Origin of the sequence: Paenibacillus sp. PL91 (assembly GCF_012935325.2) — a bacterium.
Classification (GTDB): Bacteria; Bacillota; Bacilli; order Paenibacillales; family Paenibacillaceae; genus Pristimantibacillus.
The window spans coordinates 1-115343 of the sequence record NZ_JABBYG020000016.1 but is presented as its reverse complement, the minus strand read 5'-3'; the positions used below and the strand labels follow the sequence as shown (position 1 = coordinate 115343).

Genomic DNA, 115343 nt, shown 5'->3' with positions numbered 1-115343 from the left:
ATATCTCTGTAATAATCGTATAAGACATCGTTCCCGGCACGCCGGACTTTTCGATTTGCGGGAATAAAATATGTGCGCTCATAATGGCCTGAGCGCCTTGCTCGATTGCAGCCTTAAACGGCAGCAGTTCAAGCTGCTCTAATTCCTCAAGCGTTTTATCAATCGTAGGCAAGCCAATATGTGAATCGACATTTGTATCGCCATGACCTGGAAAATGCTTAAGCGAGGACATTACGCCTCCATCCTGCAATCCCTTCATCATTTGGATCCCGTACTGTGATACCTTCCGGGCAGAATCCCCATAAGAGCGAACGTTGATAACGGGATTCAAGGCATTATTGTTAATGTCCATCACTGGCGCAAGATTGAAATTAATACCTAATGCTTTCAATTCTCTGGCAGTCATTCTACCTGCTGCATACGCATTTTCAGGTCGTCCTGAAGAAGCAATGGCCATTGCTCCAGCAACATTTGTCGCGTCCTTAGGCATTCGAGTAACTCGACCGCCCTCTTGGTCAATCGTAATAAAGCCTGGGATGCCTGTATGTGTCGTGAACCATTGCTGCAACTCAGTTACAAGCCCACCTAATTGATATTTATTTTCGATATTATGTGAAAATAAAATAATATTTCCAACTTTATACTGCTCGATTACTTCCTTCAGCTCAGGAGATATCTCAGTTGTTGGGAAGCCTGTTACGAACATTTGCCCGATCTTTTCGCGCAAGCTCATTTGTTCTATTGTTTTCATCCATTGCTCACCATCCACTAGCGATATAAATGATATTGCTGTTTCATTTCTGCAAATTGCTTGCTTTCCTCTGCAAACTGTTCAAGCAGCTGCTTTGCTTGAATATTTTCCGTACGATACATGCTGTCTCCGCCCAGCAAATCGATAAATGGGCGTGAGCCCTCTTTCACAGGAGGCAGGAATGAAAATGGCTCATACAAATCTCTTATCGTGAATAATAAGGTTACGCCAACCTCTAAGGGCTTCATCATTTGGAAGTCCGTAATATATATTTGTACCCCGCCACATAGCTCGCCAGTATGCTTAGATGTCGCCGGCTTGAAATGAACAGGACGGAAATGCACACCTGGAATTCGTTTGGCGTTCATCTCATCTGCCAATTGCTGCGCTTGAATGAAGGGAGCGCCAATCATTTCAAATGGGAACGATGTACCGCGTCCTTCGGAGCAGTTTGTACCCTCAAATAAGCATGTACCTGTATATAATAACGCTGTTTCATATCGCGGCATCCCAAGTGAAGGATGAACCCAAGTTAATTCTGTATCCGGGAAGGACATGCTCCGTTCCCAGCCTTCCAAACGAACGACATGAAGCGATGCATTCCAATTCATTTGATCATTTGCCATCATTGCTACTTCACCTGCTGTTAGGCCGTATCGAACAGCTAGCTCGTAATTTCCAACAAATGATTTGAAGTTAGGCTTTAAAATATTCCCTTCCACGTCTACCCCGTTAAGCGGATTCACACGATCAAGAACAACAAATTCCACGCCTGCCTTAGCACAATCTTCAAGTGCATACAGCATCGTATAAATAAATGTGTAATACCGTACACCAACATCTTGAATATCGTACACAACGATATCTACTTCATCCAGCATTTCCTTTGTTAAACGCTTGGAGTCTTTACGGTATAAGCTATAGACCGGAACATTCGTAAAAGGATCCATATACGTCTCTACTAGTGCCCCTGCATCCAAATCTCCGCGAACACCATGCTCAGGTGAAAACATCGCAGTAAGATTAAAGTTTTCATGTAAAATTGTAATCGTTGATTCAAAATCTTTTGTAAGCCCTGTCGGTGTCGTAATTAACCCTACGCGCTTACCCTCAAACAAATGACGATACTTCGTAATAGAATCGATTCCATTTAACACCATTTAAAGTTGCCTCCTAGCTGATCTCTTGCTGTTACCAAAGACTAGATTGTCTAACCTTCATCGTTTCAGCAGGCACCATAAAGGCTTCTGCATATGTTTTTCTTGCTTCACAGCCGCGAATAACTGCTAATGCTTTATAGTAATCCATATATTTGAAAGATTTGCTATTCGTCACAAACCAATGTTTGCTTAAAGCATCAATCCATAGATCATATGCCGCTTGATCGAAATCCACGTATAGGTAAGGGACATAATCAACAGCATCTTCCCAGTTTTCGGAATAATATAGTCTTGCTGCAAAGTGAGCAGGAAGATCCCGTTCAAAGGATGACAGGCTTGCGAAAAAACGAGCATCGTTAACGATATGATGCGTTAGCGCATGATCCTTATGCATACTGTTTTTCCAATGTGTAATAATAATGTTTGGCTTCACGCGACGAATAACATCACAAACCTCCATACGAACTTGTTGATTGTCAGGCAGCTCCCCGTCACAATAATCAAATACAATGGCTTCACCGCCAAGCCTATCAGCAAATACTTCCGCCTCTTTCACTTTTTGCTGACGGTATTCCTCCATATCCTGTCCTGCTGGCACACCTCTTTCACCTGCAGTTAATGCTAGTGTCACAATGCGGTCTCCCTTTAAACTATGACTAGCCAGTACACCACCGGATGCTAGTTCCACATCACCAACATGCGCTCCAATTGCTAATACGGTTAATTTTTCGCTCATCTTTATAGTTCCCTCCGCAATATAGAAAATTGTTTTTCAATATTAAATCCTGCTTTTTGATAGATTCGAAGAGCCGGATTATTACTGCCAGTGAATAAAGAAATATATTGACAGCCCGCATTTTGAAAAGCTTCGACCATTCGGAAAAATAATACACTGCCGAGACCATGACCCTCATGCTCTGGGTGAACACCGATACCGCAAAAAAATGCTCGACCATTGGATTGTGAAATAATCGGACCTGCAAAGCCAACAACCTCGTTCCCATTCACAGCTACTACGAGAGGTGCGCCATCCTTCACACACGATACAACATCCTTTTCCCACTGCGGATTTTGCAGGGCAGCAAGCGTTGCTTCAAGCCCATTATGCAAAGCAGGGGCATAAGGAGTAACATGATAGCCTTTACGATTTGCTTTATCTTCTTTGCTTATCATATCTTCAGGAACAGTAAAGTTTCCGAGTCTTAAGTACATGCCGCATTGCGTCGCTCGATCCACGTATCCTCTAGCGATTAAAGCGTCGTATAATGGCTGGTCCTTACTGATGCCTGGGGCATTATTGTGCTCATGCTGCGGCGCACTTGGAATATTCCATTTCAGCTTAATGGGGTTAAAAAACAATACTTCCGCTTGGCTTTTCCCAAGTTGTTGGAATCTTTTTTCTATACCTAATAGAAAAGCATCGTAAAGTTCTAGAAAAGCGACATCGGCATCAATAATAACACTCGTAATATAGCCGGCCACATCTCCAAGCGGGAGATCATCACCAGTACAGCCAGCTGCAAAACCAACAATACCTTTTTCATTACAGCCTACCCATATACATTGAGCATCGAAATAAGGATGATCAATGAATGTGTCTTGAAACTCTCGCTCTGCAAATGATTTGTAGTCATATTTTGTAGCCTCTCGATTCCAAAGCTCTACAACTGCAGAAAGATCTTCCATTGAAAAGGGTCTGATTTGCATCATTCAAACCTCCTGTGAACGTCCAAGATAGGGCCAAGAAATTTTGCCCATTACTACTGGCTGAGAAGCTCCAGTTACTGGTGGAATATTGTTTGGCAAGCGCTTCATCGTATAATACGCTAGCACAGCAAAAGCAATTGCTTCCTTAGCATCACTATTGCCTCCGATATCCTCCTGCGTCAGCACCTGCACCTTATAGGGTGCAAATAATTGCTGCAAATCAAGCAATAACGTTTTGTTATAGCTACCACCGCCACCAATTAACAATTGCTGAGCTTGATACTGTGGCGCAATATAACGTTCATAGCTATCGACGATGCTCCATGCTGTTAAGTGTGTAGCTGTTGCAATAACGTCTTCAGCTTTCCAGTTATTAGCCTCCATCAATTCATTAATTAGTGCAACGTATTGTTTACCAAATCGTTCTCTGCCTGTCGATTTCGGCAAAGGCATCGTATAATATTCATCTTGCTGCATCCATTTCAAAAGCTCATCAATCACTTGACCGCTCGCAGCAATTCCACCGCCAACATCCATCGTCATTGGCGCATATAATTGCGATACAAGCCCATCGATAATCATATTTCCAGGACCAGTATCAAAAGCAAATACCTGTTCCGGCGAGGCATTTGCAGGAAGAACAGTCACATTTCCTATTCCTCCAATGTTTTGCAGCAGAAGTGTTTTCTCTGGATTGTTAAACAATAAATATTCAGTAAATGGTACTAACGGCGCTCCTTGTCCGCCCATTGCCATGTCAGCGACTCGAAGGTCTGATACGCAAGGAATTCCTGTGCGATTCGCGATAACTGCACCATCGCCAATTTGAACCGTACAATGCAGGTTATATCCGTCCATAATATTCTCTTCCGGTGCATGATAGATCGTTTGACCATGTGATCCTACTGCAAATATTTGTGATGGCGCAAGTCCACATTTCCCTATAACGGATAATGTGGCTTGGGCGTATAATTCACCAAGCCACATATTCAATGTGCCAACCTTATCAATCGTAGCGTTAGCCAGATCAAAAAGCTCAAATATTGCGTTTCTAACTTGCATCGGAAAAGGAGTGTTCTCAAAAGCCAGTAATTCAATCTCTACTCCATGCTCTTTTTCCGGCATTGGAGAAAGTTTAATTACCGCTGCATCAATACCATCTACTGATGTACCAGACATCAAGCCAACCAAGTATGTTACTTCGACTTTTGATTGTTTGTCCATTAACCTTTCACCGCTCCAACCGTTACCCCTTCAAGGAAGTATTTTTGTAAACTGAAGAACAAAATAAACATTGGAACTGCAGAAATGGTTGCACCTGCCATCATTGGTGCAAAGTAAGTAGTATTCGCAAAGCGGAAGTTTTTCAAGCCAACCTGAATCGTTTGCATATCCATTGTATTCGTTACTAGGAATGGCCAGAAGAAGTCATTCCATGCTGCCATGAACGTTAGGATAGCTAGTACGGCCATCACTGTTTTGGATAGAGGCATAATGATATGCCAGTAGATTTTAGGTTGAGAACAACCTTCGATTTTAGCAGCCTCAATAATTTCAACTGGAATGGAAGACATGAACTGCTTAACCAAGAAAATGTTATACACCGTTACTATGCTTGGCATAATCAACGCTGTATACGTATTTTGTAATTCAAAAATATTTACGATCAATATATATAGTGGAACCTGTGTTACTTGACCAGGTATCATCATAGATCCTAGCAAAATAGCGAACAAAATGTTTTTCCCTTTAAATCTCATTTTTGCAAAAGCATATCCTGCAAGTGTAGCAAAGAATACGTTAGATACCGTAATACACGCTGCCACAATAAATGAGTTCATTAACCAATCCCATGAATGTGGGCTGAAATTAAAGAAGAATTTATATGATTCAAATGAAATCTTCGACGGGATGATAGAATAGCTCATTGCACCGGCTTCTACCGGATCACCGAACGAGGAAATGATCATAAAGTAAATCGGGAAAATGGTAGCTGCGGCAAATAGGATAAGGAACGTAATGATTAGACCATTACGGACGAACAGATACCCTTTGCTTCTTATGTTATTGTTGAACAAACCCATAGTATCCTGCCCCTTTCCTAGTATTCTATATCTTTACCCAAAAACTTAAATTGAAGATATGAAATAAATGCGATAATCGCTGCTAGAAGTAATGATTGTGCTGCTGCCTCACCAAACTCAAAATATGTGAACGCATTGTTAAATATTAACAATCCTACCATTGTTGTTGCATGGTCTGGTCCACCGCCTGTCATAAGATAAGCGTTTTGGAATACTTGGAAGGAACCAATGACACCTGTAACAAGTAGGAATAGCGTTGTTGGCTTAAGGAAAGGAACGACGATAAACCAAAGCTTTTGCAAGAAAGTCGCGCCGTCAATTTCAGCTGCTTCATAATAGCTGTTATCAATACCGAGTAATGCAGCTAGATAGATAATTATGGCTGTACCATGACTTGATAGCCACGACATTAATACAAGTGAAAACATGGCAGTTGCACTGGAACCAAGCCAGTTTTGATTCGTAATTCCAAAAAATCCTACAACCTGATTGGCAATACCTGATTTTAACGGATCGAAAATCCACAGCCATACAACAGCAAGCGCTACACCTGATGCTACAGCTGGCAAGTAATATATTGCTTTAAAGATTGTTTGTGTTCTTTTCTTGAAAGGTATAATCAAAATTGCAATTAAGAATGATAGAAAAATATTAAATGGAACAGTTAGTAGCGTATACACTAATGTGTTTCTCAATGCTTTCCAGAAAAGTTCATCTGAAAATGAGTTAACGAAGTTTTCCAGGCCGACATAAGTGGACCCTAATGGACGATATTCTTGTAAGCTGATAATAAAAGCATTAATTACTGGATATGCGGTAAATAAAGAAAACGCAATAAGTGCTACTGCGATAAACGCGTATCCCCAACCTGTGTCACTTTCGAGTTTCAATTTTTTTCTTTTTGTCAACGTTTGATTCATTGGGTCGCACCTCTCTTCTTAAAAAAGTACAAGCACTAGACTAAATTTAGAAGGAAAGCTGTACGTTCTAGCTACGTACAGCTTTCACATGCTCATTTATGACAGACTAGTCAACTACAATACCATCTTCACCGAAGGATTTAATTGCTGCTTCTTTAACTGCATCATACATTTTTTGTGGAGTAATCTCGTTTGCAAGTAATGCTTGTAGTTTAGGAATGATGACTTCCGTTTCAATTTTAATGGCTTCAGCAGCTAGATCAGTTGGGATATCTGTACGAGCTGGAACAGCTTTAGACATCATGATTTGGTCTGCTTTAACGTTATCTTCATTACGAGGATATTCTTCAAGCACTGCAGCATTACGTGCAGATTCTGTAATTGGTGTTAAGAACAGCTCATTACTGTAGTTAGCCGCAATTGATCCGGAAGATAGGAAATTAATGGCTAAACCAATATTTTTAACATGCTCTTCAGTAGGATCTTTTTTGCCACGAAGCCCAATGTAACCATCAACAACAGCTGTAGGAATGTAATCAGCACTGTTAAATGTAGGAACAGGAAGCGCAATGTATTCAGCTTCGATTGAATCCGCTACTGCAGAACCATCATTTGCTTTAATTTTTTCATTGTTTAGACGAGCAGAGTTTTCAAAGCTCGCTAGACCTTTACCGGTGATCATGGTTTGACCAGTTAAGAACATGTTCCAACGCTTACCTGCATCGATAGAGCTTAGTTCTTTAGGCATTGAGCCATCATCGATCATTTGACGGATACTTTCAAGTAGACCTAAGAAGTTTTTGCTTGTGTAAGAGAACTTAAGGTTTTCATCAAAGTAGTCTGGCAAACCAGCCGATTTAGCCATAATACCTAGATAGTCCTTAGATGTAACACCAGATGTTGCGAAAACGAAACCGTATTGCGTTGTTTCGCCTTTATCGTTTTTAACAACACCTTTACGAATTGCATCGCGGAATTGTTCATATGTCCAACCGTTTTGTTGAACATTTTTCCAGTCGATACCAGCTTTCTCTAAGAACTGTTTGTTACCACCGATAGAATGAATGGCCAAGTACGCAGGCAGGCCATATTGAGAATCGCCCAATTGGAAGTATTTCATTGCAACTTCATCATAATCTGCTTTAACTTCATCTGAAAGTGCAGCATTAAGGTCAATTAGAACGTTTAGTGCTGCATATTTAGAGATTCCTGCAGAACCAACCCAAGCGACATCTGGAGGAGAACCCGCATTTACTTGAGTATCAAGTTTTTGTGTCATATCTTCCCAGCTCGCTGGTTCGATTTTCAAAGTTAGGTGTGGATACAATTCATTAAATTCTTTTTCCATATCGGCAAAACGTGCTTGGTAGTTAGCCGATACTGGAGGTAATAATGCAGTAATCGTATCTTTTTTGGGCTCAGAGCCACTGTTGCTGCTGCCTGTTTTTCCGGAATTCGTAGAATCTGGATTGTTATTTCCGTTTCCTCCACAAGCGGATAATAGTGATAACATCATGATTACTGACAAAAATAGAGTTAATACACGTGATCTTTTTTTCATCGATAGTAGCCTCCTCAATTTTTAAAAGCATCAATCTAGTTATTCCATTTCTTTTCCACCTAAGCCAATGACGAGATTGCTTGTTTCAAGCGTCCTCCATTCGCGTTAAGTGCTTGTTCTGCTTCCTTTGCATCTAACCCCGTTTTAATCATCATTATTGCCAACTTACAATTCATAGATGCTTTTTCAAGTGTTTCTGCGGCGGTTGATGTGTCTACACCAGTCGTATTCATAATAATACGGACTGAGCGATCTACTAGCTTAAAATTACTTGCCTTTAGATCAACCATTAAGTTATTATACGTTTTCCCTAACTTGACCATTGTGCATGTTGTCAGCATATTAAGCACCAGCTTTTGAGCAGTTCCTGCCTTTAATCGAGTCGAGCCGCTAATGACCTCCGGCCCTACAACGGGTGAAATACAAACATCTACAATTGGTTCAAACTTTGAGCCTTTGTTGTTACAAACACCGATAGTGGCTGCTCCATGCTCCTTTGCTTTCGTTAAAGCTGCAATAACATAGTTTGCACTGCCGCTTGCCGAAATCCCAATAAGTACATCTTTGTTTGTTACACCGATGCTTTCGATTAATGCGATCCCTTCATCAACATCGTCTTCACAGCCTTCAACCGCGCTACGCAAAGCAATATCACCACCAGCGATATAACCCTGTACTAAGGAAGGATCTGTGCCAAAGGTAGGAGGACATTCTGAAGCATCCAAAACACCTAATCTTCCTGATGTGCCAGCTCCTATATAAAACATTCTTCCACCATTAGACAACCTATGGTGTAGAACATCTACCGCCTTTGCAATCTGCGGAATTTCCGCAGCTATGGCTGCGGAGACCAGAGCATCTTGTTGATTCATTAACTGGACCATTTGCTCCGTCGTACATTCATCAATCATTAATGTGTCTGGATTCACAGCCTCTGTAGTTAATCCCGCAAGGTAATCATTCATAGTCATCCTCCTTCTTGTTAGTTAAATTTCACATATAATTTACGGGATGTGTTAGGTAAATTCACATGAATTATTTTTTCATACTAATACATTACCCTCAATCCGTCAATAGATTTTGAAATAAAATTTCAATAAGAAATAATATTCTGATTTTTTATTCCAATATCTTATACACTCTGTTATATCACATTTATAAACCGCTTACAAGGTGCTATTTAAATTTTCGTTAACCGCTTACAATACTATCGTTATAGCATTCCTGAAAAAGGAAAACGCTGTCTTATATGCTGATTGCCGATCCAAATGAAGCATGAAATTACACAATCACTGATCAACCGGTAGACGTTTTGCCTACAATTTTTATTAATTTTCTACATTAAATAGTGTGCTAAGCTTTCAATTGTCGAATTAAACTAATCAGTATATTGCTAAAATTAAAAGCAATCACTATGTAGCTAATCTGACATAGATTGAGAAATACTATGTTAGATATAAAAATAAGTGCTTTAAATACAAAAAGAAAGCAATGATCTATGATCAATGCTTTCTTCCAAATTCATTCCATCAGAATCTAATATCTGAGTTTTTTCTTCAATATATTATGTGTTTTTGTTAAGTAGGTTTTTACTTCCTCATATTCTGCACTTGCGACACCAGCAAATAATATGTCGATGATCGTAAGCATAGCAATACGTGAGCCCATAGCGCCACTGCGAATTGTTATTTCAGGTGTAGATATGCTAAGAACAATATCCGCTCGCACTGCAAGCTCACTTTTATTGTACTTCGTAATCGCAATACATTTCGCTTTGTTCTTTTGAGCAATTATCAGCGCATCAATAATATCACTAGTTGCTCCAGAGTTAGAAATGAAAATGGCAACATCATCTTTCTCAAGTAAAGTTGCTGCTGTGAGCTGACTATGACCATCCGTATAGGCATGACACATCTTATTAATTCGTGAGAACTTCTGTTCCCCGTCCATACAAACTATTCCTGAGGCACCTATTCCAAAGAAAACAATTCGTTTGCTATGACATAGTAATTCTACAGCTCTTGCAATTTCTTTTCGGTCAATGACACTAAGCGTGTCCTCAATGGACTTGCAATTATTCAATGAAATATTTGAAATAATTGTCGAGAGATCATCGCCCGGCTGAATATCGGTATATTGAGCCTTTGGATCCTCATCACGAGAACCCAAAGAAGCTGATATACTCACAATAAAATTGCGGTATCCGCTGTAACCCATCGTCTTACAGAAACGAAGGACAGATGCATCACTTGTTTTACTCGATTGAGCCAATTCCTTAATCGATAGATGAGGGATTTCTTCCTTATTTTCTAAAATATAATCTCCAACCAATCGTTCAACTGGAGTAAAACTTTCTCTCATTTCACGAATCTTAATTAATATGTTGTCATTTAAACTCATAATCTACCTACTCAAGATTTAATTAACACCTTCAATATTATCATAAACAATATAGACAACCTATTTCAATAGCAAAGAACATTTTGGCACACTAAAAATTAATATTATTACTCTGATAAAATCATTCGATCATGTAAAAAATCAACGATATGCATCGCCTTCATCGTCTGATCGGGTTTATGCTTTTCAATTCCAAGCTTCATTTGAAGCAGACAGCCTGGATTACTCGTTAGCATAAAGCTTGCTTGTGTGTTGTTCGCATGCTCCATTTTGTGCTCAAGGATGGAACCTGCCATCTCAGGCTGTACGACATTGTATATGCCAGCAGAGCCGCAGCAGCGATCAGATTCGACCATTTCAACATATTCAGCGTTAACTATTTGCTTTATTAATATACGCGGGGCGCTCGAGCCTTTCATTACATTGCGCAGATGACAGGAGTCCTGATACGTCACTTTAATTTTCTCAGCTTGTAGAGAACTTTCTTTTTGTGCAAATTTCGGTACACGTCCCTTTTCTACAACCAATGCGCTGACATCGACCACTCTTGAAGCAAACCACTTTGCTGACTCACGATACTTTTCATCATCCCGCATAAGATGGTCATATTCAACGAGCAGCGCACCACAACCGCCTGCATTTGATACAATGTAGTCGACATTAAGCTGTTTGAATATATCGATATTCACAGCTGCCAGTTCTCTAGCGTCGTTCATTTCTCCACTATGAGCATGTAGCGCACCACAGCATACCTGACTTTCAGGAATGTATACGTCAAAGCCCGCAGCAGACAGCAGCTCAACGGTATTCACATTCGTATCTGCGAACATAACATCCATGATACAACCGCGGAACATCGCAACTTTGGCGATTGCTTCACCCTTTGCCGGATAAAAAGTACCGAGACGCTCAACTACACCCTTAGAACTGGCGGATGGCAAAATAGCTTCCATCTCAGATAATTGCTTAGGAAACAGCTTCATTACACCTGTTGATTGCGCTACTTTTTGCAAGCCGGATTTTTGATAGAGCGCAAGCGAACCTCCAAGGAGCTTCAAGCTGCCACGCTTCGGAAATAAATTTTTGAATACCGTCTTACGAATAACTTTAATAGGCAATGAATGAGTTGCGTGCTCCTCGATCGCTTCCTTCGTCTGTTCAATTAATTGACCATACTTCACATCTGCCGGACAAGCTGGTTCACAAGCACGACAGCCTAAGCACAAGTTCATTTGATCTTGGAATTGCTGATCTGGAACCATTAGTCCATCGACAGCTGCCTTCATCATCGCAATGCGTCCACGTGGAGAGGCAGGCTCCATGCCTGTTTCATGGAATGTCGGACAAGCAGGCAAGCAGAAGCCGCATCGCATACAATTTGTTAACTGATCATAGTCAAGCTTCTCTAATAAAGTTCGAGCTAGAGGATTAGAATGCTCGATTACCGGTTTTCCCGAAGTACTAGCCATGCTGCACCACCACCCTCTTCTTCGTTTCCTTAGCAAAAATCTTACTTGGATTCAAAATATTCAATGGATCGAAAGCGCCTTTGATTCCTTTCATAACTTCAACTCCCGCTTCTCCAACCTTCCATTCCAAATAAGGAGCTTTCACAACGCCGACCCCATGCTCGCCAGTAATCGTGCCTCCGAGTTCGATTGCAGCTTCAAAAATTTCTGCAAATGCCTCCTCAACACGATGCACTTCTTCATGGTCACGCGCGTCAGTCGTTGCAGTTGGATGCAGATTTCCATCACCTGCATGCCCAAAGGTCGCTATATTCACATTGTATTTTTGGGCGATTGCATTTGTACGCAATATCATCTCCGCAATTTTAGAACGAGGTACGGTAGCATCCTCAAGTATCGTCGTCGGGCGAAGGCGAGCCAATGCGGTAAATGCGCTGCGTCTAGCTGTCAGCAGTTTTTCTGCTTCTTCACGATCCGCCGCTACATCAATTCGATCCGCCTGCTCTTCCTTGCAAATAAGTTGTATTTTTTCAATATCACGTTCAACCATTTCTGGTTCACCATCCTGCTCAATAATGAGGATCGCGGCCATATCTAGTGGCAAACCGATTTTCGCAAAATCATCAACAACCCGAATAGTTGGATTATCCAATATTTCTAATGTTGCTGGAATAATTTGATTTTTAATAATTTTAGATACCGTACGTGCTGCACCATAAATGTCTTTATACATCGCAACCATCGTTTTCTTTGTTTTTGGCTGTGGAATAAGCTTAAGAATCGCCTCTGTAATGACGGCAAGTGTTCCTTCTGAGCCTACTAATAGTTTCGTCAAATCATACCCAGCGACATCTTTAGTCAATTTTCCACCCGTACGGATGATTGAGCCATTTGCCAGCACAGCAGTTAAGCCAAGTACATAATCTTTCGTAGTTCCGTACTTTAAGCCTCTTAGACCACCTGAGCATTCAGCGATATTGCCGCCAATTGTAGAAATTTTCATACTGCTTGGATCTGGTGGATAGAACAGTCCCAACCCTTCAACATGTGTAATAAATTGGCCAGTAATTACACCAGGCTGGACAATAGCCGTTAAGTTTTCCATATCCACTTCAATCATTTTATTCATGCGGTGCATAACCATCACAATCCCGCCATGCAAGGGTACTGTACCACCACAAAGATTCGAACCCGAGCCTCTTGTTACAATCGGAATAAGATTGCTGTTAGCTATTTTCATAATTTCTGAAACTTGCTCTGTTGATTCTGGATAAATAACGCCATCAGGCAAAGCCTGTAACATCGGCGTTCCATCATAGGAATGTGCGATTAACGCCTCCTGATCTGTCCGAAAAAACTTTTCTCCTACAATCTCTCGTATTTGTTTAACTACAGCTTCATTCAACATGATCGATTCCTCCATAGTAAAAGTGAGCAGGTCATCTGATGACTTTATGTTGATTATAGTGTAATAAAGTTGTACAGTATAGTCTATAGTTGTATCTTCGGGAGGTTAAAAGCTCTATGCAGCCGATAAAGGTAGAAACTGAAAAAGGACATGAGCTTGTGCGAAGAGCCATTCTTTCACAAATTGAGGAAGGCCTCTTACAGCCTGGTCAAAAACTACCGTCCGTAGTTGACCTTAGTACCTCCTTTGGAGTAGGTCGCTCCACCATTCGTGAAGCATTGAGCGCATTAAAGGCTACAGGCTGGATAGATGTTAAGCATGGCGGAGGTACCTTTGTCAATAAAGTATTGCCTGCCTCACAAAGTAACTCGCGTGATCCATTCGAGGAATCGGAAAATGTAAAAGAGATACTGGAAGTTCGTATTTGGCTTGAAAGCGGTAGTGCTGCATTCGCTGCCCAGCGTCGAAATGATAAGGATATCGAGAGGTTAAAGCAAATTATTAAACAAATGGAGCAAGCGCTCAAAATGAACAATACGCAAATGAGTGAACATGCGGATATCGAATTTCATCTAGCTATAGCAGCTGCCTCACATAATGAACTGCTTAATACATTAATGAATTCACTTACTTGTAAGCTAACCGAAACAATGGGGAAAACTCGTCAGCTGTGGTTTTTCGAAGACAAGTCCTCTTCCACACTGCTCTTAAAAGAGCATCAATCCATATATGATGCAATATTAGCTCAAAATAGCGAGCTTGCCAGCCAGTTAATTCAAGCTCATTTGCATAAAGTCGAGAATGTACTGAAACGTAGAGCCATTCAAGATTAATTCTGTTCAATATAGAGTCAAATATAGAACTGCAGTTCTATATTTGGCTTTATTTTTGTCAATTCTTAGATGAGCCCGACTGAAACGAGATGATATTATGCTAAAATTGAATACTCACTTGAAAATTCCAATTATTTCCCTGCTTAATAAATATTTCACAGGAGCATCGATGGACTACAAACAAATCTTTTCGATGATCATTCCGATCTTTGTGGATTCTGCCTTCATTATATTAATCAGCATTTTGAATACAGCAATGGTCAGCTCCTCAGGCGTTGAAGCAGTTAGTGCAGTGAGCATGGTCGAATCGGTAAACATTTTCATTATTAGCGTGTTTATTGCGATCTCAACAGGTGGAACTGTAATTGTCGCTCAATACACAGGCAGTCGAAACCAAGAGCAGGCATCTCGTGCCGCAACTCAGGCGATCTCATCTGTCGCTACGCTTTCCATCGTAATATGCGCGCTCGTTATCATTTTTCATTCGCCTATCATAGACTTTTTATTTGGCAGTGCTGATTCTGATGTTATCTCTAATGCGAAAATATTTCTAATTGGCAGTTGTATCTCCTATCCCTTTTTCGCAATCTATCAAGGTGTTGTCGGAGCCCTGCGAGGGGTGTCTGAGACAAAAGCTTGTCTAGTCTTGTCTGTCATCTTAAACCTGTCGTACTTTATCTTGAACATATTATTCATTACCATTTTGGATATGGGTGTGCTTGGGCTAGCTATTTCCTTAATTTGCGCTCGTATACTAGGTGCTGTTGCATCACTGATTTATCTTTTACGTTACAATCATACACTACGCTTTAAGCTTAAAAACGCGCTTAAATTACATGTTTCAATATTAAAAAAAATTATGTTTATCGGTCTTCCTTTTGCAGCGGAGCAATTGTTCTTCAATGGCGGTAAATTGCTTACGCAAACCTATATCGTTCAGCTCGGCACATTGCCGATTACGGTCAATGCAATCAGTAATTCATTATCTATGCTATTCCAAATCGGAGGCACTGCATTAAGTGTAGCGATTGTTACAGTAGTTGGACAATGCATGGGGAGGAGAGATATCGCCGATGCAAGAAAGTTTATTAAATCATTCTTAGTGCTTTCAAGTGTCTTTTTCGTGTCGATTACTGCTATCTTATTGCTCATTTTCCCATGGCTAATTAACCTGTATTCGCCACCTGAATCAATCGTATCAGACATCTTCAAGCTCATTCTATTAATCGCTATAGCTCAGCCTATCGTTTGGTCTTTGAGCTTTATATTGCCTTCTGCTCTACGTGCGGCTGGCGATTCGAAATTCACTTCGATTACTTCGCTGCTCACCATGTGGCTATTCCGAGTCATTCTTGGCTACATATTGGGAATTTCGCTTCAGCTTGGTGTTATGGGGGTTTGGATCGCAATGGTTACGGAATGGGCAATACGAGGCATAATCTTTGGATTACGATTTAAGGGAGAAGCGTGGTATAAGCATAAGATTGTATGAAAGCTACCAATTTTGAGAGACTCTTAAATCATATTGATATGTGCATCAGCATGACTCAATATTTTCAAAGAAATCTATCCATACATCCACCATTTTAAAATCAGCTTTTCTACGAGTAACTTCGCAGGGGTTATATTTTCCTCAACCGCGTATTCAATCTCGCTCCCGATCTCTTCTGGGACAATGACCCTATCTCCTTAAAGCCGTAAATTCAGGAAATTGTGAAAATGCTCACGGCAAAAGCAGAGCAAGAGTCTTAAAATAAACAATGACCCACAAGCAGGACACTTTGGAGTAAAGTGAGCCTCTTGTGGGTCATTTGTATGATGTAACAAGCTTAGGCCAATACCTGTAAAATATCATCTATTTTCTTCCCATTGGAAATAACACCGTAATTCATCCATGTCAAAAAATCAACTTCATAAGCATGATTGTTCTGCACGGCCGGCAGAGTTCGCCAGGCTGGATGCTGCAGTAAGCTTCTTTCCATTCCCTCGGCCTGGCTATGCCACTTGTCAAATGTGATAAACAGATGGTCGGCGGATAGCGTAGACAGTTCTTCCAACGTCAACCGAGTCATTCTCTCTTGAGCTGTTCCCGCTCTTGCTTCTCCCCCGCAATACGGGCTGAGGCCAACATCCTCGTATAAGACCGCTGACGCGAATCCTCTTCCTGTATGGGTATATTGGTGAATATGATCTGCTGAAATACGCAAAAAGGCGACCGTCTCCCCATTCATGGAACAACTCAGCTTCTGGCGAGCCGACTTTGCTTTTTCCTCATACACGGCAATGACCTCTTCCGCCCGCTCCGATCGTCCGAAATAATTCCCTATCGTGCGCAGCAATGTCCGCCAATTATCATGAAACTGTGGGAGCATATAGGTCTTGGATATACGGCGGCATTGCGAGTATTGATCCATTTTATATCCGCCCTGAAGCACAATAAAATCCGGATTATAGCTGGAAAGCTCCTTGAAATCGCTGCTCATTTCATCAAAAGTGGGAATATGATGCAAAGCCAAATAATCCTGTTTCCCCCATTTGGCATGCGAATACTGTACGACAGGCATGATATCGAGTGCGACCATAAAGTCCTCCAGCAAGGGAGCAACCACTCTCAGCTCTTCTCTATGGTCCCTATGGCTCTGGCGGTATTGTCCGGGTGAGACCCCTACCATTTGCTTGAAGCGCCGATTAAAATAATATTCATTCGTGAATCCGGTATGCTGTGCAATCTCAGATAACTTATCTTCGCCCTCGAGGAGCCATTTTTTGGCCCGGTTAATCCGTACATCATTCAAAAACTGAAGAGGCACTACCCCGGTAGCTTCCTTGAATAATCGGGTATACTTCCAGCGCTCGATGTTGGCAATAGCAGCAAGCTCCTCCACCGTCAGCACATCCCGGTAATGCTGCTCAATATGCCGGATTGAATGATCCACTCCTTGCTGCTCGGTCGAGCCAATCCCTTTGCTCTCATCTGGGCCGTCTGAGTTCTGGCTGAACAACAGCAGCAGCAGTTCCTGGAAGCGTACATAACGGCGAAACGCCTGCAGCTCCTCCTTGGCATGGCGGTATGTATTGATGTCCTCCAGCAGCTCAAGCAACTTAGTGAACGGAGTGCAGGACAGATCAGGCCTGGCCGGAAGCAGATTTCCTGCAGCAGCGTAATCCCCATATTCCTGCCCTAAGCTTGCTGTAAATTCCAACTGATAATAGGTGCAGCCATGATGATCAGACTGAATAGACAAAGCTGTACCAGGCATCAGCATCCAGCATTTCCCTTGTCCAAAGAGTCGTTCCTCCTGATCCATCGCCATTCGCCCGCTGCCTCTCGTAAAAACCAGCAGCGTGAAGCAGCCTAAACTTTGCTCCTCCTGAATATGCTGCTGCAGAGTATGAATACGCTGAATGGAATGCAGCCTATACAAGGTGGCGGGTGCTGTTGATAATAGCTTACTATCCTGTTGTTCCATTTGTATAAACCCACTCCAATTCCGATTATGCGTGTATAACCTAAAGCCAATAGAGCTGCCCTTCAACTCACGTTGAAGAAGCTGCCCTATTGGAGTGATGTAGATGCTATACAAACCTTAAGGATGCTATGAAGCTAGAAGCCGCAGCAGATCATCCATTTTTTTATAATTGGCTATAATTGCTCCGGTCTGCCAATAAGACCTCTCAACAGGATATACATGTCCTTGCTGAACTGCCGGGACGTTCTTCCACAGCGGACTAGCCAGCATTTCCTCTAATACTTTGGCATTCTCCGCATCTTCCCATGAGCCGTTGGATGGAAGCAAAATAATATGATCCGCATCAATCTCGGGAATGAGCTCCTGAGACAACATAATATTAGGCTCAGTCATAGCCTCCACAAAGGTAGGGGCTTTAAGCTCAAGATCCTTATACAGAATCTGGCCTATAAACAAATTGTCATAACCGAAAATATTAATCGAATTATCGACCACATTCATTCGCAATACGACAACTTTTCCTTCCCCAATCGCTGCCTTCAGCTCTGACTTGACCTCAGCAATACGGTTATCATATTCCTGAAGCACCTGAACCCCTTTATCCTGCTCGCCAAGAAGATCAGCTATGACGGTAAGCGCTGTACGAGAATCCGATAATGCCTCATTCGGCAATGAATAGGTAGGCGCTACCTTGCTATACTTCTCATACTGCTCTTGATCATTTCCTGCTGTGATAATTAAATCCGGCTCCTCTTCGAGCAAGCCCTCAATATTCCCTGTTATATCGAACTGCGGAACATCAAGCTCCAGATAATCCTGTTTTCCGAACATCGGATTATAATACTGCACGATTGGCATTACGCCTAGCGCAACCAGATAATCCTCCCAAAAGAGTGCGGATACCCGCTTCGGATGAACTGGAATACGCACTTCGCCGAATTGATCTGCAAGCACTCTAGTGTCCTCCCGCGTTGCATTCGAGCTACTCGTCTCCGCAGATTGCTGTTCCACTTCAGCACTATCTGGTGTATTGCTGACTTCACCACAACCTGTTAATAGAATGACTGCTACTAACAGGGAAATCCACCCCGTCTTTAAAAAACCTCTCCAAGCCATGACCCCATCCACTCCTATAGCTATTATACTATAAAATAATAATGATTATCATTATCATTTTTGAGAGTTTTTGCAAACCGATTACATCATGCCGCACATAACGCTAGGTGAGTTTTATATGTCTTTTTACTTTTTTCTTGAGTTTTAAGACCTCTATTCAGGATGATCTAGTCCTCTATGTCCAGCTACAAATGATGCGTCCGCAATGTACGTGGTCAAAATGTGGGCAAATGGTGGGCATTATACCTCTACCTCTTTCCTTATACTACTGAGACGAAGAAATCTAAATCATCAGTGCTGCCTGCAACTTTAATTTCCTCAGAGCCTGTAGATACATTCAATGAGATCTGGCCAAATTTTGATTTATCCTTGATGGGCTTAATCCATCCTCTACTCTTTAAAAACAAAAAACACATGTCAATGTTAAAGTTGAGATCACTGCTACAAAGATGAAATGAGTCACTTGCCCCCCAAAAAGTATTGGGGGCGAATTTGTTATCACCTTTCCCTTGCACAATGCCAGTTTGCTTCAAGTAAGCAACGCTGCTTTTCGCCTAGGCTGGAATGTCCTTATCGTCTGCGAAGTCAGTTACGGCGTTCGCTTCGACTGATTTACCGATTGCATTAGTGATCAACACTGCCATCTCAGCATGTGTAATCTCCGCATTTTGGACGGAATGTACCATGCTCATCCTAATCTATCGTCTAATATTCAAACATTGATCCGCATCGCCAATTTAAACTGAGCAAAGTAAATACTCACATTATTTTTTGTCGAGAAGAGTATTCTTCATAACATATTTGGATCGTATTTTATGGTAAATGCAGCCCCAAAACTACTTTTCCACCAACAACACAACACTCCACATGGCTCGAGAGGATCGCATTGTTGGCATTGGCTGTGAAGAAAAGTATTGTTTCATCCATTAATTTAGCGTGCATTTGAGCCCTTCTCCTTGGTGCGCGTTTCACACCAATTGAGACGGTGTCGCATCAATGACACTTGAGCAAGCCTGAAGCCGGCTTCCCTTCAAAATTCCACACCCTTAGCAAGCCGCGGAACCCCCTGGCACCATAGTAAGATTCTGCTCTATTGTGATAAACAAAGACAGTATCATAGCGACGATCAATTCCAGCGCAGCACGGCCGTAACAAATACTTCTGCGGCCTTTTGGACTTTCCGCTGAACAATCAATAAAAATGTATTCGTTTAATTCCCGCTCCATCCGGAGCCATCGCTGAGCCTACAACGTCTCCGTACTAAGCGTAAATCCTTCGATTACTGCATCTTCGTCGACCTCGATCAAGATGCATCGTTTACCTCTATAATTGACCTGTTTCACATACTTTAAATCTTGCGGGCTGACCGAAATCGTGGCTACCTTTGTATCGATTTTAATCGATTTCGAAGTGAACTTCGGAATGACGCTGCTCGCTTTGATTTCATAGTTTTTGTCGTCGACGACCGTTTGGAACGCTCGTTCCACCTTTTCCGTCGTCACGTTCTCTACGCCGCTCGCCGTCAGTATATGCGCCACATCTTTATAATCCAGCTTCGGAGGCTCTTCCTCCTCGTTTGTTTCAATGATCTGGTGAATTTCCTCGTACACATAAGCGATCGTTGCCGCGCCGAACTGCTCTCCCGCGACTTCCTTCACGATTTCCTCGAAAATGCTTCTCTCTTCCTGCGCCGTCACGGTTTTCTCGGCATTCAAGACTTGCTCAATGAAATGAAAATTCGGTTCATTGGCTTTTCCCGAGCAATACATAATGCGATTCACATCGGAATAGTTGTCCGTCACGCTTGGGTAGAAAAAGCCCTGCTCCGGCGCGTTCAATTTGATGATCGGATCGACAAAGACATTATACTTAAATTCCCTCTCGATATAATCGAACATGAGGATTTTCCGCTGTTGCTCCGTTGAATTCACGCTGCACAAAATGAACGGATTGACGAACATCTCATCCTTTTCGCTCTCCTCGGCTTCTGCGTTCCTTTCCTTGTTCGGCCGAAAATATTGCCCGCGAACGAAAGTAACCACTGTATCCCGTTCATATTTAGTATCCGCCAACATTTTCTCCACCAACAGAATCATCAGATCGTGCCATTCTTCCGAATCGCCGGTCACCAGCGCTTGATGGAGAAGCACCTGCGTAGGCTCTTCAGCTTCATCCATGAATTTTAACTCGAATAGCTTCTGATCCAATTCGCCGGTCAGCAGTTTTTTGAAATTGCTCATATACAGCTCCTGCTTCTCTCTGTCCAACAGGCCGAACGGCTGGCGCTCGTAATGATAGATTTCGTTGCTTTCTTTCATAATGTACACGTTAAGAATGTCGTAAAGGTTGATCAAATCATTATCCAGCTTAAATTGTTTGCGAATATGTGCGAGTTCTTTTTTTATCATGGTCCGTTAGACAGCTCCTATGTAATAAATTGGCCTTACCAGTATAAACGATTGCGCTAGAAAATTGTAATGTATGCTTTGCGGCCTGAACATTACCATCAAAATAAAAAGCCCTTCATAAGAAGGGCATAGTGAAGATACGTCATTATAATGGCTCTATAAAAATACTTTCATTTCATACTCGAATCTTTCACCTGAAATCTTACACAGCCAGGTAGAAATGCATAGTAGGATGAATCCACAAAGCAAAAGAACCAGCCCATACAGTTTTCTTGATACCCTAGCGGATACAGCGAAGTCCTTCACAGCTATTTCATAAACAAGGCACTGAATATAACGACATCCTGCAAGAAATGAATCGTCAGCGCCCAGAAGAATCCTTTCGTCTCTAACATCGATTTGGCCAAAAACCATCCGATAAAAGCAGCCATCAATACACCCGGTATCCCGCCTGGATTTCCAAAATAATGAACGACGCCAAAGATCGCCGCTGCTAATCCTTGCGCTACATACGGGGAGTACCCATATTTGCTAACAACGGCAACAAACGAAAACCGAAAGATGATTTCTTCTGAAAAAGCATTTATAAGCGCAAAAACAAGGATGAGTATAACCTCAGGATATAACTCTAGGCTCACGCTTCCCCCATGAACCACTTGGAAGTAGATGACGACAGCCGTTACCAACGTAATCACGATCGCAAAGTTTACACCTAAGTTTTTCCACGTCTCCGTTTTTTTTGGCTTAATACCAATCCACGGTTCAGGCCGAATTTTCCCATCCCGCTTTTTAAGGTTTAAATACGCAAGTCCATCTTTACCTGCCATCCCATATACAATGCCAATCACGATAACAGCCAATAACAATACCGTGAATTGATAACTAATCTCTAGATTGTATACTTCGCTTTCGAATACCTTTAATGCGAGGGGCGGACTGCTTCTAATCCATAGCAAGAGAGGGGCACAAGCAATCACCACGATCGTGATCAACAGGATGGGAACCATATTGAATCGTTTTTTATTCATTCTTATGCCCCCTGTTTGGATGGTCTAACAATTCCAACGCATGTTGACACCATTCGATGGTCATTCGCAGATATCGCTCACCGTAGTCGAGCGTCAACAACCAGAGCTGCACTTGTTTGCTTTCCACGCCAGGAACACTCGCTTTAATTCCTGCAAGCATCGCTGTTAATCGCTCACTCGCTTCTAATTCTTCCTCTAGAAAAGTGACTAATTGAGGGATATGACGTTCATCGGAGACAAAGAGCTTCATAAGCAATTCGTTCCTCATCACAGATTCTTCAGGCGGCAGGGCTAACCAAGAATCAAGTTGGTCACATCCTTGTTGCGTAACGCCGTATACGATTTTACGTCTCCCCGTCTCAGCTTCTTCCACAACCGAAACAGAGCCCTCTAGCTCCAGCTTTTTGATGCTCTTATGAATATGTCCATAGGATTCGTTCCAAAATAGGCCGATGCTTTCCTTCGAAAACTTAACAAGCTCATAGGCGCTCATGGGCTTAATACGAAGTAAGCCGAGAATGTTATGCCTTGATTAGTTCTGGCTTCATGCGAACGGTAGTCATCAGGCTTACTACCAATTGCTTACCACGATGATTTATCACGAGGCCTCCTCCTAGATGTAAGAAGCCTAATATTAGAGCCGGATATTTGAGCATTTTGCCTGTTTTCCATCAACTCGAACATCAAAGAATATTACAGTCAAGTCGTTTATTTCTGCTTTCTTACTAGGTTTTCTTCGGCTTCGCATGGTAAATTTCCGTTTGGAGCATTTCCCCATCATGTAGCGGCTATCTTTCTCAAACACCAAATCAATCCATAACCACCTTGGGGAGGAGCTTTCGCAAATCAGTTCACCATATAAAGAAAAGCTCAAGCATTGTCCCAGCTTGAGCTTTTTCAGAATATTTTTTTGGTAAATGTAGAGACATGATGTCTTTATCAGTTGAACTATAGAACCGATGTCCATTATCTTTTCGTTTTGCTTGAGGCAGAGACAACAAAATAAACAACATTTTTGCCGTTTGTGTTTGAGTTATATGGAGACTATCGGGATCGAACCGACGACCTCTTGCTTGCCGTGCAAGCGCTCTATCAGACTGAGCTAAGCCCCCTACTGATAGAAACAAAACATTTGAGCAATACTGCCACATCTCATTTTAGAACCACTTCAAAACAGACATACCTTATCATTTAACGAAAATGGGGCAGAATGAACATGCACTTCATACAAATTCAACAAAATCAAGTTGGATGTGTGATGGGTGGCAGACACCACAAATGTGTCTGTTGCTCACACAATTGATTCTGTGCATCAAACGAAAAAAAATGATACTATGTATGATGGGTAAAAAACTTTGCTATAGCGTATATCGTTTTTATATGTTGCCACAGGAGAAGATAATATGAGTAACGAACAAAATTTTTGGCTTGATTTACCAAAGCCGTTCTTTATATTAGCACCAATGGAAGATGTCACAGATGTTGTATTTCGTCACGTTATTAGTGAAGCTGCAAAACCTGACGTATTTTTCACGGAATTCACAAATACAGAAAGTTATTGTCACCCTGTTGGAAATGACAGTGTACGTGGTCGATTAACGTTCACAGAAGATGAGCAACCGATTGTCGCTCATATTTGGGGCAATAAACCTGCATTTTTTGAACAGATGAGTATTGATATGAAAAAACTTGGTTTTCGTGGTATCGATTTAAACATGGGATGCCCAGTACAAAACGTCGCATCCAATGGAAAAGGCGCTGGATTAATACAACATCCTGAAGTTGCAGCAGAAATTATTCATGCAGCAAAAGCAGGTGGATTGCCGGTTAGTGTTAAAACAAGATTGGGTTACTTTGAAATTGACGAGTGGCGCGATTGGTTAGGACATATATTGAAACAAGATATTGCGAATCTTTCCATCCACCTTCGTACAAAAAAAGAGATGAGTAAAGTAGATGCACACTGGGAGCTAATCCCTGAAATAAAAAAATTACGCGATGAAATTGCTCCAAATACGTTGTTAACCATTAATGGAGATATTCCTGACCGCGCAACAGGATTGAAATTAGTGGAACAATACGGCGTTGATGGTGTCATGATTGGCCGCGGCATTTTCACCAATCCATTTGCTTTTGAAAAAGAACCTAAAGAACATAGCGCGAAGGAGTTTCTCAATTTACTTCTCTTACAGTTGGATCTTCACGATAAATATTCAAAAGAAACCCTGCCACGTCCATTTAAACCACTTCTTCGCTTTTTCAAAATCTATGTTCGTGGATTTAGAGGCGCAGGCGAACTAAGAAACCAATTAATGGATACCACGTCAACAGATGAAGTACGTCGTTTAGTAAAACCTGTTTTAGATCAAGAATTAGATTGAAGCATACCCAGTTGTGCATGATTAAAAAGACTTGCTGTTAAAACAAGTCTTTTTAAGGAATTATAGTTTTATTCTAAATAGAACTCCAGTTCCGATAACTTGATTATCAAAAATAATGAGAGACCTCCCAAAAGTTCAATGAACTCTTGAAAGGTCTCTCATTTTTGCACTATATGATCAAGCAGTGTTCCCTCTCAAGGAAACCCTTGATGCTACAGACTTCTCAGCCTGATTACCGCATGGAGCGTATTTCTGCTCCATCAGCGATGAAATCTACCACTTATGCGCGGTCGCTCATTATCGAATTACTTCGATAATGATTTCATCACATCATGCCGCCCATTCCACCCATACCGCCCATATCAGGCATGCCGCCGCCAGCGCCTTTAGGCTCTGGTTTGTCAGCAACTACTGCTTCAGTTGTCAAGAACATAGCCGCAACAGAAGCTGCGTTTTGTAGAGCTGAACGCGTTACTTTAGCAGGGTCAACGATACCAGCTTCGAACATGTTCACCCATGCGCCGGTAGCTGCGTTGTAGCCTACGCCGATTTTCTCGTTTTTCAGACGCTCAACGATAACGGAGCCTTCTTGGCCTGCGTTAGCTGCGATTGTGCGAAGCGGCTCTTCAAGGGAACGAAGAACGATGTTTACGCCTGTTTGCTCGTCGCCTTCTGCTTTAACAGCAGCAACGGCATTGTATACGTTAATGAGGGCTGTACCGCCACCCGATACGATACCTTCTTCAACCGCTGCACGAGTGGAGTTGAGGGCATCTTCGATGCGGAGCTTGCGCTCTTTCAATTCTGTTTCAGTAGCTGCGCCAACTTTGATTACTGCAACGCCGCCGGACAATTTCGCAAGACGCTCTTGAAGCTTCTCACGATCGAAGTCGGAAGTTGTTTCTTCCAGTTGAGCGCGGATTTGGTTCACGCGAGCAACGATGTCAGCGGAGTTGCCGCTGCCGTCAACGATGATTGTAGTTTCTTTTGTAATACGGATTTGACGAGCGGAACCTAGGGATTCAACGCCAGTCGATTTCAGCTCAAGGCCGAGCTCTTCCGTAATCACTTGGCCGCCTGTTAGAGCAGCGATATCTTGAAGCATTGCTTTGCGACGGTCGCCGAAGCCTGGAGCTTTAACCGCTACGCAAGTGAATGTTCCACGAAGTTTGTTCACTACTAGTGTAGCTTGAGCTTCGCCTTCAACATCTTCAGCAATGATTAGCAATTGCTTGCCGGATTGTACGACTTTCTCAAGAACCGGAAGGATCTCTTGAATGCTCGTAATTTTTTTGTCAGTGATCAGGATGTAAGGGTTGTCGAGAACCGCTTCCATCTTGTCTGTGTCCGTAATCATGTAAGGGGACACGTAACCGCGGTCGAATTGCATACCTTCAACCACTTCAAGCTCTGTAACGAAGCCTTTCGACTCTTCTACAGTGATAACGCCGTCGTTGCCGACTTTTTCCATTGCTTCTGCAATCAGTTGGCCAACTTCATCATCAGCGGACGAGATCGAAGCGACTTGAGCGATCGATTGTTTGCCTTCGATTGGTTTCGAGATAGCTTTCAGCTCTTCAACAGCAGCTTTAACAGCTTTCTCGATGCCTTTGCGGATAACCATAGGGTTAGCGCCTGCAGTAACGTTTTTCAAGCCTTCGCGAATCATCGCTTGTGCAAGAACAGTTGCGGTAGTTGTACCGTCACCTGCTACGTCATTTGTTTTTGTAGCAACTTCTTTAACGAGTTGAGCGCCCATGTTTTCAAAAGCGTCTTCCAGCTCGATTTCTTTAGCGATGGATACACCGTCATTCGTGATAAGCGGGCTTCCGAATTTTTTCTCAAGGACAACGTTGCGGCCTTTTGGACCTAGCGTTACTTTAACTGCGTTTGCAAGAGCGTCAACTCCGCGCAGCATTGCGCGACGAGCGTCTTCACTAAATTTAATTTCCTTAGCCATTAACGTAAAACCTCCCAAAATAGTTTAAGTAGAACTGCTCTGTCTTGCCTTCTATGTGACCCTAAGCGGGCTGCTATTCAAAAATCGCGTGAATTTCGCTTTCTTTCATAATCAAATACTCTTTGCCTTCGTATTTGATTTCAGTACCCGCATATTTGGAGAAAAGAACGCGGTCGCCTTCTTTAACTTCCAAAGCAATTCGAACGCCATCTTTCAGCGTACCGCTGCCAACTGCTACTACTTTGCCTTCTTGCGGCTTTTCTTTCGCCGAATCCGGCAATACGATACCGCTAGCGGTTGTTTCTTCTTTCGCGATTGCTTCGATCAATACGCGTTCACCCAAAGGTCTGATCATTGAAAATAGCCTCCTTCAAAATTTTTTGCTTCTTTTATTCTCGTTAGCACTCGTAACCTTCAAGTGCTAACAACTATTTTTATCATACTCATTTTCAATGTTAATTTCAAGTGCTTGGTTTTAATTTTCCGATAATTTACACTATACCCAAAGGGACAACATTCATTCCTGACTTGTCCTTATGCTTCATCGCCTGCTCCGCAATGACCAGCTCAGACTTCTTCATTCTTAGATTAAGCCAATTTGCTTACTTCAAAGCCGTATCAATGCCAAACGGCTGCCCCGACCATGCCCTCTTCGAGGTCCATGCCATATCTTCTCCGCTCCAAAATGGATGCTCGCTCGGCAGCCCTAACGGCAGAAACACCGCTGTGCATATATAAAGGCTGCCCGTCGAAATATAACGCTCGCCAATATTCGGCTGATGGCCGCAGAAGCCGATTGCAAGCCAGCCTTCCGGCGTAAAATTGCCCGGCATGTCAAGCGTGCGGCGAATCGCTGCCGTTAATGCGCAGCGAACCTGCGCGGGCATTACATCACCAGGCAGATCATCCAGCAATGCGCTTTGGGCTAAGCTCTGGAACGCGCCGAAGCGATAGGCTAACGATCGGCCGATCGGCGGATACGTACCATCGGCTGCGATCAGCCTCTCCAATACGCCCGCATAGCGGCGAGCACGGCTCGCTATTGTGGTCCGCATGGCGTTCCATTCCTCATAGTGGTCGCCTGCAGCAGCAAGTACATCGACGAGCATCGGCTGAATAACGAAGCTGTTGTAATAATCCCAGTGAAAATCAGGACCGTCGCCGTAGGCCCCATCACCCAAATACCACTGCTCATGCTGCTTTAAAGCATAGTCAATCCGCATAGGGTCCCAGTCGTTCTCTCCAAGCTTGAGCAAAGCACACTCAATCGTTGCCGCAAACAGCAGCCAGTTTGAGAAGACTGGCTTCCTCGTGCGCGTTTGCTTCAGCGCTGCAATAACGTTCGCTTTCACGCGCGGCGCAAGCTTCTCTCCGAGCTCTATAGGCGCGCGCAGTATCGCTTGCGCCAAAAAAGCCGCATCGACGATCGGCTGAAAGCCGTCGCTGAAGTTCATGTAATCCGGCGACTCCGGATCGGTGCCGGCATCGATAGCAACACGGGCGAGTTCAGCATAGCGGCTGCGCATTTCATCTTCAGCCCCGACAAGCTGCCGATTCTCGAGCCAAGGAGCCATGCCCGATAAGAGCCGTCCAAGCGCCTCCAAATGCGAATATTTAGCCCGATCAGCTAACAAAGCCGCCTTCTCTCCCTCGCTTGCTCCGGCAATCTCAGCGCATTCAATGGGCATCAATCCCTTGAGACGGCGCCCCGCGAGCGCTGAAAGAACGGGATCACTAATGGCGAGCATCTGCTCCAGCCAATATTCGCGGTCAGGAAGCAAGCTATCCATCTGTAGTTGGTTCAACATATTCATTTCCTCCCTCCTACCAGAACGTCGCGGAATTTCCTCTTAGCCGCGCCAAGCCTTCTACGAAGAAATAGTCGCCGTAAATAAGCGGCACATCTACGTTTCTCCGCTCCGGATAGTGGCTTGTCCCATGCAGAATCAAGCCTTCCTCCGACTCATTGTCAAAGGCACCATAATTCTCGTACATGGAGCGCAAAATTTTCTCTCCCGCAGCTTGGTAAAGCTCTGACTCCTCAGCAGGCACCGCTCTTGCGATCTCAAGCAAGCCGCAGGCCGCGCAAGCGCCCGCCGAGGTGTCACGGTAACGCTCAACGCCGGAAGGCAAGCGGAAATCCCAATGAGGCACCGAGTCCTCTGGCAAATTCGCAACGAAGAAATGTGCGACCCGCTTCGCTGCCTCCAGATATCTCATCTCGCCCGTATACCGGTAGCTAAGCGCCATCCCATATATCGCCCACGAAGCCCCCCGCGACCAAGCCGAATTCGGCGCAAAGCCTTGCCCGCCGTTTACGCCTTCAAATTCCCCCGTTTGCGGGTCAAAAATAACGATATGATTCACTGAGCCGTCCGTCCGGATAAAATGCTCCAGCACCGTATCCGCGTGCTCCATCGCCAAATGCTTAAATCTCGGATCGCCAGTCGTTTCGCTCGCCCAATAGAGCAAAGGCAAATTCATCATGCAATCGATGATCGCCCAGCCTTCGTTGCGATCGCCTTCGCCCCATGGATTCCATGCTCTTATGTAATTCCCTTTCACATTAAACCGTCCGCTGAGCACGCTCGCAGCCAGCAGCGCGCGTCTGCGCGATTGCTCTTCGCCCAGCAGCTTATAGCGGGCTACGCTCGTCAGCGACCACATGAAGCCGATGTCGTGGTCCAAACGATCATACCCCGTCAACACCTCATCCAGCTGCTGCTCACAAGCCTCGGCAATATCCTTATAGCGGTCATCCTTCGATTCCGAGTCGCGATATAATAGCCAAAGCAATCCCGGCCAAAAGCCCGCCGTCCACCAATGAGGCGCTTCCAGCACGTAAGCGCCGTCCACGCTTGCATGCGGAAATCTTGCGCCAATTCGGCCGCTCGTTCTCGTTACCTTCTCATGCACCTTTTCCCAAGCCTCATTTACCCACATCTGTTCCATTGCTATTTCCTCTCCCTCGAAGCTTATAAGTCATTTATGAGTCAAATTGAAAAATAAATTGCTCAGCCACAGGCATTTCAGCAGCAGCAGCTACCGATGTCCTAAAATCAAGCGTAAACCAATAGCGTTCACGGCCAAAATGATCGATATCGCTTCGCGGAGTCACGATGGGCTCCCATACGTGATGGTTGTAAGTTACGCTCATTTGACGCTTGCCTTTTAGCAGAATCCGGCCCTCCGCCGCTAGCTCTGGAGCAATAAACGTGATGAAGCGCTCTGTAACGAGCCGCTCTGCCTGCCCGCTGCTTGCTGCAATCAAGATCGTATCGGTCAGCGTCAATGCCGGCAGCCCTTGTTTATCCCAATAAAAACGACGCTCCAGCCGCTTAAGCTGGGCATGTCCGTAGACCCCGCTTAATTCAAGCGCCAGCACATCATGCTGATCGCTTGCATGCGCTTCCAATATCGTTGCTCGGTACACAGCCCCATTTAACTGATGAGTGCCATCGATAATCGGGACTGAATGCCCTTGCGAGCCATTGCACCAAAGCGTGTAACGCTCCGCTCCAAAATATTGCGCCGTATACATGCCACTGCCCAAATCAGCCAGATAAGCTTGTCCACCGGCATGTATGATAAAATGACCAACATCATTATGGTTGTGCGGCTCCTCATTATGGCCGCCCTTTGCCGCAAAGCTATAGCTGCCGCCATCCTCCGCAACATGCCTAGACAGAAGCCACTGCACATCCGGCAAGTAATACGACTCAGCAGGCCAAATCGATTTGCCGCCAGAAGTCTCTGACTCCATCCATTCATCTCTTAGCCATATCAAATTGCGAATCGCAGGTGCCCAGCGGCCGCAGTGATCTGCCGAATAGCCCGCTCTTAGACTCGCAGCAGGTACGATCACCTCCTCATACTCGCCATGCAAGCAGCAGCTAAGCCCCATAAAAATACCGCTTGAAGCGGGTGAATCAGAGAAATTGACGACCGTACTGCCGCCTGTAAAACATTTCTGCTGAAAGAGCGCAATCTCCTTCACCTTGCCCGAATCAAATAAATTGATTTTGCCGTCTGTCGCCGCCTTTAAGAGCTGGGCAAAATAGACGAAGTATCCGAAGCCATATTGCCAGTACAAGTATCCTTCCGCACATGCGCCATCCTCACCGAAACCGCTCAAATAACAATCCAGCGAACGGAGCACCCGCTCCAGCACAGCGGATAGGCGCTCTGAATCGTCAATAAGATGGAGAGCCGCGGCGCCAATCGAGCCTGCGCATACCGCAGACCAATTGTGCTCAGACGTCTCCCAGCCATAGGGGCCATTTTCCAAAAAAGGCCGAAAAATCCGATGCTCCACCTCTGCTTCTATCCGCTCGCGCAGCAAAGCAGGCAGACGATCGCCTAGCAGCAAGCTTACCTCGCTTAACGCAAAGCCCGTTTCCGCAGCAAATAAATCGATGTCCGGCTTCTCCGCTCCCGCGTTATAGTGGGCAGGCAAGCACCAGGTAAATTCATTGCATATCGACCAAATGATATTAAAAGCGGCCGCTTCATATTCCTTATTGCCCAGCGCAAGCAGAGCCATGATAACAAACGCGTTCAGTCTTTTGCGCCGTTCAAAATAAACGCGCTCATACGTCAATCGCTCTCCCGAATCGCCGAATATGCGAAAGAGCGAGTACGTAAGCTCAGGATCAGGCGTCTGCGCAAAAAGATCAGCCTCTGCCTTAATCTCCTCTAACAGCGTCCTATTCCCCTCAGACTCAAGCAATCGTGCAGCAAGCTTATCAGATGCATTCTCTGGTGTAAGCAGTGTGAGCCCGCGCTTTCTGCTTCGATCCATAACTTCCTTTATCAGCTTGCGATCCATCTTCATTCGCTCCTGTTCAATCCGCGCTCCTTGATGTCCTTCGTAAACGTTTGCAAGAAACCAGGAAGCGAATTCTTTTTTTTGCATCCCCATAGATTGTACCAACAGTTTCAGCATAATAGAAGGCTAGCTGTTCATAAAAAAATACCGCACAGCAATTTCTCGCGTACGGTATTTGTTGCTTTTTGCTATTCTCCCTTATAAAGAAGGCCGCCCATAATAAATGTAGTCAAATCCTCGCTCAACGTCTCATACAATGGATGCTCTTCCTCAAGCAAGATCGCCCAATAATCCGTATGTCTATGAAATAACAAGGTGCCGACAATAGACATCAAAGCGGTATCTAGCGAGCGGAATTGGAACAATCCCTGTTGTTCACCTTGCTTTAGCCAGTGTCTAAGCAGCTTCCACATCGGCATAACATGCTTGCGGATTTTTTGAATGCGGTCCGTATTCATGACGATTTCCTGCTGGATGATGCAGATGAGCTGTTGGTCGCTGTAACGAAACCTCGTTACCTCGCGAATAATGAGCTTTACGCCTTTCACAGGATCAAGGGAGGGGTCAATCTCGGCGATTTGATCATTGGGAAAAAAAGTTTCGAATAACGCACCGAACATATTTTCTTTCCCGCCAAAATGATACGACACGAGCGCGACGTTAGCTCCTGCCTCCTCGCATATTTGCCGAACGGTCGTTTTTTCAAAGCCGTACTTTGCAAACAGCTTTTTGGCAGCTAACAGTATTCTGATTTTTATATCCGCGTCTCCTGTTGTCATGATCGTCCTCCATGAAAGCGTATTTCTTCTATTTTGATGTATTTATGGACAAACAGCAAGATCAAGCTTCGCTTTACCTTCTCTGACCGGCAATAACCGCTGAAGGCTGTTGCTGAAGAACGGCTTGCCGCTTTACCGCTACTGCAAGTACGCTGACAGCAAACGCGACAATCGCGATAACGATGAGCTTCATTGCGTCTGGCGTTGCAGCCGGACCACCGAACAATATATTCATCGTTCCATCTACCGCATAAGTAGCCGGAAGGAGATCGCCCAGCTTGATGTAGAAATCCGACAATAATTCACGCGGTACGATCGCGCCTGAAGTAACAAGCTGCGCAGACAATAAAATAATATTAAACAACATGCCTGCCATCCCAAACAAGTATAGGAACATTTGGGATACGAAGATGAAGGTTAGCAGGAACAGCAGCTGGAACAACCAAATGTGAAGGAAGCCTTGATCCATTTGGCCTCCAAAGGATGCAAGCAAGGTCGAGCCTACCAAAGATACAAGAACGGCAGCCGCAACATTAATGGAGCTTCTTGCAGCGAATCGGCGCCATCTGCTAACTGAAGCGCTCGTTGCCATTGAGGATTGCTCGAAATTCATGCCCATAATCATGGCGCCCACATAAGAGGCAAGCACCATCATCATCGGTACCATCTGATTGTTCATGCCTTTAACCGCATTCGTGGACTGAATATCCGACGTAACGCGCTGCGACAATCCTTGAGCCGCTGCCGCTGCTTGCTCGGATGGCATGCTCATGTTGCCAAGCACCGCTTGAATGCCGCCTGTAACAGCCTGACGGTTAACCTCTGCTGTAATTTGAGCAGCTGCTCCGCTCATAATGCTTTTGATAAGTGCAGGATTTGATTCATTGATAAAATATTGAATAGAAGCCGTACCGTCCGCCGCCGCTGCCTTCTGCGAGAAATCTGCCGGTACGACTACAACCATTTGAAGCTCTCGCTCATCAAGCTGCTTTTTAGCTTCGTCAATACTGTCTGCCTTCTTCATGTCAAAAGGCAAATTTTCAATTAATCCGCTTGAAATCCGTTGGCCCATTTGCTGATCCTCATTCACAACCGCAATTCGCAATTGATCCACACGATCCGTGACGCCGTTATAGCCCGTCATCCATATAACCGAGAAAATGACTTGGAACATGAGTGCCGTAATAATGCCTACCCATGTAGTCGGCCTTTTCATAAATGCTTGCAGTGCCTGTTTCATCTTTATCCACTCCCGCTCTCTATTTAAACAACTGTTTTAAACGATTGTTTAATTATTGCGCAGGCAGGCTTGTTTTGTCAACAAAAAAAGAAGAAGAGAAATTTTCTCTTCTTCCTTCTAAGCATGATTGGGTGATTCTCCGTATTCCGCTTCCCATTTGGCATCTGCCGCAAGCTGCTTTTTGTGCACCGTTCCGGATAGAAAAACACTTACTTCATATAAAATGATTAACGGGATCGCCACTAAAATATCTGAGATGAAATCTGGCGGCGTGATCATAACCCCGATAAGCACCATGATGAAATAGGCAAGGCGACGCATTTTTCGCAGCCGCTTCGGATTTACCAAACGAATAGCCGTCAAAAACATGATGACTAGCGGCAATTCGAATAAGAGCGATATTGGAATCAACAAGTTAAACATAAACGTAAAATATTGAGCGATGCCATACGTTTCCTCAAGGTTTAAATGCTGAGAAACCGTTCTTGTAAAGTTAAACGCAAGCGGAAACACAACAAAGTATGAAAACGCCAATCCGATCAAAAACATGATTAGCGCGAAAGGAACATATTTTAAAGTGGAACGCTGCTCGTTCTTTCGCAATGCAGGCTTTACGAATGCCCATAGCTGATAGGCAATAACAGGCAAAGCCAAAATCAAGGCGATCACAAATGCAAATTTCATATACATGCCGATCCCATCCCAAAGCGAGAACGTATGTAAGGAAATCGTATTGGCTGGCTTTTGGCTCATTAGAAAGTTATAGGTAGGCTGCGCGAGCACTAGCCCAACGACTAAGCCTAAGGTTAGTATAATGAGCACATACACGAGTCGTTTCCGCAGCTCGCCAAGATGCTCCAAAAGCGGCATAAGCCCTTCTTCGCGCAGAAGCGCTTTACGTGATTTTTGGTCCGAGTGGTTGTTTGCTTCCGATCCCACCTGCACTTACCTCCTTCGCCTAGCGTTTACAACCTTTTTTTCAAGAAAAAAGCGGGCCCGATTAGTCCGGAAGCCGCTTATTGTCTTTATCGATATTTTCCGAACGATTCACTTCAACACGGCTTGAATCCTTGTCCTTGCGATCGTCGTCATCCATAATATCCTTTGCCCCTGCTTTAAACTCGCGCAGCGTCCGTCCAAATGCGCGTCCAAGCTCTGGCAGCTTGTTCGGTCCAAACAGAAGCAAAGCTACCAAGACGAGCAAAATAATACCCGTTGCACCTATTCCTGACATGATGTTACCTCCTTAAAGCTTTACGCAGTAATACTACTTCGTAAGCGTTATACACTAGCAGCCATACAGCCCGCCGTATCCCATGCTCACAATATCTTCACGAACGATTGTATCGCCTGCCAGAATGCGAGGCAGAAGCACATCGAATGACGTATAAGGATCATGCATGACACATCCCGGCAAGCCCATTATGGGCACTCCGTTCAAATATCCGATGAGCAGCATCGACCCTGGCAGCATCGGAGTTCCATAACTTACGATATCCGCCCCAGAGGCTTTAATCGCGCCTGGCGTGCGATCGTCGGGATCTACCGACATCCCGCCTGTTACTAGTATCATATCATACCGCTGCTCAAGCAAATAGTGTATTTCCTTGACAATTGTTTGTCGATCATCTGGCGCAAAACGCTGCTCCCCAACCTCTGAACCAAGCTCCTCCAGCTTGCTTCTTACGGCCGGGCCAAATTTATCTTCGATTCTGCCATTAAAAACTTCTCCTCCGGTCGTTAACAATCCCGCGCGGATTTTTCGGAAGGGGCGTACGCTAAGCGGCGAAGCGCCACCATTCGCCATTCGGTATTCGGCAGCAAGCCGCTCTACCGTCTCGACCTTCGCTTTCGACACCACCAGCGGAATGGCTCTCGTTGCCGCAAGCTGTTGTCCAGTCTTGACGACCGTGTTTGTCTTAATCGTAGCCAGCGCAATTTCCCCTAGCTCATTAACGGCATCAACCATTCCTTTGTCTATAACAGCAAGGCCAAGCATATTCGATTTAATGCTTACTTTGCCCTCATGCGGCTCCGATAGAATCAATTGATCCCCGTATAAAGCTTCAGCCATTCGAATCGCTGCATCATCCTCATGAAGCTCGTTCTCGCCAAGCTCCATAATATAAATATGCTCTTTGCCAATATCGAGGAGGTTAGGAATATCGGCTTCCACTACGACATGGCCTCTTTTGAATAAGCGACCCTTGAATTGGCCTGGGATTATACGCGTCAAATCATGAGCAAGGCGTAGACCGATCGCATCATATACGGAAACTTCTCTAAGTATCGTTGTGCCGAGCTGCTTTGTTCCGTCCTCTGCATGCCCTAGGTTTTGGCTCATAAGCTGTGTTCTCCCAGCTGTCCGGATAAAATGCCCAGCGCATGCGGCAACTGATCCATAATCGCCATTAGGCTCTCGTGTACTCCTTTTGGGCTTCCTGGCAAGTTCACGATTAGCGAGCTGCCGCGAATGCCGCATACTCCTCTGGAGAGCATCGCTCTTCTCGTCTTTTGGAGCGCTCCCATCCGCATCGCCTCCGCAAGTCCAGGAACAGCACGGTCAATGACCTTCAGCGTCGCTTCAGGCGTAATATCGCGCTCGGCAAGGCCTGTTCCGCCTGTTGTGAGCACAAGATCAGCATGGAAATACTCGGTCATCTCTATGATAGCTGCCATAATTTCATCCTGCTCATCCGGAACAATCCGATAATCGACAATTTCTCCGCCAAGCTCTTCCTCAATCAACTCACGAATAACTTGTGCGCTTGTATCTTCACGTTCCCCGCGTGAGCCTTTATCGCTTGCTGTTAATATTGCTACCTTCCACCGCATTTACCATTCCTCCCATCCCTAGTCCGCTCATGGGTTTGACGAAATTCGGTAATCACCGCTTTTGCCGCCCGTTTTGGAAACCAACTGCGTAGGTCCAATTACCATATCCTTTTGCAGCGCCTTGCACATGTCGTAAACCGTTAAAGCGGCGGCTGACACTGCTGTCAGCGCCTCCATTTCCACACCCGTTTTTCCAGTCGTCTTGACAGTACCTTCTATGTAAAGCTCATCCGTCCCATTATCGCTGAATACTACATTTATGCCAGTGAGCGGGAGTGGATGACACATTGGTATCCAATCAGCTGTTTTTTTGGCGGCCATAATTGCCGCAACCTGAGCAACTGCCAGTACGTCGCCCTTCCCAATCTTGCCTGCCTTGATTTGTGCTAATGTGTCCGGATTCATCGTTACTTTGGTTTGGGCGACCGCTGTGCGAGAAGTGACTTCCTTATCAGAGATGTCTACCATCCGCGCCCGACCCTGTTCGTTAAAATGCGTCAGCTCCACCTCTATCGCTCCCTCTAGCGTAAACGACTGCTCCACCTGGTAAAGGTGCAAGCCGTTTCGTTATTATTGCTTGACTCTATTTTTTCTAAAGCATGTAAACGCCTGATTCCGTAATCCATCCATCCATTTTGAGATCATGCTCCTCAGTTGGAACATCATCAATGAATTGTGCCTCAAACGACACGCCTAGCCATAACGCTTTTGTCGCATTATTGGGATTATGACTATTTGCTGCTTCCGCAAACCGGTCATAATATCCGCCGCCATAGCCTAAACGTCCTCCTTTGCGGTCAAAGGCGAGACCCGGAACCAATACGATATCAGGTACATATCCATCATCGATCGGCAGTGTGACAGCCGGGTTCGGCTCCATGATGCCGTAGGCACCAGGCATAAGGTCATCCCAGCTGCGCAAATAATGCAGCGTCATCGAACGATCGGAAGCGACGCATCTTGGCGCGATTACATTTCTGCCCGTTCGCCAGCCCCATTCAATAAGATGGGCTAAATCAAGCTCGCTCCGAAATGGCACATAAACCATCAAAGCTGCTTCTTTGTATTTCTCAAGCCATTTTTCCGCATTCGAGCATGCCTGCTCAGACCATAATTTCCGCTGCTCCGAAGACAGGCTGTTACGCTTTATAGCCATCTGATTGCGTATATAAGCTTTATCGACATGTTGATTTCGCTCTGCCAAAAGCACTCACCTATTCTGCATCCCATCATTTTCTTTCATTAATAGTAGTTTACCACTGTTGTGCAAGTTTCGCCAATGTTAGCGCTCGTTTATGGTACACTAATGAGTAGTAAAAGCATTCGTTCTTTACAATTTTTTGTTGGAGGTTTCAAAATGCTGCTGCAAGTTTCTAGCGTAACGAAGAGCTACGGCGTTAATGTCGTATTATCCAATATTTCTATGCAGGTGCAGGAACGGGAACGAATAGGTCTCGTAGGCGTTAACGGCGCAGGCAAATCAACGCTTCTAAAAATTATCGCCGGCGAAATGTCCGCTGATTCTGGCGCGATCCATAAAGCGAAGGAAACGAAAATCGGCTACCTCGCTCAAAATAGCGGCTTGCAATCCAGTCGGACAATCGAAGCGGAAATGCGCGCCGTATTTTCCCATTTAATCGAAGCAGAGCAAGAGCTTCGCGAGCTCGAGGTCAAAATTGCAGATCCGGCGCTGCATGAAGATGAGAAGCGTTATGCCGATACGCTCGATAAGTATGCCAAGCGCTCAGACTGGTACCGCGAGCAAGGCGGCTTTGAAATCAACACGCGTATTAACAGTGTCCTTCACGGGATGGGCTTTGGAAGCTTTCCGCCTGATACGTTAATCTCAACCTTAAGCGGGGGCCAAAAGACACGGCTCGCACTCGCTCGAATATTGCTCCAAGCGCCTGAATTACTCATGCTTGATGAGCCTACCAACTATCTCGATATTGAGACATTAACCTGGTTGGAATCCTATTTGCGCGGATATTCGGGAGCGATCCTAGTCGTTTCCCATGACCGGTACTTTCTAGATGCGCTCGCCCAAACGATTATTGAAATCGAGCGTCATACGTCCAAGCGTTACACCGGCAACTATAGTCGCTATATGGAGCTGAAAGCTGCCGAATACGAAATCAATATGAAGCAGTTTGAGAAGCAGCAGGATGAAATTTCGCGTATGGAGCAATTCGTTCAGCGCAACCTTGTGCGTGCTTCGACAACCAAACGAGCGCAAAGCAGGCGCAAAGCTTTAGACAAAATGGACCGTCTCGACAAGCCGCAAGGCGATCTGAAGAAGGCTCATTTTACATTTGAAATCGAGCGTCAGACCGGCAAGGATGTGCTCGCTGTAAATGATGTTTCCGTTACTTTTTCCGGCAAAGACTCGCCAATCTTCCAAAATGTCTCATTCCAGCTTACTCGTGGCGAGACCGTTGCATTGATTGGTCCAAACGGTATTGGAAAATCTACGCTGCTGAAGGTGATCGTCGGTCAGAATGAACCTACTACAGGTTCGATTCGATTCGGAACCCATGTTAAGCTCGGCTACTACGATCAGGAGCAAACGAGGCTGAACGGCCAAAACACCGTTCTAGAAGAGGTTTGGGGCAGCTATGCCCATATGGAGGAAGCTCGTATTCGCACTGTGCTCGGCAACTTCTTGTTTAGCGGCGAAGATGTGTTGAAACGCATTTCATCGCTGAGCGGCGGTGAGAAAGCACGTGTTTCACTTGCCAAGCTTATGCTTGCCAGCGCCAATGTGCTTATTTTGGACGAGCCTACTAACCATCTCGATCTCTTTAGCAAGGAAGTGCTTGAAGCCGCTTTGCTTGATTACGAAGGAACCCTGCTCTTTATTTCACATGACCGTTACTTCCTGAACAAGATGGCAGAACGAATTGTCGAACTTAAACCGTCAGGTACGGATCATTTCCTAGGAAATTATGACGAAATGATAGAGAAAAAAAATGAAATCGAGGAAGCACGGCTTGAGGCGCTGTCAAAACAAGCTTCAAACTCGAAATCTGCAGCTGTTTCCGACAATTCGCCTGTCAGTTCCTACGAGGCTGACAAGCAAGCGAAACGGGAGGAGCGCGCAAAGCAGCGCAAGCTCGAGCAGTTGGAGCAGGAAATCGCCTCTCTTGAGGAGCAAATTACCGAGCTTGAGGAGCAGCTTGCTGATCCTGCGATTTTTAATGATTATATCCGAATTCAAGAAATCCAAGCAGCCATTGAAGCTCGAAAAACCACATTATCGACCGCTTATGAGGAATGGGAGCAATATATGTAAAGGATTTCCTTTGCGAGATCGAAAGTTAAAGCGAGAATGGAGGCAAATTCGATGTCCGCAGATTCTAATCATGAGCTTTCTGCTCGTTTGCTGCAATGGGTAACCCATGCTGTACACCCGCAAGCTGTCATTCAATCCATTCATCGGCTGCAAGGCGGTATGTCCTCTATCGTCCATAGCATCGCGCTGTACGTGAATGACGTCGAAACAAAAGTCGTTTTACGGCAATTCGACAACGAAGATTGGCTGCGCCAAGAACCGGATTTGCCTATGCATGAGGCAGAAAGCTTGCGCTGGGCAGAGCTAGCGAGTGTTTCGACACCACAGATCCTTGCTTTTGACAAGACTGGCGACGAATGCGGAATACCTGCTGTACTGATGACGCAGCTGTCTGGTACCGTTGAACTGCAGCCGCCTAGTATGGAGAGTTGGCTCAATGGTTTAGCGGAAGCTCTCGCACAGATTCATAAGGTTGAAGCCGACCACTTTCCATGGACCTATTTTACGTATAACGACATTTCTTCCTTGCAGGCTCCTTCCTGGTCCTCCTTTACAGATTCTTGGGACAAGGTTATTGCGATTGTAAGAGGTCCTCAGCCAAAGGTAAAGCACACATTTATTCATCGGGATTATCATCCGACAAATGTATTATGGGAAATGGGCAAAGTGAGCGGTGTTGTCGATTGGGTTAACGCATGTCGTGGTCCTGCCGGCATAGACATCGGTCATTGTCGATTAAATTTAGCCCAGCTGTACGATATTGAGACTGCTGATGCATTTTTGAACGCCTATAAGAAGCATGCCGACCCTTCCTTTCAATATGAGCCCTATTGGGATCTTATAGCTTTGATCGATATTTTGTTCGGACCACCTACCGTATATGCTGGCTGGCCGGCATTTGGAGTAACCGGACTAACCGATGCATTAATGGTTGAGCGGTTGGATAAATACATGCTCAGCTTACTAGAAAGAGCCACTAACCATTAGCAAAACCTAAAAGGCGACAAACTCACATACAAAACGGCAGATCAAGGATTGCTCCTTAATCTGCCGTTTATTATTTATCCGATAAATGGTTAATTTCATAAACAACGGAACGATTTTGAATCTAATATTGCTCTAAGCTAATTAAACCTAAGCGCTGCGCCTCTTTAATCGCTTCCGAGCGAGAACGAACATTTAGCTTATCGAAAATTCGCGACAACTGATATTCCACATTTCGCTGGCTTACATGGAGCATCGCTGCAAGCTCTTTGTTGCTAATTCCCGTTGCAACCTCATGCAAAATCGTTTGTTCTTTTTCGTTGATGGATACATCCTCGATCGTCACTTCTGAACGACCAATGGTAACCTCATGACGTCTAAGCTGCTTTAACAGTGAAATCGGAATAACGGTATCGCCTCTCATCGCGCTGCGTATAGCGTTGTGCAGCTGCTCTCTGGATACTGTCTTGGATATAAAGCCGGAAACTCCCGACTCAATAAGCAAATTAAAATGTGATCCAATCTCATAACCGGAATAAATAATGACCTTGCGTTCGGGATCCTGCTGAATTAGACGCTTTGTCAATTCCAATCCGCTAATGCCAGGCATATTCAAGTCGCATAAAATCAGATCAAAATGCTCAATCTGCACGATATCCAGTGCTTCAATAGCTGAGAGAACAACCGAAACCGACATTTCACCATCTTGCTCAATCATGTTTTTTGTCCCTTCCCCGACGGAAGGATGATCATCAACTAATAAGATACGAATCACGCAATATTCCCCTCTCCGATCTGCCGGTTGTCATGTCTTCTGGCAACAAAATAACAACCTCTAGGCCGTTACCGCCTTCCGAATAAAATGAGATGTCACCTTCTAGACCTGTCACCCGCTCTTTAATACCCGACAAGCCCATATGCTCAAAAGAAACAATCATTTGATTGACATCCATCCCAATACCATCGTCCTGATATCGGAAATATATCGTTCCTTTACGTTGCTCGAGCTCGAGAATTACTAGTTTAGCCTGTGAATGCTTGTCCGCATTGCGCAGCAATTCCTGCACGATACGATAAATGGCCGTAATTTGTTCCTCGTTCAGTGGACGGCAGAATGTATTCGCACGGAAATCAACAGCAAAGTTTACGCGCATTTGCGTATGCTCAATGATCGATTCAACAGCCTCAACAACGCCCATCTCTTTTAGAAGCGGCGGCCGCAGCTCATTGCAGGTCTCGCGAATCTGATGGATTACATCGAGCAGACCCTCTTTAATGTCCTCCAGCTCGCGCCCCAAATTATCAGATATCGGATAGTCCATCATAATGGTCTCAAGCTTTCGGTACCATAGAAGCTGATCCTGAAGCGCAGAGTCATGCAAATCCGCGGCAAGCTTCCTTCTCTCATTCTCAGATAGGCAGAAAAGTAAACGAAGCACCCATGGAGAGGTAGAATGCTCTTTGCGAACCTCAGACTCCAGATCCTCTATCAATCCCTCAATTAAATACAAGTTCTCAAATACGATGCTCGCGTAGCTGGACATCGTCTTTAGCCAACGCAGCTCGTCCGAGTTAAAACGGGTGTGATTCGTTTTCATCCCAATCCATAAGATATGGTGTCTTGACCGCTGTCTGCCTATAACAAGACCTAAGCCGTAAGGCAGCTCGATTAATTCGCCAACTTGAAGGGAATTTACCGTCCCAAGCAAAAACTCTGCAGTGATGAGCTCCTCCGGGTGCTCCCCCATCGGATATACGGTATTCTCCGATTGCTCCACAATCATAAAAGTAATTCGTTTTACCGGCAGCAGGTCTGAAATTTCTTGCATCAAAACCGCTTCCAAATCGGCTTGCTTCATTACTCTGGCAACCTTGCGTGAGAACCGGTCAAGGCTGTCTTGATAGCTGTACATCGCTTTGAAGAGCTTTGGTCTGAAACGTTGGTCAATTTGTTCCTTCGCATATAGAAATAACGTCATACCGATGTAGATGACAAAAAATACGCCAAACCATACGGTCCATGACGGATTATTCTCTCCTAGTATTAATATCGCCACTAGCGCCGTCACGATGATAGATGGGAAAATGGCCAGCGCAGTGTAATATTTAAATCTTGTTAATATAAAATCAATGTCGAACAATTGATTCGATGTTGAAAGATAGAAATACACGATAGGCAAAACGAATAAGAAAAGTGCTGTAAACGCAGCAGGAAAAATCTGATTTAGTCCGAATATTTGAGGAAGTAAGTTCATTGTTGCAAATGGCGTAAACGCAACTAAATGCGAAATTAACGTTATTGTAAATAGTGAATGTAATTTTGTGTTCCGATGCTTGATAAATTTGCGTATAAGCATAAATACGCAAACCAAATTGCCTATCAGCAAAATACCGCTAAAGGCCATCTTAATATAGATATAAAGTTGAATAGTAAATAAATCCGTCCAAAAATAAAGTATGCTAGTAACGCCCACAATTCCAACAATGGCGAATAGCAATCGCAAGAACCTCTTGCTAATAAAACGGACGTCAAATCTTTCCAAATAAATGCTCATGAAGCTCATAAACAACAACGGGATAATTGGCATAACAAGATACAAAATGGACGTTCCAACGGGATCGCTTCGATAAGAAGCCGCTGAGCTATAGTAGCTAATACCTATGGAAATAAAAAATAATATAAGCATAATTGCAGCTTTATCATTTTTTCGCTTCACATATAAAAATCCTGAAAATGCACAGAAAATAATAAGCGATATTCCTGGGATATATAACTGAATTAACAGTTCCCACAGTGAATGTTCGCCTGTCCAGCCTTTTGGAAAATATATAAGTTGTCGGGTACTATCTTTATGTAAAAGAAGCACGTTATCCGCATATTCAATTGAATTGTATTTTTTTACATTACGAAAATCCTCGACTGGTCTGCCGTCTACCTCTAAGATTCGGTCACCGACCCTAATTCCCTTTACCTCTGCCTGACCCGCTGGTTCTATCGATTTAACGATATAATGATCATTTGGATCATTAATCAGAATAGCCCCAATTGACGGAATTGTAGCTATAACCGAAGTTAAGTAAACGACCGACGAGAGGAGTACTGCCAGGAAGAGGATTGCAATAATGCGACTAAAGAATGTAGGTTTCATGTTGTCCTCTTCCCCTCAAACATATCAAATTTTTAGCCCCACATGTATGCGTATCCGCTGTTTTTTTCGTTTTTGTTCTTAAGTTCACCAAGAAGAGCTTGTTGTTCTGCAGCAGAGACACCTGCAACTTGCAATTGTCCACCCATAGCCATAGACATTTTTTCAGTGCTGCTTACCAACTGACGAATCGCTTCTTTTAACATTTTAACTCCTCCGATTCTCTACTAATATTTTATATTTATACTACTTCTCTACTATAACAGGAATAGAATCGACAATAAACGCAAAAATGATTCGTATTTACCGAAATGGCTTTTGCGTGGTTTGTTATTATGCAATTTTTTGGTTTAAAATATGTAAAAATGTCGATTTCCAAGGACCTATCTCCTGAATAGTGTCTACTAACTCTTCAAATCGATTGTAGTGCATCCGGCTCATGACTGAGCCATACAGTATAGTTCCGGTTCTTTCGCATGTTTCGAGAAAAATCTCACGCTTCATGACTACTTCCTCTATAGAAAGCCGATTCTCGAAATAATCCTTAATCCAACGATCCTCGTCTGATTCGCTCTCTATTAAATAGAGCGTAAGCAGCGTACGCTTGCGCTGAAGGAAATCGCTCTTATCATCCCATCTCAGCAAATCCCGAAGATCATTCTGAATTTGTGCCGCTACGCCAATCTCAATCGCATATTCCGCTACAATGCTATTCCAGGGCTGTCCAGCAAGCATAACGCCTGCCATACAAGCGAGCTGCAGCAATGTCGCTGATTTTTGCTTAACCATGTCCAAATAAGAATGCTCGTCCACAATATCATTCATAATGTCGAGCATTTGGCCATTAGCGGACTGAAGCAGCAACCTATTCATCATTTCCATAAGCGCCAATCTCATCTCATCGTTCGTCGCGCAGCTCAGCATCGCTTGCTGTGACAACGTGAGTAGAGCCGAGGCGACATGAATCGCTATAGGCTGCGGAGCCTGCATCCATGGCTTATGCGGGGCATCCTGGTCCTGCAAATCATCCAAAATATCCGATGCCAAAATAAACAGCTCTACAGCCGCTGCAGCCTCGTACACTTCATGGCCATTACCGCCAAACATGCGATAGTGAATGACGGTCAGCTGTCCAAATCGAATCGTTTCAGCCAGCTTGTCTTCAATAAAAAGCTCAGCAAATCGTGCAAGAGGCTCAGCAGTAAAAAACCGCCGAACCATCCTATGCATTTGTTGACCAATGAGTGGAATACAATCGTTCACAAGCGAACCTCCGCCAATTCAAGATCATTCTATTATACTATGAAATTATAATGTAAACATACGGTGTACCATAGTAACAAAATGAGCTAATGAACGATTTTTAAATATGCCGTTGCAGTCGCTGAACCATTTGCGCTTTTTTTTCGTTGGAATATCCTCTTCCTTATTTCCCCCCTCACTCATTTGATTTATTAAGGTTGCAATCATCTCCATTCTTAATTCAAGTAATTCCCTGCGCTCGACTGACGGACTTTTGATGCGATCGCGATGATCCATTTCTAAAAAGCCCTCCTTGATGTAAACATATCCACGCGAAGTCTTTTACTTCATCTTTGAATTTATACGCTGACACTCCCATTCAGTTCAACTGCGTGATGCATATATACAGCTTCCATCGTCATGCCGCCGCCTGGCAGCTGTGCGATAAGGGACGAGGGATTGTCGCATGTAATAAACTCACCTTTTCGCATAACGCAAACGCGATTGCAGTTTCTTTGAATTTCCTCCATGTCATGAGAAGCAACAACGATTGTTTTCCCCTGTTGCTTGAGCAGCTTAAGAAGCGTCCAATATTCTTTTTTTGCTTGCGGGTCCAAACCCGTTGTTGGTTCATCCAAAAATATAATTTTGGGATCATTTACTAATGCAATGGCTAGTGCCGTGCGTTGTCTCCAGCCACCAGAGAGGCGCTTAACTAATTTATCCGAATAGGGGCTAAGTCCAAATTGTTCAATGATGCGGTCCAAATCATTTTTCCGTTTGTAGAAGCCTTGAAAAAGCTCCATCGCTTCGCGGACATTCATCTTATCGACCAAGGACGTGCTTTGCAAATGTATCCCGATATCTTCTTTCAACCGTTCTGCATCATGAACCACATCGTGGCCGTATATGCGGATGCTTCCTTGGTCTGGCATACGAATACCCATTAGCATTTCGAGCAGCGTCGTTTTTCCTGCACCGTGCGTACCGATAATTCCGAAAATCTCTCCTTCATTTACTTTGAAGGATACCCGATCCACTGCCTTATTCGCACCATAGTACTTGCTGACCGAACTTACCTGAATGATCGTTTCCTTTTCCATTCCTTGGTTAACCTCCATTCACACTTAAACTTTGCGTGAGTTATTCGTTATACGGTGAGATATATGTTTTAAGGTATGCTTCATAGTTTCACGATAACGCATACCGCCAACATTTTCACCGAAAACATGACTAGTAATTCACGCAAAAATTTTGCGCGACCGCAATGTAAGCGCAGCCAACAGGAAATAGAAACACATCGTTCCAAATTACCTAAAATCATCTAATTTTATTTATCCACAAAGATATCAACAACTCTGTATAAATTGTTAGTTAATTCTGTCGATAATAAGTAGGCAATATGGTAGTATTTTCGCGGTTTTCGTCGTTTCATAGGTATATACTCACACGTTTCCTATTGTTTATCCATGTTATTCACATTATCCACAACTAAAGCATGAAAAAACTATCCCCTTTTCGCACACAATATGAAGCTTGAGTAAATCCAGTGTTTTCAAGCTTTTCACAACCTTATGCACAAAAAGGCACCCTATTGTGGATAACTTTGTGCACAACACTGAATTTGGCAAATAGTTGTTGTTATTTTCTTCTACCGATGTACAGCAAATGCGTAGAGGATCCTAGCAAATGGACGTTATCTGCATAATCGTAAACTAGCTCCATACATTTCGTGTATTCACTCTCGCCTAGCGATTGCCAATACTCGAATTGCTCCTGAGTCAAAGCTCCGGCAACACTTGAGGAGCCGATTAATTTTACCGTTTCAAATCCGTGCCCTTCCATAAAAGGATTAATATCATCTATTAAGTGATAGTAGACGCCCGTGAATCTGCCTTCATCCGAATGATTGAATATGCCGGTTTCCATAAAGGTTAAAATCTCTCCCATATTGTCGGTAGGCTTCCAGCTCTGCGGATGTGCAAGCGCTGTGAGCAAATGTCTGATTCTCGTCATAAAAGACACAAACACATAACCGCCGCTCCGCGTTACGCGATGTAGCTCCTTGACAGCTTGATCACGCTCCTCCTGCTGCTGTAAATGATACAACGGCCCCATCATTAGAGAGGCATCGAACTCGGTATTTGGAAGCATGGTTAAACGTCTGGCATCGGCAATATGAAAACCTTTAAAACGGTCAGCAAGCCCAAGCTCCTCTGCCTTATCGCATGCCTGCTGCACCAGCCTTGGCGTCAAATCCGCTAAGGTAACGTTGTAGCCGCTTCTTGCAAGCTCCATTGCGTATTTGCCAGGTCCCGCGCCGTTATCCAGCACATGTCCGCTCTCTGGCAGAAATCGTCTAATAAAATGCCAATTTACGAAAAACTCAAGGGGCGCTCTCTCGAGACGCCCCCATTCATCAAATTGGTTGTAGTATTGAATGATTTTATTCATCATAAACCACTCCCTTAATGGCTTGAGTTAAAAATCATTGAGCCGCTTTAGCTTTAATGTCAGCTGCACTAGCTTCAACATGCCTGCTTCCCGTCGTCATAACAGCCTGATTGCAAGCTGCGATGTAGGCTTGCGCTGCGGCAAGAACAATGTCCTTGTGGATAGAAGTGCCGCGGAAACGCTGCTGCATGTGCAAAATGCTGACAACCGCTTCTCCATGGGCATCCTCGCCTGTTGATAAAGAGTGAAGCTCCAGATCCTCGAATTCGGCTGCTACCGGTATCGCTTGCTGAATCGCATGGATAACCGCCTCTAAAGGACCGGCTCCCATCGCTATATAAGACTGCTCCGTGCCAAATTCATTCTCACGGATCGTCACCGTTGCCGTCCGCGACCGCTGCGTACCGGCATGAACATGCAGATCAACCATCACGTAGGGATCTGGCTGCGTCTGTGTAAGCTCGCCCGCAATACGGATCAGCTCGTCATCCGTAACGATCTTTTGCGCGTCTGCCGTTTCCTTGAATTTGTCGTACACATCCTGCAGCTGAGCATCCGTCATGTCGATGCCGTATTCAGAAAGGCGGTGCTTAATCGCATGGCGGCCGGAATGCTTGCCCAGTATAATCATGTTCCGCGGGATACCCATCGCTTCCGGATCCATGATCTCATACGTATTGCGGTTTTTTAGCAGGCCATCCTGATGAATGCCCGATTCATGCTGGAAGGCATTGCGTCCGACGATCGGCTTATTGTATGCGATCGGAAAGTGCATAGCCCGGCTAACCATGCGCGACGTTTCAAAAATCTCTCCGATTTGAATGTTGGTTTCCGCTTGAATCGCGTCCTTGCGCGTTTCGATCGCCATAACCAGCTCTTCCAAGGAGCAGTTCCCTGCTCGCTCGCCGATTCCGTTTACCGTTACTTCAATTTGTGTAGCGCCACCATGGATCGCCGCAATGCTATTGGCTACCGCAAGGCCAAGGTCATTATGGCAATGAGCGCTGTATCTTACCGTCTCTCCGCCTCTCGCTTGCTGCCGCACAGCGCGGAACAGCTCGCTCATTTCCTCTGGCATGGCGTATCCAAGCGTATCCGGCAGGTTGATGATCGTTGCTCCTTCGGCAATAACCGCCTCTACAAGCTGAATGACGAAATCTCTGCCTGACCTTGTGGAGTCCATTGCTGAAAATTCAATCTCATCAACAAATTGTTTCCCGTATGCAACCATATCGCGGGCGATTTTGACGACCTCATCCCTTGATTTGCGCAGTTGATGATTAAGATGAATGTCCGACGAGGAAATAAATAAGTGAAGTCGTCTCCGCGCCGCATCCTGCGTCGCTTTCACTGCAGCGTCAATATCCACCTTTACCGCTCTGGCGAACCCAGCGATCTCCACATGCTGCAGCTCGCGTGAGATTTGCTGTACCGCTGCAAACTCGCCTGGGCTGGATACCGGGAAGCCGGGCTCAATGACATCGATGCCAAGTTTCCCAAGCTGGCGGGCAATAATGATTTTACGTTCCGGATCAAGGGAAGCACCGGGCGATTGCTCGCCATCACGCAAAGTTGTATCAAAAATTTGAATTTTTTTCATTTCGTTTGTCATGGTTATAGTCCTCCTAAAGGTTGGTTGGATTGTTTTTGGGTACAAAAAAAAGCTCGACGTCTCCTTGTAAGAGACGACGAGCTTTACGCTGCCGTGGTACCACTCTAATTGGCCAGTCCTTGCTGCAGAAGCTTGGGCAGGACGGTCGCAAAAATGGGACGCCTGCTGCTTACTGCGGGGATCTGAGCCCGCTTAAATGCCTGATGACGGCGGCTAGCCGTAATGGTGTAGACATTTTGTCCGATGACAACCTGATTCCACCATTCCGCTCCCAGGCGAGATTCAAACCTCAGCTTCGACTGCGTCGCACCACCCCGCAGCTCTCTGCGCGATTTCGATTGAATCACCGCTGTACGATGAATGAACCTCGAAATTCGCTTTGCCAGCCTATTGTTCTACTGCTCCTGTTCATAGCGTTTCCACTCTATGTTGTTTGTTCCTTATCGCATTCATGCTGCATACTTCACTTCCTAGACAACAAGAAAAGCCTGTCGTCTCTTGAATCAAGAGACGACAGGCTATGAAAGACCCGCGCGGTACCACCCTTGTTGACACCCATACGTTCGCAAACGAGCAGGGACGCCCAACTTAAGCATATGGCCAACTCCGGATGTTGACTCACATGCACCCGATTACGGTGGTTAACCGTAACAATGTACCTGCATGGCTGTTGGCATTTTAACTAATGCCGCCACCGTTTCCACTGTTCCGCTCCCAGGTGAGCTTCAAGCATCCTTCGACTGCGTTGCACCATCCCGCAGCTCTCTGCATCTCAGCGATGGATGAATGAAGCTCATTCATTGCCACCCTGCCGACATTCCCGGACAAGCTTTACTGTTCCTGTTCCTTGCGTTTGTAACGTATGAGGTTGAAGTTTGAAGTATTGTTGCTTATTATATGCTCTTCAAAATAGTCTGTCAATTCCATATCCAAATATTTTTTGAAGATTACTTTTCCCAGCATAATGAAGCCATCCTATAATTTTGTAGCGAGTGCACTCGGAATGAAAAAAGAATCATCTGTGCACTGACCAGCTCTCCAGCGAGAAGCCGGGATCCGCCTTCATATCAAGGCCGGTAAATTCTGAATGCTTTAGCTTAAGATAAGCAGCCGCACCGATCATGGCAGCATTATCCGTACAGAGCGAATTCGGCGGAATGAGCAGCGGCACCCGTTCTGACTCGCAGCGAGCCGTTAGCGCCGATCTGAGGCCCTTATTAGCGGCTACGCCCCCGCATAGCAGCAGCTGCTTCGCGCCAAATTGGCGAACAGCGCGGAGCGCTTTTGTAACGAGCACCTCCGTAACTGACTCTTGGAAGCCGCGTGCCAAAGCAGGTTCATTAAGGACCAGCCCTTTCATTCGCGTCTGGTTAATAACGGCAAGCACCGCCGATTTCAAGCCGCTGAAGCTGAAATCGAAGCTGTCCGCCTCAAGCCAAGCTCTAGGCAACGTAATCGATTCCTCCGCTTCCACAGCAAGCTTATCAATATGCGGCCCGCCTGGGTACGGCAAGTGAAGCGCACGCGCAACTTTGTCATATGCCTCACCGACTGCATCATCTCTTGTGCGGCCGACGACACGAAAATCGCCCTCGCTCTGAAGCAGCACCAGTTCGGTATGACCGCCAGATACGACTAGCGCCATGCTAGGATAAACAATGTCATGCACGAGCTCGTTAGCATAAATATGCCCTGCGATATGATGCGTGCCAATCAGCGGAATATCAAGTGCCATGGACAAGCTTTTGGCAGCTACAACACCTACGAGCAAGGCTCCCACGAGTCCCGGTCCCTGCGTCACCGCAATGGCTGACATGTCCTTTAACGTGAGACCCGATTCCTTAACAGCCTGCTCTATAATCAGTGTGATCGACTCTACATGCTTGCGTGAAGCAATCTCCGGCACTACGCCTCCGAAGCGTTCGTGAATCTCGATTTGACTGGATACCACATTAGATAAAATTTGTTTGCCGCCGCGAATAACGGCTGCCGATGTCTCATCGCAGCTTGTTTCGATCGCCAAAATAATATCATTCGCCCGCTCGGCGTTTGCTGCACTCTCTGACTGACTCACGTTCATTGCTCCCCTGTCTTCAGCTGCTCATGGTCAAGCTCTGCCCACATAATAAGCGCGTCTTCATTGTTATCCGAGTAATAACGCGGGCGAATGCCGGATGGCTCAAAGCCGTATTTTCGATAAAGCCGCTGCGCGATTTCATTGGAAGGACGAACCTCGAGCGTCATTTTGACTGCGCCAAAAAAGACTGCCGTCCGCTGCAGCTCCATCAGCAAGCAGCTGCCCAGCCCTTGCCCGCGATAATCCGATCTTACCGCAATATTCGTTACATGCGCCTCGTCCATAATGACCCACATGCCGCCGTAGCCGATAATTTGTTCATCAAATTCCATAATCATATATCTGGCAAATAGGTTGTTCATCAGCTCATTCGTGAACGCCTCTGTTGTCCAAGGACTCGAAAACGCCTCCTGCTCAATCGCCACTATTGCTGGAATGTCAGCCATCGTCATCGCGCGATAAATGAGCTTGTTCACGTCGATATTCATACCTTCGCTTCACCTTCCTGCTTCGCCTTCCATACGACTTCAGCTTCGGTTAGCTGCGTGTAGTTAGGAATAAAAGTATGCGGGTTCTCCGTCAGGCCTGCCTCCAGCCTCATACGTCCAAGCAATGCGATCCATCTTCCTTCTTGGACAAAAGGCTGCAGCCGGACGGTTACCCCTGCCGAAGCGCCGATTTCCTGCAGCCGCTCTGCTTCCTGCCCGTGAAGCGACAAATCCCCCACCAAGGAGATGATTCGAACAGCTCCCGCCGGCTGCGCGGCCAATCGCTGCTCCATTTGGTCAACAAAGCTTTTCATAAGCCGTACGCCATCATCCATCCAGCGGCTCCAATGCTTATTCGTCATCGAAAAGCACGATGAATAAACTTGGCCGCGCCTAGCGTCCATTATAGGGAGCACCCAGTGTTCTCCCTCAATGGCTTCCGCTTCAGCATCCCAAGAATGATGCCACGCTCCGTAAGCAAGCGCCTCAAGGCTGGATACGCCTACAAGCGGCTTATTCCATACCCAAGCAAGCGTCTTTGCCACCGATACTGCAATGCGCATCCCCGTGTAAGAGCCCGGCCCATTGCCAACAGCAATCGCTTCGATGTCCGTATCCGAAATGCCGCTATTTTGCAGCATATCCTTGATATGCGTCACCACATGAACCGAATGATTTCTTTCCGCTAACGTTTGAATTTCAGCAAGGACGTCATTTCCGCTAACGATAGCCGCAGCCATCGATGCCGTCGACGTGTCTATTGCCAAAATCGCTCCCGCTTGATTCTTCTGATCCAATCTCATCTGCCCGCTCCTATCTCGTTCACAGCTTCGCACCAGCCAGCGTACAGTTGCCCGTAGCCTGTCAATTGAATGCGCCGCGCTTCATCGCCAAGATGCTCGATATACAGCTCCAGACGCTCGGCTGGCAGCAGCTCTTTAATCAAGCTTGCCCATTCCACAATGGTTACGCCATCGCCATAAAAATAATCATCCAAACCAAGCTCGTCCGCTTCCTCCAGCGAAAGCCTGTACACATCCATATGGTAAAAGGGAAGCTTATCCCCTTCGTATTCTTTAATAATCGTAAATGTCGGGCTGTTCACAATGCCCTTTACGCCTATCGCTTCGGCAAAGGCTTGCGAAAACCTCGTTTTGCCAGCGCCAAGATCCCCGTCCAGCGCAAGCAGTGCGCCTGCATTTGCCATAGCAGCAAGCTGCCGAGCCAAAGCTATCGTATCCTGTTCTGATTGTGCCACCCAAGTGGCCTCGCCTACCTGTTGTTGCATGCTTTTCACCCGTTCATCACAAAAAATGATTGTATCCGCGCTTCTTAAGATTTACCCGCTTCTCGTTATGAGACTGCAATCCGCTTTCCTTGCCCACCTGATTGAATCGGATAAGCTCTACTCCCGGCTGGCCTGCCTCGGCTTCCCCGATAACAAAAAATGGGATGCCCTCCTGCTGAAAGACGAGCTGCATCGTTTCGGCATCACTAGATGCCATCGTACCAAGCAATACATAATCCTCTCCGCCATAAAGCATCCATTCAAGCGGATCAACGCCTGCGCTTGAAGCGTAAGCAGCCATGCTGCCGCTCCTAGGCAGCAGCTTCTCACGCAGCACAAGACGCACACTCGAAGCTTCCGCGATCTCCCATGCTTCGCTCGCTAGACCGTCGCTCACATCATTGAGCGAATGACAGCTTCCCCGCGCAAGCAGCAGCCTGCCTGCCCGCACCGATGGACTTGGCCGCTGATGCGCCTTCACCAAAGCGCCAATCGCCTGGTCCGCCCCAGTCGCGGAAGCATCAGCCGCACCTCGCGCCTCCTCGGCAAGCAGCGCGTGCAAGCCCGCCGCCGACATGCCGACCGCGCCGGTCACAAACACCGCATCGCCCGGCATAGCGCCCGAGCGGCGCAGCTCGCGCCCCGCTTCAACGGTTCCCGTCACCGTTACCGCCACAACCAAATGCTCCGGCGACGACGTCGTATCGCCCCCTACAACAGCAACCCCGTAGCGCTCGGCGCACTCGTACAGCCCGTCATACAGCCTCCGCATCCGCTCCGGCGTATAGGCGGGCGGCACGCTGACCGAGACGAGCGCATGCAAGGGCACGCCTCCCATCGCGGCAATGTCGCTGATGTTCGCGGCAAGCGCCTTATAGCCGACATCCTCGTCCCGCATCGTCGACTGATTGAAGTGGACGGTCTCCACCATCGTGTCGACCGCCAGCAGCAGCCGCTTCGGCGCGGCTACGCCATCCGCAGCCGCGGCTGGATCAACAACGGCGGCATCGTCGCCGATACCGACGACAACGCCGCGCTGCCGCTGCCATTCGCCCTCTTGCCTGCCTGACGTCCAGTGATGAATGCTCTCAAACTCGTCCAATGCGATGATCTCCTTCGTCCCAATTCGATAGCCTGCCGATCGATGACAAGCCGAAGCGGCTCCGCTGTCCTTCTTCAAGGACTACTATCATCATTAGTGAATATCCCGTTTCTTAAACCGTCCGCCCTTCACATCGTGAATATTGCCGACTGCGAGAAAAGCGACAGGGTCCAGCTCATGCACGATCGACTTCATTTTTGCTTCCTCAAGCCGCGTTATGACGCAGAAGATGACGCGCTTGTTTCCGCCCGTAAAGCCGCCCTCACCGTGCAAATAAGTAACGCCGCGACCGAGCCGGCTCATAATTGCTGCGCCGATCTCCTTCGCTTCGTCGCTTATGATCCACACCGCCTTCGATTCATCAAAGCCCTCGATCGTGATATCAATCATCCTGAACGCAATGTAATACGCGATAAGCGAGTACATCGCCCGATCCCAGCCGAACACAAAACCCGCGCTGCCGAGTATGAACAGGTTAAAGAACATAACCGTCTCGCCTACCGAAAAAGGCAGCCGTTTGTTAAACAAAATGGCGACGATTTCCGTACCGTCAAGCGAGCCCCCGAATCGAATAACCATGCCGACTCCGACACCCAATATGACACCGCCAAAAATAGCAGCCAGAAACGGCTCTACCGTAAGAGGAGGCACCGGATGAAGCAAAAACGTTCCCAGAGACATAACCGATACGCCATACAGCGTCGAGATTGCGAAGGTTTTGCCAATTTGCTTGTAGCCTAAAAACAAAAAAGGAAGATTTAATAAAAATAGAAACAAGCCAAGCGGCACTTTCGTTAAATGCGAGGCCATAATCGATATGCCGACAATACCGCCATCAATAATGTGATTTGGCACTAGAAAAATTTCCAGACCAACCGAGACCAGCGCCGCACCGAGTGTAATAAACAGCACTCTTCGCAGCACTTCCAGCTTGGATAGCTTGTGGTGCTGTAATGTTCCCATAATAGAATGCACATCCCTTACTAGCGCTATTTCTCATTATTTTACCTTAAACACTAACAGAGATAAAGCAAGTCTAGCAGGAATACAAAAAGAAACCTTCCATTCTAGCAGCAAAATAGCTGCGAGTGGAAGGTTTCTCTGGGCGCTCATTTAACCGATAACCGCGAAAGCTTCTACGCCTGCCGGTATCAATCTCGTATGATACACTCTACCTAGGCTATCGTAGACTTGCAGCGTATAATTGACAGTCGTCAATGTCGGTACCTGACTGAAATACGCAGCTCCGAAACGATCGAACGCTGCTGTCTGTATTAACGAGCTGCCTCTATACAATGCCGCATAGAAGCCTGTCGTATTAAATGGAACACCATTCTGATCTACCCACAGTATCGTTAAAAGATTAAATGTCGGACCGCTCTGCAGCTTCCGGACCTTCGTACTCTTTAGCAGCTTCTTGTTTTTTTTCTTCGGACCTAATATTGGCGGTTTGACCCGATTTGCCATCTCGTCACTCCTTCCCGCATTTATACTAAAATATGCGAGTGGATGAAGCACGGTATGGTCAAGCTCCTACGCCTAATGCCTATTTAGATCGGATGAATTAAATTAAAGCTCTTTTACAATCGTGATGTGAAGCTGGTCCTTCAGCTCGATCTCATATGGCGAAGCGGGCTGCGTCCCATTTGCCTCCATAATAATGCGTACGCGTGGACGGTGGACTGCCAGCTCATTGTTTTCGGAGACGACGCCTACCTGGCCGGTACTGAGCAAGAGCGAGGTGGAGATCGGATAGATCGATATATGTCGACAAAATAGCTTGATAAGGTCCAGATCAAAAAACGTGCCGCCGGCCGCGAACAAAAATTCGATTGCCTCGCTCGCCGTATAACGCTTTCGGTGCGGCCTTGGCGAGGTCAACGCATCAAACGTGTCGGCTAGCCCAACGATTTGTGCGTACATATGTATTTCATTTTCCTTGAGTCCGCGCGGGTAGCCCGATCCATTGAAGCGCTCGTGATGCTGCAGGGCGCAATGCGCAGAAACGATTGAAATATCATGATACTTTCGTAATATATCAAAGCCTTCCTTGGCATGGCTCTGAACGATTGTACGATCATCCGCCGATAAATTGCCTGTGTTGGCTAGAAGCTTCTGAGGCACCTTGGTCATGCCGATATCGAAAAGAAGCGCGCCAATGCCGAGCTCTTCCAGCTGATTGCGATTAAAGCCCTTCGCTATGCCCATGATACCTGCGAGCACTGCCACGTTAAAGGAATGCTGAAACAAATAAGCATCCTTAGCGTGTATGCTCGTTAAATTGACAAGCATATTAGGTCGCGAGGCTAAATCCTGCATAATTTGTCCGAATACCGCCCGGAAATTCCGGCCCATATCAGGCGCAATCGTTCGTCCCTTTATTACGGACTGGTCTTTAAAGGAGTTCATCGTCTTGTAAATGGTATCGACCGCTTGCTTGCGCGTTTCATCGCGGATCGTATCCTCGGGAACTAAGTCCTCCGTCATTCCGTCCTCTATGAATAAAAAATCGATGCCCAAGTTTTGCAATCGCTCAATATAACGATCATTTAGCTCAACCCCTTCTCCTAGAAGAACGTTTCCATTTTCTTGAAAAATGGGTTTTGCCACCTTGTCTCCCGGCTTGACCATTCCAATTTGCACTTTTCTCATTAGATTAGTTCCCGCCTTCGATAGTAATAGCGCTTTTAACCGGATAGCTTTTATTTTATCAGAACAATCTCAGGCTGACTATGGAAGCTGCATTAAAAAAAAGCCTGAACGCGGACGTTCAGGCCTCTATGCTAATTTGCGTTTGACGATTCGATTTCGGCCACTATATTTGGCTTCATACAACGCCGCATCTGCCTGTGCTAGAAGCTCCCGCATGAACGCTTTCGGATCTGTAAGATCGGAAGGCTCAACATGTTCAATCGAGATGACGCCCATGCTGACGGTAACGGAGATCGGCTGCTCGCCAATGCCTGTATTTACCTTGTTGTGCTCAACCGTCTCCATAAGAAGCTCGGCAATATGGTCAGCTTGCTCCCGGTTCGTATGCGGCAAATACACCGTAAACTCTTCACCGCCGTACCTTGCCAATATATCGGTGAACCGCAATGCTCCACGAACCGCATCAACCGTACTGCATAGCACCTCATCGCCAATCAAATGACCATGCTTATCGTTGATTGATTTGAAATGATCCAAATCAAATAAAAAGATAGAGAAAGGAATGCCGTAACGAATATTGGTTACGATCTCCTGCTCCAGCTGATGCAGCAAATATCGTCGGTTAAAGCAGCCTGTCAAACCATCCGTAATCGCCATATGCTCCAGCTTCTTGTTAGCTTGAAACAGCTCATCCTGCATAATAAGCAAATCTCGATTGCGGTCCTGAAGCTGCTCATTTTGAATATTCGTCTCTTCAACGAGCAATCTTAGCTCCGTCACATCTTGGAAGGTCAGCACTTTTCCGACGGGCGTTTTCTTATTGTTTAAAATAGGAGCGGATTGTACGATCACATGGCGATACTTGTCGAACTGAATGGCAATTTCTACTTCATGCCTGACAAGCGGGCGCGCGCGCTGCGCATCCATAAACGCCGTAAACTCTCTCAAAGGCGCCCCTTTGAACTGGGAACCAAGGAGCGCAGGATTAAATTTATCCCCTATTCGAAGACGGATAATCGATTTCATCACTTTATTCACTTCAATAATCGTATCGTTCTCATCCAGCACGATAATACCCATCGACATCGTATTCATAACGTCCCGTTGAACGGATTGAATAATATCGAGCACTTTGTTGCGTCTTATGGCATGAACCAAATAAACCGCCGCAAACGCCATACCTACTGATATGAGGGGAATATATCGGATAAATTGTTCGATTATGATGATATTGAGAGCTAAATCTGCTAAGGAGAACAAGACCAGCACGAACATGCCATTAAATGCCGTCTTGATTTGGGTGCGCTGCCGCTCGGCTTTCTCCACCCTCAGTTTGTAGAACATAATAATAAACGATATGACCATATATAAAACCAGCTGCGTGATCATGATCCAGTACAGCGGTCCATGCTGAAGCTGCTTCATGGGAGCAAGCTGATCATTAATTTGAAGAAACATCCCGTTTGGATTCACAATTACAGCCGCAACAGAAATAAGCGCAGGCGCCGCTAAAAGGAATAACCGGCTCTTTCGTATCACATACGACTGGCCGGTAAGAAAAACGATAAAAACGAACCAGCCGATTCCGAGCATCGAAAGCGCTGTATATGAAATGGAAAGATAAAAAAGTTTGAAGTGCGCAGCAGAAGTCGTCTGCGAAACAAACTGAGTAAGCGTCCAAATCATAAATACGGTATGTAGAAACAAATAAATACGGTGCAAAACGGTAACAGTACTTGAGGCCAACACGTAGAAAAATAAGCCGAACAGCACTAGAAACATACTAAAGTCTAGCCAGATCATCCATCCCAATACGGTTCACCCATCCATTTGACAGCCATCTTCTTCCATTGTAGCAAATGTTAATTGCATCGACAATTATTTAATTTCCAGCTTCATTCTCGGAAGAACGATTCGGCAATCGCTCGGCAAGCATGTGCTCCAGTGACGGAGAAATGCTCAAAAATTGGCGAAATTGCTCATATTGCTCCCATTTTTTCATCGATAATCCTTGCTGCCCTTGCTGCTCCGATCGCACAGCTCGAATAAGCAAGTTTTTTGGCGTATGCTCCGGGTCTACGAATTCAAGCATCTGCACCTTGTAGCCGAGCACCTCAAGAAGCGTTCCCCGGGCGGCATCGGTGGCAAGCGCCGAGAAGCGCTCCTTCAGCAAGCCCTGCGAGAGAAGCGGCGAAAGCACATCGTTGCTGACCTGCTTGAACAGCTCATGCTGGCAGCATGGCACCGACATAATAACCGAGGCGCCCCAATTCACCGCTTTAGCTAGCGCGGCATCCGTCGCCGTATCGCATGCATGAAGCGTTACAACCATATCGGCAGCCTTCAGCTCCTCATACTCCGCAATGTCGCCGACGAGGAATTGGAGCTTGTCGTAGCCCAGCTTCTCCGCCAGATTCGAGCAAAACGCTATGACATCTGCTTTCAAATCAAGGCCGATAATGTTGATTTTCCGCTGCTGCTCTACGGCGAGCAAATGGTAAAGCGCAAACGTCAAATAAGATTTTCCGCAGCCAAAATCAACAATCGTAAGCTCCCGATCCGTCGGCAAATAATCAAGCACATCGGTGACCATCTCTAGAAAACGATTGATCTGCCGGTATTTATCCTGCTTTTTCGCATGGACGAGACCCTCCGGCGTCATGATGCCAAGCTCAACAAGAAACGGCGCCGCTTTGCCTTCGGCTAATACGCGCTGCTTTTGCCGGTTATGCTCCAGATTTGCCGGACGCGATCCCCCGGTAGGAGGCTTCCTCAGGATAGCTGCCTTGCCCTTCTTGCTGAAGAGCAGCTGTACATCAGCCTCAGGTGTCTTCACCAGCGCTTGCCGGTAATTTTCCTGAAGAAGATCGATGACTTTCTCGGCTGCCTGAGGCTCCGCAACATTGTCATGGGTAACTTTATTTGCAAAATGATATTCAAACTGATAAAACAATCCGTTCTTCAGCTTCATTGGGCGAATGATTGTTTTGGGCGCCAATCCGGCATCCTTACGTCTTGGCTGACTAAGTGTTGCTTGCAGCAGCTCTCCGCTTCCGATCCAATTCGTGATATCTAGCTGCCATTGTTCCGTCATGCTGTACCTCTCACTCCTACAAAAAAGTTTATGTAGCCAAGCTTGCTTTCGCCAGCTTATGCTTTAAATCTGGTCTATGCCTTCAAAGGGATTGAAGCGCCTGCTCGATTTCCTCGCGCGGCAAGCCGCCCGCTGCAAGCCGCTCATCCTGCTGCAGCAGCATCCGTCTATAAATGTCCTCTGCCGCTGCTTTGCTTAGGGCGTTATCGCCAAGCAGCTCGTGCATCACATTTTCCACTAAATCGTAGCGGCCTTCGGCTTCATGCCATTCCATTAACAGCCGCTTGGTGGGCAAAGGAAGCTCATAAGGCAGGAGCCGCTCAAGCAGCTCCATGATTTGGCCTCGAGGCTCCACAATCGTTGGCTCGGCATCTACAAGCGATAATCGCAAAAACAAATGCAGTGCTTTCACATAGGCGAAGAAGCTCTCGTCCTCACGGCCCAGGTCGCTGCTCAGCTCAGCCTCCTGCTTCATCAATATCGCGATTGCCTGCATATGATCGGTTTCCAGTACGCCGTTGGTCGTCATCATTCTCATTAAATCCTCGTCAGATAAGGAACGAATAAGTTTGCTGCTTAGCCGGAACCGCTTATCAAGCAGCTCGTCAATGAAGAGCAGCGCTTCCTCATGCTTGCGCTCGCGCCTCAAATTCATAATTTGGCCAACTGCTTCCGTCATCTGCTCAATCATTCTCATGAAATAATCCCGCTGAAACATTTGACTCTCCTCCCCGCGTGCCGCCTTACTGCTTTGATTTCACGAAGCTAAGTATAGCTGCGATCAATTCCTTCGGCTGCTCTACCATCCCCATATGGCCGGCACCGTCAAGCACTACCTTTACCGTTGATCCGTTAACGGCTGCAAATGTGCTCTCGGTTGGAATCACTTTATCGTTTGCTCCGCTTACTAGCAGCACCGGAAGCTGGGATTGCTCGATAATATGCGTGCGGTTGGCACGGATCTTCATGCCTCTTGCCGTTCCGATTGCTCCTTGCAGCGCCGTACCGTAGCCGATTTGTTTCCCACGCTCAACCTCATCAGTCAAAGCCTCCACATTCGCCGGCGCAAACAGCTTAGGAATGAGCCCGTCTACGAACGGCTGAACGCCGCTTTGCTCCAGCGCCGCGACCGCTTTATCGCGATTCCCCTTGGCCGCTTCACTGTCTTCGAGCGCTGTTGAATGAATGAGCCCAAAGCCCGACAGCTTCTTCGCATACTTCTCGGCAAACGCAAGCGTGACATAACCGCCCAAGGAGTGTCCTAGCAGTACCGCATTATGAATTTGCAGGCTGATGAGCATTTGGGCAATATCCTCCGCATACATCTCCATCGTATAGATGTCATCGCTAGTTGCAGAGCTTCCGCCATGTCCGCGGGCGTCAGGAGCGATAATGCGCACATGCTGCTCAAGCTCTTCTACGATTGGCTCCCAATAAGCAGAGCTGCCGCAATAGCCGTGAAGCAAAACAACCACCTCGGTAATGCCATCCGCTGCGCCTCCGTCATCGGGATGAGAATCATAATAAGCAAGCTCTAATCCGTTATTCAAAAATAGCTTCCGCTGCGCAATCGAAATCTTCTCGACATTTTCTTCTTTCATTGCTGCACGCTCCTCTATCGATTTGTGATTTTAAAAACATCATTTCGGGCTGACTGAGAACGCTCAGTCTTGCACCAAGCGGAATCAATGGCTCCCGCAATTTCTTTAGCCATTTGTATCACCTGATAAAGAGAAGTGGTTTGCAGCATCCAATAAGCCTTTGGACCATTTGCATTCACTACGCCTGCAATACTGTAATGCCCGATTGCCGGCAGCCTTCTACCAATCGCCTTTCCCGGCTGAATCGGGCCTTCGGCCGCGATAAACCGCCCAACCGATGTTGGCTTGCCAAGGCAGGCGTCGATCGCAATAACGATTGCATCCTTATGTATCGCTTGAGCAGCCTGCTCAACGGCATGCGCATCGCAGGGCTTCTCTAAAGTGCCGAATACGTTCGGCCAGCCGCCCTCTTGCAACATGGTACCCACTAACGGACCAAAGGAATCGCCGGTAGAACGATCGCTCCCAATGCAAATAAATACAATGCTGCCGCGATTGCTATGCCTCTTTGCAATCGCATCAAAAAATAGTTCGATATCACTCTTCGCTGCTTGTTCCGTCGCCCTGCACCTGCCCTGTGATCGATTGCATATCATTTCTACTTTAATTGTATCCAATTTCAAGATCCTGTTCAATTTGTGGTCATTCGCATTTGAATCATGGTACAATTGCTGCAATGCAAAATTTACGAATAAGCCTTTGCTTTCAAGGCCGCTTTCGGCTCGCAAAAAATTTAGGAGGCACTCCATGAACAATTTAGAGTTGCAAACACAAGAAAATGTGGCGTATATGATTGAAGTTATCAAAACAAAGCTAAAAATGGCTTCTGCCGCTGCCATGCAGGCTTCCAACTTCGACCTCAATAAATACGAGGATATAAAAGACCTGTACGAGGTCGTAGCATCGAAGGATAAATTCAGCATCAGCGAAGTCGAAGCGCTCGTCTCAGAGCTAGGCAAGCTGCGTAATCAATAATTTTTTTACTTTTAAGAAAATTATTCCAGTATCAGACATTTCTTTTCATTATTCTACAAAATAAGAACCGAGCCTGGCACCTTAGCCTAGCTCGGTTCTTATTTGGTTAGCGAATGCGCTTATTCCTGCTCTTCCGCTTCTGCTTCAGCAGCTTCTATAGAGAGCTTAATCGTAACATCCTTATGCTCCCCTTTGAGGAAATGCGCGATTCTCTCCAGTTTATCCGCAAGCTCCGGCCCGCTTAGCGTCGTATTCAAATGGTAATCGAAGCTGTCGGTCAGCCTGCGCTCCGAATAAGCATTTTGGCCGCCCCACGCTCGATCGCCGCCCGCATTCGCTCTAGCGAGCAGCTGCTCTTGGACAGGATAAAACTTATCGGATTTATTCACAACTCTTTCGTAAATACGCAGCTTCTTCAGCAGCATGTAATATTGAGCGGAATGCTTAAAATTCCACGCTTCCCGAATGTCTTTTAGCGTGTAATCCATCTTCCAGCGCTTCAGTTTTTCGACTTGCTCATCGGTGCTCAACTGCAAAAAATCGTCCAGCGGCAGCATTTTTTCGGACATCTTGACCCCTCCGCGAAATAGTTTATAGAGTAATGATATAATAATTCAAAAAGATTTTTTTATTATATAAAAAATACCATAAATTTTGGCTGTTTACAAATTAATATAATTTCACATTGCAAATTATCATTCATTTATAAAAAGCGGCTTAAAAGCGGAAAACCCCCATTCAATCCGCTTTGCGTTCAGCGTTGATGGAGGCTCTGCTTTGTCCTATTATTTTATGCTCGTTGAAGCCCAATAGATGTCAGGAAGCGTTCAAAGGCTTCGGCGCCGGCTGCCGTGCGCTTATACACGCCTGCATCCTTCAGCACCTCAAGAAACTTGCCTCCGGTTTCGGATTCCACGATCGTTTTAGCCTGTTCAGCCGTGTTAGACGTGCCGAAGCGCTCGGTAAGCGATAAGATCCAAGCCCCATGTTTATGGAGAGGATGCGTGGCATCTTGAAGCTCCTCAGCATCTGCCGACGATACGCCGGTCAAATAAGCTGCAATTTGCTCCAGCTCCTCCTTCAACCGGCCCGGCAATACCGCAAGGCCCATCACTTCGATCAAGCCGATGTTTTCCTTCTTCACATGATGCAAATGCTGATGCGGATGGAATATACCGTCCGGATGCTCCTCGCTCGTGCGGTTGTTGCGCAGCACCAAATCCACCTCGTACTCGCCGTTATCCCGCAAACGAGCAATCGGCGTGATCGTGTTATGCGGCACAAGGGTTCCGTCTGATTGCTCGGTAAAAGCAAGCACCTCCGCAGAAGCGTCGCTGTAGTCGCGCCATTCATCCAGAATACGGCAAGCGGCGCTAAGAACGTCAGCCTTTGATGTACCGTTAACCCGAACGACGGACATTGGCCAATTGACGATGCCAAAGCGAACGCCTGGAAGCTTCGCATCAACAAATTGTGCATCTGTAGAGGCAGCCTCCATCGGGAACACATGGCGACCGCCTTGGAAATGGTCATGGCTTAGAATCGAGCCGCCAACGATCGGCAAATCGGCGTTAGAGCCGATGAAATAATGCGGAAATTGCTCAACGAAGTCCAGCAGACGCGCGAAGGATGAATGGGAAATAACCATTGGCTCGTGGGCGCCTTTGAAAATAATGCTGTGCTCGTTGTAGTATACGTAAGGCGAATATTGGAAAAACCATTGCTCATTTTGCAGCGTCAGCGGCAGTACGCGCAGGTTTTGCCGCGCAGGATGATCGGGACGGCCTGCATAACCCACATTTTCGATACATAGCAAGCACTTTGGATACTTAGCCTGAGGCATCGTTTTGAGCAGCGCGATTTCCTTCGGGTCCTTCTCGGGCTTCGATAGGTTGATCGTAATCTCGAGGCTGCCGAATTCCGTCTCATGCAGCCAGTACAGGTTTTTGCGGATGCGGTCCATTCGGATGTAATTGGAATCGATGCTTAGATTGTAGAAGGCATTCGTTGCCGCCTGCAGCCCTTCCTCCTTCATCTGGCGCGAGAACGCAGCGCTGGCTTCGGAAGGACGCGGCAATAGCAAGCCCATAATGCGAGCATCAAGCAGATCGCGGTAAGTCGTCGTATTATCTGGGATCAAGCCGATGGCAAAGCCGTAATCGAGCAATGGCTCAAGCAGCACAACAGCGCTCTCCAGGCTCTCCTCCGCTACCTCGCCCTCATAGGGCTCCGTAAAGCCGAACAAGCTCAGCAGTTCGTTCCTTGCTGCATGGGTATCCAGCTGGCCGTTCAGCAGCTTGCGCTGCGATGCGAACTGCAGAAGCCGTTCTATAAGAATCAACGCATCGTTTGCTGATGTCACTTGTTGTTCATTTGCCACGTGATGCAGCTCCTTTCCGTTAAACGGCGAATTTAGCCGTTGTAGCCATTTGGGTTGGCCTCATGCCAGCCCCAAGCGCTCTTAATAATATCCTCCAGCTTATCGCGCTTCGGATTCCAGCCTAGCTCCTTGCGGGCGCGATCCGATGATGCGACAAGGATGGCAGGGTCACCGACACGGCGTGCTTCGAACACGGCCGGAATTTCTTTGCCGGTAACGGCACGCGCGATATCGATGACTTGCTTCACCGAGAAGCCCGTTCCGTTCCCTAAATTGTATACAGCGCTCTCCGCGCCGCTGCGAAGACGATCCACCGCAAGCACATGCGCGTCTGCGAGGTCGCTGACGTGGATATAGTCACGGATGCAAGTGCCGTCCGGCGTCTCATAATCTTCTCCGAATACGGAGATATGCGGACGCTGGCCAAGCGCTGCTTGCAGCACGATAGGAATCAGATGCGTCTCGGGGCTGTGATCCTCGCCGATCTTGCCGCTCTCATGCGCGCCTGCCGCGTTGAAATAACGGAGCGATACGAACTTGATATTATGCGCGACATCAAACCATTTCATCATTTTTTCCATCGCCAGCTTCGTTTCGCCATAGGCATTGGTCGGAAGCGTGCGGTCATACTCGTCGATTGGCACATTTTCCGGCTCGCCGTAGGTTGCGGCTGTTGATGAGAAGACGATTTTGCGAACATCGTATTCATTCATTTTCTCGAGCAGGCAAAGCGTTCCGAATACGTTGTTGTGATAATATTTGCCTGGGTCCTTCATGCTCTCGCCGACGAGTGAATTTGCCGCAAAGTGAATGACCGCGTCAATTTCATTTTCTTGGAAGACGGTATCCATGAAGTCTGCGTCACGAAGATCTCCCACATACAGTTTGCCTCCAAGCAAAGCCTCGCGATGTCCCTGCTGCAAATTGTCGACGATCACAATCTCTTCGCCGCGCTCCTGCAATGCCGCTACCGCATGCGAGCCGATATAGCCTGCTCCCCCGGTTACTAATACTGCCATGTTTCATTTCCCCTCTCCATATGGTTATTGCTTTTTGTTTGTTTTTTATACGAGACGCTCTACGCCATTGCCGATCGTGCATACATAGAAGTCAGCCGTTAAGCCAGTCGCTTCGTTATATTTGCGTCCAACCTCTTCCTGGAACGCTTCAACGCTATCCTCATGTACAAGAGAAACCGTGCAGCCCCCAAAGCCTGCTCCTGTCATGCGCGAGCCAAGCACGCCCGGCACTTGACGAGCCGCCGCAACCATTGCATCAAGCTCGGCGCCCGTTACTTCGTAAAGATCGCGCAGCGAATCATGCGATCCATTCATCAGCTGTCCGAATTGTACGAGGTCATTCTCTTTCAGCGCTTTGATCGATTGCAGTACCCGGTCGATTTCTTCCACGACATGCTGAGCGCGTTTTCTAACGGTCTCATCCTTGATCAGGTGCTTCGCGGAATTGAATTGCTCCAAATTGATTTGACCAAGAAGCGTGATCTCTGGGAATGCTTCTTGCAAATCCACTACTGCTTGCTCGCACTGCGCTCGGCGCTCGTTATAAGCGGAGTCAACAAGGCCGCGGCGCTTATTCGTATTGCCGATCACTAGCTTGTAGCTGCCCGAGTCGAATGGCACAAGCTCGTACTCAAGCGTATCGCACATGAGCAAAATCGCGTGATCCTTTTTGCCGTTTGCAACCGCGAATTGATCCATGATCCCGCATTGCACGCCGTTGAACTCATTTTCCGATTTTTGCGAGAGCAAAGCGATTTTTACCGTATCTATCGGCAGCCCTTCAAGCGCTTGAAGCGCATAAGCCGTTACGACTTCAATGGAAGCAGATGAGGATAGTCCGGCGCCGTTCGGGATTTCACCGTGGTAAAGCAGGTCATATCCGCTGCTGAATTGCACGCCGCTTTGCTGAAGCTCATAGACGATACCCTTCGGATAGTTCATCCAGTCGTCGGCCTCGTCATATACGATGGTATCCAGAGAAAAGCGCTTCGAAGCCGGGAAGTTGGTCGTTGAAAGTCCCAGCTGATGATCAGTGCGCTTGCGGATAAGCAGCGTTGTACCAAATGTTAATGCGGCCGGAAAAACGTAACCGCCGTTATAGTCGGTGTGCTCGCCGATCAGGTTTACACGGCCTGGAGCATGGAATACAGCGATGTCGCTCGCGTCTCCGCCGTATTGCTGTATAAATTGCTGTGTTAGCGCGTCAATGTTTGCCATTTGCTATCACGTTCCTTTTTTGTCAATTTGGAATGGTTTGTTTTCAACTTCAGTATAAGGCAGCCATCTGCAAAACGAAATGGCGCTAAGTGCTTATTATATGGATTAATGTGACTTAACTTATGAACTTGAGACATGCTATGATAGTGCAAATGCTACATTTGACCTCATTTCCATTCGAATATAAAGCAGGTGTAAAGTAAAATGCAGCAGGATATGTATACGGTAGCCTCCAATCCGATAATCAGCAGTGACGAGCGCGCGCCCCTAAACGTATTGTTTGCCGGCGAGAGCCAGACGAAGCCTCTCCACCGGCTTGGCCCGAAGGTTTACGATTTCTATTTGATGCATATCGTGCTGAGCGGCAAAGGCCATTTTATTTGCGATGGCATAAGGCATGAGCTGCGCGCGGGCCACACGTTTCTGATCGAGCCGGAGCAGCTGATCAGCTATGAGTCCGATAGCGATGAACCATGGCGGTATCGCTGGGTCGCCTTTAATGGCATGCAGTCAGCGGAGCTCGTCTCTTCAGCGGGCTTTGCAGCGGAGCAGCAGGTCGTCTTCGGCTCGGATAAGCGGCGAGCGGCCGTCCTATTCCGGCAGATTTATGAAACGTTTAGGCGCGGCGGCGCGGCGGCGGATATGCGGGCAGCCGGTTACTTGCATCTGCTGCTGGCCGAATACAAGAGCTTACTGCATGCCCAGAGCGGCAGCTCGTTTCGTACCGCGCAGGCAGAGGGCGACCATTTGCTCCAGCAGGTCGTACACTACTTATCGACGCAGTATGCCCACCCCGTCTCTATCGAGCAAATGGCAGAATCGCTTGGCTATAATAGAGCGTACTTGTCACGCTTGTTTAAGCAGCGAACCGGCGTATCGCCTGTCACGTTTCTGCTTAAGCTCCGTATCGACAAAGCGCGCCGCATGCTTCGCGAGCGTCCAGAGCTGACGATAGAGCAAATTTCCGCATCCGTCGGACTGCAGGACGCTCTTTATTTCTCCAAGCAATTTCGGCGTCTGCATGGACAGTCTCCCACCTCCTATCGCGAGGCCATGAGAGGTTTAGGGGAATAACAAAGCTCAGTTAGTATCGACAAACCATCGCTTCATATTCTTAAATTCGGGTAATACTATCGTAGGGAGTGATGACCTATGAAAGAGCTGCATACCGGCAACCTATATTGGCCGGGTACACTGGATCATACCAGGGAATTTGAACCTCTGCGGCAAAACAAAAAAACTCAAGTTGCCATTATCGGAGGGGGCATGTCCGGAACGATCTGCGGCTCTGTCTTCAATGGCAGCGGACTTTCGGCTATCATGCTTGAACGCGGTCAGGTAGCAGGCGGAAGCACCTCTGCGAATACCGGTATGATTCAGTTTTCCAACGATATTATGCTATGCGATTTAATCGAGCAAATCGGGAAGCAGGATGCGCAAGCCTTCTACCGGGCATGCAAGGACGCCGTCAATATGCTCGAGAAGACGGCCGAATCACTCTCGGTCGATGTCGGTTTCAGAAGAAGAAGCAGTCTTTATTATGCTTCGACCGAACAGGATTTGCCCAAGCTTAAAAAGGAATACGAAGCGCTTAAGGCTTGCGGCCTAGATGTTGAATTTTGGTCGCCGGATGACATCATGAATCATTTCTCGTTCCGAAAATCGGGCGCAATCGTTTCGCACGGCGATGCTGAGGTAAATCCTTTTCAATTCGTTAACTGTGTTGCGAATGCCGCTGCTGATGCAGGACTTGAGATCCATGAGCAAACCGATATCGTCGCGCATGATACGCTCCCAAGCGGCCTTCATCGTCTGCGTACCGCGGATGGCTATGAGATCGAAGCAGAGCATGTCGTATATGCCATCGGTTATGAACCGGAGGAGCTTCGCGGCAAGCTTATCAAGTCAGAATTAAACCGCTCCTTCGCGCTTGTCACCAGCGTTCAGCCAACCCTTCAAAGCTGGCATGACCGGTTTCTGATATGGGAAACAGCTCGTCCTTATTTATATATGCGCACGACACTTGACGGACGCGTCGTTATCGGAGGCTTGGATGAGGACTCGGAAAAGCCGCTGCGGAGTGAACAAGAAAGAGCCAAACGGTCAAATAAGCTGCACGAGCGTTTAATGGCTTTGTTTCCCAAGCTGCAAGCTCCTATTGAATTCGAATGGAGTGCCACCTTTGGGGAGTCGCGAGACAATTTGCCTTTTATAGGTGTCGACCCGGCATGGAAGAACGTCTATTACAGCTTAGGTTATGGGGGAAACGGTTCTGTGTACGGCATGATCGCAGCCCAACTGCTCCGTGACCTTATTCGCGGAGATGCCCATCCTTTAACGGATATCGTTAAGCTGGATCGCAAATCGCTTTCTAGTGTATAAAAATAAGAAGCCTCTTCCGGTCGCACGGAATTCGCGGCGCGAAACATGAGGCTTCTTCCTATTATATAGATGTGCGTCCGGGGTATGGGACACTAGGCTCCATCTGCTATGGACGAAGCATTGCATGTACGAAAGACGGCCTCTGCTGCGCCTAATCTCGATAAATCGGGTCCGCCGTCCTTATCGAACAACGTTTTGCTTTCATCGGTTTCTACGATTACGACTAATGATCCGCTTTGCAACGCCTGACTACATACCTTTGCTTCATCGTCGTCTAGTCCCAGCGCTTGCAGCGTATCGCTATGTTCATCATCACCAAGCAGCATAGCTGCTGCAAATGGATAACCTCCTGCGATATAAGGCGCTGATCCATAGCCTGCTACTCCATAAACGGCATTGACGCCAACTCCGCCAAATCCGGACGCTGCAGCCATGCCCAGAACGCCAAGCCCTTGGCGATCCGGCATATCCTCAAGCTCGCCGAGCTCGTCGACATGGACGTCGCTCTCTGCTTCTATGCGACGGGAATGATAGGAATCCTTCGCCAGCACCTTGAGCTCGCCTTTGACGAAACCAGCTTGCTCTAGCTGCTCTATTGCCGTTATTGCTTGCTGCTCTGTATCGAATATTCCTATTTTTCTTGCCATGAATGTTCCCTCCTGAGAGCCTTTGCGTATGCAAAAGCGAATTGCCATGTGGCCGCTTGGCAAGCATAAGCAGTCTTATGAGACAAGCTAATCTTGGTATGCCCTGTTTTTGACGGAATAAGTCGTATTTTGTTGGTTTATGGCATGAATGCGTAAAGGGATTGTCTAATCCGCTGAGCAGGTTGTGCTGCCCTGCAGTTCGCGGTATGATGGAAAATAGATATTGGAAAATCGGACAAGCAGGAGGCAAAGCGATGATCCATCGGATGCTTCGCTATCCCGCAGGATGGGAATGGCATGTGCTGCAGCAAGCGAAGGGTCAGGCTGTAAGGAAAGAACCCTTGCCCAGCAGGAAAAATACGCAAAGACAGACCACGTCTTCACGCGAGGAACAAAAAGCCGTCAAAGCCATTTCAAAAATAGAGCAGGATAGCATTGAGCAGCAAACGGATGAGTTGAAGCAGCTTTATCCAGGATGCGCTTCCTGGATCGATGAATGCGCGGGGAGACGGACCAATAATATATCGGTTGGCGATTTATCAAACGCTGAGATGCTGTTATACGGGACGCTCATGTTCCAAGTAACGGAAGATCAAACCGACATTCAGCCCTTTCATTTTTGGCTAAGCAAGAACCGTCTGATTACCATGCACGATGATATGCGCCTGCCCTTGCGGCTTCAATCGATTGAGCATGTGACTAAGTTTGAGAGCTGCGAGACCGCGCCGGAAGCTCTATTTATTATGCTCAGCATCATTCTAGAAACGTTCCATGAGGGGCTCGACGGCTTCGAGACAAGGCTCGGCGAGCTCGAAACGACGATGCGCAATGAGAATCGGACTGGTCTAATCGATGTTATTTTTGAGAGACGCTATGATTTGCTGCATTGGAGCCATTTGTTCATTCCGGTCCGAGAGGTGCATAGCGCCGCTAAGGAAGCTTTCATGGATGAGCTAACCGAAACGGACACCTTCAAGCGGATTACGCATAAGCTCGAGAGAATCGAGGCGCTGCTGAAGCATTACGCCTTGGAGATCGATACACTCATTTCGATGGATGACGCGATCTCAAACTTCCGCGGCAACGATATCATGAAAACGCTGACGATATTTACGGTGCTATTCCTTCCAGCTACAATCATAGGCGGCATTTGGGGAGTCAACTTTGAGGTTCTTCCATTCAAAGAGAACAAATGGAGCTTTACTGCGATGATATCCTGCATTGCATTAATTACGTTCTTCATGTACATTTGGCTCTGGAAGAAAGGCTGGACCGGCGACTTGCTCAATGGACGCAATCCGAAGGAAATCGTTGCGGAAGGATCCTCCTCTCGACCAAAAAGATCTCAGCGCACAAAAGCCAGTCGTTCGGAGCAAGCATCAGCTGCTGCGGACGAGCAGCCTCAGACACGGATGCACACTCCAAGAAGACGCAGATAAAAAAACCGATCATCAAGGCTTATTGCGCCTAAATGATCGGTTTTTTCGTTAAAACAGCTATTTATAGCTTCACTGGCAGTCCCGTGCGTGCAGATTCATTCGCAGCAATTGTCACTCGGTGGGTAAGCACAGCATCCGCATAGGATGAGCGAATACGAGACGTATCTCCTGTCTTAACGGCATGAAGGAAAGCTTCGTTCTCACGCTCATAAGGATCCGAATCATTGGCATATTCCGTCCTGCGTCCCGCTTCTGTATCGATTAGCCCTCCATGCGCTAGCTCAAGCACGCCTTTATTTGTGTATATATGCAGTCCAGCACGATCTCCTGCCGGAATGGCGCATGTATTGCTGATCGTCGCCACAGCGCCACCTGCTAGCTTTAATGTGACGGTTCCGACATCGGGAACGGATACGCCTTCCTCCACGCTGCTCATGTAACGGTCGCCATAAGCGGCATAAACCTCGCTCACTTCACCTACTGTATATCTTAGCAAGTCGACGATATGCGTCGTTTGCTCAACGAATTGTCCGCCTGAGCCTTCCATTTTGCGCCACCAGCTAACGCCTGGCATCGATCCCATCCAGTAGCCAAGCGCCATAAGTGCCGTCCGATCGCGAAGCAGCTCCCTTGCACGGTCGGTGCCGTCCATATAGCGGAAGTGATATCCGACTGATGTGATAATCTTCTTCTCTTCAATCCCCTGCAAAATTGCCGTAGGCAGCTGCTCGTCCACGCCTATAGGCTTCTCCACTAGGAAAGGAATGCCTCGCTCAATAAGCGCATGCTCGATTTCACCGTGCGCGAAAGGCGGAACGCATATGTACACCGCATCGAGCTTCCGATCATCCAGCATATGATGGATAGATTCGTAACCGCGTGCACCATCGAAGCGCTGTGCTGCCAAATCCGCTTTTTGCTGACTCGTCGCAACGAAACCCGCTACCTTAATGCCAGCCAGCTTAGCCAGCTTCTCCGCATGCATCATGCCAAACCAGCCTGTCCCAACAATACCTATTTGAAGTGTCATGTATGAATCCCCTTTCATAATGGGTTTACCCCACGATTATACTTGGAGCTGCGGCGTAAAGTCCATTATTTATCCGCTGGTACCCATCCGCCCATTCATTCATACAATACATTATCAGTATGGCCGGAGTGGTATGAGCGGAGGGATGATATGAGAACAAAAACGAGAAGCACGGTTGCAACGCAAGAACTCGATCTTCGAACTGCCTTGTTTTTGGCTGCGGTTTGCGGACAAACGTACCTGCAATACAATAACAAGGACGGACTGTTTCTTGTACCCAGAACATACAGCTTAGTAAGCGAATTTACAGCAAGAGCATATGACAACAGCGATGAGCGGTTTGGCTTTGTGCTGACCTCAGAGCGCGCATCTGTGCTTGCTTTTCGCGGAAGCGGCTCGGCTGTCGATTGGGTATCGGATTTCATTGCTCAGCAGACAACTTACCGACCGGTCAAAAATACGGGGCTCACTCATAAAGGCTTCACTGACATATACATGTCCGCCCGCTCTCAAATACTTGATATTATGAAGCAGCTTCCGCCGGATAGGCCGTTATTCATAACCGGTCACAGCCTAGGCGGTGCGCTTGCAACACTCGCATCCCTCGATCTGGCCAACAACTCCCCCTTTACTGCTCCCATTGTGTACACGTTCGGCGCTCCGAGAATCGGGGATCCGAAGTTTGTAAATAACTACAATTCAACCGTAGCAACACATTGGCGATTTCAAAATGAATTCGATATTGTCCCGCATCTGCCTACGCTCGTCTATCAGTCGCCAAATACGAAACAGACCTATTACTACATGCACGTAAAGGGTGAGGTTAAGCGCTCCTTCCGGATGGGCTCGGTTGCCGGCAACCACATCTTATCCAGCTATTTTGCTGATCTTGTTAATGAGGACCCTGACTTTGCGCTGTCCGTTTGCTCTGAGCCGCCCGGCTGGTGCCCGGCGATCGAGCTTTAGCATATGGCTTGCCCAAATAAAAAAATAGTGAAGGCAATCCCATTCACCAAGAAGCCAGCTTCACGGCGAGTAAGATCTCCTTCACTATTTTTGAATGATTGCTTGAGCAGCTTCTTTACGCCGGCAGCACATAAAGCAAAATCGCGAAAAAATGGACAATCGATCCGCCGAGCACGAACAAATGCCATACCGCATGATGATATGGGAAGCTGCGCCACATATAGAATACCGTTCCAAACGTATACAGCAATCCGCCCGTTACGAGCAATTGTACGCCCCCAGGTGCGAGGTGCGCAGTTAACGGCTTCCATACAAAAACGATTATCCAGCCCATCGCGATATAGACTAGAGTTGATGTAAACAGGAAGCGCGAGGCGAAGAACGCTTTAAACGCAACGCCGACAACAGCAGCGCCCCAGACGATGCCAAACAGCACCCAGCCAAGCTTCCCCTGCACTATATGGAAGAGGATCGGAGTATACGTCCCGGCAATAAATACATAAATAAAGGAATGATCGAGCGATTCGAACACTCGCTTTGCTTTCCCCTCCGGAAAGCTATGTACGAGTGTGGAAGCCGCATAAAGCAGCAGCATCGCTGATCCATATATTGTGAAGCTTACAACATGAAAGGGCGTTCCCTTCGTCGCAGCGAATACTATAAGCACAACTAACGCTGCGATGCTCAGCCCTGCCCCGATGCCATGCGTGATCGCATTCGCTATTTCTTCCTTCTTCGAGTACGTATGGGTATTCGCCATAGGCCACTCACCTCCTAAGTCGCAAGCAATCGCTCGAGTGACGTTCAAGCGTTGCTTCCTCTCCCCTTAGTGTAAAGGATCAGACCCACCCTTTCAACCAGCCGCGCATGCGATCAATCGTTTTGTCGAGATTGCATACAGCCTCTTGGTCGGTATAGTCCTCCGTATGGCGAAAATAATCGGCATGTCCCCCTACCGTTGGAATGCCTTCCACATAGCCTGGCGCATACTTCATGCGATTCCATTTTGGCATCGTAAATCCATTTCTGCTCCAGCCGCCCCATGTGCCGATCCGGCTAATCGGATCATTAAGCTTGCCTAAGCGGTCGATCGAATGAAAATAGCTGACGCGGTCCTGCAATTTCGGCTCAATCGGAGTTCTTGGCGACCCCACCTGCACGATGCGAAAATCCTCGATTTTATCTTGCTCAAAGAGCATCTTCGCCGCTTGGTAGGCTGCCGCTCCGCCTCCGCTGTGTCCGATCAACAGCAAGCGTTCGCTCGTTAATGTCTCCTTGATTTTGCTCAGCGCATGCTGCCCGCCAATACGTCCAGCCGTAAGGCGGTTGGACAAGTCGCTCTTTACCTCAAGCACTTGTCTAACCACGCTTCTGCTGGCATCTCCATAAGGAAAAATAACATGAATAGCCGGTTCAATTCCGTCAGATTGGAACATTTTTTCGAGTTTTATTTTGCATTCGGTAAATATACTGTTGGATGTTGCGACACCGGCAAGCAAATAAATGCTCATTCGTGATGGTTTTGTTGCCGTCATAACGAATCCCTCCGTAATTATTTCTTAATAAAGGTGAAGCGTTTTTGCATGTATGTGTAATCATCGTTGTATATTCATTATGTGGGATTGCTCCTTGATTCATTCTTGTATATAAATGTTATTCCCGTATAGATTTACCTCGTATCCAATGCCTGCAGCTGTCCGCTTAAGCGGCAATGCTTGGACATTTCGGTAAACAAGGCGCTAATCTCTCGTTTTTGTCCCCGTCCATATTTTACGTTGAATGGCCTTGACAGGTGCCATCGCAACCTTCGTGCCGTCCTTGCGCAGGATTCGGGCGGTTTGTGTCCCTCGGCTGTCTTGTGTCAGCTTGACTTGCAGCTTCACAGCGAAATAAAAGACCGCTTTTACCCTCGGATTGTCATTCCTCAAATGGCGATAGAAGCGTGAAATCCGATTGATCGCGAAGCTGTTATCCTTTTGTCCGTCAGATGTGTTGTAATGGGTTACCCCGAATTCAGACAGTTGAATCGGCTTCGTTCGACTAAAACGGTTGTATACATAATCAAGCAAATCGAGCGGGTCCTCGTGGCTTGCCCCATGCATTTTATCGCCATTATGATATTTCACATTGTACACATTGACACCCACCCAATAAAGCACCCTCTGCGCTTGGAATGGCTTGCAGGAAGGCTGCCATACCGATGACAAGCATGAATAGCCGCTTCATCCGAGAACGCCCGGCGCTGCTTCTGCCAGTATCAAGCCCACTCACCCTTCAATTCAATCAACAATCGGTCATCACCTAACGTGCTGCTCGTTAACTTCTTCTATTGCTCTCAGCATCTGCTAACTCGCACATTGTTATTCCGCCTTCGCTAATCACCTTGGCACAAAAGAAAGAGCGCTCAGCTGTTGCCAGCCCGCGCCCTACTTTGTTGCTATATCTGCGGCCATAATTACATTCCCGCAGCTATACACCCATTTTTTTACGTTGATTGTTTACCTTCTTCGTGTTTTGGCTCTTCAGTGCCTGCGTCCCTGTGGATAGGTGCGTTTGGCCGGGGCCTCCGCCAGCTTTCGCTTGCTTCTTCTGAGCGAGCAGTTGCTTCGCTTTCTCCGCTTGAGTCAGCTGCTTCGGCTGCTCTTCGGATTGATTTTGATCAATTGTAGACATAGGTTCACCTCGTTTCATGCGCTACATACTTCTTATTCTACTACACTTATATATCTGGTAAAAGAGGCTTTGCTCAGGGTTGCGCTTTTCATTATGTGCCAAGACGCCTTTTCCAGCTGCAAATCGATTGGAACTGTTGTGACAATAACCGCTCGCTTCGCCCATTTCCTTACGCTGCTCAGCATAACAAGCTGCTCTTCCTCCGGCAGCACAGAGCATAAATTGTAGGGCATATCCACGATCGCAGCATCGTATTGGCCTTCAATAAGCCTCATATCACCAAGCCTGACCCGGTCCGCATAGCCAAAATGGGCCAGATTGAGGCGCGCGCCTCTCACCGCAAGCGGATTGAGGTCTACCCCTTCGATGTCGATGCCCATCGACATCGCTTCAATGAGCACCGTGCCCATACCGCAGCACGGATCGATAAGCCGCAGCTGTTCAGGCGCTGGCCCTGCCGCAGCATTAACGATCGCTCGCGCTGCTCTGGTCGGGAGCGCTGTCGAATAATTTTGCGGCTTGCTCTGATGCTTTAGCCAGACAGCACTATTCTCCTCGCACGGCCCGAAATACCAGCATCCGTCCAGCTTCGTCAAACCAAAGAGTCGTTCAGCGCTGCGCATGTCCGCCTTGCCGCGAATAACTGCTCCGGCTGCCCGCTCCAGCTGGCGCCGCTCCTCATAAGTAAAATTCTCGTCGCCAGGAGTAAACAGCACTTTAAACGTTTTTCTATCAAGCTCTATAGCTGGAAGCTGCAAGGCTAGCTCCTCAAAGCTGCTTGCGGCTAGCAGAACGGATATTCGCCGTTTCACGAACGGACTGCGATCTATAGGCAGCTCATACTTGCTGCTAATGATCCCGCCTCCGCCACCAGCCTTTTGCCCAAACAGCGTTTGCAGCTCAAGCTGGCATAAGTTTGCCTCATCCTCGTGGCATGCATACGTATAAATAAACATCATTGGCCTCGCTATCTAAGTTGAGTTATTCGACTGGAGCCGCTGGAGCCGCTTGCTTTGGCTCTGAGACTAATGATGACGGCGATAAACCAAGCCGCTCGGCCTCAGCCGTTATGGAAGATAGCTGCTTCTCCAAAGATTTGATCGTTCGCTGCAAGCGGATCTGGCGAATCAAGCCGAGCAGCCCTACCGTTACCCCTCCGAGCAGCGTTGATACCAGGATCACTAGAATAAGCGGAAGCGTCGTTTTTGCAAAAAAGAAGTTAACCTGTACGGAATCGACATTGATTACCGCAAATATCGCGATAAGAAGCGCAAACACTAACGCGGAAATAAGTACACCTTGTCCCTTCAAGCCGTTCCCTCCCTTTTCCAAAAATCATACCACAAACCGCGTCGATTCGCCTATCTCCCCCTGCTTCAGGCTCTCCCCTATACCTTTCATAAAACAGGCGCCCTGTATAAGAGCACCTGCCTAAACCTGACTATTTTACATTTGCAGTTTTGCGATCCGGAGCCGCTTTGCGCAGCTGCGTCAAGCTTACTTTGACGATTATAAATGCAAGCACCGCCAGCTGCGGCAGCGTCGATTCCCAAGTCGGATAAACACCCAGTGCGCCAATGGTCGGCAAGCCGGCTGCCGTATGCGAAGGCACCCATCCCGATACCTGCAGCGAGTGGATGCTTTCCCCAAGGAAGCGGACGACCAGATAATAAATGAGCGTAGATGCGATTAGAAAAAAGGGTCGAACCGGGAGCTTGCTGCTGAACTTGATAATGGCGTAGCCCAGCGCAATTAGCAGCAAGAACGTAACGCCAAAGCCAAGCGCGAGCTGCAGCGGATCGATTGAGGGAGCCATCCCGACATAAAAGATTGTCGTCTCGGCGCCTTCGCGGAAAATCGCCAATCCCGATACGGCAAACAGTGACCATAAGCTTCCCCTTGCAAGAGCGCTGCCCATCCGCTGATCAATGTATTGATTCCAGTTTTTCATATTTGATTTATTGTGCAGCCAATTGCCGACAGTCAGCATCAGTACGACCGATAGCAATCCGGCAACGCCTTCAATCGACTCGCGCGCGCTTCCAGCAGCAATCTGAGAAATCGCATAGGTCAGCACAAAGGCCATAATGCCGCTCAGTAATAGCCCTATCCCTACGCCAGACCATACCCATTTCCTTTTATCGTTATTGCCCGTACGCTGCAAATAAGCTAATAATGCAGCAAGCACCAAAATAGCCTCAAGTCCTTCGCGAAGCAAAATCATTCCCGCGTCCCAAGCTGTATAACGCGTCTCCTCCATCATCGGCTCAAGCTGCCCGAGCATCTCGGCAATCAGCTCCTCAGCCTTCTCCCCAGCAGGAGGATCGGACAGTAAATACCCGCCTACCTCTGCCATGCGAATTTCGATGCTGCTGTATACAGCAGGAGATCGCAGTTGCACCGCTCCCTCAACCGCTGGCCATTGAACGATAAAGGCTTCCATTTGGCCAGCAGCTTCCGGATAATGCCCCTGCTGGATATCGCGCAACGCTTGATTAAGAATGTCTACCGCATCTGTTATCGTTAAGCCCGCTTCATTCGTTGGAGCTGCAGCTTTACCGTCGCGGTAATCTTTTATTAATTGAATGAGTGCTGCCGTTTCGGTCTGGGCTTGCTCCGCTCGCGGCGGATCAGCTTGAATGGCAATCCGAAGCATGCTCATCTTCGTCTCCATGCCGCCGTAAACGCTGGAATTATCCGCCCTAACCGCGGGCTCGACCTTCGGCCAATTGGCATTCAACTGACGATAATCGGCTTTCGCCTTCTCCCAATCGCCAGCCTGTACGCTCGTCAGCAGCTGCTCCGTTAGAGGCAGCATGATTACCGCGGCCTCTTGACCCGATAGCTGGGGCGTTTCCGGCTGCAGGCTTTTCACATATTTATTAAATGCCTTCGCAAGCGACGATAACGAAGCTTTCGCAGCATCCGGGTCATTCTCTGAACGGGATAGCGCTTTAGCTGCGCCTGCAAGCGCAGAATCTACTGCGGCAGCTTCCTTTGTCGCTGCTGGCTCTAGCTGTTCCCACTTCGCGGCTGCATCTTCAACATGCGCTGCCGCTTCCTTCCAGTCCCCTCGACCAGCCTCGACGAGCGCGCTGCCAACAAGCGGAAGCAAGCGATTCAGCTCTGCTGCTTGATCTCCTTCCGCTTGCACATATAGTCCACTGCTGCATGCCATTATCAAAAGAAAAACAACGGAGAAGAAACGAATAATAGGCCGTTTCATACCGTTGCCAAGTTGTGCGAACATCATCGTCCGCCCCTTTCGTCATAGAGAGCTTCTATTTTTATATTTATAGGAATGATTGCATATTAAAACAACGTTTCTCCGATATATCCGCCTTCGCGCACACCCGGGAAGCATGCGAACGTCGCGCTGCCGGTATGAACGATATACTCGTTTAGCAGATCGCTTTGGCCCAGCTTCGTCTGCATTGGGATAAATTGCTTCCGTGAATCGCGATTGAAGCAAATAAATAGCAGCCCCGCGTCCAGCTGACCTGTTTTATTATCCATACCGCTAGAGTATGAGAAGGAGCGGCGCAAAATTTTGACCGAGCCGTCGCCATGCGCGAGACGGATATGCGCATTCATTGGAATAACAGGCTCGCCCTTCTGATCCTTTTTCTCCAAATCGAGCTTATCGGTCTCATTTGCAGATCCGAGTGGAGCACCGCTGCTCCGGTGGCGGCCGAACGTATTTTCCTGATCGCCAAGCGAGGAACGATCCCATACCTCGATGCGTACGCGGATGCGCCTTACAACCATATAGCTGCCTTGATCCATCCAAGGCGTACCGTCGGAAGCGGCTGCCCATACAACCTTCTTCATTTCCGCATCGTCGTTGACGTCAGGGTTGTTCGTCCCATCCTTAAAGCCCATCAGGTTGCGAGGCGTTGCACCAGCTGGGTCTGCGCCGCTCGTCCGCTGGAAGCCTTCCTGCGTCCAGCGCAGCACAGCCTTTCCTCTCGCGATGCGGGCTAGATTGCGTATCGCATGAAACGCAATTTGCAAATCGTTCGCATTCACCTGCACGCCGATATCGCCGCCTGACCATTCCTCGCGAAGTTCATCGCCGCCGAAAGGAGGCAAATCCGCAAGCGCAGCGGGCCGTTTGCCTGCTAGGCCATATCTGCCGTCGAAGAACGAAGCGCCAACGCCAAAAGTAATGGTTGTTCGTGATGGCGAAAGCCCTGCGGCTTCACCCGTATCCGAGGGCGGCAAATTCAAATTATCGTTGTTGCTGCCCAGCATCTCGCCGCTAGCCATCGTAGCCGCAGCCGTTGTCCACGCTTGGAACAGCTTGCGAACCTCATCAAGTGAACCAGCCGTTAAATCAAAAGAAGCAAATACGATAAAATCCTGAGGCGGAGTCGTTATGCCCGCCTGATGCGTTCCATAAAAGCTCACCATTTGATCGCTGTCTACTTTAGCTGTTTGGGAAGCGGGCTTTGCCGAGCTGCGCTCCTGCGCTGAGAATAGTCCTCCCATTCCCGTCGCCCCAAGCAGGAGCCCAGCTCCGCCTACTCCTGCCATTCGCAGCAAATCTCTGCGGCTAATTTTTTTATCGATGATCCCAAGCTTGCCTTCGCCTTGCGTTTGTGTCTGTCCTGACTGCTCCGAATCGCTAGGTTTTGTCATGTTGTTATGCCTCCAGAATCGTTCCCATTTGCGAAAGCGGCTCTGCGAGCGCATCAATAAGCTGGCTTAGCTTCTTCGTATCTTCCTCTTTCAAATCCAAATACGAAACATAGCCTTCACCGGATTTGTAAGCCGCCAGCGCTTGCTCAAGGTCTGCAAAGCCTTTGCTGATTTGTTCGCTTAGCGCTGCATCCTTCTTACTCAGATCAGCTTTGACAAGCTGATAGATTTTGTCCGCGCCTTCCACGTTTGCAGCAAAATCATAAAGATCCGTATGCGAGTAACGTTCTTCCTCGCCCGTTACCTTCGAGGATGATACCTCATTAAGCAGCTCAACAGCTCCTGTAACAAGCAGGCTTGGCTCTACCTCAACCGTCTCCATCAAAGCGCGAAGCAGCTTCGTGTCCTCCAGCAGGCGATCTGCATAGTCTCCCATGCCCTCCGTCGTGTTCTTCTCCCACAGCGCTTGCTCAATGCGGTGGAACCCGCGCCATTCCTTCTCTTCCACATCGTTCTCTCGTGCATCGATGTTCGGGTCTAGGTCGCCAAGCGCTTCGGCAATCGGCTCGATCCGCTCGTAGTACATGCGAGTCGGTGCGTAGAGCTGCTTAGCCGTCTCGATATCGCCGCCTTTGACAGCTGTTACAAATTTCTCCGTTTCCAGAATGAATGTATCCGCCTGCTCAATCGCGAACTGGCGGTAGCTGTCCAGAATCGGAGCCCAATCCTCCTCCGAGACTACCGCTTCAACAGCAGCATTGCTTTCTGATTCTGGTTGTGTCGGTTCGTTCTTGTTCGATGCATTTGAGCCACACCCTGTAAATACGATCAAACACGCAAGTAATAAAATGGATAATTTAAGCTTCATTATAATTGCTCCCCTGTTTCAATTCATTCGATCTGATTTTGTTCTAAAATGAAGTATATTCGCTAATGATAATCATTGTCAATCGAATGTTTTGGAACAAAGGAAGGGACTTTCGCAGATGCCGGACGCATTTGCGAAAGTCCCTTTTCACCTTATTTTCATCCTGCTTGCTGCTTCAATAAATCGAGAGAAGAAATTTGCATTTCGCCCAATCTCCATATCGCCACCTTGTTGATGTCGGCTTGCTGAGCGATCTCTATCCATTGCAACAAGGTTTTTTCATCCGCATACCATACCGTATGCTTCACCTGATCCTCGTCCGTATAATCAAAGTACACGCTCCCGCTCGCCTGATCCCGACGAACCGTACTGCCCTTCTGCTTCGCCAAATTAGACGCTTGAACCTCCGTCAGAGCCGTTGCCTTGCCAGCCTCCTGCCAATCAAAGCCTCCAACAGAAAAAGCGATATACGGCTTGCCTGGCAAATACGCCATTCTGCTTGTTAATTGCTTGATAAATGCATGATCCGCCTTCGGTCCAGGTCCGCTGTGAAACCCATATAAATTATAAGCCATCATGACATAATCAGGCCCCTCCGGCATCTTAAGCTGCTCGATCTTGGCCCGAGTCTCCAGCACGACGCGAAGCGACTTTCCTTTATCCTTCAGGCGTGAATATAGATCGGAGATAAACAGCAATACCTTATCCCAATCTTCTTCCGCAACCCTTTCATAGTCAAGCTCCACGCCGCCGAAGCCGTACTGCTCGGCAGCGGCTATTAATTCATCCGCATGCCTCCTTCGGCTCTCCTCCGAGCTCATCAAGCGCGTAATTAATTCAGGGTCCTTCTGGCGCGATTCGCCGCTCGGCAGGATTTGATCATTCACGACCGTCAAATAAACGTGATCAAGCCCGCTCTGCTCAAAGAGCTTCAACACTTCAGGCATTGCCTCATCATAATCGTCGGTAAAGTAAAGGCTGTCCGTCTGATCGAAATAAGCAGCAAACATCTGCAGGCTCGTTAAGCCTTCCTTCAATACCTCCAAATTTTCAAGCCCATTTTGCCATTGCCAATCCGCCAGCCAAGCGGATAGCTCAAGAGGCAGCCCCGCTTTTTCCGCTGGAGAGGGCATCCTGTCATAACATACAGCAGCGCCAATAAACAATATAAGCAAGCTTGCGGTTATAAACAATTTCCGAGTCTTAACCAATCCAGACACTTCCTTTGCATTGTTCATCATTAACCTAGAAGGTGTCGATCGCCCAATCAAAGGAAGCATTGACCGCATTCCTGATCCTGCTGATTAATCCTTCAATGCCTGTATATCCATTCTTGTACAAAAGCTTCTGCTCGCTGCCATCTTCCGAAACGGACATCACCCTTATGTCATCAAATGCCGCATCGTATATATCGTCTTTTTCGTTTATCGGGCTCGCTTCAGACGATAGCGCTATCTCGCCGCTTTTGATTGCGGCGTTTATTTGCTGCTCGCCAAGCAGCAGCTCATCATCCACTTTCAGCATCAATTGATTGTCATGCAAGGCGATCTCTAGCTTCTTGGCACGCTCTGCTGCTACGCTCAATAGGCTATGCTCAAGCAGACGCTCAATCTTGCCCGCCTTGTCCTTCTGTTCGAGAATAACCTTGTTATCCTCGATCGACACGCGTACATAAGAACCCAGCTTCCGATTATAACGAAGGTATATTGATTGCTTGCCAACCGAATGGCCGCTTAGCTCTGCAGTAACCTTAACGTCGCTGTAAGCCCCGCTGCCCTTCAAATAAAGAAATCCTTTGCCTGCCGGAGGCGACGTCAAAGCGATACGATCATCGGCAAATTCAGCGGCTCCGCTTTCAAGGTTCCAATTCGCCGCACGTTTCTCATCGCCGGCAACAAAGCTAACCTTCTCGCCCGTATCCTTGCGAAGCTTCATAAGCAAATGATTCGTATACCAATACGACGCCGGCTGTACTCTTGTGAGATCATATGGGCTCTCATCACTAGTGTTGAAGGAGAATCCCTCGCGGTTAAAATGCATCCCGAACATCGCCTTAATATTGTCGTCATTCACATTTTCAACAAGCCGGTTCATCCCGCCATAAAGATAGTTTGCATGCATGATCATATAAACGTTAGGCACAAAACCGAGCGTACGCTTATAAATTTCGTCCATCGACTTATAATCCGCATTCACACGAGCTTCCATCGCCTTGCGATTCTCGATAGGCACATGGTTCTCGTCCCGAATGAAATCCATCAGATAGTGGGTGTAATAGCTTGTATTTTCCCTATCCTTAAATTCATTCTCGTCCTTTACGCCAATCAGCTTTCCCGCTTTGTCAAAAATATTAATGTAGGTCAAACGATAGCCGTTGCTGCCCAGCTCCCAATAGCCGGTTTTCATCATTTTGAGCATATCCTTAGGCTGTAGAAACTTTGATTCCTTGCTGCCTGCCTTGTTTGCATAAGACAAAATGGTCGCTTTGAAGTTATACTTTTCAAGCAATGGCTGCGCGAATAAGCTCGAATCGTTCCGCCCGTCCTCAAAAGAGAGAAACAATGCTTTGGGCGGCAATGGCTTTCCATTGCTGTAGTAGTCCATGACATCCTGCTGCGAAATCGTTGTATACCCGTGGTCGGAGAGCGTCTTCAGCTGCTGGTCCAATCGTTTTTTGGCAATCAGCTCCGTAGTTCCCGTTCTTGCCACGCCAAAATAAGACAGCGCAACAAAGCCGTTGTTATTGTTCCACTGCGCAGGGTCCGGCTCCGCATATTGCTTCGTATCAAAAATCGCATGATATAAAATAAAGCCAAGAACGATCAAAATGATCGATTGTATGGAAGTTTTGATGATCTTTCTTTTATTTTTTTTATTGTAATCAAAGGCTCCATATGAATTGCTCTTTTTCATGGCGGCCATCCTTCATTCTAAAAATAGCCCATGCTTGCATTAAAGCGGCATGTCCATATTTTTTTTGTTTTTGTTTTTTCTAGCTTCTTTCTTATTTCTAGCCTCGATATCCTGCGGCGTCTCTCTCGTTCCCCAGGTCGATTTCCAGAACGTGACCCATGCGACAGGCATTTGCCACAGCAGCACAAGCTCGTAAAAGACGCAGAAGACGATCCCGAAAACCCACAGCTTGCTCTTGCGAAACAGCAGATGGGCAAAGCTCATGAGCAGCGCCATCAGCAGCAGCCCCATCAGGAAGGTACTCGGAAATACGTGATGCACAATCGGCACGTAAACTAAATTGTACAAAACGATAACCGGCGCGGCGATTGGAACAATTAGCCCGATATAGAAAAACAACGCCATAAACGGCTCTTTACGCCAAATAAAGCCGCCTGCCCGAAGGGACTCCCGCAGCCATGAACGCTTCCACCGCATTTGCTGCTTCAAGAACACATTCATATCGGACGGCACGATAGTCGAGCAGATCGCTGAATCCTGATAGCCGGTTCGATGCGTCCTCAAAATAAAATTCGTCATGCTGCGGTCATCCCCGAAGGTTGCCGGCTGGCCGAGAAACTTCTGATTAAGCCAAGCATCCTTATGCTTGAGGATCAATTCCTTCCGGTAGCAGGACAGCGGTCCGGACAAGCAGGTGACGCTGTCGAACCATGACTCGGCGGCCTTCATGATGCGGAATGCAATATAGTAGCGCACCGTTTGCAGCTTCGTAACGGAGTTGGTGTATTTATTCTCGACGTCAGTGCGTCCAGCCACGCCGCCCATTCGCGGGTCTTGAAAAGGCTGGACAAGATGCCTGATCGCCGTCGGCTCCAGAAAGCTGTCCGAATCGACGAATACGACCAGATTATGTTTCGCCATCTCCACACCCTTGACGAGCGCAACCCGCTTGCCTCCATTTTCCGCAAGCACATGCATTTTCAGACGTTCCTTCGTTGCATACCGTTCTGCCTCTTTATGGACAAGATCAATGACCTTCTGAATTTGCTCGACCGAACGATCCTTGGAGCGATCATCCACGACGATCACCTCAAGCTTATCAACGGGATAGTCCTGATTCATACAGCTCAAAATCGTTCGATGAATCCATTGCTCTTCATTAAAGCAAGGAATGATGATCGACACGCCAGGCGTATAATGCTGATTAATCGGCACATCCCGGTGCAGTGCCCCGAAGAAGTATCGCGTCAGCAGAAAGGCTGCTGCTGTAATGCTGTATAAGTATAAGAGGATGTTATATTTAAAATAAATGATGCTCTCCACGCGCATAAGCATGATGATGCCAACGGCAACAAACAGCAGACTGCTCGCCATGTAAACGGAATAGCCCCACCGTTTTCTTTGCAGGTATGCTGCTATCGGCCTAGTGAATTGGAAAGCTATTAATTGCTTTGATCCATCACCTTCATCACGCGTGAATGTTCGGACGATAACGGCTTCGAGCCTTACTGACGATTCAAAGCCTTCAGGCATCGTACCGGGCGGAATATCGAAGTTAAGCTGGTATTTGCCTCCCTCCATAATCAATTGATCGGCAAAAGCTGGGTCCAGCTCAATTAAAATACCTGTTGATGAAATATCGATCGCTTGGCCTTTTATCCGGGACTTCTTGCTTCGTCCTTTGCGCTGAAGCCATACGTCAAAGCTAGCCTCAAATCTCATGCTTAATCCGCGCAGCTTTTTCATACTGCCAAAATCAAACTTGCCGTCATCACTCAGTCCCTCGGCGGCACCTCTTCGATCGACCTTTAGCCTAAGATGTTCCGGATCGGGTACATGAGAGAGGGTTCGCCTGTCCGCCCTTGGGACAGACAGCACTTCTTCAGGCTTCTTTTTTTCTCGCTTAAACATAGCTGCTGTCTCCAATCTGGCACTACAAGCTCCAATACTCGTATTTGTTTTTTTCGAAATCGGTTTTATTGAATATTCCTTTTATGTCGACGATAAGCTTCGTTTTGTTATCCTCGTACAGCTTGTCAAAGTCGTTTACGCTCATTCGCTTGAACTGGCTATGCGGAACGGCCACGACGACAACATTTAAGCCACTCAGCTCATCCAGCTCACAGAGCTCGATGCCGTATTCGGCAAACACCTGCTGCTTGTCCACATTCGGATCAGCTACTAGCGTCGTAATGCCATATTCCTCAAGCTCTTGAATGATGTCGGTGACCTTCGTGTTGCGGATATCCGAGCTGTCCTCCTTGTAGGAAAGACCAAGAAAGCCGATTTTGGCCGTATTCATATTTTCCTTCAGCTTCACCAGCTTCTTGATTATCTGCTGAGCTACATATTTACCCATTCCATCATTAATATGGCGTCCTGCTAAAATAATTTTTGAATGATAGCCGGTATCCTCTGCTTTGTACGTCAAATAATAAGGATCGATACCGATACAATGGCCGCCCACCAGACCCGGCGTAAAGCTCAAAAAGTTCCATTTGGTGCTGGCCGCCTGCAGAACGGCTTTTGTACTAATGCCCATATTGTTGAATAGCATAGACAATTCATTCATAAAAGCGATGTTAATGTCCCGTTGCGCATTTTCAATAACCTTGGCCGCTTCGGCAACCTTAATGCTCTCAGCACGATATACGCCGGCCTCAATAATTAGCTCGTACATGCTTGCTACTATATTGAGCGTTTCTGCATCCATGCCGGACACAATCTTCGTTATATTCTCCAGCCGATGAACTTTATCTCCCGGATTGATTCGCTCAGGCGAATAGCCGATTTTAAAATCGGCGCCGCACGTCAATCCCGATTCGGCCTCTAGGATCGGCATGCAAATTTCCTCGGTCACGCCCGGATAGACAGTCGACTCGAATACGACGATCGAGCCCTTCTTCAGCTGCCTGCCAACCGTCCGGCTTGCGCTTTGCACATACTTCAGATCCGGGACATTGCCGCTCTGAACGGGCGTCGGCACAGCTACGATGAAGAAGAATACATCCTCCAGCTCATTCTCATCGGAAGTAAACCGGGCTGTACTGCTCTTTAGTGCCTCATTGCCGACATCCCCCGTTGCATCGATTCCTCTTTTATAGGCTTCAACCTTTTCCTTGCTCACGTCAAAGCCGATCACATCTGCTTTTTTGGCAAAAGCGACTGCGATGGGCAAGCCCACGTAGCCTAAGCCAATGACAGCCACTTTTTTCTGTTTCGCAACGATCTCATCAAATAACGTCATATGCCCAACCCCATCTAGTAACAAAATGTTATTTCAGAGACATTTGCGACATCGGAACAAATTCATATCCTTTGCTTCTCAGCTTCTCGATAGCGATTGGCAGCGCCTCTATCGTATGGATATCGTCTAACATATGAAGCAAAATGACGCTCCCGTTCACCGTTTGGTCGAGAATGCCTTTCACAATATGATCGGCGTCGTTTGCAGAGTCCCAGTCAAAAACCGTTACGTCATACATCGCGATCGATTTATAGCCGGTTGCAGCTACGATCCTCGCGCGCTCATCATCAATCTCGCCGGTAGGCGGCCTGAACAGCATGGCGGGCTGCTTCTGAATCGCCTCGGTTATGAACTGATGAGCCTTCACGACTTCCTCCTGCAGCTGCTCGGGTGTGATCTTCGTAATAACGGGATGACTATACGTATGGTTAGCGACATCATGTCCTGCCTCTGCGATCGCCTTAGCCAAATTCGGGTTTTTCTCAACCCCGTTTGCACGTAAGAAGAAGGTCGCTTTTACGTCATACTCATCTAAAATATCTAAAATTTTCGTCACCGTATAATCGGTGCCCCAGTCATCGAAAGTCAACGATACGACCTTCTTGTTCGTTTCCCAGTTGTAAATTAGCTTGTAAGGGGCCGAGCTGTACTTCAAATTCAGCTTTGCAGCATCATAGCCTGGAATTTGAGCAAGCTGCTTTCTTTCTTGGCCGCTCTCGATCAGCTTTTTCAACGGAACCAGTTTGTAGCCTACATCGTCGGCAGCCTTTGCGATCAAGGGAATGGATTCGAGAACATGCGCATCCAGCTCCGTATCCAAAGCAATGATCCCGCCGCGGGTCACATATTTTTTGATATAATCGGACTTCTCTTGCTCGGTTTCTGATTGCCACTCATGCAAATTAAGGCTGTATGTAACAACAGCCGAAAGCCCGCTCTGCGCTGCCGCTAAGAGAACCCTATCGTTATAATCGCCCGATCTTGTTCTCATAAATTGTGGGGTCACGCCTGCTTGCTGTTTGATGATGTCATTGCTTAGCTGTATCTCTTTATATACCTGCTCGTAGCTTAGATTGGTTAGATCCAATCGGTTAAGTGTATTGTTCTCGATCTCATGCCCTCTGGACAAAATCTCGTTTGCAATATCCGGCTCCTCCGCCACCCGCACGCCAGGCAGGAAAAAAGTCGCTTTAATTCCATATTGATCAAGCTCATCAAGCAGCTTAGCCATGACCTCCTCGTCACCCATGCCGTTAAAGGTAAGCGACAGCTCCTTGTTCGTCGTGTACACGAACGGAATAGCTTTGCTTTTCTCTCCGTTTTGCGGCATCTGAGGCGGATCCGTCTCCTCACTCTGAGTCACGTCCGCAGGCTTGCTTGGTTCTCGAAACAAGGTGCAGCCAGTCAGCGTTATAGCTGATAGAAATAGGATGAACGATAGGATGAGGGCAAAGGTTCTTTTCGATTTGTTTTTGTGGAGGGATGACATCTGCTTACTCCTTTATACCCAAGTTGTAGCCATTAAAAGCAGTTCTTGTAAAACATTATATTCGGCAACACTATACAATTTCTGTACAATTCGACTCCGTAAAACAAAAAACGACTCAATCACAATAAATGTGAATTAGAGTCGTTCCACTTTAAATACATTTTATCATAGGCCAGAAATAAGTCCTGCATGTAAATGGTACCAATTTTGTATACTAAATGTCTTATTCATTCATCCAAACTTGATTTTCTGTATGGACTGTTAGTCCTGACTCTATCGCTTGTCCCATCAACAGCGCCAAATAATGGTCCTGGGCAGCCTCAGCGATGCTGTAGAAGGAGGTTCCCTTCCCTGTGGCGTAATCTCCCATGCGAAGCAAGCACGTAGCTATCGCGATTTCGTCATCGCTTAGCCTTGCGGGAGCGACCGGGTTTTGGTACAGAAAGTCCCCGTCAGCGGTGACACCGCGATGGTAGTAGCCCTCCAAATTGCCGTGATGACCGGTATCCACCCTACGAAGCTCTGTATGAATGGGCGTGGCGTAATCCTTTAAATAGCTGACCTCAGAGTCCACAAGCTCACCTTTGCTGCCTCTTACAAGCACTCGGCTGCGCCGAATCCATGAGAAATATTGATCTCCCGTAAAATCATACACAGCCAGCTTATCGCCAAAGCGGAACGTCGCGATCCGCTGCACGGATTGTACGATGCGCTCTTCAAGGGGATCGCCTTGTCTGCTAGGCCCTTGCATAATCGTTGATTCAAACTGCTGGCCGCAAATAGCGGCATGCTCGAAGCCGACGCCCAGCAGCTGTCTTATCAGGCTGATCCCATGATAGTCATGGGCAGCCGATACCTGTGCATGCTTCACCTCGCCAAGCTTCCCGGAGCGGGCGATCTGAATACGGGCGGCATGCATCGGCTGAAACAAATACTGTTCCGCAACCTGTACCATCGCATCCTTCGGCAATGAGTCGTAAAGCGCAGTTAGCGCAGCCAAATCAGCAGCCGGCGGCGTCTCTGCCAGAACCGGAATCCGGTGCTCGGTTAATTCACGGATCAAATCAGGAGCTGCCGTACGGGGCACAGACACGACAGCGAAACTAATATTCGCTGCCTCTTCCACAAACTGCTCAACATTGCGAACGGTTCGAATGCCCCATTTTGCTTCGAGTGCCCGTCCCTTCTCCTCGTCTCGTACAAGCATGGTATGGATGTGAAATCGCTCAGGCAGCGCTTTCGCAATCCTTATGTAAAACTCCGCGCGCCAGCCCCCGCCGATAATGCCAAAACGGATAATGGACAATTTAGAATCAGCCTCCCCGATTGATGTTTCATTTCCCTGCTTTTAGTTTAAAAAGAATTAGTTAAAAAGAAAAAGATCTCCCCATGAGAGATCTTCTTCAAGCAGTTCGGAAAGTGCCCGTCGCTTTAATTTCCTCTTTGCAGCCTGTATAGGCGTGAAGCTTGCCGTGGTATACTAATTCCAGCAAAGCCGTATTCTCCAAATCAGCCGGCGTTACGAATAAAGATGGCTTATTGACCAAATTAACTCCGCTCTCCTCGAAGACCGAAGCGACAAACTGCGAGCAGAAGTAAGCGTAATCTCGTTTCATCTCAATATTAAGCATGATGCCAAACATGCCAAGCAGATTGTATTTGTATTGGTCCCGGTTTTTCTCCATATATTGAATCTGATTTCTGATGTTAATATAAGCGCAATGACTGATCTTGCACCGGTATAAAGCGCAGGTTGAATGCTCGAAGAACTCGCCGCGCACATCCTCTTTCACAAATCCCGCAAAAAATGGGTTGTTCGGATTCTTTCGCCCAAAGCTGTAAACTTCATTCAAATCGCTGTCAAATGCTATCGATGCATGGTTTAGCATATTTTTCGTATACCATCTAATGGTCTTTGAGAATAATGTACCCGTATTCGTCAGGAGCACATAAATTTCTACATCTCTATTCATGCCGTACTACCTCCACATTAAAGAACTCTCATCTTGGTATTAACTTTAATGCAGGAGAACAATATTCTAAACCTGCTCAGGTAATAGGTATGTCCCCGACCTTAGTCCAGTTTTGTGAAAATCGTGTGACAGAGGGTCTTCTACCAATCCTTCATTCTTCCATAGCTTTTCTTTATTTTACTGGATTTTCTCTTTTTACTCAATAAGGTAGTTCGCCTTTTTTCCCTCTTGCTTAAAAAAATGTTAACATTTTCTTATTTGGAAGATGATATAGTAGGAAAAGAATGACATCATTCATTTACTATATATATGCTACAAATTTCAAATTAGTATAGTCATTTCAATTAACACGGATTTCACGGAGGGCTTCGCAATGGAATGGTATACCCGTTACAAAAATCAGCTGGAGCAGGTTTATACGGAAGCCGAGCGACGGATCGCTGCATTTCCAGAGCCGCTAAACGCTATTGGCCTTGCATATGCTGATAAGTTCAACCCTGTGAAGCAGGATAGCGGCAAAGATTATATATGCAGCCTGCTTCCCTTTTGGATCAAGGAACCGAGTGGCATTCGTGCGAATCAGTGCGAGAAGCTCGCGTTAGCTAATGTATATGGAATGCTCTATTTTTTTATTCAGGATGACGTTATGGACAGCAAGCCCACTTCCCGTTGGAAGGAAAAACTTGCACTCGGCAATTTGCTGCAGCTTGAAATGTTCAGCCTCTTTCGCGAGCTATTCCCTTCGGATTCCGTATTTTGGAGCTATTATCATCGTTATGTGACGACATGGGCAGACAGCGTCGTAAATGAGGATCGCCAGGATTACTTCATGAATGAGCCAATCCGCACGGCTGGCAAAGCCGGTCCCGTCAAAATCGCAAGCACAGGCGCATTGCTTTTATCGGGACGGACGGAGTTAATAGCAAAGCTGGAGCGTGCGATCGACATCGTATTAATGACGCTTCAGATGGCAGATGACTACGCGGACTGGAAGGAAGATTTGGCGGATGGCAGCTATAACGGCCTGTTGGCAATGATTAATGCTGATCGTCCCTCGGACAGCCCATTGACTGAAAAGGATGCAGAAAATGCCATCTATATTCGGGGATGCCTTAAGCCGTATGTGCAGCTCGCAAAAGATAATCATGCGTTGATAGTAGCTTTGGAAGCGGGAGCCGAGGAGCTGGTAGAGTTTCATGGTTTTATACTGAATCGTTTGGACCAATTATGTGAGACGATGGAATTAAACAAAAAGCTCCTGCTCAAGGGTGGTTTTAACCATTTTTTAGCTACTCAATCAATTTGATAGGTACATAAGATTCTATTATTTGTCGAATATTTGAAATTATATATGGAATTTGTCGAAAAGTCATGCTAAACTGAGTATGGTAAACTTATACATATTCGGAAGGATGATTATTGTGTCCGCAAAGCAATCATTGCAAGAACAAATTATTCAAAAGGCCTGGGAAGATGCCGAATTCAAAAAACAGCTTCTAGCCAATCCGAAAGCAGCCGTTAAAGACGCTTTTGGCGTTGATTTACCGGACACAATCGAAGTAGAGGTAGTAGAGGAGTCGGCTAATAAATTTTATTTCGTTCTTCCTGTGAATCCTGCTGAGAAAAATGATGACCAAGTAGATGTACCTATGTGGTTGTAATCATTTAATACTCTTAAAAAAATAGCGTTTATGCCTTTTAAAAAGGCATAAACGCTATTTTTGATCTGCTGCTGGCAGATGAATAATCACTTCTGTTCCTACACCCTTTGTACTCTTAAAAATAATTTTCCCTTGCATTGCTTCTATAATGCGAAAAGTTACCATAAGTCCAAGTCCTGTCCCTTTACTTTTTTTAGAATAATAAGGCTCGCCTAACCTCATTAAGTCCGCTTCATTCATCCCTTCTCCGTTATCCTTTATCCGAATGAGTACCTCTTCCATATAATCATAAGCTTGAATATCTATTACCCCATTATCAGTTAAAGACTCGATACTATTTTTAATAATATTTATCAAAGCTTGTTTTAACTTAGACGAGTTACCACGTACGTATAAATCAGTATTTGTATTCACATTAATTATCCCACCTTGCATCGTTGCCAATGGAACTAAAATGCCTTCGATCTGCTGCAGTTCTTCTTTAATATTTAATATACTCGTATGTTCAAGTTGTGGTTTAGCAAAAGTTAAGAAGTCAGTAATAATTTCAGAAGCACGATCAAGCTCATCAATGGCAATTATCATATAGCTCTTGTCTTTCTCATTATTTGCCTTTGAACCAAGCAGTTGAAGAAATCCACGAGTGACCTGCAAAGGATTACGAACCTCATGTGCTATTGATGCAGCAAGTTGACTGATCATTTCCATTTTTTCAGAACGCTGAAGTTCATTATTGAATACTTCCAGCTGTTTAGAGTATTTAACAACCTGTTCGTAGTTATGTGAGATTTGTTTAGCCAAAATTATAATTAATGATATTAGGAACCCAAGAATACCGAACTTCCAATAAAACATCAAATGTAATTTCCCGCTAGCAAAATACCATAGAACCTCACTAGCACCTATTGCAGCAAACAAGATTAGCCCAGAAGTCATGATAATAGCATCTCTGTTACCTTTTCGAGAAAACACTATAAGAGAGCCAATGAACAAACAATTACCAACAATTATTGATAATCCAAAAGAAAATACGGATACATATGCGTACAACTCGTAAACACTTTCCCACTTCAAACTTATGAGCAGCCAAACTGTGCTAATAATCGTTATAACAACCTGTATTTTTCTAAAGCTTGATATTAATCCATATGGACCCCGACCAAATACTTTTTCGATAAATATGAAGAGAGACGGCATTAATAACATAGAAGCAATGTCAAACATATAGTAACTAATTCGTCCATACTCACTAAAATTAATATGTACGAATGGAGAATATGTAAGGATCATTAGACCAACGGATAAAATAACTGTGCCTAATGAACTCCAACCTTTCATAAAAGTCTTGTTGAGGAATAACATGCAAACGAGTATTGTAATGGAAATAAAAATGAGAGCCGCCCCTAAGATGACATCTACCAAGTCTCTAATCATATAATTTTTGGAAACAATTTGATATTCTCCAACCATTAACTGCTCTTGCAAACCTAATCGACCTGTAAAAGAGTTGACTTTTATGTAAATGGTTGAATTAGATGCGCTTAGATTTAATGGTAGTAAAAATTGATTCTTATCGTAAGCATATTTACGCTTAGAATCATATACAATTTGTTCATCCATATAAATTTTCATATCTTGAGCATATAGCTTATTGACTGCTAGAACAGGTACTGACCAAACCAATTCTGGTAAATTGAATCTGATCCACGCAGCATGTATATCTTTAGGTAGAGTGGGATACTTTTCGCCAAAATTAATTTTTATCCATTCTCCTTGTCTAGAAGAAGCATCCTGAACCGTACTATCAGGATCTTTCTCCCACATCATTTCCCATTCCGTAATAGCGATCGCCGGTGAAGAAGACTGCGCATAGGTTGGAATGACTAGAAACGAGCTAATCATAAATAATAGAACAAGGAAAATTATAAATTTATGTAAAACCTTCATTAGACACCTCATATTATAAGAATCTCAACTTCTTATTTTGCACTATATTTCGACAATGTTCGAATTAGACCTTTCTAATTCCAGTTTATTCCCTTTAAGGAAAAGGTACAATAGCATAAATTATTTGTCGAATATTAGAAGTTAAAAATGAACACATGAGGCAATAAAATGACAAAAAAAGCACTTGTCCACTCATTTAAGAGCAGGAAGCGCTATTTTTTTGCTGAAGGAATGTAAATGATAGCTTCGGTTCCCACGCCTTTTTTACTGCTGAACTCAATTTTCCCATCCATCACCTCTATAATCCGAAAGGTCACCATTAACCCTAATCCGGTTCCTTTCGATTTCTTGGAGTAATAAGGCTCACCTAGTCTCTTCAGATCGGCCTCATTCATACCTTCCCCATTGTCTTTTATCGCAATAACTACATTATTGGAATCGTCCTCATAGGCTCGAATTAATATTGTCCCATTTTCATTTAATGCTTCAATGCTGTTTTTGATAATATTGATAATCGCTTGCTTTAGCTTCGATGAATCTCCACGAACGTATAAATAAGGGGATAAGTCCGCCTTGATGACACCGCCTTGCATATTCGCTAAAGGCACCAATATCCCTTCAATTTTCTTGAGCTCCTCAGCAACGTTCAAAAGAGACTTCTCTTCAAGCTGGGGTTTGGCGAACGTTAAAAAATCGGTAATAATATCCGAGGCTCGATCCAGCTCGTCTATTGCCATCCCCATAAACCCTTTTTCTTTCTCATTCGTTGATTTCTCGCCAAGCAGTTGAAGGAAACCTCTTGTCACTTGCAGCGGGTTGCGAACCTCATGGGCTACCGACGCAGCCAATTGACTGATGATATCCATTTTTTCAGCGCGTTGAAGCTCATTATTAAATACCTCTAGTTGCTTGGAGTAGCTTACAACCTGTTCATAATTCAACAATATTCTTCTTACTAAAATAATGATCAAGGATGTGATAAAGCAAAAAATGCCCCATTTCCAGTAGATCAAATCATAATTCGCATCTTGAATAAAGTACCAAACGATTTCTAGGGCTGCTATCATTGCGAAAATGCCGAATCCTATTGTGATAATAATGGCTTCTCTATTTTTTTGCAGACTATACTTGATGAAACAGCCAATTAGCAGCATATTTCCAAAAACGACCGTTCCGGCAAACGTTAACATGGTAACGGAAATATAATATTTTTCAATTTTATCCGATATAAATGAAGCAAATAGCCATATTACTGAAATCGTTGAAATATAGACCTGTACCTTTCTAAAGCGAGTTATTAATCCATAGGGTCCTCTTCCAAATATTTTCTCAAAAAAGATAAAAATAGAAGGCATCACTAAGTTAGAGCTGATATCAAACATATAATAAATGACAAATCCGTATTCCTTATATACCGTATGCACATATGGAGAAAGAGAGAGAAGCATGACACCGATTGAAAAAACAAAGATAGAAAGGGAGTTTAAACCGGACAAATAAGATTTATTTAAAAATAAAAAGCATAAAAACATAGCCAATGATACAAATAAAAGTGTTGCCCCAATAACAACATCGAACATTTCCTGCTTCATAAAAGCTTTACCAAGAGTCTGGCCTTCGCCAATAATGATCGGTTTCTTAAGACCCAACCAATCAGAATCCGTATGCAAAAGAATATATACCATCTGATTAGCTTCGTTTTCCGCAATAGACAAAAGAATTTCGTTTTTATTATAGGAATAATTTCGATAAGACTCATAAACGAGCTTTTCATTGATATAAATCGAAACGTCTTGGGCAATCAACTTGCTTATTAATAATACAGGCCTTGCCAAATCATATTCTGGCAGCTTAAACCTGATCCAAGCAGCTTGAATATTTGCTGGCTTCTCAGGCAATCCATCCTCATAGGCGAAGGTTTGCCACTTTGTTGACAGCCTATTTGAAGCAGCATTCTGAACGATACCGTGCGAATTGTCCTCCCACATCATTTCCCACTCTGTTATAACGGCACTTTTAGAAGCCGATAACGCAAAAGAAGTCGCAGGAAGAAGCAAACAGGCTATTAATAGAAATAAAAAGAGAACCCATACATATTTATGTAATGCTTTCATTGAACACCTCAGAATGTAAAAAATGCATTACTTTCTTTTCTACTAAGATTCGACAAACTTTGATAAGCCTCCTCCTGACATCCCACTATTTTCTAAGAAAGTGTAGTCCTTTTCCGAACTATATTAAAATAAAAAGCCGCCCCATCCGGTCATTGACCACATGAGACAGCTTATTGTCCTTATTTTGTGCGTAGCAAAGAAAAACCATGCCTTCTGCGTTGCTTTATCTAAAATCGGCTGTCCGCTTCGGGCTGTGATAATTGCAAATAGTCAAAATGCACTCGACAACCGTCACCCTTCGGAGATTGCGCCACTACACCTGCAACTAACCCGGAAGGACATTTCATCCCGAAGTACCGAATTAACCTCCAATCCTCTCCATCCATTGAATAGAAAAAGGAGACACAGTCTTGTGATTTCGTTATGCGCAAATACGGATTTTCGACCGTAACACGCTCTGAATTACAATCATCTGAGGATCCGTCCCTCGTAACAACCGAAACAATCGTAGGATATTGGCCGTTGTATTCAAAACAAAGCTTGGCCCAGTTTTCATGGTCAGACATCAGCATCAAGCATCCGGAATCATAGGTATTCCGCATCTCAGCTCGAAGCCGAGTTGTCAACTCGAATGACGAATCGACAGGGAGATGAAGAAACGGCGCAGAGCTTGCAATATGGATTCCTGCCGGGTCCTGGAAGAAATCTGCAGAAGGCGGGGCTACAATCATAAGCCCCCCCTCCTCGGTGTACATCGTATTTTCCGGCGGATTCATCCAGCTCATTCGTTCCCTAGCTTCAGGTGAAAATAAATTGTTGTTCATTCCTATTCCTACTTTCAAATGGATTTATTTTTATTTTTATTAAGCTTGACTGAACTCCCTGTAATGTAATAATTCACCAACTGTCCATCTTTGTCCTTTATCCTCGGCCTTCAAATTCATTTGTTTCGCATCCTCCTCTTGGTGTGGAAAATTAAAGTTGTTTAATGAGGGGCCAGTAAAATCAACGGGTTCTTTAATGGAGCTAACCTTCTCAAAGGCATGGCTAGAAGTTGTGAGAGGTCGGGGCTAGCGATCGCTTTCTTCTTATCGCCTTTCGATTCCTTCAGCGATGAAGCGATGAAGAACCGCGGCGAGAACGCCGAACGGCAGGTTGATGTAGAAAATCCATTGCCAGGCCGAATTATCGACGATAAATCCGCAGACGTACTGTACAGACTAAACATGATCAGCAAAAAATAGCCTTGGCCGACTAACGGCCAAGGCTATTTGCATACGAGCGAATCGGAGCCGATTCGCGATTAGTGACCCATCATCATCTCCGGGTCCGGATTGTGCCCGCCGGCGGTTCCGTCTTCTTCCTGCTGCTTCGGTTTACGCAGAAGGAGCGACAGTGCGACACCCGCGGTCGTTAGGCACGCGGACAGGAAGAACGTGTCGCCGTAACCCGCGACGACGGCGTTCAGCGGATTTGCGTCCGCTCCCGCGCTTGCGGCGTGGGAAGTGATTTGCGACGTCAGATAACCCGTCAGGCCCGCGACCGCGAACGAGACGACGACTTGCTGAGCTGCTGTTGTCAGCGGTGTGACTCGGCTCACCAGACGGCGAGGCGCAGAGTTCAGGACATGCGTGTTGAGCGGCATCATGGAGAAGCCCATGCCGAGACCCATGATGCAGATGCACAGGATGATAACCCACAGCGAGGTATCCACCGATATGCCGGACAAGATGAACAGGGAAATGGATACGACGGCAAGACCGGCGAAGGCGAGCGGACGCGCGCCGATCTTGTCGAACAACCGGCCGCTGATCGGCATGCCGATTGCCGCGCATAGCGCATAAGGCATTAGAATCCAGCCCGTTTCAAGCGCGGTGTAGTGCATGACGCCTTGCAGGTACAGCGGCACGATCAGCATTGCGCCGAACAGCGCGAGCTGTACGACCCATGTCAAGATGATGCTGCGTGTAAAGTCGGAAGACTTGAACACTTTCAGCTCCAGCAGCGGCTGCTTCTGCCCCAGTTCCACGAAGATGAAGAGGATGAGCGCGATGCCGCCGACGGTCAAGCCCGTGATCGTCGAAGTCGAGGACCAGCTGGTGCCGCCTTCGCTTACGCCGTACGCCAGCATGGAGAAGGCGATCGGCGCGAGGCACATGCCGATGAGGTCCAGATGCGGCGCCGCATGGCGGTTGGATTTCGGCAAATATTTATAGCCGAGAATGATGGCGATAATGCCGATCGGCAGATTGATGATAAAAATCCAGTGCCAGCTGACAGAATCGACCAGCCAGCCGGATAACACCGGACCGAACGCCGGCGCAATCAGCATTGGGATGCCGAGTAAGCCCATGATGGATCCGCGGCGCTCTGGAGGCGCGAGCTTGAACACCATAGTCATCCCGATCGGGCCCACCATGCCGCCGCCCAAACCTTGAATGATGCGGTAAAGGATCAGCTGTTCCGGCGTTTGCGCGATGCCGCACAGCACGGAGCCAATCGTGAACAGGGCGATCGTAATCATGAAAATTTGCTTGGAGCCGAATTTATCGGTCATCCAGCCTGCAAGCGGGATAACGGCGGATAAGGCCAGCGTATAGCCGGTGACGGTCCATTGGATCGTCTTCAGATCGGTATCGAAGTATTCAACGAGTTTCGGAATGGCATTATTGACGACGGTGCTGTCCAGAATTACCATGATCATGGCGACAATAATCGCCATGAGCGGCGGCAGAATGGCTTTCAGCGAGAAGTCGTCCCCGCCGGCTGCCATCGGTTTTGTTTGCTTTGGAGCTGACATAGGTCCCTGCTTTCTGCTCATCGAGCTGTGTATGGATGAAAATAATGGTCGAGGAACAAATGGATCCGTTCTTCGATGGACGCCGACACGCGGAAATAGGAGTCGTCGTTGGATTCTTGCTTACAATCGACCTTGATGACGGGCTACAGGATGGCGCCGAAGATTTTCTTAATCATCAGCGCAGCTTATCGCGGCCGACGACACCTCCGATCCGTCAATATGGCGCTTTCTCGTACAAATTCGCAGGCAATGCCTGCACGAACGGCGACCAATCGCCTGTCGTGTAAAGATAAAGCCGGTGCATGGCCCGCGTACACGCCGTATAAAGAAGCTTGCGTTCGTTGTCCCGGCCGTAAGCTTCGGGCGAAGCATCATAGACCAAGACTGCATCGAACTCGACACCCTTGGCGAGATACACGGGAATGACCATCACTCCTTTTTCAAAGCCCAGCGTCTCCTTCGTAATGAGCCGCAGAGCTTCTCCTCCTTGAATCCGTAACGATTCATGGGCCTCCCGGGTTTCGGCTGCGGTCTTCGTGATGACGGCGATGGAATCGAAGCCCTCGGCCCTGAGCGCCGCGATGTCTGCCAGAATTTGCGCATCACGCTTCTCCCCGTCGTCCAGTCTCGCCAGAAGGGGCTTTTGGCCTCCCCTTTCAAACGGTGCAATTTCTTCCCCGTCCGGATGCATCGATTTCGTAAATTCAACAATCTCCCTGGTTGAACGATAACTGCGTACAAGGCAGACAAGGCTTGTTTCGGCTTCGCCGAAAAGGCGGACCAGCGGCGAATCGGCTGCGGCCAAACTTGTAGCCTGCATGAAGATCGCTTGCCCGAAGTCGCCGAGCACCGTCATACGGGCACGGGGAAACAGCTTTTTTAGATATTCATATTGAAACGGCGAATAATCCTGACCCTCATCAACGAAGACATACCGGATTTCCGTGTTCGTCCGGACGCCTTCGATCAGTTCTTTTACATACAAATACGGAGTCGCATCCTCGTGGAACAACTCGTTCCGGAGCAGCTTTCCCTTGGTTTGCCTGCATATTTCAGGCCACAGCGGAGGGATGACGGCCCCATTCGTTTTCTCCCGATAAGCGGCTTCGTCGACAAACAATTGATCATATATGCCTTTGACATCTACAAACGAGAATTTCTTCACACTTTTCCTTAGCGGTTTAAAGCTTTCTTTCACGATCCTTCGGCGGAGCAGATCTTCCTCCCTCCGGGCGAAGTCAAAGTCGCCTTCATCTTCCCGGCGCTTGTTGTTGATTTTCTCGCGAACTGCGGCGTATTGTTCCGCAACGTCGAATACTTCCTTCTCTTTATGCAGCATTCCGAAGACTTCCATGTACTGCTCGGTGTCGAGATAATTCAACTCTTCCTGTACCCAAGGAGCTTCCCGTTCCATGCGTTCCAGCGAAGCCAGTTCATTCAGCAGCCATTCCTGCAAGAGAACGACACGATTGAGCAACGGCAGGGAACGGTCATAACCGTAAAATTTCGCTCTCATTCGCTCCGCGGTAATCAAATCGCGATCCCGAATCCGAATACCGTTGAATTGCATGCCTTCCCGTCCCAACCACATTCCATAGTTCTGCAGGGCTTGCAAGAAAGACTCAGAAGCTTTATACTCGATCCCCTGAATACGAGCCTCGTACCCCGGCGCTCCTCGTGCGGTCAGCACATATTCGATCTGATCAAAGGGATCCTCCGGCCGTAACGAGGAACCTAGCCAATAGTCGAGATATTCTTGAAAAGTCGTCTGCTGCATATTCTCTTCACCGAGCTCCGGAAGGACGGTGGAGATATAACTGGTGAACATCGGATTCGGTGAGAAAAGAACGATCTGATCGGCCCTGATCGTCTGGCGGTGTTTGTACAGCAAGTACGCCACCCGCTGCAATGCCGCGGAAGTCTTACCGCTGCCGGCCGCCCCTTGTACGATAAGCATCCGGCTTTTGTCATTGCGGATGATGGCGTTTTGTTCCTTCTGAATGGTTGCCACGATACTCTTCATTTGCGAGTCCGCACCTTTGCCGAGCACTTGCTGCAGCAATTCGTCTCCGATCGTTTCGCTCGCATCAAACATGTTGCGGATTTGCCCGTTTTGAATCTGAAACTGCCGTTTGAGCTCCATCGTCCCTTCGATTCGTCCGGCCGGCGTGACATAAGACGCCAGACCGGGGGAGTAGTCGTAGTACAGGCTCGCGATTGGCGTACGCCAGTCATAGACCAGAAAGCTCAATCCGTCTTCGTCGACGAAGGAAGATACGCCGATATAGATCTGCTCGCTGAGGTCCAGGCCATCCTCCTGGAAGTCGATGCGCCCGAAATAAGGAGACGTGCGCAAACGGTTCATGCTTTTCCATTGCTGCGTCAACAGCTTGTGGCCGCGCTCCCGTTCGGCCAATACCGCGGACTGCTGGTTAATCGTGTAAAAGGTCTCTTCGAAATCTTCGTACGTGCTAGTGTTAATCGTAACTTCTTCCCAAAACCGCTTGCGGATGTCCGTAGCCTGATCGCGCAGTCCGGCAACCTCCGGTTCCAGTTCGGCGATTCTCGCCTGCAGCTTGTTCCTGACCCGTTCCAGCCTCTCCTGTTCCTGCCGCCAATCCTTCGCTTCCATCTCCCCTGAACACACTCCTTTTTCCGTTTTTTTGGGATAAAAAAGAGCATTGACAAATTAAAGTTCCAGATGTACAATTAAAGTAGGAATAGAACTGGATACACTCTTTATTTAAATTTGTCAGTGACGCTATCGATTATATCATAGCGTTAATTTGCGTTCAATCTATTTTTTCGCCCTCCGGCAGAGCTGAACACTGACCTAGATTGTGGACAGTTTAAACAAACCACCGCGGAGTTAAGCTGCCAGGAGATGACCCTTGAATTCATTAGGGGTCATCTTTTTTTATGTCCACTGGCTCTGAATAGTAATAGGTTATGTTGTAAGCGGAGCTCGAACTTCTTCAGGGGTACCCTTAACTTAATTGGATGTGGCAAAAGAATGAAAACACTTAAAATTAAAGAACTTTATATTCTCTCATCACCTCTTCATACAGCGTCCTTTCGTATCATCTATATGAAATAACGCCAAAGCACTGGCAAATAAATTTGCCAGTGCTCTGCATGATTATCGCAGCGCGAAGACTTTCTCCGTCTGCTCGACCTGCCAATCGATGATCTCGTCGTACCCGAGACCCTTGGATTTCTCGATCATTGCGTTCTTCAGCTTGTTGTATTCGTTCTCGTCTTTGGCGAATACCATTTTCCACGAATGCTCCTTGATGACGGTCCCAACCTGGCTCAGCTTCTGCTCCAGCATGGAATCCATGACTGCCGGTGCCTCCGTTGTCGATATCGGGTTATTGACAGCAAGCTGGTTGTTCTTCGTCAGCAGTTCTTTCGGCGTCAATGCGCCCGTCGTTTCCCGCCATGATTTCTCGACAGGATTCGGGTTATCCTCCAGAACGGATTTCCACATGTTCCAATCGTACGGCTCGTTCGTGTCCGGGTTAATCGTCGACGTTTTCAGCGTCGTGTTATTGATCTGCGGAGCACCATCTTTATAAGTACCGCCACCGAATTCCGCGGCTACTTGCTGCGAGTTGTCTTTTAGCGCCAGTTTGCCGAAATCGGTCAGAACGGCTTTCCCGTCTTTCAGTTCCCATGTCAAGCCTTCAGGTCCGTTTATCATTGTCATTACGCCTTCAGGCGTGTACAGCCAGTTAATGAATTCCATAATCCGTTCCGGATGCTTCGCCTTGGAGCCGATCGCCCAGATCCGATTGCTTCCATATGGCGAGAAGCCGTACGAATAGATTTTCTGTTCTTCGAAGCCTACCATTTGGAAGCCCTTGCCCGCATCTGTATGGACAGGTGTGTTGTAGGAACTATCCAGCCATGGGAACCAGGAGAAGAGCACCTGGCCATCCTTGAACTTATTGACCACGTCGTCAAACTTCTGGGTTAGAGAGTCAGGATCCATGAGCCCCATTTGATTGGCGTCGTAATAGAGCTTTAGGGTACGCAAATAATAGCTGTTCTCGTCCAATATGCCCTGGAATTTGTCTTCATGGGCAGCTATCTCAAGCAGGCTGCCCTGATTGAAGCCGTCTCCGATATCATAGCCGTGCATGGTGGCGAACTGCTTCCCCAGCGTCATGTAATTGCCGTCCCAATCCGCCCACATTGAGATTCCGTATGTCGGTCTGCCGCTGTCGCTCTTCGGCTCCAGCTCCTGCATTTGCTTGAGCAGGGGCAGAATGTCCTCCATTTTCGTCAGCTTCGGGCTGCCCAGCTTCTGGTACAGGTCCCATCGCATGTCGAGCTGGTATGTCATCGTATTCCCCTCGGAAGGCCCGGCAGGCATGTTCGACGCGTCATGTCCTACGCCGTAAACCGCTGTGCCGCCGCCGAAGTTCTTCTTGTTTTTCTCGATCGCTTCCGGTACGTTCGCGAGGATATCCTTGCCGTATTTCTCAAGCAGACCGTCCTTCGTCCAATCTAGAAGCAGGCCAGCTTTGATGGCGTCTCTGTATTCCTGGCCATCGTTGCCGAATACGACCAAATCGCCGAGATCACCGGATGCCATAAGCGTCGCGAACTTGGCTGCGCCGCCCGCAAGGTTAGGAGCCGTGATACTCATCTCGAGCCCGAATTTATCCTTCAGAATTTTGCCATACCAGCCGCCCTGTTCGCCGGCGAAGTTCGCCAGCTGCGACAATACTTCGATCTTGTAAGGCTCTTTCGTTGCGGAGTCTGTGTCCGAAGCCGTATCCGTACTCGCCGCGTTATTGCCTGTATTGCTTGCCTTACCCGCATTCCCCTCATTGTTGCCGCCGCTCGAGCATGCTGTAACGCCCATCAAAAGGATGGATGCAGCCGCTACAATTTTCACTTTTTTGAGCAAATTCTCCACGTATTTCGACCTCCCGTATCTTATTAATAATTACAAACTTTTAAAATATTGGAAACTAAAATCCGTGTCTCACCCCCTTCAACCTCTTAATGCGGTTGAGTTATCCTTTCACAGCTCCGATCATAATTCCTTTCACGAAGAAACGTTGGAAGTAGGGATAGACGAGCAGGATGGGAAGCACAACGATCATCGATACCGTTGTTCGGATCGAGGTCGGCGTCTGCAGGTTGGCAAGGTCAAGCCCCTGCCCTCCGGAAGAATTCCGCACGATGGCCGCAAGCGAAGATGCTTCGTTCATATATTTATAGAGCACGAATTGCAGCGTGAACAGCTTCTGATCCGTCATCAGGAACAAAGTGTCGGTAAACGAATTCCACTGGCCGACTGCCGAGAAAATGGCGATTGTGGCTACAATCGGCGTAATCAGCGGGAACACGATACGAGTGAATATAATCCAATAGCCAGCTCCGTCGATCTGCGCGGATTCCTGAAGCGCAGCAGGGAGCGATTCAACGAACGTTTTGACCAGGATGACAAAAAAAGGCGATACGATAGCTGGCAAAATATACGCGAGAAAGTTGTTCGTCAGATGGAGATTGAGCATCGTAATATACCACGGGATAATGCCTGCGTTAAAATACATCGTAACGATTATGAATCGGTACCAAAATTTCCGCGCCCACATTTCCTGTTTAGTGAACAGGAAGCCCAGGAAGGCGGCTCCGCACACAGCAAGCGCAGTGCCGATTACCGTACGGCCAAGCGATACGAGACCGGCTTGACCAAATCCGGGAATATGCAGCACTTGGGCATAATTGCTGAAATGAATTTCCTTGGGGAAGAAGGTGATGAGCCCTCGACTGCTCAGATCGTTGTTGCTAATCGTATTGATGAACAAGTAATAGAAGGGAAAAATACAGAGCAGCGCGATGACCGCGAATACGAAATAATTGACAGTGTGGAACACGGTGTCACCCGCGCTTTGTTTCTTGCGCATACGGTTCTCCTCCTTGCTGTCCGATTAGATGATACTTTCGCCGCGAACGATTTTGGAGAGGCTGTTGGCGAAAAACAGCAATGCGACGCTGATGAATGATTTCAGCATGCTGACTGCCGTCGCGAACGAAAAATTGTTGCCGATCAGACCAATATTATAAACATACAGGTCAAGCACCTCGATGTTACTTTTGTTGATCGCGTTCTGGAAAACAAAGTACTGTTCTATACCATTATTAATGAAGTTGGCAATCGTCAGCAGCAGCAGCACGAAATATGTAGGCATAATGCCTGGAACGGTAATATGCCAGATCGAGCGGAACCTGCCCGCGCCGTCCACTCTCGCGGCTTCATACAGCTCCTGGTCGATTCCCGCAATGGCGGCCATGTACAGAATGGCGCCCCATCCAAGCCCCTTCCATAGATCCCATAGCGACATCCTCAGCCAAGTGTGGCTGTCAGAAGCAAGAAAGTTAATGCCTCGGTCGATGAATCCTAGGTTCATCAAAATTTGATTCACCAGTCCGTTATCTACCGAAAACAGCATGAATGCGAAAGAGTAGACGAGTACCCAGCTGATGAAATTAGGCAGCGTGGTCAGAATCTGTACGCTTTTCTTGAATCGTGCTGATCGCATTTCGCTCAGGAAGATAGCGAAGATAACGGGCAGCACGGATGCCACGATATTAAGCGAGCTCATAGCGACCGTATTCCGCATGACGCGCAATACTTCCCCTGTCTGAGTCGGATTGCTAAAGATCGTCTTAAACCACTGCAGGCCGACGAAATCGGTCTGATTTAGCGGAATGCCCGGCCGAAAATTATAGAAAGCATAAATCCAACCGTAAAGAGGCAAATACGAGAACAGGAAGACCAGCACCAAGAACGGCGCCGCCATGAGGAACAGCTTGTACTTTGGACTGATACCCATCAGCCGCTTTTTGCCGGGAATCGACTCAATGCCGTTTCTCGTTTGAAGGGAATTGTACAATACGAACCTCCTCCTTGATTAACTGCAGGATAGAATTTCTACGCTGTACTGCTGCAGCCGCGCTATGATCAGATTTCAGGTTGCGCTCGTACTGCAGCCCTCTCATCAATCATTCTCCTTTCGTGGTTTCGACCTTGGACTTGCTGATCCGCTAGAATCCAGGTGCCTGCCTTTCCCTCATTAGCTGCTCGAATCGCTTGTCCCATTTTCCCCACAATTCCTTACCCGTGAGTCCACCTGCAAACATCTCCTGCAAATATTTCCATATTTCTCCGGTATCTACAGAAAAATTGGTTTCGCCTGACATCACGGTTTTCTTTGGTTCCATATAACTGTCGACGATTTCCTGCTTGTACTGCGGCAGCTGCGGCGTGGATACATCGATTAGATTCGAGATATACAAACCTTTGTTCACGATACGCTGCGCCTGCTCGATCGACGCAAGGAATTCGAGGAACCGCTTCGCTCCGGCGATGTGCTTCGACTTCTTGGGAATGAAGAGCTGGCCGCCGAGCGGACTGATCGCAAGATCCGCATTCTTCGCATACGGTACGGGGAACAACCCTAGCTCCATCGACGGGTCCTTCTTCATCACGTCCGCGATGAACCAATCCCCCATCGTCATCATGGCCGCTTCATGACCGATGAATTTATCCATCGCCATGTCGTAGCTGTCATTCAAAATGTTGCGGTTCGTGTATCCTTTGTGGAAAAGATCGTACTGCTGCTGCGTGATGTCGATGAAGGCCGGGATGTCCGCGAACCCTCTCCTCCCCGCATTCAAGTCGTCCCATATCGTCGGATCGTTTTTTTTCGCATAATCCGCGAATGCGGACGATATCCAAAAATGGGCCGCCCAAGCGTCCTTGAAGGGCATGAAAAATGGCTCGATTCCCGCCGCCTTGATCCTCTCGCAAACGGCAAGAAGCTCCTGATAGTCGCGAGGCACCCCCAGACCCAGATCCCGGAAAATCTTTTTGTTGTATACGACCCCCTGTTGGCCTACATCCTGGTTCACGTGGAACCCATAGATGTGCCCATAATACGACAGCACGGTACTGTTCCGCAGCCGTCCAACCCATGGTTCATCGTCAAGGGCCTCAAAGTTTTTCTCCAGATTCAGCTCGTAAGCGGCGGTCTTCAAATTGTACAAAATCAAATCAGGGGTTTCCCCGACGGCAAGCTTGGTCTGAAGAACAGCCGTGACCTGATCCGAGGGCAAAATCTGAAGCTTGACGCGGATGCCGGTCTGTCGCTCGAATTCGGCAAACAAGGCTTTGTCGACGAAAAGGGAATTTTGCGAACTTTTCGTAATGGCCAATTCGATCGTCTCCGGCTCTTCAGCTGCCCGATCCGCTTCGAATGGAAGCGCATTCAAATTTGCCGTTTCCGCGCTGCCGCACGCAGTCGCCGCAAGCAGCGCTGTGGCAAGCAGCAGACCGCCCACAATCCTGTTTAATCGAATGCTCACACCCAATCCCTCCGCAACAACCTATTTGAATTATAGTTCGATAACCAGAGCGAGTACATGTTCGTGGTTTACAATTGATGTGTAATATTCTGAACCAATATAACAGTTGCCGAACCGGCCGGGCAATGCTATATTTGGTGAAAAACTCGGACTTGACATGGAAGGAACTGGATTGCATTGCTCAGAACATTTTTTGGAATGCGCTTTCAATATGGTCTCCGAACCAGGCTGATCGTCACGTTCTCCCTGCTGCTCGTCATGATTCTGGGCAGCTTCCTGATTTTTACGAATCTGCTTGTTATTAAGCCCCTCAAGCAGCGAACCATCCATGAAACCTTGCTGGCAACGTCCAACATTTCTGATCGGCTGGATGATTATATCGCTGTTCAGAACCAGCTGTCACAGCGTATTCTTTCGAACCGCGCGCTCTTCTCTTTCGGCGATCTCACAAAGCCTTCGGCTCAAAGCGTCGACGCATTAATCCAGAATCGGGTAATCAGCGACATTATGTTCCAAGCCGTTGGACCGAGCCTTAACATCCGCGACATTGTCATTTATGACCTGCAGGGAAAGGACGTCGCAACCTATATCGGGTTTGTCGAACCGCCGTCGCTCGAACCGCTGCTTCGCGATTCCGATGCGATCCGCAAACTGAAGGACAGCGCCTTTATCCTCCATGCCGGAGAGCAGCAGTCCGTTTCCTTTATCCGCTCCATTATCGACATTAACGGCAGAATCTATGGCTATTTATCCATCCAAATAGACGATAACGATTTGCGCAAGCTCGCCGATGTGGGGAATCTTGGATCCGTATATGTGATGGATAGCCGTGGCAGCTTAGTCATTCAATCCCGGAATGCCGATTATTCCAAGCACGCGACGAGTCTACATAAGGTCTCAGCTCCACAAGGGATCTTCCAGGACCCCGGTGATTATTATATCGCCTACCATACTTCCGCGCATACAGACTGGACAGTATACACGGTCATTCCGCGAAAATTCGTTCTAGGTTCGGTCAATTCGGTTACCAATATCGCGGTCATCCTGATAGTCTCGCTCACCTTGTTCAGCTACCTGTACATTCATTACACGTCCAAGAGCCTTGTGCTCCCCATACGCAAACTTCGAAGCAAGATCCTGAACATCAGCTACAGCAACTTGAGCCTTAAAATGGACAACCGGTTGTACAACAATGAGCTTCACCTGTTCAATGAAGCATTCCTCGAGCTGCTAGAACGGCTGCAATCCTCTATCGAGAGGGAAAAGCTCGCGCTTCACGAGGAAGTCATGGCCAGAAATTCGGCGCTGCAGGCGCAGATCGCACCGCATTTCATTCATAACGTGCTCTATCTAATCAGCATCGCAGCGCAGGAAAATCAAATGGCAGCGGTGACCCAAATGTGCAAGCATCTGTCGGAGAGCCTGCGCTATATTGTATCTTCTCCTTACCAGCACGTATCGCTGCGGGATGAAATCGAACATACGCAGCATTATTTGTCACTCATCAAGCATAAGTACGAGGAAGATCTGGAGTGGGAGATCGAAATGGATCCCGCGGCGGAAGCGATCCTGCTGCCGCGCCTTGTCATTCAGCCTTTCGTGGAGAATTGCATCGAACACGCTTTCGATCTTACTGACCCTCCGTGGCGAATCGGCATTACCATCAAGCTCTATCGCGGACTGTGGGTTATCGAGATCAGCGATAACGGAAAAGGCTTCACTGAAGAGGGCATCAAAAACACGCTGAACAGAATTCGGGCCGGCGGCACGGCAAACCAACAGACGAAGATCGGAAGCATGGGCATCGTGAACACCGTCAACCGATTGGAGCTGATGTACCGGAACCGGCTATTTTTCAACATGTTCAATAAGTCGGAGAGCGGCGGCGCCACGATTCAAATCATCGCGTCGCTAACAAGGGATTTCTATTAACGGACTTCGGGGGAGGCGACGGAAATGTACCGGATACTCATCGCGGAAGACAGCAAACCGATTCTGCGGAACATCAAGGAATTGCTATCGAAATCGGAACTGCCCGTTCAAGTTGTCCATACGGCTTCTAACGGCGAGGACGCGCTGAAAGGGTTCGCCAGTCATTTCATCGACATACTGATTACGGATATCCGAATGCCGAAAATGGACGGGCTTGCTCTTATCGAGGAAGCGAAGAAAGCGAATCCCAAGCTTAAAGTCGTCCTAATCAGCGGTTACAACGATTTCGAGTATACCCGAAAGGCGATCAATCTGCAGGTCGCCGATTACTTGCTCAAGCCTGTGGAGCGCAGCGCGCTTATCGAGGTCATGGAGCGAGTGATCGCTCAGATCTGCGAGGAATGTCGCGACGAGTTCGCGGGCTTGGACGTGATTCTCGAACCTGCCGCAAGCCGGCGCTTAACGCTGCAACCGGAATTTTTTCGGCGCAAAAAGCTGGTCATCCTCCTTCATTTGCAGTATTTTCACCCCGAAGCTCCAGGCTGGCGGCCCGAATCCATTCAGAATGTATTGAGCCGCTCATTCAGCCAGCATCCTTTCTGGGTATTCGCAATCAACAAGCCGCGTCAGATGTTAGTACTGACGGAACCTTCGTTCATCGAAAGCACAGTCTCAACCATGGAACGGCTTGCGGAAATTCGCGCCAGATTGTATGAGGAAGGGCTGTCTACCTCGATCACCGGTCGTTTCATGCCGATAATGCCGAAGGACATCGCTGACTGCTGCCATGCGTTATCCGATTTCATAAGCAGCCGAATTTCGATCTTAGAGCCATGTCTTGCAGATATGGCTTACCCAGGCTCCCAAAGCATCGAAGTATTGGAGGACATGGAACGATTAGGCGCGCGCTATTGCGATATGATTATTAAGCTGCAGAAGGAACCGTTTCTCCGGCAATTAGGGGAGCAGCTGGGCAAGTGGGGCCGGTCAAACCTGCGCATCGTGCAGCTGCAGCGCTTCGTCGCCTTGCTAGCAAACGCCTTCGCGTTGCATCAGTCCGTCCGTGACGAAAGGATCGACTGGGAATTCCAAGCCGAAATGCAGCAGTTGTTCGAACGGACAAGCTACGTCGATTTCTGCTCAGGTCTGCTAACTCTATTGGAGAACCGATTCACGCTTGTGCAATCGCTTAATAAGAAAAGCGGATATGAGCTTTTCCTTTTGATCGATGGATATCTGCAGTCCAATCTCTACTCGCAAGTATCCTTGAACGATCTTGTCGCCGCCTTCCACGTGAGCCCATCGTATATAAGCCGGGTAGTCAGAAAACATGCGCAGCGCACGTTAATGCAGCATTATTTGGACTTGAAAATCACGGAAGCCCGAAAGGTCATGAAGTCGAATCCCGACTTGAAAATTAAGGAATTGTCGGAAGCGCTCTGCTTCTATGACCAACATTACTTTTCAAAGGTATTCAAAGAGTACGCGGGCTGCAATCCATCGGAGTACAAAAGGATGCTGCACGGCAATGGATCGTAATAAAGTTACATTGCAACATTTTTATCAGCAAGTAATGAAAATGAACCAATTACGCAAATAGGTAACTGGTTCATTTTCATTCGGTATGATGTTTTTGTTTTTGCTGCTTTCCGAAACAGGCCTCTGAGACAGAAAATTTCCTTAGTTCAGCATACTCATCAACAGCTGCTGCGATTTCAAAGCCTCCTCGCCATCTACGGCGATTTTCTTATCATGAATAATGCATTGTACAAAATGATCCACCGCGTCCTCGAAGCCGCGCTGCTTCAATATCGTCTGCCAAGCCGGCGGTAAGGTCGTTGTAAGCTTGTCATCCCGCTCCACCTCAAGCAAACTCATGTTTTTCACGCGAATAATCTCGCCTGCTGCGACGATCTCAAGCTGCTCTAGGCCCGTCCCGGCATTGCGATGCATGGCTGTCGTTACGGCAAAACCGTCTGGTGCGCTGTAATGATGCTGTGCATGCAGCAGTTGGTTTTCCTCGTTGATCCGAATGACACCGTTCTGTAAAGTTGCTCCACCATCCGCTAGCCACCTTGCTGTATCCACTAAATGCAAATAATCATCCAGCATCGTGAAATCCACGGAATTAGGACCGATCGAATTCGTTCGGTGCTTCTCCATTCGGACCCATGCAGCCTGCGACATGCGCTGCTTCGCCTGCACGTACAGCGGCGCGAACCGGCGGTTGAAGCCAACCATCAGCTTTCTGCCAAGTCTCGCGCTTAGCTCCGCAAGCTGCTCTGCTTCGCTTAGAGTGGAGGCAAGCGGCTTATCTACATATACATCCTTGCCCAAATGAAGAAGCGTAGATACAACTTCAAAATGCGAATCCGTCGAGCTATGCACAAATAGCGCATCACAGTCTCCAGCCAGCTCGTTTAAGCTTTCGAACGATCCAATTCGATACTCGCCGCAAATCGCCTCTCGCTTCTCCGCACTTGGAGAATAAGCTCCTACAAATGTCCAATCCGAGGCTCGCGATAGAAGGGGCAAATACACCTTTTGAGCAATACCTCCAAGTCCAACCATTCCAATACGAAGCTTATTCATCACGCTGCCACCTTTTCATTAGCTCTTTTTTCAGCCTAGCAAAAGCCTATTAACAAATTTTATATCCGCAGGTGCGAATGAATAATCGGCCAACTGCTCTGGACGAACCCAATGATACTCGTCATGATCGATCAGCGCAATTACGCCAGCGATAAACTTTGCTCGATAAGCAATCAATCGGATAAGGGAGTCACCATACCTATGCTCATTCATGTCAAAATACGCGAACACGTCGATCTCGATGCTCATTTCCTCCATCAGCTCTCTGCGCAGACATGCCTCAGGCGACTCCTTCTCCTCCAGCTTTCCGCCGGGAAATTCCCAAAGGCCGCCCTGCGGTTTCTCTATTTTACGCCTAGCAATTAGCAACAATCCTTGCTCGTTCTCGATTATAGCTGCTGCTACCTGAATCAATCAGACACACATCCTCCATCTGCAAATTCCTTATGTATCCATTTTGGTGTTCATTTATAAATTTTGCAAGCAAGATTACAACGAGTTATTTGCTCACAGCGCTCCTTTTTCTGGTAAAATATATACTTAACCTATTGAAACAATCAGAAAGAGGAATTGTTTTATGACAAAAAGGACGAACCCTAGCTACAGAAAAAGACTGATTGGACTTCTTGTACTCATTATTTTTTTGGCGGCTATTACCTTAATTCCATTGCCCTACTATATCCATCAGCCCGGTACGGTCGAGAAGCTCTCGGACTATGTCGCTGTTGAGAGCGGCAGCGCTTCGAGCAATGGCAGCTTCAACCTAACGACCGTCTATTCCTTAAAAGTAAACAATGCGATGACGATGGTCTATGGCCTGATTACGAAGGATTCAGAGATTAGAAAGTCAGATCAAGTGCGTGGAACGCTTACGGATGCCCAGTACGGCGCATTGCTCGAGCATATGATGAAAAGCTCGCAAAGCAACGCCGTTGTTTCTGCGCTCAGCCAGGCAAAAAAGCCCGTATCCTTAACGTATACCGGCGTCTTTGTGCAGTCGTTGCTTCCCGGCTCCAAGGCAGCTGGCGTGCTTTTTCCGGGCGATGTGATTGTTGAGGCAGAGGGTAAAGCGGTGAAACGGCAGAGCGACATCATTGCGATTTTGGCAGCTGGCGAGCAGGCAGGCGGAACGTTAGAACTAGTTGTGCAACGGAGCGGTGAGCGAATCAATCTCAAGATTCAACTCTATGAATCTGCACCCGGTACTGCTGAGAATGTCCGGCGAATTGGAATTGTGACAGAGGACGTTTATACCTATGAGTCGCCAGTGAACGTTTCCTATACCGAATCGGACATTGGCGGCCCTTCTGCAGGACTTATGTTTTCATTGGAAATTCTCGACCAGTTGACTGAAGGGGAGCTGACACATGGCAAGATTATCGCAGGCACAGGGACAATCGATGCGAGCGGCAGCGTCGGACAAATCGGCGGCATTCGCGATAAAATCATTGCCGCCGCGCATGCTGGCGTAGACATTTTCTTTTGTCCGGCGGACGTGATGGCTAGTGACAGCAATGAGAAGGATATATTGGATGAAGCACGCAAGAGAGGCTACAAGATTACGATTATTCCTGTTCGCACGCTTGAGGAAGCGATGAATGAGTTGGAGCGGCTTGGTGGGTAGAGCTGTGGGGAGCTTGGGTGGAGTTTGGGTGAATTATGTGCTGATAATAGCTCGTCGCAAAATAATAATGTAAGCTGATGACATCTGCTTTCTTCTAAGCTACAATAACTTTAGGTGAAGCACACCGCTTGTTCGCTGGACGATTGTCCGAAGAACGGGCGGTGTTTTTTTATTTTCAGGAGGTAGGAGCGGATAAGGATTATGGAAAATCGAATGATGTTTGGTGGCGTGGATATTGGAGCAATTAGCAACTGGAACGAATCCGAGCGAGCATATCGGGAGTGGATTGTTAAGCATACGGAGCTGCGCGATCCAACTAGTGAGCGTAGACGTCGGTTAGTGGAGCGAGACGACCATGGAGAGCAGCTTTTTGCAATGGATATCTGGTGGCCTGTGCTGCATAGCTTCGATCATTTGCATCCGGAGTATGAGGTGAACGATTATCGCGATGGAGGCCGGTTTCTAGACTTTACCTATATTCGCCCACCCCATCGGGTCTCCATTGAAATTGACGGCTTTGGACCGCATCAAAAACACGCTTCGCGGCGAAAATTTTCAGATGACCGTTTTCGGCAAAACCAACTCGTCCTAGACGACTGGATCATCGTTCGGTTCTCCTACGACGACCTTCGTGAAAGACCCAGACAATGTCAGCAATTTATCCAGCAGTTGCTTGGCAAATTATACGACCTCGGCCGTGATAATTTGTTGAATCACCAATTGCCTACGTTTGCCCGTGAGCTCCTGCGTTCCGTGCAACGCCAAGGCATCAAAACACCGTTTCGCCCTAAAGATCTTGAGCAGCTGCTTGGGGTAAGCCACTGTACGGCGCTAAAATACTTAAAGCAAATGGTGCATGATGGATTTATTGAAGCCGCATCCGGAGAAAAACGAATCCGCGCCTATTGCCTCACATCCAAGGCTGCTCGATTATATCTGTAAAACTTGAGATCCGCACACTTCGGGGCTGGTTGGTGGGGACGCGATGGAATAGATCTAGTTTCTAGATCTATTTTTGCAAAATTGGTTAGTTTGATGGAAATAGATCTAGTTTCTAG

Annotated in this window: 107 protein-coding genes, 1 tRNA gene and 3 pseudogenes (1 of these 111 running past the window's edge); 18 read left to right on the top strand and 93 right to left on the bottom strand. The window is 47.0% G+C overall.

What is annotated here, in order from left to right; genetic code table 11:
- The 12 genes from HI950_RS27340 to HI950_RS27285 all read right to left on the bottom strand — a co-directional run.
- A protein-coding gene (locus HI950_RS27340) for a glycoside hydrolase family 3 protein (RefSeq protein ID WP_169087329.1) crosses the window boundary here: on the bottom strand, positions 1-751 show its 5' portion. The gene continues 812 nt to the left of window position 1, outside the view; only the first 751 of its 1563 coding nucleotides appear in the window; it begins with the start codon at positions 749-751; the stop codon falls past the left edge of the window.
- 17 nt (positions 752-768) lie between these two features.
- Positions 769-1911 (bottom strand): exo-beta-N-acetylmuramidase NamZ family protein, encoded by a 1143-nt coding sequence (locus HI950_RS27335; RefSeq protein WP_169087327.1) that lies wholly within the window; start codon positions 1909-1911, stop codon positions 769-771.
- Between the two features lie 31 nt (positions 1912-1942).
- A complete protein-coding gene (locus HI950_RS27330; RefSeq protein WP_169087325.1) occupies positions 1943-2647 on the bottom strand; it encodes a PIG-L deacetylase family protein in 705 nt (234 codons plus the stop codon).
- Positions 2648-2649: 2 nt separating this feature from the next.
- Positions 2650-3621, bottom strand: coding sequence for a GNAT family N-acetyltransferase (locus HI950_RS27325; RefSeq protein WP_223285530.1), 972 nt, complete (start codon positions 3619-3621; stop codon positions 2650-2652).
- Positions 3622-4842 carry an anhydro-N-acetylmuramic acid kinase gene (locus HI950_RS27320; protein ID WP_169087323.1) on the bottom strand — a complete coding sequence of 407 codons (1221 nt, stop codon included), beginning with the start codon at positions 4840-4842 and terminating at the stop codon, positions 3622-3624.
- Entirely contained in the window at positions 4842-5702 is an 861-nt protein-coding gene (locus HI950_RS27315) for a carbohydrate ABC transporter permease (RefSeq protein WP_169087321.1), read from the bottom strand. The genes HI950_RS27320 and HI950_RS27315 overlap by 1 nt, the downstream gene beginning before the upstream one ends.
- Before the next feature lie 17 nt (positions 5703-5719).
- On the bottom strand, positions 5720-6622 hold the full coding sequence (locus tag HI950_RS27310; RefSeq protein WP_169087319.1) for a carbohydrate ABC transporter permease: 903 nt from the start codon (positions 6620-6622) through the stop codon (positions 5720-5722).
- Between the two features lie 106 nt (positions 6623-6728).
- Positions 6729-8183: an ABC transporter substrate-binding protein gene (locus HI950_RS27305; RefSeq protein WP_169087317.1), complete on the bottom strand. Its 1455-nt coding sequence runs from the start codon at positions 8181-8183 to the stop codon at positions 6729-6731.
- A 59-nt stretch (positions 8184-8242) separates the two neighbouring features.
- On the bottom strand, positions 8243-9148 hold the full coding sequence (gene murQ / locus HI950_RS27300; RefSeq protein ID WP_169087315.1) for an N-acetylmuramic acid 6-phosphate etherase: 906 nt from the start codon (positions 9146-9148) through the stop codon (positions 8243-8245).
- A 571-nt stretch (positions 9149-9719) separates the two neighbouring features.
- Positions 9720-10583, bottom strand: a complete 864-nt coding sequence (locus HI950_RS27295) for a MurR/RpiR family transcriptional regulator (protein ID WP_054026685.1) — start codon at positions 10581-10583, stop codon at positions 9720-9722.
- 107 nt (positions 10584-10690) lie between these two features.
- Positions 10691-12052 (bottom strand): (Fe-S)-binding protein, encoded by a 1362-nt coding sequence (locus HI950_RS27290; RefSeq protein ID WP_169087313.1) that lies wholly within the window; start codon positions 12050-12052, stop codon positions 10691-10693.
- Positions 12045-13460 (bottom strand): FAD-binding oxidoreductase, encoded by a 1416-nt coding sequence (locus HI950_RS27285; protein ID WP_169087311.1) that lies wholly within the window; start codon positions 13458-13460, stop codon positions 12045-12047. The genes HI950_RS27290 and HI950_RS27285 overlap by 8 nt, the downstream gene beginning before the upstream one ends.
- 116 nt (positions 13461-13576) lie before the next feature.
- Here HI950_RS27285 and HI950_RS27280 point away from each other — a divergent pair, with 116 nt between their 5' ends.
- The gene (locus HI950_RS27280; RefSeq protein WP_169087309.1) at positions 13577-14293 is read left to right on the top strand and encodes a FadR/GntR family transcriptional regulator; all 717 of its coding nucleotides are present in this window, start codon (positions 13577-13579) and stop codon (positions 14291-14293) included.
- A gap of 97 nt (positions 14294-14390) precedes the next feature.
- Complete coding sequence (locus tag HI950_RS27275; protein WP_169087307.1) at positions 14391-15785, top strand: MATE family efflux transporter; 1395 nt, start codon at positions 14391-14393, stop codon at positions 15783-15785.
- 337 nt (positions 15786-16122) lie between these two features.
- Here HI950_RS27275 and HI950_RS27270 read toward each other — a convergent pair whose 3' ends face one another.
- The 10 genes and pseudogenes from HI950_RS27270 to HI950_RS27230 form a co-directional block, all read right to left on the bottom strand.
- Positions 16123-17763 carry an AraC family transcriptional regulator gene (locus HI950_RS27270; RefSeq protein WP_169087305.1) on the bottom strand — a complete coding sequence of 547 codons (1641 nt, stop codon included), beginning with the start codon at positions 17761-17763 and terminating at the stop codon, positions 16123-16125.
- Between the two features lie 126 nt (positions 17764-17889).
- Positions 17890-18879 carry an ABC transporter substrate-binding protein gene (locus HI950_RS27265; RefSeq protein WP_169087303.1) on the bottom strand — a complete coding sequence of 330 codons (990 nt, stop codon included), beginning with the start codon at positions 18877-18879 and terminating at the stop codon, positions 17890-17892.
- A 260-nt stretch (positions 18880-19139) separates the two neighbouring features.
- A pseudogene (locus tag HI950_RS27260) lies at positions 19140-19418 on the bottom strand (hypothetical protein); the annotation flags it as partial.
- Positions 19419-19433: 15 nt separating this feature from the next.
- A complete protein-coding gene (locus HI950_RS27255) occupies positions 19434-19571 on the bottom strand; it encodes a hypothetical protein (RefSeq protein WP_169087299.1) in 138 nt (45 codons plus the stop codon).
- A gap of 121 nt (positions 19572-19692) precedes the next feature.
- Positions 19693-19821: a hypothetical protein gene (locus HI950_RS36505; protein ID WP_262985727.1), complete on the bottom strand. Its 129-nt coding sequence runs from the start codon at positions 19819-19821 to the stop codon at positions 19693-19695.
- Between the two features lie 51 nt (positions 19822-19872).
- Positions 19873-20102, bottom strand: a pseudogene (locus HI950_RS27250) (DUF4256 domain-containing protein); the annotation flags it as partial.
- 21 nt (positions 20103-20123) lie between these two features.
- Complete coding sequence (locus HI950_RS27245) at positions 20124-21287, bottom strand: DUF4317 domain-containing protein (protein ID WP_169087297.1); 1164 nt, start codon at positions 21285-21287, stop codon at positions 20124-20126.
- Positions 21288-21595: 308 nt separating this feature from the next.
- Positions 21596-22315 (bottom strand): CPBP family intramembrane glutamic endopeptidase, encoded by a 720-nt coding sequence (locus tag HI950_RS27240; RefSeq protein ID WP_169087295.1) that lies wholly within the window; start codon positions 22313-22315, stop codon positions 21596-21598.
- Entirely contained in the window at positions 22308-22835 is a 528-nt protein-coding gene (locus tag HI950_RS36815) for a PadR family transcriptional regulator (protein WP_317618460.1), read from the bottom strand. The genes HI950_RS27240 and HI950_RS36815 overlap by 8 nt, the downstream gene beginning before the upstream one ends.
- Positions 22836-23353: 518 nt before the next feature.
- Positions 23354-23427 (bottom strand) — tRNA-Ala (locus HI950_RS27230).
- Positions 23428-23718: 291 nt separating this feature from the next.
- Here HI950_RS27230 and HI950_RS27225 point away from each other — a divergent pair.
- Entirely contained in the window at positions 23719-24696 is a 978-nt protein-coding gene (locus HI950_RS27225) for a tRNA dihydrouridine synthase (protein WP_169087291.1), read from the top strand.
- Between the two features lie 325 nt (positions 24697-25021).
- Here HI950_RS27225 and groL read toward each other — a convergent pair whose 3' ends face one another.
- The 13 genes from groL to HI950_RS27160 all read right to left on the bottom strand — a co-directional run bounded on the left by groL (position 25022) and on the right by HI950_RS27160 (position 37542).
- The gene (groL, locus tag HI950_RS27220; protein WP_169087289.1) at positions 25022-26656 is read right to left on the bottom strand and encodes a chaperonin GroEL; all 1635 of its coding nucleotides are present in this window, start codon (positions 26654-26656) and stop codon (positions 25022-25024) included.
- A gap of 73 nt (positions 26657-26729) precedes the next feature.
- Positions 26730-27011: a co-chaperone GroES gene (gene groES, locus HI950_RS27215; RefSeq protein ID WP_169087287.1), complete on the bottom strand. Its 282-nt coding sequence runs from the start codon at positions 27009-27011 to the stop codon at positions 26730-26732.
- 247 nt (positions 27012-27258) lie between these two features.
- Positions 27259-28470, bottom strand: coding sequence for a DUF2264 domain-containing protein (locus tag HI950_RS27210; protein WP_223285528.1), 1212 nt, complete (start codon positions 28468-28470; stop codon positions 27259-27261).
- A gap of 10 nt (positions 28471-28480) precedes the next feature.
- The gene (locus HI950_RS27205; protein WP_169087285.1) at positions 28481-29608 is read right to left on the bottom strand and encodes a glycoside hydrolase family 88 protein; all 1128 of its coding nucleotides are present in this window, start codon (positions 29606-29608) and stop codon (positions 28481-28483) included.
- Between the two features lie 34 nt (positions 29609-29642).
- A complete protein-coding gene (locus HI950_RS27200) occupies positions 29643-31484 on the bottom strand; it encodes a heparinase II/III family protein (RefSeq protein ID WP_169087283.1) in 1842 nt (613 codons plus the stop codon).
- A 188-nt stretch (positions 31485-31672) separates the two neighbouring features.
- Complete coding sequence (locus HI950_RS27195) at positions 31673-32263, bottom strand: TetR/AcrR family transcriptional regulator (protein WP_169087281.1); 591 nt, start codon at positions 32261-32263, stop codon at positions 31673-31675.
- A gap of 73 nt (positions 32264-32336) precedes the next feature.
- Complete coding sequence (locus HI950_RS27190; RefSeq protein ID WP_169087279.1) at positions 32337-33503, bottom strand: YhgE/Pip domain-containing protein; 1167 nt, start codon at positions 33501-33503, stop codon at positions 32337-32339.
- 117 nt (positions 33504-33620) lie between these two features.
- The gene (tatC, locus tag HI950_RS27185; protein WP_169087442.1) at positions 33621-34373 is read right to left on the bottom strand and encodes a twin-arginine translocase subunit TatC; all 753 of its coding nucleotides are present in this window, start codon (positions 34371-34373) and stop codon (positions 33621-33623) included.
- A gap of 130 nt (positions 34374-34503) precedes the next feature.
- Positions 34504-34737, bottom strand: a complete 234-nt coding sequence (gene tatA, locus HI950_RS27180) for a twin-arginine translocase TatA/TatE family subunit (protein WP_169087277.1) — start codon at positions 34735-34737, stop codon at positions 34504-34506.
- 54 nt (positions 34738-34791) lie between these two features.
- The gene (locus HI950_RS27175) at positions 34792-35847 is read right to left on the bottom strand and encodes a molybdopterin-binding protein (RefSeq protein ID WP_169087275.1); all 1056 of its coding nucleotides are present in this window, start codon (positions 35845-35847) and stop codon (positions 34792-34794) included.
- On the bottom strand, positions 35844-36338 hold the full coding sequence (locus HI950_RS27170; protein WP_169087273.1) for a MogA/MoaB family molybdenum cofactor biosynthesis protein: 495 nt from the start codon (positions 36336-36338) through the stop codon (positions 35844-35846). The genes HI950_RS27175 and HI950_RS27170 overlap by 4 nt, the downstream gene beginning before the upstream one ends.
- A 27-nt stretch (positions 36339-36365) precedes the next feature.
- Positions 36366-36845, bottom strand: coding sequence for a cyclic pyranopterin monophosphate synthase MoaC (gene moaC, locus HI950_RS27165; RefSeq protein WP_169087271.1), 480 nt, complete (start codon positions 36843-36845; stop codon positions 36366-36368).
- An 85-nt stretch (positions 36846-36930) separates the two neighbouring features.
- Positions 36931-37542: a 5-formyltetrahydrofolate cyclo-ligase gene (locus tag HI950_RS27160; protein ID WP_223285527.1), complete on the bottom strand. Its 612-nt coding sequence runs from the start codon at positions 37540-37542 to the stop codon at positions 36931-36933.
- 153 nt (positions 37543-37695) lie between these two features.
- Between HI950_RS27160 and HI950_RS27155 the strand changes: the two genes are divergently transcribed.
- Complete coding sequence (locus HI950_RS27155; protein WP_169087269.1) at positions 37696-39630, top strand: ABC-F family ATP-binding cassette domain-containing protein; 1935 nt, start codon at positions 37696-37698, stop codon at positions 39628-39630.
- 51 nt (positions 39631-39681) lie between these two features.
- Positions 39682-40617, top strand: coding sequence for a phosphotransferase family protein (locus HI950_RS27150; protein ID WP_169087267.1), 936 nt, complete (start codon positions 39682-39684; stop codon positions 40615-40617).
- 121 nt (positions 40618-40738) lie between these two features.
- On the opposite strand, the gene HI950_RS27145 is transcribed toward HI950_RS27150, so the two are convergent.
- The 25 genes and pseudogenes from HI950_RS27145 to yyaC form a co-directional block, all read right to left on the bottom strand.
- The gene (locus HI950_RS27145) at positions 40739-41389 is read right to left on the bottom strand and encodes a response regulator (RefSeq protein ID WP_169087265.1); all 651 of its coding nucleotides are present in this window, start codon (positions 41387-41389) and stop codon (positions 40739-40741) included.
- Complete coding sequence (locus HI950_RS36810) at positions 41367-43331, bottom strand: ATP-binding protein (protein WP_317618457.1); 1965 nt, start codon at positions 43329-43331, stop codon at positions 41367-41369. Before HI950_RS36810 ends, HI950_RS27145 begins: the two co-directional genes overlap by 23 nt.
- Before the next feature lie 168 nt (positions 43332-43499).
- A pseudogene (locus tag HI950_RS37105) lies at positions 43500-43763 on the bottom strand (PDZ domain-containing protein); the annotation flags it as partial.
- Between the two features lie 32 nt (positions 43764-43795).
- Positions 43796-43966 carry a competence pheromone ComX gene (locus tag HI950_RS27135; RefSeq protein ID WP_169087261.1) on the bottom strand — a complete coding sequence of 57 codons (171 nt, stop codon included), beginning with the start codon at positions 43964-43966 and terminating at the stop codon, positions 43796-43798.
- Positions 43967-44093: 127 nt separating this feature from the next.
- Positions 44094-45023: a polyprenyl synthetase family protein gene (locus tag HI950_RS27130; protein WP_169087259.1), complete on the bottom strand. Its 930-nt coding sequence runs from the start codon at positions 45021-45023 to the stop codon at positions 44094-44096.
- Between the two features lie 45 nt (positions 45024-45068).
- A complete protein-coding gene (locus HI950_RS27125) occupies positions 45069-45299 on the bottom strand; it encodes a hypothetical protein (protein WP_169087257.1) in 231 nt (76 codons plus the stop codon).
- Positions 45300-45361: 62 nt separating this feature from the next.
- Complete coding sequence (locus HI950_RS27120; RefSeq protein WP_169087255.1) at positions 45362-46105, bottom strand: ABC transporter ATP-binding protein; 744 nt, start codon at positions 46103-46105, stop codon at positions 45362-45364.
- 538 nt (positions 46106-46643) lie between these two features.
- Positions 46644-47456 carry a class I SAM-dependent methyltransferase gene (locus tag HI950_RS27115; RefSeq protein WP_169087438.1) on the bottom strand — a complete coding sequence of 271 codons (813 nt, stop codon included), beginning with the start codon at positions 47454-47456 and terminating at the stop codon, positions 46644-46646.
- Between the two features lie 34 nt (positions 47457-47490).
- Positions 47491-49068, bottom strand: coding sequence for a 2-isopropylmalate synthase (locus HI950_RS27110; RefSeq protein ID WP_223285526.1), 1578 nt, complete (start codon positions 49066-49068; stop codon positions 47491-47493).
- Between the two features lie 104 nt (positions 49069-49172).
- A complete protein-coding gene (locus HI950_RS27105; RefSeq protein WP_169087253.1) occupies positions 49173-49415 on the bottom strand; it encodes a hypothetical protein in 243 nt (80 codons plus the stop codon).
- A gap of 331 nt (positions 49416-49746) precedes the next feature.
- Positions 49747-49869: a hypothetical protein gene (locus HI950_RS36485; protein WP_262985726.1), complete on the bottom strand. Its 123-nt coding sequence runs from the start codon at positions 49867-49869 to the stop codon at positions 49747-49749.
- A gap of 30 nt (positions 49870-49899) precedes the next feature.
- Positions 49900-50031: a hypothetical protein gene (locus tag HI950_RS36480; protein WP_262985725.1), complete on the bottom strand. Its 132-nt coding sequence runs from the start codon at positions 50029-50031 to the stop codon at positions 49900-49902.
- A gap of 52 nt (positions 50032-50083) precedes the next feature.
- A complete protein-coding gene (gene tsaD, locus HI950_RS27100; protein WP_317618456.1) occupies positions 50084-51142 on the bottom strand; it encodes a tRNA (adenosine(37)-N6)-threonylcarbamoyltransferase complex transferase subunit TsaD in 1059 nt (352 codons plus the stop codon).
- A gap of 2 nt (positions 51143-51144) precedes the next feature.
- Entirely contained in the window at positions 51145-51633 is a 489-nt protein-coding gene (gene rimI / locus HI950_RS27095; protein WP_169087249.1) for a ribosomal protein S18-alanine N-acetyltransferase, read from the bottom strand.
- On the bottom strand, positions 51630-52436 hold the full coding sequence (gene tsaB / locus HI950_RS27090; protein WP_169087248.1) for a tRNA (adenosine(37)-N6)-threonylcarbamoyltransferase complex dimerization subunit type 1 TsaB: 807 nt from the start codon (positions 52434-52436) through the stop codon (positions 51630-51632). The genes rimI and tsaB overlap by 4 nt, the downstream gene beginning before the upstream one ends.
- A complete protein-coding gene (tsaE, locus tag HI950_RS27085; protein ID WP_169087246.1) occupies positions 52433-52921 on the bottom strand; it encodes a tRNA (adenosine(37)-N6)-threonylcarbamoyltransferase complex ATPase subunit type 1 TsaE in 489 nt (162 codons plus the stop codon). The genes tsaB and tsaE overlap by 4 nt, the downstream gene beginning before the upstream one ends.
- A gap of 16 nt (positions 52922-52937) precedes the next feature.
- A complete protein-coding gene (thiL, locus tag HI950_RS27080; RefSeq protein WP_169087434.1) occupies positions 52938-54029 on the bottom strand; it encodes a thiamine-phosphate kinase in 1092 nt (363 codons plus the stop codon).
- A gap of 87 nt (positions 54030-54116) precedes the next feature.
- Positions 54117-54986, bottom strand: coding sequence for a YitT family protein (locus tag HI950_RS27075; protein ID WP_169087244.1), 870 nt, complete (start codon positions 54984-54986; stop codon positions 54117-54119).
- A 150-nt stretch (positions 54987-55136) separates the two neighbouring features.
- Complete coding sequence (locus HI950_RS27070; RefSeq protein ID WP_169087242.1) at positions 55137-55490, bottom strand: hypothetical protein; 354 nt, start codon at positions 55488-55490, stop codon at positions 55137-55139.
- A gap of 102 nt (positions 55491-55592) precedes the next feature.
- Positions 55593-56675, bottom strand: a complete 1083-nt coding sequence (locus HI950_RS27065) for an HD-GYP domain-containing protein (RefSeq protein ID WP_169087240.1) — start codon at positions 56673-56675, stop codon at positions 55593-55595.
- Between the two features lie 126 nt (positions 56676-56801).
- The gene (locus HI950_RS27060) at positions 56802-58478 is read right to left on the bottom strand and encodes a histidine kinase N-terminal 7TM domain-containing diguanylate cyclase (protein WP_223285533.1); all 1677 of its coding nucleotides are present in this window, start codon (positions 58476-58478) and stop codon (positions 56802-56804) included.
- Positions 58479-58557: 79 nt separating this feature from the next.
- Positions 58558-59769 carry a class I SAM-dependent methyltransferase gene (locus HI950_RS27055; protein WP_169087235.1) on the bottom strand — a complete coding sequence of 404 codons (1212 nt, stop codon included), beginning with the start codon at positions 59767-59769 and terminating at the stop codon, positions 58558-58560.
- 82 nt (positions 59770-59851) lie between these two features.
- Positions 59852-60487, bottom strand: a complete 636-nt coding sequence (locus HI950_RS27050; RefSeq protein ID WP_169087233.1) for a DUF6483 family protein — start codon at positions 60485-60487, stop codon at positions 59852-59854.
- Positions 60488-60512: 25 nt separating this feature from the next.
- The gene (locus tag HI950_RS27045) at positions 60513-61370 is read right to left on the bottom strand and encodes an alpha/beta fold hydrolase (RefSeq protein ID WP_169087231.1); all 858 of its coding nucleotides are present in this window, start codon (positions 61368-61370) and stop codon (positions 60513-60515) included.
- Between the two features lie 14 nt (positions 61371-61384).
- Entirely contained in the window at positions 61385-61987 is a 603-nt protein-coding gene (gene yyaC, locus HI950_RS27040) for a spore protease YyaC (RefSeq protein ID WP_223285525.1), read from the bottom strand.
- Positions 61988-62117: 130 nt separating this feature from the next.
- Between yyaC and HI950_RS27035 the strand changes: the two genes are divergently transcribed.
- Positions 62118-62345, top strand: coding sequence for a DUF1128 domain-containing protein (locus HI950_RS27035; RefSeq protein WP_169087229.1), 228 nt, complete (start codon positions 62118-62120; stop codon positions 62343-62345).
- Between the two features lie 119 nt (positions 62346-62464).
- Here HI950_RS27035 and HI950_RS27030 read toward each other — a convergent pair whose 3' ends face one another.
- The 4 genes from HI950_RS27030 to HI950_RS27015 form a co-directional block, all read right to left on the bottom strand.
- Positions 62465-62914, bottom strand: a complete 450-nt coding sequence (locus HI950_RS27030; RefSeq protein ID WP_169087227.1) for a hypothetical protein — start codon at positions 62912-62914, stop codon at positions 62465-62467.
- A gap of 221 nt (positions 62915-63135) precedes the next feature.
- Entirely contained in the window at positions 63136-64725 is a 1590-nt protein-coding gene (locus HI950_RS27025) for a UDP-glucose--hexose-1-phosphate uridylyltransferase (RefSeq protein ID WP_187768175.1), read from the bottom strand.
- A 32-nt stretch (positions 64726-64757) separates the two neighbouring features.
- The gene (gene galE, locus HI950_RS27020) at positions 64758-65744 is read right to left on the bottom strand and encodes a UDP-glucose 4-epimerase GalE (RefSeq protein WP_169087225.1); all 987 of its coding nucleotides are present in this window, start codon (positions 65742-65744) and stop codon (positions 64758-64760) included.
- A gap of 45 nt (positions 65745-65789) precedes the next feature.
- Entirely contained in the window at positions 65790-66962 is a 1173-nt protein-coding gene (locus HI950_RS27015) for a galactokinase (protein ID WP_169087223.1), read from the bottom strand.
- A 204-nt stretch (positions 66963-67166) separates the two neighbouring features.
- On the opposite strand from HI950_RS27015, the gene HI950_RS27010 reads away from it, so the two are divergent.
- Both HI950_RS27010 and HI950_RS27005 read left to right on the top strand, forming a co-directional pair.
- Positions 67167-68036, top strand: coding sequence for an AraC family transcriptional regulator (locus HI950_RS27010; protein WP_169087221.1), 870 nt, complete (start codon positions 67167-67169; stop codon positions 68034-68036).
- 78 nt (positions 68037-68114) lie between these two features.
- A complete protein-coding gene (locus tag HI950_RS27005; RefSeq protein ID WP_169087219.1) occupies positions 68115-69344 on the top strand; it encodes an NAD(P)/FAD-dependent oxidoreductase in 1230 nt (409 codons plus the stop codon).
- 92 nt (positions 69345-69436) lie between these two features.
- On the opposite strand, the gene HI950_RS27000 is transcribed toward HI950_RS27005, so the two are convergent.
- On the bottom strand, positions 69437-69991 hold the full coding sequence (locus HI950_RS27000; protein ID WP_169087217.1) for a general stress protein: 555 nt from the start codon (positions 69989-69991) through the stop codon (positions 69437-69439).
- A gap of 254 nt (positions 69992-70245) precedes the next feature.
- On the opposite strand from HI950_RS27000, the gene HI950_RS26995 reads away from it, so the two are divergent.
- On the top strand, positions 70246-71430 hold the full coding sequence (locus HI950_RS26995; RefSeq protein ID WP_169087215.1) for a magnesium transporter CorA family protein: 1185 nt from the start codon (positions 70246-70248) through the stop codon (positions 71428-71430).
- A gap of 61 nt (positions 71431-71491) precedes the next feature.
- Here HI950_RS26995 and HI950_RS26990 read toward each other — a convergent pair whose 3' ends face one another.
- Positions 71492-72460, bottom strand: a complete 969-nt coding sequence (locus HI950_RS26990; RefSeq protein ID WP_169087213.1) for a Gfo/Idh/MocA family protein — start codon at positions 72458-72460, stop codon at positions 71492-71494.
- 150 nt (positions 72461-72610) lie between these two features.
- Between HI950_RS26990 and HI950_RS26985 the strand changes: the two genes are divergently transcribed.
- Entirely contained in the window at positions 72611-73426 is an 816-nt protein-coding gene (locus HI950_RS26985; RefSeq protein ID WP_169087210.1) for a lipase family protein, read from the top strand.
- Between the two features lie 115 nt (positions 73427-73541).
- Here HI950_RS26985 and trhA read toward each other — a convergent pair whose 3' ends face one another.
- From trhA to HI950_RS26905, 16 genes are all read right to left on the bottom strand, one after another.
- The gene (gene trhA / locus HI950_RS26980) at positions 73542-74186 is read right to left on the bottom strand and encodes a PAQR family membrane homeostasis protein TrhA (RefSeq protein ID WP_169087208.1); all 645 of its coding nucleotides are present in this window, start codon (positions 74184-74186) and stop codon (positions 73542-73544) included.
- Positions 74187-74265: 79 nt separating this feature from the next.
- Positions 74266-74961: a lipase family protein gene (locus HI950_RS26975; protein ID WP_169087206.1), complete on the bottom strand. Its 696-nt coding sequence runs from the start codon at positions 74959-74961 to the stop codon at positions 74266-74268.
- Between the two features lie 204 nt (positions 74962-75165).
- Positions 75166-75633, bottom strand: a complete 468-nt coding sequence (locus tag HI950_RS26970; RefSeq protein WP_187768174.1) for a hypothetical protein — start codon at positions 75631-75633, stop codon at positions 75166-75168.
- Positions 75634-75895: 262 nt separating this feature from the next.
- The gene (locus HI950_RS26965) at positions 75896-76099 is read right to left on the bottom strand and encodes a hypothetical protein (protein WP_169087202.1); all 204 of its coding nucleotides are present in this window, start codon (positions 76097-76099) and stop codon (positions 75896-75898) included.
- A 32-nt stretch (positions 76100-76131) separates the two neighbouring features.
- Positions 76132-77058 carry a TRM11 family SAM-dependent methyltransferase gene (locus HI950_RS26960; protein ID WP_169087200.1) on the bottom strand — a complete coding sequence of 309 codons (927 nt, stop codon included), beginning with the start codon at positions 77056-77058 and terminating at the stop codon, positions 76132-76134.
- Between the two features lie 22 nt (positions 77059-77080).
- Positions 77081-77410, bottom strand: a complete 330-nt coding sequence (locus tag HI950_RS26955) for a LapA family protein (RefSeq protein ID WP_169087198.1) — start codon at positions 77408-77410, stop codon at positions 77081-77083.
- 130 nt (positions 77411-77540) lie between these two features.
- Entirely contained in the window at positions 77541-79352 is a 1812-nt protein-coding gene (locus HI950_RS26950) for an FTR1 family iron permease (RefSeq protein WP_169087196.1), read from the bottom strand.
- Positions 79353-79411: 59 nt separating this feature from the next.
- Positions 79412-80740, bottom strand: coding sequence for an iron uptake transporter deferrochelatase/peroxidase subunit (efeB, locus tag HI950_RS26945; RefSeq protein ID WP_169087193.1), 1329 nt, complete (start codon positions 80738-80740; stop codon positions 79412-79414).
- Between the two features lie 4 nt (positions 80741-80744).
- Positions 80745-81608 carry an iron uptake system protein EfeO gene (gene efeO / locus HI950_RS26940; RefSeq protein WP_169087191.1) on the bottom strand — a complete coding sequence of 288 codons (864 nt, stop codon included), beginning with the start codon at positions 81606-81608 and terminating at the stop codon, positions 80745-80747.
- A 158-nt stretch (positions 81609-81766) separates the two neighbouring features.
- Positions 81767-82897: a glycosyl hydrolase family 18 protein gene (locus HI950_RS26935; RefSeq protein WP_223285524.1), complete on the bottom strand. Its 1131-nt coding sequence runs from the start codon at positions 82895-82897 to the stop codon at positions 81767-81769.
- On the bottom strand, positions 82854-84521 hold the full coding sequence (locus HI950_RS26930; protein ID WP_169087189.1) for a polysaccharide deacetylase family protein: 1668 nt from the start codon (positions 84519-84521) through the stop codon (positions 82854-82856). Before HI950_RS26930 ends, HI950_RS26935 begins: the two co-directional genes overlap by 44 nt.
- 39 nt (positions 84522-84560) lie before the next feature.
- Positions 84561-86432, bottom strand: coding sequence for a glycosyltransferase (locus tag HI950_RS26925; RefSeq protein WP_169087187.1), 1872 nt, complete (start codon positions 86430-86432; stop codon positions 84561-84563).
- Between the two features lie 22 nt (positions 86433-86454).
- Positions 86455-87768 (bottom strand): nucleotide sugar dehydrogenase, encoded by a 1314-nt coding sequence (locus tag HI950_RS26920; protein ID WP_169087185.1) that lies wholly within the window; start codon positions 87766-87768, stop codon positions 86455-86457.
- Positions 87769-87796: 28 nt separating this feature from the next.
- Positions 87797-89257: a polysaccharide deacetylase family protein gene (locus HI950_RS26915; protein WP_169087183.1), complete on the bottom strand. Its 1461-nt coding sequence runs from the start codon at positions 89255-89257 to the stop codon at positions 87797-87799.
- 223 nt (positions 89258-89480) lie between these two features.
- Positions 89481-90563 (bottom strand): Gfo/Idh/MocA family oxidoreductase, encoded by a 1083-nt coding sequence (locus HI950_RS26910; protein WP_169087181.1) that lies wholly within the window; start codon positions 90561-90563, stop codon positions 89481-89483.
- 97 nt (positions 90564-90660) lie between these two features.
- Positions 90661-91230 carry a C40 family peptidase gene (locus tag HI950_RS26905; protein WP_169087179.1) on the bottom strand — a complete coding sequence of 190 codons (570 nt, stop codon included), beginning with the start codon at positions 91228-91230 and terminating at the stop codon, positions 90661-90663.
- Positions 91231-91603: 373 nt separating this feature from the next.
- On the opposite strand from HI950_RS26905, the gene HI950_RS26900 reads away from it, so the two are divergent.
- The gene (locus HI950_RS26900; RefSeq protein ID WP_169087177.1) at positions 91604-92536 is read left to right on the top strand and encodes a hypothetical protein; all 933 of its coding nucleotides are present in this window, start codon (positions 91604-91606) and stop codon (positions 92534-92536) included.
- A 106-nt stretch (positions 92537-92642) separates the two neighbouring features.
- Positions 92643-92891: an NHLP leader peptide family RiPP precursor gene (locus HI950_RS26895; RefSeq protein ID WP_169087175.1), complete on the top strand. Its 249-nt coding sequence runs from the start codon at positions 92643-92645 to the stop codon at positions 92889-92891.
- Between the two features lie 54 nt (positions 92892-92945).
- On the opposite strand, the gene HI950_RS26890 is transcribed toward HI950_RS26895, so the two are convergent.
- The 3 genes from HI950_RS26890 to HI950_RS26880 form a co-directional block, all read right to left on the bottom strand.
- Positions 92946-94838 (bottom strand): sensor histidine kinase, encoded by a 1893-nt coding sequence (locus tag HI950_RS26890; RefSeq protein ID WP_169087173.1) that lies wholly within the window; start codon positions 94836-94838, stop codon positions 92946-92948.
- A 212-nt stretch (positions 94839-95050) separates the two neighbouring features.
- The gene (locus HI950_RS26885) at positions 95051-96952 is read right to left on the bottom strand and encodes a sensor histidine kinase (protein ID WP_169087171.1); all 1902 of its coding nucleotides are present in this window, start codon (positions 96950-96952) and stop codon (positions 95051-95053) included.
- A gap of 227 nt (positions 96953-97179) precedes the next feature.
- The gene (locus HI950_RS26880) at positions 97180-97776 is read right to left on the bottom strand and encodes a DUF1349 domain-containing protein (RefSeq protein ID WP_169087169.1); all 597 of its coding nucleotides are present in this window, start codon (positions 97774-97776) and stop codon (positions 97180-97182) included.
- Between the two features lie 219 nt (positions 97777-97995).
- Here HI950_RS26880 and HI950_RS26875 point away from each other — a divergent pair, with 219 nt between their 5' ends.
- Complete coding sequence (locus tag HI950_RS26875; protein ID WP_169087168.1) at positions 97996-98196, top strand: hypothetical protein; 201 nt, start codon at positions 97996-97998, stop codon at positions 98194-98196.
- Positions 98197-98255: 59 nt separating this feature from the next.
- On the opposite strand, the gene HI950_RS26870 is transcribed toward HI950_RS26875, so the two are convergent.
- Entirely contained in the window at positions 98256-99752 is a 1497-nt protein-coding gene (locus HI950_RS26870; protein ID WP_169087166.1) for an MDR family MFS transporter, read from the bottom strand.
- A gap of 44 nt (positions 99753-99796) precedes the next feature.
- Between HI950_RS26870 and HI950_RS26865 the strand changes: the two genes are divergently transcribed.
- Positions 99797-100039 (top strand): hypothetical protein, encoded by a 243-nt coding sequence (locus tag HI950_RS26865; RefSeq protein WP_169087164.1) that lies wholly within the window; start codon positions 99797-99799, stop codon positions 100037-100039.
- On the opposite strand, the gene helD is transcribed toward HI950_RS26865, so the two are convergent.
- From helD to HI950_RS26840, 5 genes are all read right to left on the bottom strand, one after another.
- The gene (gene helD, locus HI950_RS26860; RefSeq protein WP_169087162.1) at positions 99967-102384 is read right to left on the bottom strand and encodes an RNA polymerase recycling motor HelD; all 2418 of its coding nucleotides are present in this window, start codon (positions 102382-102384) and stop codon (positions 99967-99969) included. The two genes, HI950_RS26865 and helD, sit on opposite strands and share 73 nt — an antisense overlap.
- Positions 102385-102891: 507 nt before the next feature.
- Positions 102892-104679, bottom strand: coding sequence for an extracellular solute-binding protein (locus HI950_RS26855; protein ID WP_317618455.1), 1788 nt, complete (start codon positions 104677-104679; stop codon positions 102892-102894).
- Between the two features lie 100 nt (positions 104680-104779).
- Positions 104780-105676: a carbohydrate ABC transporter permease gene (locus HI950_RS26850; RefSeq protein WP_169087160.1), complete on the bottom strand. Its 897-nt coding sequence runs from the start codon at positions 105674-105676 to the stop codon at positions 104780-104782.
- A 24-nt stretch (positions 105677-105700) separates the two neighbouring features.
- Entirely contained in the window at positions 105701-106666 is a 966-nt protein-coding gene (locus HI950_RS26845) for an ABC transporter permease (RefSeq protein WP_223285523.1), read from the bottom strand.
- Positions 106667-106817: 151 nt separating this feature from the next.
- Positions 106818-108137, bottom strand: coding sequence for an ABC transporter substrate-binding protein (locus tag HI950_RS26840; protein WP_317618454.1), 1320 nt, complete (start codon positions 108135-108137; stop codon positions 106818-106820).
- A 177-nt stretch (positions 108138-108314) separates the two neighbouring features.
- Between HI950_RS26840 and HI950_RS26835 the strand changes: the two genes are divergently transcribed.
- Both HI950_RS26835 and HI950_RS26830 read left to right on the top strand, forming a co-directional pair.
- Positions 108315-110069 (top strand): cache domain-containing sensor histidine kinase, encoded by a 1755-nt coding sequence (locus HI950_RS26835; protein ID WP_317618453.1) that lies wholly within the window; start codon positions 108315-108317, stop codon positions 110067-110069.
- A gap of 24 nt (positions 110070-110093) precedes the next feature.
- Positions 110094-111608 (top strand): response regulator, encoded by a 1515-nt coding sequence (locus tag HI950_RS26830; protein ID WP_169087158.1) that lies wholly within the window; start codon positions 110094-110096, stop codon positions 111606-111608.
- A 141-nt stretch (positions 111609-111749) separates the two neighbouring features.
- Here HI950_RS26830 and HI950_RS26825 read toward each other — a convergent pair whose 3' ends face one another.
- Both HI950_RS26825 and HI950_RS26820 read right to left on the bottom strand, forming a co-directional pair.
- A complete protein-coding gene (locus HI950_RS26825; protein WP_169087156.1) occupies positions 111750-112661 on the bottom strand; it encodes a Gfo/Idh/MocA family protein in 912 nt (303 codons plus the stop codon).
- A gap of 30 nt (positions 112662-112691) precedes the next feature.
- Positions 112692-113075, bottom strand: coding sequence for a (deoxy)nucleoside triphosphate pyrophosphohydrolase (locus HI950_RS26820; protein WP_169087154.1), 384 nt, complete (start codon positions 113073-113075; stop codon positions 112692-112694).
- A gap of 163 nt (positions 113076-113238) precedes the next feature.
- Between HI950_RS26820 and HI950_RS26815 the strand changes: the two genes are divergently transcribed.
- Both HI950_RS26815 and HI950_RS26810 read left to right on the top strand, forming a co-directional pair.
- On the top strand, positions 113239-114285 hold the full coding sequence (locus HI950_RS26815) for a SepM family pheromone-processing serine protease (protein WP_169087151.1): 1047 nt from the start codon (positions 113239-113241) through the stop codon (positions 114283-114285).
- Between the two features lie 201 nt (positions 114286-114486).
- Positions 114487-115227, top strand: a complete 741-nt coding sequence (locus tag HI950_RS26810) for a response regulator (RefSeq protein ID WP_169087149.1) — start codon at positions 114487-114489, stop codon at positions 115225-115227.
- The last annotated feature ends 116 nt before the right edge of the window (positions 115228-115343 follow it).

Bases quoted from the DNA above. Each gene is read 5' to 3' on its own strand.
- HI950_RS36485 (WP_262985726.1), bottom strand. From the start codon at position 49,869: ATGAATGAGCTTCATTCATCCATCGCTGAGATGCAGAGAGCTGCGGGA.
- HI950_RS27175 (WP_169087275.1), bottom strand. From the start codon at position 35,847: ATGAGCCAAAACCTAGGGCATGCAGAGGACGGAACAAAGCAGCTCGGC.
- HI950_RS27070 (WP_169087242.1), bottom strand. From the start codon at position 55,490: ATGGCAAATCGGGTCAAACCGCCAATATTAGGTCCGAAGAAAAAAAAC.
- HI950_RS26950 (WP_169087196.1), bottom strand. From the start codon at position 79,352: ATGATGTTCGCACAACTTGGCAACGGTATGAAACGGCCTATTATTCGT.
- HI950_RS27035 (WP_169087229.1), top strand. From the start codon at position 62,118: ATGAACAATTTAGAGTTGCAAACACAAGAAAATGTGGCGTATATGATT.
- HI950_RS26990 (WP_169087213.1), bottom strand. From the start codon at position 72,460: ATGACACTTCAAATAGGTATTGTTGGGACAGGCTGGTTTGGCATGATG.
- HI950_RS27155 (WP_169087269.1), top strand. From the start codon at position 37,696: ATGCTGCTGCAAGTTTCTAGCGTAACGAAGAGCTACGGCGTTAATGTC.
- HI950_RS27110 (WP_223285526.1), bottom strand. From the start codon at position 49,068: ATGACAAACGAAATGAAAAAAATTCAAATTTTTGATACAACTTTGCGT.
- HI950_RS27320 (WP_169087323.1), bottom strand. From the start codon at position 4,842: ATGGACAAACAATCAAAAGTCGAAGTAACATACTTGGTTGGCTTGATG.
- HI950_RS26935 (WP_223285524.1), bottom strand. From the start codon at position 82,897: ATGCGGTCAATGCTTCCTTTGATTGGGCGATCGACACCTTCTAGGTTA.
- HI950_RS26825 (WP_169087156.1), bottom strand. From the start codon at position 112,661: ATGAATAAGCTTCGTATTGGAATGGTTGGACTTGGAGGTATTGCTCAA.
- HI950_RS26920 (WP_169087185.1), bottom strand. From the start codon at position 87,768: ATGACGTTATTTGATGAGATCGTTGCGAAACAGAAAAAAGTGGCTGTC.
- HI950_RS27200 (WP_169087283.1), bottom strand. From the start codon at position 31,484: ATGGATCGCAAGCTGATAAAGGAAGTTATGGATCGAAGCAGAAAGCGC.
- HI950_RS27190 (WP_169087279.1), bottom strand. From the start codon at position 33,503: ATGAAACAGGCACTGCAAGCATTTATGAAAAGGCCGACTACATGGGTA.
- HI950_RS27330 (WP_169087325.1), bottom strand. From the start codon at position 2,647: ATGAGCGAAAAATTAACCGTATTAGCAATTGGAGCGCATGTTGGTGAT.
- HI950_RS27005 (WP_169087219.1), top strand. From the start codon at position 68,115: ATGAAAGAGCTGCATACCGGCAACCTATATTGGCCGGGTACACTGGAT.
- HI950_RS27030 (WP_169087227.1), bottom strand. From the start codon at position 62,914: ATGTCCGAAAAAATGCTGCCGCTGGACGATTTTTTGCAGTTGAGCACC.
- HI950_RS27150 (WP_169087267.1), top strand. From the start codon at position 39,682: ATGTCCGCAGATTCTAATCATGAGCTTTCTGCTCGTTTGCTGCAATGG.
- HI950_RS27075 (WP_169087244.1), bottom strand. From the start codon at position 54,986: ATGGGAACATTACAGCACCACAAGCTATCCAAGCTGGAAGTGCTGCGA.
- HI950_RS26870 (WP_169087166.1), bottom strand. From the start codon at position 99,752: ATGTCAGCTCCAAAGCAAACAAAACCGATGGCAGCCGGCGGGGACGAC.
- efeO (WP_169087191.1), bottom strand. From the start codon at position 81,608: ATGAAGCTTAAATTATCCATTTTATTACTTGCGTGTTTGATCGTATTT.
- HI950_RS26885 (WP_169087171.1), bottom strand. From the start codon at position 96,952: ATGAAAGCATTACATAAATATGTATGGGTTCTCTTTTTATTTCTATTA.
- HI950_RS26830 (WP_169087158.1), top strand. From the start codon at position 110,094: ATGTACCGGATACTCATCGCGGAAGACAGCAAACCGATTCTGCGGAAC.
- HI950_RS26900 (WP_169087177.1), top strand. From the start codon at position 91,604: ATGGAATGGTATACCCGTTACAAAAATCAGCTGGAGCAGGTTTATACG.
- HI950_RS27210 (WP_223285528.1), bottom strand. From the start codon at position 28,470: ATGAATATGTTGAACCAACTACAGATGGATAGCTTGCTTCCTGACCGC.
- HI950_RS27295 (WP_054026685.1), bottom strand. From the start codon at position 10,583: ATGAGTTTAAATGACAACATATTAATTAAGATTCGTGAAATGAGAGAA.
- HI950_RS27335 (WP_169087327.1), bottom strand. From the start codon at position 1,911: ATGGTGTTAAATGGAATCGATTCTATTACGAAGTATCGTCATTTGTTT.
- HI950_RS26985 (WP_169087210.1), top strand. From the start codon at position 72,611: ATGAGAACAAAAACGAGAAGCACGGTTGCAACGCAAGAACTCGATCTT.
- HI950_RS27315 (WP_169087321.1), bottom strand. From the start codon at position 5,702: ATGGGTTTGTTCAACAATAACATAAGAAGCAAAGGGTATCTGTTCGTC.
- HI950_RS26905 (WP_169087179.1), bottom strand. From the start codon at position 91,230: ATGAATAGAGATGTAGAAATTTATGTGCTCCTGACGAATACGGGTACA.
- HI950_RS27120 (WP_169087255.1), bottom strand. From the start codon at position 46,105: ATGGAAAAGGAAACGATCATTCAGGTAAGTTCGGTCAGCAAGTACTAT.
- galE (WP_169087225.1), bottom strand. From the start codon at position 65,744: ATGGCAGTATTAGTAACCGGGGGAGCAGGCTATATCGGCTCGCATGCG.
- HI950_RS27280 (WP_169087309.1), top strand. From the start codon at position 13,577: ATGCAGCCGATAAAGGTAGAAACTGAAAAAGGACATGAGCTTGTGCGA.
- tatA (WP_169087277.1), bottom strand. From the start codon at position 34,737: ATGTCAGGAATAGGTGCAACGGGTATTATTTTGCTCGTCTTGGTAGCT.
- HI950_RS27205 (WP_169087285.1), bottom strand. From the start codon at position 29,608: ATGGAACAGATGTGGGTAAATGAGGCTTGGGAAAAGGTGCATGAGAAG.
- HI950_RS27055 (WP_169087235.1), bottom strand. From the start codon at position 59,769: ATGACGGAACAATGGCAGCTAGATATCACGAATTGGATCGGAAGCGGA.
- HI950_RS27115 (WP_169087438.1), bottom strand. From the start codon at position 47,456: ATGAATAAAATCATTCAATACTACAACCAATTTGATGAATGGGGGCGT.
- HI950_RS27170 (WP_169087273.1), bottom strand. From the start codon at position 36,338: ATGCGGTGGAAGGTAGCAATATTAACAGCAAGCGATAAAGGCTCACGC.
- murQ (WP_169087315.1), bottom strand. From the start codon at position 9,148: ATGAATGATTACCTTGCGGGATTAACTACAGAGGCTGTGAATCCAGAC.
- HI950_RS27125 (WP_169087257.1), bottom strand. From the start codon at position 45,299: ATGGATCATCGCGATCGCATCAAAAGTCCGTCAGTCGAGCGCAGGGAA.
- helD (WP_169087162.1), bottom strand. From the start codon at position 102,384: ATGGAAGCGAAGGATTGGCGGCAGGAACAGGAGAGGCTGGAACGGGTC.
- HI950_RS26895 (WP_169087175.1), top strand. From the start codon at position 92,643: ATGATTATTGTGTCCGCAAAGCAATCATTGCAAGAACAAATTATTCAA.
- HI950_RS26890 (WP_169087173.1), bottom strand. From the start codon at position 94,838: ATGAAGGTTTTACATAAATTTATAATTTTCCTTGTTCTATTATTTATG.
- HI950_RS27225 (WP_169087291.1), top strand. From the start codon at position 23,719: ATGAGTAACGAACAAAATTTTTGGCTTGATTTACCAAAGCCGTTCTTT.
- HI950_RS27275 (WP_169087307.1), top strand. From the start codon at position 14,391: ATGCTAAAATTGAATACTCACTTGAAAATTCCAATTATTTCCCTGCTT.
- HI950_RS27195 (WP_169087281.1), bottom strand. From the start codon at position 32,263: ATGACAACAGGAGACGCGGATATAAAAATCAGAATACTGTTAGCTGCC.
- HI950_RS27060 (WP_223285533.1), bottom strand. From the start codon at position 58,478: ATGATCTGGCTAGACTTTAGTATGTTTCTAGTGCTGTTCGGCTTATTT.
- HI950_RS27310 (WP_169087319.1), bottom strand. From the start codon at position 6,622: ATGAATCAAACGTTGACAAAAAGAAAAAAATTGAAACTCGAAAGTGAC.
- HI950_RS27270 (WP_169087305.1), bottom strand. From the start codon at position 17,763: ATGGAACAACAGGATAGTAAGCTATTATCAACAGCACCCGCCACCTTG.
- HI950_RS27255 (WP_169087299.1), bottom strand. From the start codon at position 19,571: ATGAGCATGGTACATTCCGTCCAAAATGCGGAGATTACACATGCTGAG.
- HI950_RS27285 (WP_169087311.1), bottom strand. From the start codon at position 13,460: ATGTTGAATGAAGCTGTAGTTAAACAAATACGAGAGATTGTAGGAGAA.
- tatC (WP_169087442.1), bottom strand. From the start codon at position 34,373: ATGCCGCTTTTGGAGCATCTTGGCGAGCTGCGGAAACGACTCGTGTAT.
- HI950_RS27010 (WP_169087221.1), top strand. From the start codon at position 67,167: ATGCAGCAGGATATGTATACGGTAGCCTCCAATCCGATAATCAGCAGT.
- efeB (WP_169087193.1), bottom strand. From the start codon at position 80,740: ATGACAAAACCTAGCGATTCGGAGCAGTCAGGACAGACACAAACGCAA.
- HI950_RS26815 (WP_169087151.1), top strand. From the start codon at position 113,239: ATGACAAAAAGGACGAACCCTAGCTACAGAAAAAGACTGATTGGACTT.
- HI950_RS27290 (WP_169087313.1), bottom strand. From the start codon at position 12,052: ATGGCTAGTACTTCGGGAAAACCGGTAATCGAGCATTCTAATCCTCTA.
- HI950_RS26810 (WP_169087149.1), top strand. From the start codon at position 114,487: ATGGAAAATCGAATGATGTTTGGTGGCGTGGATATTGGAGCAATTAGC.
- trhA (WP_169087208.1), bottom strand. From the start codon at position 74,186: ATGGCGAATACCCATACGTACTCGAAGAAGGAAGAAATAGCGAATGCG.
- HI950_RS26925 (WP_169087187.1), bottom strand. From the start codon at position 86,432: ATGTTTAAGCGAGAAAAAAAGAAGCCTGAAGAAGTGCTGTCTGTCCCA.
- HI950_RS27135 (WP_169087261.1), bottom strand. From the start codon at position 43,966: ATGTTAAAAGAAGCGATTCGTCAGTTGGTAAGCAGCACTGAAAAAATG.
- HI950_RS26995 (WP_169087215.1), top strand. From the start codon at position 70,246: ATGATCCATCGGATGCTTCGCTATCCCGCAGGATGGGAATGGCATGTG.
- HI950_RS27265 (WP_169087303.1), bottom strand. From the start codon at position 18,879: ATGGCTTGGAGAGGTTTTTTAAAGACGGGGTGGATTTCCCTGTTAGTA.
- HI950_RS26915 (WP_169087183.1), bottom strand. From the start codon at position 89,257: ATGTCATCCCTCCACAAAAACAAATCGAAAAGAACCTTTGCCCTCATC.
- HI950_RS27240 (WP_169087295.1), bottom strand. From the start codon at position 22,315: ATGAATAAAAAACGATTCAATATGGTTCCCATCCTGTTGATCACGATC.
- HI950_RS26930 (WP_169087189.1), bottom strand. From the start codon at position 84,521: ATGAAAAAGAGCAATTCATATGGAGCCTTTGATTACAATAAAAAAAAT.
- HI950_RS27015 (WP_169087223.1), bottom strand. From the start codon at position 66,962: ATGGCAAACATTGACGCGCTAACACAGCAATTTATACAGCAATACGGC.
- HI950_RS36480 (WP_262985725.1), bottom strand. From the start codon at position 50,031: ATGCTGGGAAAAGTAATCTTCAAAAAATATTTGGATATGGAATTGACA.
- HI950_RS27000 (WP_169087217.1), bottom strand. From the start codon at position 69,991: ATGGCAAGAAAAATAGGAATATTCGATACAGAGCAGCAAGCAATAACG.
- HI950_RS26880 (WP_169087169.1), bottom strand. From the start codon at position 97,776: ATGAACAACAATTTATTTTCACCTGAAGCTAGGGAACGAATGAGCTGG.
- HI950_RS27050 (WP_169087233.1), bottom strand. From the start codon at position 60,487: ATGTTTCAGCGGGATTATTTCATGAGAATGATTGAGCAGATGACGGAA.
- groES (WP_169087287.1), bottom strand. From the start codon at position 27,011: ATGATCAGACCTTTGGGTGAACGCGTATTGATCGAAGCAATCGCGAAA.
- HI950_RS26965 (WP_169087202.1), bottom strand. From the start codon at position 76,099: ATGTCTACAATTGATCAAAATCAATCCGAAGAGCAGCCGAAGCAGCTG.
- rimI (WP_169087249.1), bottom strand. From the start codon at position 51,633: ATGAATATCGACGTGAACAAGCTCATTTATCGCGCGATGACGATGGCT.
- tsaE (WP_169087246.1), bottom strand. From the start codon at position 52,921: ATGCAACAACAGGTAGGCGAGGCCACTTGGGTGGCACAATCAGAACAG.
- HI950_RS26875 (WP_169087168.1), top strand. From the start codon at position 97,996: ATGGCTAGAAGTTGTGAGAGGTCGGGGCTAGCGATCGCTTTCTTCTTA.
- HI950_RS27325 (WP_223285530.1), bottom strand. From the start codon at position 3,621: ATGATGCAAATCAGACCCTTTTCAATGGAAGATCTTTCTGCAGTTGTA.
- HI950_RS27305 (WP_169087317.1), bottom strand. From the start codon at position 8,183: ATGAAAAAAAGATCACGTGTATTAACTCTATTTTTGTCAGTAATCATG.
- HI950_RS26850 (WP_169087160.1), bottom strand. From the start codon at position 105,676: ATGCGCAAGAAACAAAGCGCGGGTGACACCGTGTTCCACACTGTCAAT.
- HI950_RS27245 (WP_169087297.1), bottom strand. From the start codon at position 21,287: ATGATAAAAAAAGAACTCGCACATATTCGCAAACAATTTAAGCTGGAT.
- HI950_RS26865 (WP_169087164.1), top strand. From the start codon at position 99,797: ATGGTCGAGGAACAAATGGATCCGTTCTTCGATGGACGCCGACACGCG.
- groL (WP_169087289.1), bottom strand. From the start codon at position 26,656: ATGGCTAAGGAAATTAAATTTAGTGAAGACGCTCGTCGCGCAATGCTG.
- HI950_RS26960 (WP_169087200.1), bottom strand. From the start codon at position 77,058: ATGATGTTTATTTATACGTATGCATGCCACGAGGATGAGGCAAACTTA.
- tsaB (WP_169087248.1), bottom strand. From the start codon at position 52,436: ATGAGATTGGATCAGAAGAATCAAGCGGGAGCGATTTTGGCAATAGAC.
- HI950_RS27065 (WP_169087240.1), bottom strand. From the start codon at position 56,675: ATGAGAAAAGTGCAAATTGGAATGGTCAAGCCGGGAGACAAGGTGGCA.
- HI950_RS36505 (WP_262985727.1), bottom strand. From the start codon at position 19,821: ATGCACGCTAAATTAATGGATGAAACAATACTTTTCTTCACAGCCAAT.
- HI950_RS27045 (WP_169087231.1), bottom strand. From the start codon at position 61,370: ATGAAAGAAGAAAATGTCGAGAAGATTTCGATTGCGCAGCGGAAGCTA.
- HI950_RS26975 (WP_169087206.1), bottom strand. From the start codon at position 74,961: ATGACGGCAACAAAACCATCACGAATGAGCATTTATTTGCTTGCCGGT.